Raw genomic sequence first — 114,182 nt, 5'->3', positions numbered from 1 at the left:
TGCCGGATGCGATTGTTGTCGGCGCCGGCGTCATCGGCACCACGACGGCGCTCTATCTCGCCCGCGAAGGCTTGTCGGTCCAGGTGGTCGACGGCCGCGCGGAGGCGGGCCTGGAAACGAGCTTCGCCAATGGCGGGCTCGTCACCCCGAGCACCGCGCTGCCGTGGTGCTCGCCGGGGGTTCCGGGAATGCTGCTTCGCTGGATCGGCCGCGAAGATGCGCCGCTGTTGCTGCGACCTTCGGCAATCCCGCGCCTCGGCCTATGGGGTCTGAAGTTCCTCGCAAACTGCAGGCCTTCCAAATACACGCAGTCGTCCAGGAGCCTCACGCGTTTCGCGCGCGAAAGCCTTACCGAGACCGAAGCGCTTCTGGCGCAGCGCACGGTCGACTACGAACTCAGCCACGGCGGCCTTCTCGAGCTTTACCGCGATGATGACGGAATCGCGACGATGGAGCGCTATGCGGTCTTTCTCGAAGGGTTGGGCGTCAGGACCGCGCGACTGAGCGCGGCCGATTGCGTCGCGCTGGAGCCCGATCTAGCGCCGATCGCTCCGACGATCCGCGCGGCCCTGCACCTGCCGGATGACGCCTGGGGTGACGCCCGGAAGTTCACGCTGGCGGTCGAAACCTCCGCCCGCGAACGCAATGTGGAATTCAGTTTCGGAACGCAGGTCACCCGCCTGCTGGCGTCCTCCGGGCGAATCGAAGGCATAGAGACACAGGAAGGGCGGATCGAGGCGCGCACGGTCGTCGTTTGCGCGGGAGCATCGAGCAAACGCCTTCTCGCGCCGCTCGGCATCCGGCTGCCGATCGAGCCGGTCAAGGGTTATTCCATCTCTTTGGCGCGCAAGGATCTCGGCTTCCTTCCCAACAGGCCGATCGTCGACGATACAGCCCATCTGGGCGTCACCCCGCTCGGCGATCATCTGCGGATCGCCGGCACCATCGAGTTCGACGGCTACAATCCGACGCTGCGGCCCGGACGCGTCCGAAATCTCGTTTCGGCATTCAAGGGGCTTTTCCCGGAAGCGCGCGTGCCCGAACAACTGAACGCCTGGTGCGGCTTCCGGCCGATGTCGGCGGACAGCATGCCTATCGTAGGCGGCACTCAGATCGGCGGGCTATATGTCAACAGCGGCCATGGCGCGCTCGGCTGGACACTCGCCTGTGGATCGGCGCGCCTTCTGACCGATAGCGTGACGGGCCGGCCCGGCATCGACGGAACTCTCTTCGCGACCGGCCGTTCGTTTCTGTGACAGTGCATTCGAGCATGCAGCGCCGCGAGCGGGACATACCACTGCGGCTAGTTCAATGACAGTTTCCGCATTCCGGACGCGCGACCGCCCGCGTTCGCCTCATGCGACTGTCTGCGCCGCCATGTCCCCGATCGTGGCCTCGGCTTGGTTGCGCAGACGCTTCGCCGTTTCGGAGGCGAGCCTGGAGCCTATCGAGGCGATCTTGCCCGCTTCGGTTGCGTATTGCGCGGTGGCGTTCTGAACAAAAGTGCCGACCACGTCGAGCGCATCGTTGAATTCCACGCTCTCCGCAAGATCGTCCATCAGCTTCATATCCTGTTCGTAGCGGTGCTTCAGGAAGGCGAGCGTCTCGATCTGGTAGCGCATCGCGGCACTGAAGGCATGAGCCTGGAGACGCAGACTCGCGTGAAGCATCTGCTGCCCGCCGGCGACCACGGGCACGGATGGAACCGCAAAAGGCGACTGTTCGATCTTCGCTGTCATGACACGCTCCCCGGTTCACGCGACCGATGGGCCGCGAAGGCAAACGTTACCTGCCGGGAGAGTGCGCCACTTTGACCTGCATCAAGCGACAGGCTGAAAACTCATGCCGAAGGGCAGAGCGTCTTGAACCTCGGGTGAAACGTTCACTAGGACAGATGCTTCCGGATAAGCACCAGGGTTGCATCGTCCGGGTAGCTTTCCGCGACAAAACCCTGTTCCAGCTCGAGTTCGATGGCGTCGTGATTCTGGCGGCTCTCTATAGACTCGAGCGTCTGAACACCCTTGGCCTGGGCATATCGTGCGACATGGCGCAGCATTTCCCAGCCGACCCCTCTGTGCTTGTATTCGGCACGGATGGAGATCGCCACCTCGCCCTTGTCGAGGCTGGCATCGCAGGCCAGCATGGCCGTGGCGATGATGGTCTTGCCATCCTGCGCGAAGGCGAGCAGGTTCTCGGTCCGCCGGTGGTCGACATTCGTCATTGCCACCAGGCGCTCATGGCTTACCTCCCGCAACCCGCCAAGAAACCGGAAGCGCAGGTCTTCCGGCGTAACATGCCTGAAGAAATCGGCAAGCGCCGCCTCGTCGTCGGGGCGCGCCGGGCGTACATGGAATGTAAGTCCGGTGCGCGTGGTGAGGTCGCGGCCTCCGTCATCGACCTTCTTTCCCGGTGCCTGATGGACGCTAGCTTTCATCGGTAGTCTCCTTCGATCGGCGCTGCTGGTAGGTATTCATCACTTCTGAGACCAATCGCACGCGACCGCATTGACACCGGTCAAACGGTGGGGTCGCTCCGCGAACGAGGCGTTGGTGCGTGTCACGGGCTGGCGGCGGGGCGATTGTTGATCGGAGTCAAGGCGTCGCTCCGTGCGGCAAGTACTGTCCGGCTCGACGGAAAGTCAGATGAAGGAACGCCCCGATGAGCTACAAAACCATCCTAGTGAATCTCGACATCGACGGACCAGTTGCCCCTGTCGTCAGGCTTGCGGCCGGTTTGGCCGCCCGCTTTGACGCGAAGCTTGTTGGATTCTGTGCCGCCGATGCGCCCTTGCCCATGGCCAGCCCCGACGGCGCCGGGCTTGCGGCGGAAGTGTGGCAGCAACTCAGGGAAGACATCGAGCGCCGGCAGAAGGAACTGCATGCGGAATTCGACCGAATTGTCGCGGGCTCCGTCGAGGCGGAGTGGCGTGAGTCGCTCGATAGTCCGACCCGTGCCCTGACCACCGCATCGAGGCTCGCCGATCTCGTCATCATGAGCGCATCGCGAAACGCTTCCACCGGCAATGCATACCGGGTTGCGGATCCCGGAAGCGTGGTCCTCCAGGCTGGCCGGCCCCTGCTGGTCGCCGCCGAGAATACCGAGCAAGTGCCGACGAAGACCGTGGTCATCGCCTGGAAGGACACGCGCGAGGCGCGCCGCGCGGTGGCCGACGCCGTGCCGCTGCTTTTGTCGGCCAAAGAGGTGATCGTCGTAACGGTCGATCCGGCGCCGGACAGGTGGATCGGCGCCGGTATCGCGGACGTTGCTGAATTTCTCACGCGTCACGGAATCAAACCGCGAACCGAAATGGTGGAGGCGACGAATGAAGGCGAAAAATTGAGCGAGTTCGTAGCTTCCTGCCATGCCGATCTCGTAGTGTCCGGCGCCTATGGCCACAGCCGATTGCGGGAATGGGTATTCGGCGGCGTCACCCGGTCCCTGCTCGATCAGGTTGGGCTCAACCGTTTCATGTCGAGCTGACGACCGGCTCACATAGTTTCGACAGAGGCGCTCACGTACTGATCGAGGCCGACGCAAAAACTCTCCGGTCAAGCTTATGGCTGGCGGCCACGCGGCATCGCCGGCACGGGCGTCATCGTGCTCGGCAGCTCACACCGAGCTTTATTTAGGATAACCGCCGATATATCGTCGGCTTGGTCGCGTTCATTCCCGGTGTCGTCCCCAAGATCAGCCGTTCGCCCTTTCCAGTCAGGCTGACAATGAAGACGCAACGGGAGCTGTCGCCGCGATGCGCTGATATGATTTCCAGACTTGGTGGTGCGATGCCGGCGCGAGACAATTTGGGCATTCAGAGCGGGTTCCTGCAGACGGTTTTCTCTCGCCGTTTCGAGGGTTGGTCCGGATATGCCCTCGCTTTTGCGGCAATTGCAGTCGTGTTTGCCATTCGCCTTGCCTTGCAAGGTTTTCTGCAGAGCGACGCCGCGTTCGTTCTCTTCGTTCCGGCGATCCTGGTGGTGTCGATCGCAGGCGGAATGGGACCCGGCCTGTTTGCCTCAGCGCTTGCACTGCTTGGCGCTTTCCACCTCGCCGCGCCCACGGAGAATCTATGGTTGCAACTGGCGATCTTTGCAGTTGTCGGATTGGCAATCGCCTGGATAGGCAAGATGCTGCATGACGCGCGCCGCGCCATTGACGGCACAAAAGCGGCCCTGAAGTCGCGCGAAGCCCATTTGCGGTCCATCCTCGACACCGTGCTCGACGCGACAATAGTGATCGAACACGACGGAACGATCGTGTCCTTCAATGCCGCGGCAATCCGTCAATTCGGCTACAGCGAATCGGAAGTCATCGGACGAAACGTTCACATCCTGATGCCCGAGCCATATCACCGCGAGCATGACGGCTATATTCAGCGCTATCTCAAGACTGGAGAGAAGCGCATCATCGGCGTCGACCGCGTTGTGGTGGGTCGACGGAAGGACGGCTCCACCTTTCCGATGAAACTCGCCGTCGGCGAAACGAAGGCGGGCGGCAAGACCTTCTTCACCGGCTTCATCCGAGACCTGACGGAACGCCAGCAATCCGAGACCCGTCTGCAGGAAATCCAGGGGGAACTTGCACGGCTGGCGCGCCTCAATGAACTGGGAGAGATGGCCTCGACCCTTGCGCATGAACTCAATCAGCCGCTTGCGGCAATCGCGAACTATACGCAAGGTTGCGTACGGCTTCTCAATGGCATGGGCGACGAGATCGCCGGTCGTATGAGGGAGGCGCTGGAAGAAACGGCGAAGCAGTCGTTGCGCGCCGGCGGCATCATCCGGCACTTGCGCGAATTCGTGACCCGGGGTGAAACCGAGAAGACTCCTGAAGACATCCGCAAGCTGATCGAGGAAGCTGGAGCGCTTGCGCTGGTAGGGTCGCTGGAGCGCGGAGTACGCTCGGTTTTCGACTTTTCCTCGGATGGCGAAACGGTCATGGTGGATCGCGTGCAGATCCAGCAGGTCCTGATCAATCTCATGCGCAACGCGATGGAAGCGATGCGCGAAAGCGAGAGGCGGCAACTGTCGGTGAGTACGGCTTCCAATGGCGACGGAACCGTGGTCGTCGAGGTCGCCGACACCGGGCCTGGCATTTCGGACGAGATCGCGGCACGGCTGTTTCAGCCTTTCGTCACCAGCAAGCCGGGCGGCATGGGTATCGGGCTTTCCATCTCCAGGCGTATCGTGGAGGCCCATGGCGGCAGACTGTCGGCCAGCCGCAATGCCGAGGGCGGTGCAACATTTCGATTCTCGCTGCCCACGGTTGAAGCGGCGAGTTCGGCAGACAAGGAAGACAGTGCGAATGCGAACCGATGATTACGTCGTGCACATTGTCGACGATGAGGAGCCGGTGCGGAAATCGCTCGCCTTCCTCCTGGCAACGTCGGGCTTCACCGTCCGGCTGCACGACTCCGCGACGAGCTTCCTGTCCGTTGCGGCCGATATCGGCAATGCCTGCCTGGTGACGGATCTCAGGATGCCGGACATGAGCGGAGTGGATCTGCTGGCACAATTGAAAGAAATGAACGCCATGCTGCCTGCCATCGTCATAACCGGACATGGCGACGTGCCGATGGCGGTTGCAGCGATGAAGTCAGGCGCGCTCGACTTCATCGAAAAGCCGTTCGAGGACGAGGTTCTGATTGACGCGATCAGGCGGGCGGCGGAGCGCATCACTGGAAAGCCGGACAATATCGAGGATGTCGCGGCCATCCGGGAACGGTTTGACCAGCTCAGCGACCGTGAAACACAGGTGCTGTCAGCGGTCGTCGCGGGGCTGCCAAACAAGTCCATCGCCTATGATCTCAATATCAGTCCTCGGACCGTTGAGATCCATCGCGCGAATGTCATGACCAAAATGCAGGCCAGAAGCCTGCCGGAGCTGGTCCGGATGACGATTGCGATCGACCACGGCAGATCGTAGGCCGTCGCGCACGGTCCGCGGGACCTGTGGACGCTAAAACCCATGAGCGCGGTGCGGCAATTCCGTACTCTGGGATTTCTGCCCTGTTTTGATCTGCCGCAAGGCGTGCTTGGTCGAACCCGCGAAAAATGCCGGCTAACCGTTCGAATGGAACGCGTCTGACGGAGATTTCGCGATTGACCAGAACTGATCACGTGCTTGCCGTTATTCCGGACCGGGATTTTCGGCATTCGGTCGTGTTCGCGCTGGGAACCGAGGGGTTCGCGGTCGACAGCTGCGCCGACCTGTCGGAGGCCTTGGCCTCGCTGCAAGTGGACGAGGCCGCCTGTATCATCGTGGACGACAAGGCGGTCGACGACTGGCGCCTTGCGGCCGATCAGTTCAGTCGTTTCGCAAAACCCGTTGTCCTCCTCATCAGTTTTCTACGGCCGATTCCCGAGTTATCCCAGGTCACGTTCGTGACGAAACCTTTTCTTGGGGCGCCGCTTATCGATGCTGTCCGCCGCGCGGTGGCGGGCAACTAGGTAGTTTCCCTTAAGGACATGACCGAATTTCGGACTGCCGGAATATACGCGATTGCTGTCTCGCAACAACGAATTGGGAGACGGTCATGGCTATCCTGGAAACGCCCCGGATTTCTTTCCATCAGCAAGATGCCTGGTTCTCTCGCGATGAGCGAGTGCAGCCGGCCCCAGCGTTGGCCCCGCAGCCGCCCTCCTTCTATCCCGCAGGCGCCGAGATTTATGCCCAGGGCGAAAAGTGCGGCAACCTCTACCGGGTCGAATTCGGCGCCGTGCGGATTTATCGGTTGCTCGCCGATGGCCGGCGCCAGATTTCGGCTTTCCATCTCACCGGAGAAACGTTCGGGTTCGAAGCCGACGACACCCATCACTTCTTCGCCGAGGCCATCAGCGCGACCGGCATCCGGATCCTGCGCGCGGCCCGTGACAAGGATCTTTCGACGGAACTGCTGCCGATCGCCCTGAAAGGCCTTGTGAGAGCCCAGGAACATCTGCTCGTGCTCGGCCGGCAGAATGCCATCGAACGCATTGCCGCCTTTCTGACCGACTTGGCCGAGCGCCAGGGCGGATTGAGGAAGATCGAACTGCCGATGTCGCGCACCGACATTGGCGACTATCTGGGCTTGACCATCGAGACCGTGTCACGCGGGTTCACCAAGCTGAAGCAAAAGGGCATTATCAGATTGCCAAACCTGCGCAGCGTCGAGGTCGTCAGGTGGCAAACGCTCCACGACATGGCAGCCTGACAGCCTTCGGCAACTTGTCCCGTCGATCTTCAGGACGGCGTGCCAGCGAAAAGGGGCCGAGCGCTACGCTCCGGCCCCTTTTCCGTCGCTAACCCAAGAGGGCTCCGGTCAGCCTAGGCTGCAGTGATCGCCGTTCGTATCGACTCGGCGGTGCCGCCGGCAAGATTCTTGGCAAGCTGACCGATCAACTTCGCCACAAGCACGTCGTGGAAATGCTTGCGCAGTTCTCCGAGCGTACGCGGGTCGGCGATGATCAGTATATGGTCGATCCTGCCCGCCAGTGCCTCCCGGTTCAGATGCCCGGCGGCGGCCGCGGCGAAATCGTCCTCCTCGATGCGCGACCTGTCGGGATTGGCGGTACTGCTGCGATGACGGGAGCCCGATCCAGTGTTGCCGCTGCCAAGATCAGGGTCCGGCATAGGCGCAAGATCGATGTGCGGTTCGTGACCGTTGTTGCGGAAGAGCCGCATTCTTTCGCCGTCGATGACCGCGACGACAGCGCCATTTGGCAGGATCATTTCATTCTCCATTGGTTTTGACTGCGGTGAGTCTTTCGGGCGCAGGCCCGTGCGGCTCAGGCAAGCGTCGCCGTCGCCGAACTTTTTTGAACTGGCCGCTAGCGCGCCAACAGGATCGGCAGCGGCGGTTCCTCCAGCATCGATCTCGTCACGCCGCCAAAGATGCGTTCGCGCAGGCGCGAATGTCCGTAGGCGCCCATCACAAGCATGTCGGCCGTCGTGTCGACCGCGTGGCGGCGCAGCACGTCGCCCACCGAACCTCCCTCGCGCGGCAGCCTGTCCACTGTGACCTTCGCCCCATGGCGCGCAAGATAGGCGGCGGCGTCCGCGCCTGGCTCGCCTCCCTGCTGGAACTCGCCGGTTGTCGGATCGACCAGCACCAGGCGCACTTCCTGGGCGGCGGCCAGCAGCGGCCGGGCCTCGTGGACGGCCCGCGATGCTTCGAACCGCGAATCCCAGGCGACCATGATCCGCTTGGGGTTCAATGTAGCCGTGGACCCAGCCGGAACGAGCAACAGCGGCTTGCCGGACGAAAACAGCGCCCCTTCGATCACCTTTTCCTTGAGTGTACCGGCTGCCAGCAGATCGGGCCCGGCAACGATGAGATCCGCGTAGTGCGCACGCCGTCCGACGGCCTCATCGGCCGAAGCGATTTCCGCGTATGTGCTCGATATGTCGGTCGAAATCGCGCGACTGGCGATCGACGCCGAGACCGCTTCCGTGCGGGCCTTCAGCTTTTCCTCGTCGGCCTGCCGCTCTTCCAGCCAAGCTTCGGAGACGACCGCGGCGTATTCGCCGATCGGCGGCGGTGCTGCCAACGCCATTACCAGCACGGAAAGATGCGCGTTGACCTCCTCGCAAAGATCGGCCGCGAGCTTTAGGTCGGCATCGCCCGTCTCGGTGCCGACCACCGTTAGTATCGTCTTGAAGGCCATGATAGCTGCTCCGTTTTGCAGAGGAATAATCCGATCCATCTCGGGTTACACTATCCGCCGCTGCCGGCACGATCCTTGCGCTGGGTCAAATCATGAGGCTGATGAATCATGCAGGATGTTCGCGGTGATCATCCTGACCAATCGCAAAGCATCGACGTGGAAGTCATTCTGAACGCACTCCCCGCCGCAAATGTGACCACAGCCTGGCGCTTGACGGCATCCCTAGCAGAGGAACAGCATGGGTCGCTTTGGTCACTGCCGACTTAATGCAACTGGGGACCGTGGCCGTGGATGACAACCTAATTGTCTGCAGCGAATGCGGAAGCGTCAACCGCGTGCCAAAGGCGCGGCGTATCGCCGATGCCAAATGCGGCAGTTGCGGCGCCAGGATTTTCAGCGGCCACCCTCGCGACGTCGGCGGAGCGACGTTTGACCGCCACGTCACCCGTAACACGCTGCCGGTCCTGGTGGATGTCTGGGCGCCTTGGTGCGGCCCGTGCCGAACAATGGCGCCGGCCTACGCGGCGGCCGCGCTCGAACTCGAGCCGCGGGTCGTGCTGACAAAGCTCAATTCGGACGATGAGCCTGCCATTTCAACGAGGCTCGGCATCCGAGGCATTCCGACCATGATTCTGTTTCACGGCGGCAAGGAAGTGGCTCGCACGTCGGGCGCAATGTCGACCGGACAGATCGTCAGGTGGGTCCGCGACCATCTGCCTTCGGTCGCGGCCTGAGCCCGGTTCGACGATGGACCCGCTCATAGCCCGGCTCGGTCTGGCCCTGGCTATCGGCCTGCTTGTCGGAGTCGAGCGCGGCTGGCGCGAGCGCGATGCGCCCGATCGAAGCCGCACGGCGGGAATTCGTACCTATGGGCTATCCGGGCTTCTCGGCGGCGTCTTCGCCGCGCTGGCGGACGCCACCGAGGCGCCCTTCCTGCTTGCGGTCGGCTTCATCGGATTTGCAGCGGTCTTCGCCTGGTATAAGTCACGGGAAGCGGCCAGCGACCAGGATTTCAGCGTTACGGGCGTCATCGCGGGGCTTGGCGTATTCGCGCTCGGGGCCCTGGCGGTCGCCGGCGACTATCGCGCGGCGGCAGCCGGCGGCGCCGCGCTCGCCGCCGTTCTTGCGAGCCGGGAGCTTCTGCATGGACTGCTGAGGCGCCTGACCTGGATCGAATTGCGCTCGGCCTTGATCCTGGCCGTGATGACCGCGGTAGTCCTGCCCTTGCTGCCGGACCGGACGATCGATCCCTGGGGCGGTTTGAATCCGCGTGAGATCTGGTTTTTTACCGTGTTAGTCGCTGCGATCTCGTTCCTCGGCTACGTCGCCGTCCGTATTCTAGGGTCAACCCGCGGCTTGTTGGTCAGCGCTGTAGCTGGCGCCGTGGTTTCGTCGACGGCGGTAACCGTCGCGCTCGCGCGCACGGCAAAGGCAGGCGGCAGCCCGTTGCCGCTGGCCGGCGCCGCGGCATTGGCGGCGATGGTCTCGATCCTGCGCGTCTGCGTCGTCGTGATGCTCGTCGAGCCGGCGCCTATTTCCAAGATTGCGCCACCGGCGCTGGCGGCTGCGCTGTGCTTCGCCGCCTGCGGAGCCTTGCTGCTGCGGCGTTCAGATGGGCAGGCGGCAGGTGAAACGCTGACGCGCAATCCCTTCGAGATCGGACCGCTGCTGCTTTTCGCCCTGCTCTTCGCCATCGTCTCCATGATAAGCGCGGCGTTTGCCGGCCGCGTGGGCGGGAGTGGACTGCTGGCGACATCGGCACTGTCGGCCCTGTTCGACGTGGACGTAGCCGTGCTGAGCACGTTGCGGCTGATAGGAGCGTCGGTCACCCCCCCGATGGCTGCGGTCGCCGTGCTCGCGGCTCTCGCCGCCAATGCGCTTGGACGCCTCGGTCTCGCCCTGATGGCCGGCCCAATCCGCTTCACTGCGCCACTACTTGTCGCCACCGCGGCCGCGATCGCATTGGGTTTCGCGACCTACGTCCTGCTGCCAAGCTCCTGAGGCACCGACACAAAGCAGCGGTCATCGCGCAGCGGGAGCACAAAATGCCTCGTGCAGTGCATCGACCACCGTCAACACCTCCGGCCGCACAATTCGGTAGTAGACGGTGGTTCCCTCCCGCCGCGAACCGACCAGCCCATCGGCTCTCAGCCGCATGAGCTGCTGCGACATCGGCACCTGCTCGATGTCAAGTTCCTCCCTGAGCTGAGCAACGGATTTCTCTTCGCTGCCCAACGCGCACAACACCAGCAACCGCTGCGGATGCGAGATGCTGCGCAGGAGGTCGGCGGCCTTGCCTGATGCGGGTATCATTTCTTTTACATTCATATTCTTGAATTTATAATCTCTGAATGTTACATGCAAGCCCACACCGGCTGTATGCGCGAAAGCGGCGTGGAACTGAAGGTTGGCGGGCCGAACTAAACGCCGAATTGAGCGGGATCAAAGCGGAACGCGCGACAAGAGCAAAAATAGGGCAAACGCGGGAAGAGGAAATACCCCATGTCACACGTCGTCGTTCTCGGTGCCGGTCTCGGCGGCACCATCATGGCCTATGAGATGAAGGACAAGATGCGCCCGGAAGACAGGCTCACCGTGGTCAACATGGGAGCGAGCTATTCTTTCGTGCCTTCGAACCCCTGGATTGCGGTCGGGTGGCGCAAGCGGGAAGACATCACCGTCGACCTGTCGCCAGTTCTTGCCAAACGAGGCATCGCGCTGAGGCCCGAGGGTGCACGGCGCGTGCATCCCAAAGAAAACCGGATCGAGCTCAACGACGGCTCCTTTCTCGACTACGACTATCTCATCATCGCCACCGGGCCGGACCTCGCATTCGACGAGGTCGCGGGACTTGGACCCGATGGACACACCCAGTCGATCTGCCAGGTCGATCATGCGATGCAGGCAAAGGCCGCTTTCGATGAGCTGGTCGCGAAACCTGGACCAATCGTCGTTGGCGCCGCTCCTGGCGCGTCGTGTTTCGGCCCGGCATACGAATTCGCCTTCATTCTCGACACGGCCCTGAGGTCAGCGCGCAAGCGCGACCAGGTCCCGATGACGTTCGTTACTCCGGAGCCGTATATCGGTCATCTCGGCCTCGACGGCGTTGGCGACACCAAAGGTCTGATGGAAAGCGCGATGCGCGAGCGCCACATCAAGTGGATCACCAACGCCAGGATGACGAAGGTCGACGCCGGACGCATGTCGGTCGAGGAGGTCAACGAGGACGGCACCATCAAGGCGACCCATGAGCTGCCTTTCGCTTTCTCGATGATGCTGCCGGCCTTTCGCGGCGTCCCGGCCGTTCACGGCATCGAGGGGTTGACCAATCCGCGCGGCTTCATCCTCATCGACAAATATCAGCGCAACCCGGCCTTTTCGAACGTGTTCGCCATAGGCGTTTGCGTTGCCATTCCGCCCACGGGAAAGACGCCGCTGGCCGTCGGCGTGCCCAAGACCGGTTTCATGATCGAATCCATGGTGACGGCCACCGCCGCCAACGTGGCCGCGCTGCTGCGCGGAGAAGAACCGCGGGCGGTCGCCACTTGGAACGCGGTCTGCCTCGCCGATTTCGGCGACCAAGGCATCGCCTTCGTCGCTCAGCCGCAGATCCCGCCGCGCAACGTCAACTGGTCGTCCCAGGGCAAATGGGTCCATGCGGCCAAGGTCGGCTTCGAGAAATATTTCCTGCACAAGGTGCGGCAGGGCCGAAGCGAAACTTTTTATGAAAACCTGGCGCTGGATCTGCTCGGTATCAAGAAGCTCAAGGATATTCACATCGAGCCAGCGGAATGATTTCGCCGGCTGCAATCTAAGGAGAAGAACATGACCATCGATCGTGCCGTTCTGATGTTTGCGGGAGCAATGGTGCTCGTCTCTCTGGCGCTTGGCTACTTTGTCTCGCCTTGGTGGTATCTGCTGACTGCTTTCGCCGGTCTCAACATGATGCAGGCTTCGCTGACGGGGTTCTGTCCGGCGGCACTTATCTTCAAGCGGCTCGGCTGCAAGGCCGGCGTCGCCTTCAAATAGGACAGCTCGCCATTTCCGTGCCAGCCGCCAGTACGGCCTCCCGATTTAGAGTTCCGATGCGCCACCGCAAATTCAACCCGATCGTCGCTGCACTCCTGCTTGCCGGAACCGTCATCCCGTTGCCCGCAGGCGCGGCGGAGTTCGTGGTGAAGGCGGTCACGATCCCAGAGATGAAGGCGGTCTTCGGCGAGGTCGAAAGCCGTACGGTCGTCCCCGCACGCGCACGTATCCCCGGCACCCTTCGCGAAATCCGTGTCAGCGAAGGCAGCGAGGTCAGGGAAGGCGATGTCGTCGGCGTCGTAGTCGACGACAAGATCGCGCTTCAGCTGAATGCCGCGAACGCCAAGATCAAGGCGCTGGAGTCTCAGCTCGGAAACGCACGCACCGAAGTCGAACGGGCTGAACAACTCCTGAAGCAAGGCGTCGGCACGCAGAGCAGGCTCGACGCCGCCAGGACCACCTTCGAGGTCGCCATCAATCAGGTGGCGGCGGCGGAAGCCGACAAGGCGGTGATCGAACAGGGCGCGCGTGAAGGCGACGTGCTTGCGCCGGCCACGGGGCGTGTTCTGACGGTGCCGGTGACGCCGGGTTCCGTCATTCTTTCCGGCGAGGAGATCTGCCGCATCGCCACGGGACCCTATTACCTGCGGCTGTCACTGCCGGAGCGCCATGCCACGGAAATCGTCGAAGGCGCTTCGGTTGAGGTCGGCGAGCGCGGCCGGACGCAGTCCTCGGGCGAGCCCGTCGCCACACGCGGAGGAAGGATCGTCAAGGTCTATCCCGAGATCGTCGACGGCCGCGTCATCGCCGACGTCGACGTCGCCGATATCGGCAGCTATTTCGTCAACGAGCGCACGCTGGTCTCGATCCCCGTTGGCAAGCGATCGGTACTGGCTGTGCCGCCCAAGGCGGTGAAAGTGCTTCATGGCGTCGACTACGTCCGCATCGCGACCGCCGGCGGCGAGATGGAAGTCGCCGTCATTCTCGGCCAGGCGTTCGAGCACGGCGGCGAAGAACTGGTCGAGATCCTGACCGGGCTGCATGACGGCGACCGGGTCGTGCTGCCATGACACAGTCTTCCGGGGGGCTGGGCATAGCCGGAGGACTGACGCGCGCCTTCATCGCCTCGCCGCTGACGCCACTCCTGCTGCTGGCCGCGCTGGCGCTCGGGCTCATTGCGCTGGTTACCCTGCCGCGCGAGGAGGAGCCGCAGATATCAGTGCCGATGGTGGACATCCACGTCAGCGCCAACGGCCTGAATGCGGAAGACGCCGTCAAGCTCGTCACCGAGCCGCTGGAGACCATTGTCAAGAGCATCGACGGTGTCGAGCACGTCTATTCGCAGACCGAAGACGACGGGGCGTTGGTCACCGCCCGCTTCAAGGTCGGCACGAATTCGGACACCGCCGTCCTGAGGGTGCACGACAAGGTCCGCGCCAACATGGACCGCATCCCGGTCGGGGTCCCCGAGCCGCTGATTGTCGGGCGCGGCATCGACGACGTTGCGATCGTCGTGATCACGTTGCGGCCGACCCAGGAAGCGACAGCGCGCTGGACCTCGAACGGACTGACCCGGCTGGCACGGGAACTGCAGGTTGAGGTCTCGAAGCTCCCGGATGTCGGCCTGACCTACATAGTGGGTGAGCAACCCGAGACGATCCAGGTCGAGCCGGACCCCGAGAGGCTTTCGCTCTATGGCATCACGCTTCAGCAACTCGCCGCCAAGATCGAAGGCGCCAACCGGTCGTTCCGGATCGGCACCGTTCGCGACAACGGCGGGCAAAGAGCTATCGTGGCCGGCCAGACGCTGCAGGAATTGCCTCAGATCGGCAATCTGCTGCTTACAGCGCGCGATGGGAGGCCGGTCTACGTGCGCGATGTCGCGCGGGTAGTGCTGGCGACCGAGTCTGCTGAAAACCGCGTGACCGACATCCGCAAGACGGACACCCGCCTTGAGCGCGCACCGGCTGTCTCGCTCGCCATCGCCAAGCGGCCAGGCACCAATGCCGTCGTCATCGCCGAGGAGATCGTTCACCGCATCGAACAGGTGCGCGGCCAGATCTTCCCGAAAGAGGTGGAGATGACGGTCACGCGCGACTACGGCGAGACCGCCAATGAAAAGGCCAACGAGCTGCTGTTCCATTTGGGGCTGGCGACGATCTCGATCGTCGTGCTCGTCGCCATAGCCATCGGCTGGCGGGAGGCGATCGTCGTTGCTGTTGTCATCCCGACGACCATTCTGCTCACCCTCTTCGCCTCATGGGCGATGGGCTATACGCTCAACCGCGTCAGCCTTTTCGCGCTGATTTTCTCGATCGGCATCCTTGTCGATGACGCCATCGTCGTGATCGAGAACATCGCCCGCCACTGGGCGATGGGAGACGGCCGCCCACGCGCGGCTGCCGCGATCGATGCCGTCGCCGAGGTCGGCAATCCCACCATCGTCGCGACTTTGACGGTGGTGGCCGCCCTCCTGCCGATGCTTTTCGTTTCGGGCATGATGGGCCCCTATATGAGCCCGATCCCGGCCAACGCCTCGGCCGCCATGCTTTTTTCATTCTTCGTCGCCGTCATCCTCACGCCTTGGCTGATGCTGAGGATCAGCGGCCGGCATGCGGCCGCGCACCACGCCCATGACGCGGCCGAGGGCGGCCGGCTCGGCCGCTTCTATGTCGCCATCGCGCGGCCGATCTTGAAGAGCCGAGCCAGAGCCTGGGCGTTCCTCCTCGTCGTCGGCTTCGCCACCGTCGCTTCGCTCGGGCTCATCTACACCCAACACGTGACCGTCAAGCTGCTCCCCTTTGACAACAAGGCCAATCTCCAGGTCATGCTCGACCTGCCGAGAGGCTCTTCCGTCGAGGACACCGACCGAAGCTTGCAGCAAATGGTCGATCTGCTCGCGGCCGTACCGGAAATCGTCTCGTTTCAGACCTATGCGGGGACGGGCTCGCCCTTCGACTTCAACGGTCTGGTGCGCCATCAATACATGCGGTCGGAACCGCAGCAGGGCGACATCGCCGTAAACCTGCTGGCGAAGAGCGCCCGGGACCGGCCGAGCCACGCAGTGGCCCTCGACATCCGTGAACGCCTCAAGGCCCTCGATCTGCCAATGGGATCGGTGGTCAAGGTGGTGGAGCCGCCGCCCGGCCCGCCGGTGCTCGGTACGCTGCTCGCCGAGATTTATGGACCTGACCCCGAAACACGGCGCGCGGTGGCAGGGAAGGTACGCGAGGCGTTCGAAAGCGTTCCCTTCATCGTCGACATTGACGAGAGCTATCGCAACCAGGCCGAACGTGTCCGCATCTCGATCGATCAGGACAATCTCGAATACTACCGTGTCGAACAGTCGGACATCTACGATGCGCTGAACTCCCTCTACGGCGGCACCACGGTCGGATATTCGCACCGCGGCGACGGACGCCAGCCGATCCCGATCCGGATTGCACTGCCTAAGGCGGAATCGGTGATGGACGAGCGGACGCTTGCAACGCCGGTGCCGGCGAATGCGCTGCCCGGCGGACGCGACGTGGTCGAACTCGGCGACGTCGTCTCCATCACGCGCGAGGCTGCCTCGTTTCCGATCTTCCGGCACAACGGCCGCGCCGCGGAGATGGTCATCGCCGAGCTTGCCGGCTCCTACGAAGCACCCGTCTACGGCATGCTCGCCGTCGCCGACGCCATCGCCAAGGGCGACTGGGGCGATCTCCAGAAGCCTGTGATTGCGCTGCATGGCCAGCCGGACGACGAATCGAGGCCGACGCTTCTGTGGGACGGCGAATGGGAGGTGACCTGGGTGACCTTCCGCGACATGGGTGCGGCCTTCATGGTGGCGATCCTCGGCATCTACGTCCTCGTGGTGGCACAGTTCGGCTCCTTCCGGCTGCCGCTCGTCATCCTGACCCCGATTCCGCTCACCTTCATCGGCATCATGCTCGGCCATTGGCTGTTCGCGGCCCCCTTTTCCGCCACATCAATGATCGGCTTCATCGCGCTTGCCGGCATCATCGTGCGCAACTCGATCCTGCTGGTCGACTTCATCCGCCACGCGCAAGGGCCCGACCGGCCGTTGGTCGACGTCTTGCTGGAAGCGGGCGCCATCCGCTTCAAGCCAATCCTCCTGACGGCCATCGCGGCAATGATCGGCGCGGCTGTCATCCTGTCGGACCCTATCTTCCAGGGCCTGGCGATCTCGCTGCTGTTCGGCCTTGCCTCATCCACCGCGCTCACCGTGCTTGTCATTCCGGCGATTTATGTCGCATTGCGCGGCGGGAAGCGCGACGCACAGGGGGCGGCGGCGGCCGATCCATCGCATCCCGTGCTCGAACCGGCCCAGAGCGCATCGTTCTAAAAGCGTGTCGTCCCGGAAACGCCCCGCTGTTTGCTCGGGCGCAACGTTCTCGCCGTCACGATCGTCTCTGATGTGCTTCTTTGGAGGCGTTTCTCGCGATGAAACCTGCGACGATCGACCCGAGCATGACAGTCGACGAGATCATGCGGCGCTGGCCGGCCACGATAAGAGTGATGATATGCCACAAGATGCTCTGCATCGGGTGCCCTATCGGAATCTTCCATACCGTCAGCGACGCCTGCGAAGCGCACGCCTTGGACAAGGACGTCTTCTCGATGGAACTGTTGAAAGCGATGCGAAGCGATCCCTTGGCAGATGCCGCCTCGGCTTTCGGCGAGCGGGAGTCCGGCGTCGGCGACCGGCGCATCACCGCCATAGCATAGGGGTTAGAACCGGCCCGACGGAGCCGGGCACGGGCAGCACTCATTTGCGGCTGCGGCTTGGCCTGTTCTCGGCGATCAGCATCAACGCGTGCGGGTCCGTGACCGTGACCTTCTGCCGCCCGCTGCGGACTATGCCTTCGTCTTCCCAGGCACTCAGCAGCCTGCTGACAGTGTGCAGCGTGCTGCCGGTCATCTCCGCGATATCCTGGCGGCTGATGGGGAAGTCGATCTCGATCCCTTCGCTCGTCTTCCGTCCGGACTGCGTGACGAGCCGCAGCACCGCGCTTGCGATCCTTTGCTCGACCTGCTGGGTGGACATTTCCATGACCCGCGCCTGCGTTTCCTGGAGCCGGGCGCCCATCGTCTGGTAGGCGCTGGCGCCGAAGGCTGGAACCCGCGACTGCAGACCGGGCCAGGCCGCGTTGGGCCACACCAGGACCACGCAGTCGACCGCTGCCACGGCGCTTGCGGGATAGGTGGTGCGTCCCATTGCCATCGCGATGCCGAACAACTCCCCTTCGTTGATGTAGCGAGCGATCATCTGGTCGCCGTCGGGCGTGGTGCGCACGACCCGGATGTGGCCAGACAGCAGGAGGAAAAAATGCTCCGCTTCCGCGTCCTGCGCGAAGACCTCCGAATCCTTCGCAAACCGGGATGAGCGGGCCGGAGCGAGGATCGAATCCAGATCGCCGGCTTCGAGACCGACAAAGGCCGGCAGTCCGGAAATCAGCGACCTGTCGAGTGGCATTGCCATGCGATTCCCGCGCGACCCGATGTCGCCTGCCCGATTCTATCCTTTGTTTGCGCTGGCGCAAACTGCCCCGAGGCGTCGCGGGGTAGTGAGAGCTCAACGGCAACTGGAGCCGCAGAAAAGAAGGACAGGACAATGAAACGGATCATGGCAACCCTGATGGTCGGCGCGGCCGTCATCCTCGCAAGCGCAGCCGGCGCGGCCGAGATCGAAGTCAGAATGCTCAACAAGGGCGAGAAGGGAGCGATGGTGTTCGAGCCGGACCTGATCATCGCCGCCCCCGGCGATACGATCCGTTTCGTGCCCACCGACAAGGGCCACAACGTGGAAACCATCAAGGGCATGCTCCCGGAAGGCGCGAAGCCCTTCAAGAGCAAGTTCAACGAGGAATTCACCGTCAGCCTGGACACGGAAGGGGTCTACGGCGTGAAGTGCATGCCTCACTACGCCATGGGCATGGTCGCCCTCATCCGGGTCGGCGAAGCCACCAACGCGGATGAGGCCAAGGCCGTGAAGCAGACCGGGAAAGCGAAGGGTGTGTTCGCCGAGCTCTTCGGCCAGGTGCTCGCGGCCAACTGAGCGCCGCGCTGCGCGCGCAGCAGTCGGATCGGGCTATTCCCAGGCAACCCGGTGTGGCGAGCGCGCAATCGTCTCCAGCCGGTCGAACACGGATGCGGCCGGCAGCTCCTTACCCTCCAATTCCGGCGGCACCTTCCAGCCGGGATCGACGCCTTCCATGTTCGGCAACTCGTGCGCTATGCCCTTGTGGCAATCGATGCAGGTTGCCTGATCCGACAGCAGGAAGCGCGTATGGATCTCGGCCGCGCGCGGAGCCTGCCTCGATAGGTCCATGGCGACGGATGAATGACAGTTGCGGCATTCGAGGCTATCATTTGCCTTGAGGCGGGCCCATTCGCGCTGGGCGAGTTCAAGCCGATGGTCGAGGAACTTCTGGCGCGTGTTGATCGTCCCGAAGATCTTGCCCCAGACCTCCTTCGAGGCCTGCATCTTGCGCGCGATCTTGTCGGTCCACTCATGCGGCACGTGGCAGTCCGGACAGGACGCGCGCACGCCCGAGCGGTTCGAGAAATGCACTGTCCTCGACAGCTCCTCGTAGACGTTGGTCTCCATCTCATGACACGAGATGCAAAACGTCTCGGTGTTCGTCGCCTCGAGCGCCGTGTTGAATGCGCCCCAGAAGATGACGCCGCCGAGGAACCCGCCGAGCGTCAGGAAGCCGAGGCTCAGCGTCGCAGCGGGGGTTGAAACGATGCCCCAGGCCCACAGCGCGACAGCCTTGATCCGCGCCCACATCTACTGGTCCCCGGCGTGGCCGACGCCAAGTTCGCTCATGTCCACGAAGGTGTTGCCGACCAGAGCGGGCGTATCGGCCTGAGGAACATGGCAGGCCGTGCAGAAGTAGCGGCGGGGCGACACATCGCCCAGCATCTGCCCCTCGCGCGTCATATAGTGTGTGACGCTGATCATCGGAGCACCCGACCCCTCTGTAAACTCCCGCTTGTGACACGACATGCAGCGATTGGTGTTCACCGAGAGCTGATAGCCTTCAATCGAATGCGGGATGATCGGCGGCTGCTCCGGATAGGCGCGCATCTTGCGGATGTCGTCCACCACCCAGCTGGGCATGGGGTCCGCCGGCCTATTTTCCATCGGCTGTCCGGCGCCCGTCAGTGGCGGGACGATCTCAGCCGACATCTGCGCGAGCGCGGCCGTCCCGGCGACAGCGAGCAGCCCGGCTGCGATGGAAACGCGCACGCGACGCGTCAGACGGGGACGACCTTGACCGCGCATTTCTTGAAATCCGTCTGTTTCGAGATGGGATCGGTCGCGTCGAGCGTGACCTTGTTGATCAGCTTGCTTGCATCGAACCAGGGCACGAAGACCACGCCGCGCTGCATGCGGTTGCGGCCTCGCGTTTCGACGCGGACCCGGATCTCGCCGCGTCGGGAGACGACGCTGACCTCCGCCCCCTGGTTGATGCCGCGACGGCGCGCATCGTCCGCGTTCATGAAGCAAACCGCTCCGGGAAATGCCTTGTAGAGTTCCGGCACGCGCATGGTCATCGAGCCCGAGTGCCAATGCTCCAGCACGCGGCCCGTCACCAGCCAGACGTCATATTCCTCGTCGGGCGATTCCGCCGGCGGCTCGTAGGGCACCGCCAGGATGACGGCCTTGCCGTCCGGCCTGCCGTAGAAACGGACGCCCTCGCCCGGCTTCACATAGGGATCGTAGCCCTCGCGGTAGCGCCATTTCGTTTCCTTGCCGTCGACCACCGGCCATCTCAGCCCCCGGACCTCGTGGTAGACGTCGAAGGGCGCAAGATCGTGCCCGTGGCCGCGACCGAACTCGGCGTATTCCTCGAACAGGCCCTTCTGGAGATAGAAGCCGTAGTCCCTCGATTCCCGGTTTTCGTATTCCGGATCGAGTTCGGCGAGCGGGAAGCGATCGACCTTGCCGTTCCTGAACAGCACGTCAAACAGCGTCTTGCCCTTGTACTCGGGATGGGCGTTCAGGATGTCCGCGGGCCAGACCTCGTCGGTCGTGAAGCGTTTCGAGAACTCCGTCAGTTGCCAGAGATCGGACCGCGCCTCGCCCGGCGCGTCGACGAGTTGGCGCCAGAAATGGGTGCGCCGCTCGGCATTGCCGTAGGCGCCTTCCTTCTCCACCCACATGGCGGCCGGCAGGATCATGTCGGCCGCCAGCGCCGTCACCGTCGGATAGGCGTCCGACACGACGATGAAGTTGTCCGGGTTGCGGTAACCCGGATAGGTCTCGTTCGAGCTGTTGGGCGCGGCCTGGACGTTGTTGTTGACCTGCACCCAGTACCAGTTGAGCTTGCCGTCCTTGAGCATGCGGTCCTGCTGCACGGCATGGTAGCCGGGCTTGCCCGGCAGGAGCCCTTCCGGCACCCGCCAGATCTCCTCTGTGTGTTTGCGGTGTTCGGGGTTGGTGACCACCATGTCGGCCGGCAAGCGATGCGCGAAGGTGCCGACCTCGCGCGCCGTGCCGCAGGCGGACGGCTGCCCGGTGAGCGAGAATGGGCTGTTGCCGGGTTCGGAGATTTTCCCCGTGAGCAGGTGGATGTTGTAGACCATCTGGTTGGCCCACACACCCCGGACGTGCTGGTTGAAACCCATGGTCCAGAGCGACATCACCTTGACGTCGGGATTGGCGTAGAGTTCTGCCAGTTGCTCTAGGAACCCCGGCTCGACGCCGGACAGTTCCGACACCATCTCCAGGGTGTATTCCGAGACCAGCGCCTTGAACGCCTCGAAGTCGATCGGGTCCATCTTGCCGGGGTCGGCCGCGCCCTTCGCCGCCACCTCGACCGGGTTGTCAGGGCGCAGGCCGTAGCCGATGTCGGTGGCGCCGCTCATGAAGACAGCATGGTCGCGGACAAAGGCCTCGTTCACCCGTCCTGTCTGGATGATGTGATTGGCGATGTAGTTGAGGATCGCCAGATCGGTGCCCGGCTTGAAGACGATCGGAATGTCGGCCAGATCCATCGAGCGGTGCGTGAAGGTCGAGAGCACCGCGCAGCGGACATGTGGGTGGCCAAGCCTACGGTCGGCCAGCCGGGTCCACAGGATCGGGTGCATCTCGGCCATGTTCGAGCCCCACAGCACGAAGGCGTCGGCGTGCTCGAAATCCTCGTAGCAGCCCATCGGCTCGTCCATGCCGAAGGTGCGCATGAAGGCGACGGCGGCGGACGCCATGCAGTGGCGGGCGTTGGGGTCGAGGTTGTTGGAGCGGAAGCCGGCCCGCATCAGCTTGGTCGCGGCGTAGCCCTCGAAGATGGTCCACTGGCCGGAGCCGAACATGCCGACGGCCTCCGGGCCCTTCTCGCGCAGCACCTCCTTGCACTTCTGCGCCATCACGTCGAAGGCCTCGTCCCAGGAGACGGGCTCGAACTCGCCCTCCTTGTCGTAGACCCCGCCGGCCTTGCGCATCAGCGGCGTGGTCAGCCGGTCCTCGCCGTACATGATCTTAGAGAGGAAGTAGCCCTTCACGCAGTTGAGGCCGCGGTTGACCTCGGCCTGCATGTCCCCGTGGGTGGCGACGACGTGACCGTCCTTCACCCCCACCATGACGCCGCAACCCGTGCCGCAGAAGCGGCAGGGCGCTTTCGACCACTTGATCTCGAGCGCGTCCACGCCGCCGGGCACGGGCTGCGCTGAAGCCGGCAGGGCGATTCCGGCCGAAGCAGCCGCCAACGCCGCGGCGTGAGCCTTGAGGAGGTCGCGGCGGTTGATGCCTGCGGTCATGGCTTTCCGTCCTCCGCTTCCTCGACATGCTCGAAGACCATGTTCGCCGCGAGCACCCCGTCCATCACGGAAATCATGGCCAGCGTCTCGCCCAGCACGCCGCTGGTCGGGCCCTCGATGGTGAGCACGATGCGGCTGCCCTCGGCGGCGTGGATCTCGACGCCGCGCAACCCCGCGAGAAGTCCGACTATCTCCTCCCGACGCGCCGGGAGCGCGATGACGACCGCGCTGGAGATGTGATGGCGGGGCGGCGACGCGACGGTCAGCAGGTCCCTGCGGGTCATTGCACGCATGTCGTCACCCTCCCGGAGGCCCGGGCGGGCCGAAGACGATCTGGTACATCCAGACGAGGAAGCCGTAGCCGCCAACGACGGCGACCGCGACCACGGGCCAGATTCCGAATGCAAGGACCAGGAAGGCCAGCAGTTCGCTGCGCCGCGACTTCGCAGGTGGCAGGTCGGCCGATGCGGCAACCTCGCGGCTGTCCTGGGTCATGACCTCCCTCATGGGCCTCGGACTGAAAAGCTCCCCGGCTTCGGGAAGATTACGCAGAGACTAACCGCAAAAGCGGTTGGCACAATACCTTATTTCCGAAAGTCGAAATTCAAACCCCGGCGCGCTTTCCCCAGAGGATCGGAGCATAGCGGACAGCGAACAGAACAAAGCCTCCGCTCCAAAGCGCGCCCCCGCAAGCGAGCACATGCGCGTACCAGTCGGCGGCGAAGGGTGCGGCCACGCGCAGCGCGGCCCCTGTCGAGACCATCAAATACATGGCAACGACGAAGCGGTCGGCGACGATCGTCCGCCCGGTGTGGCCGAGGCTTGCCCTCGTCATGACCGCGAGCGTCATGGTCCCAACAGCTCCCGCCGTCAGGGCATGGAGCGCAGCGGAAGAGGGAATGGCGGGGGACAGTTGGCTTATTCCCAGCAAAAGCAGTGCGACGGCCAGCCATCCGTAGCCGACGTGGAGGACAAACAGGATGGGTTCCGAAACCGTCGCGGCTCCGCGCCAGCGCATCAGCCTCGCCGCAAGCAGAATACCTGCCGTCGTCAGGAAGGCACCCGCAGCGGCGGTCTCCGGGACAACGATCCACGCAAGCATCGCGGCCGCCGTCATGGCAAGCGCGGCCTTGTCCAACCTGCCGAACGGAGACGGAAGGCAAGCAGATCCTTTCTTGACCAGCCAGTTGCGCGTGAAGCTGGGCACGATCCGACCCCCGATGAGCGCGATCAGCATGGCCGACACGGCGAGCGCCAGTCGCTGCCCCAGATCGTGGTCGAGGAACCCCGCATTGGCCAGGTGGTCCGCCGCGTTGGCGCAGCCGAACAGCGTGATCATCACCACCACGGGCGCGTTCTTCCAGTTCCTCCCCGCGACGACCTCGCGCCAAATGGCGAAGCCGAGGGCGGCGGGAAACGCCAGGTCAACGGCCATCGCCAGCCAGGGGTCGGGCGCGAGCAGGCAGGCCGCCCTGCCCGCCAGCCACAGGCCGACAAGAACCGCGAGCGGTTTTCCGCTCAGGGGCAGCCGCCCGGTCCAGTTGGGGATCGCCGTCAGGATGAAGCCCGCCATCACGGCTCCGAGGTAACCGAACAGCATCTCGTGCGCATGCCAATGCATACCGCCGAACGGCCCGCCGATATCGAGGCCGCCGAGATAGGCCCCGAGCCACGCGGGGATGGCCAGTCCCGCATGGAGGGACGCCAGGAAGAAGAATGGCCGGAATCCGTAGTGGAGGATCGGAGGCATCAACCTGATGCGGCCCCGGCTGTCCCGCGTGGCATCGCCGGCCTTGAGCGCGGCCCGGGGAACGGATCGGTCGGATGGGGATGTCGTGGTGACGGCCATCACGCGTTCCCCTGCCCTGCGGCGCGCATCGCCGATGCCGCGCCGCAGGCGGCGAAGTCGGCCACGTCCTGGAAGAGCCCAGCGATCTCGGCGAAGGCGCTGCGGTCCGGTTCGTCGGGCATGAGTTCGTCCAGTTCTCCCAGGAGGGCGAGCACGACCACGATGGCATCCCGCATCTTCCTGGCGTCCGCGAGCCCACTGGCGCGCCGCACGAGGTCCTCCTCCGCGCCAACCCGGTCGAGCATGTCGTTCGCGGCTTCCCGGCAGCCGCATTCGAGCCCCGCTTCGGCAATTCCTTGCCGCAGGCGCTCGACGACGGTCCGTTGGCCGGCAGGCAGTTGGACGGCGTGTGCGCCGTACATCTTCGTTTTCATGGCACGTTCCTTCAGGCGGGGTCGCTCACGGCGGATTGGAAGGCGCTTCCGATCCAGGACCTAGTCCCGGCGAGGATCGAATCCTGGTCCCGCACGAGGCGGAAGCCGAGGTTCTCAGGCGGCGTGCCGACAGCGCAGCCGCCGCTCTTCCCGTCACGGACGAAGTTCGACATGGTTGCGCGGTGCCTGCCCTCCAGAATATGAACGCCGCAATTTTCGGTGACGGTCTCGACCGCTCCATCAGCCGGGTTCAGCGTCACGCGGGCATGGCAGGTCGAGGTCCATTCCCAGACATTGCCGCCAAAATCCTCGATGCCGCGGGAATTCGGGCCATAGTGGCCGCGCGGCTTGGGTTCCGGATCGGCGGGCCGCTTCGCCGCGGCCTCCTCGCGGTAGCGCCGGAGCCACCGGACGGCGGGGTTCGCGGCGTCATCCGCTGCCGCCGAGAAGGATTCTCCGCCGAAGCGCTCGCCACCAGCCGCGGCGGCCTCCAGAGCGGTCGGCAGGCGCCAAGTCTCGCCCATCGCCTTGGAATACCAGCGCGCATAGGCCTCGGCGTCGAGGAAGCTCACCCCGGTGACTGGTACGTCGGCAGCCGTCGGGGTGGCGTCCGCCGGATCGCATGCACTCTCGGCCGCGCAGCGGTTGTAGTCCGAGAGGCTCACCTGATGCTTCATGATGCGAAACGCCGGCGCCGTCTTCTTTACTATCGGAGCCGCTGACGGGCGTCCTTCCGCGAGGAACTCGCCGGGCAGTGGGTAGTCGATCACTGTTTGTGCGATCTCGACGGTCTCCGCAGATCCTTGCAGATCGCCAACACGGGGTTCGCCGCTGATCCCGATGATCGCGGCGGGCACGGCAAGCGCGGCTGCGACGCCGATGGCCGCTTCGTAGAGGTGCAGGTGCATGGCTGGTACCTCCGGCTGCGGCCCGGGATCAACCGGGCCGCGTTGCCACAAGGTTCAGTTGACCGGGATCGGACCCGGCGCCTCGACCTGCTTCATCAGGTCGTCGTTCCACTCGCCCTCGACGAGGAAGTGCGCGGTGGCGCCCAGTTCCACGGCCTCGATGAGGTTGTGGTTCACGTAGGCATAGACGCCCGGCTGGAGGAAGGTATAGAGCGCCGCTCCCGCCGATCCGCCGCGGATGAACCAGGTCTCCAGGTTCTTGGCGGGCGGGTTCGCGAACTTGCCCTGTTCCCAGACGTAGTCTCCGTGGCCGCCGATAAGGTGCGGACGGGTATCGCGGTTCGCCTGGCTGTGAACGATCAGCACCGTCTCCCCGACCTTCGACTTCATCGCGTTGTCGCCCGTGAGCGCGCCTTTCGCACCGTTGAAGACGACATGGGTCGGGATCAGTCCCTTCATCACTTCAAGGGTGTCGGCATAGCTGTCGCCGTGGCTCTCATAGGCCTTGAAGTTCCCCTCTTCGTCGCGCGGAACGTAGAAGTCGTTCTCGCCGATGTAGAACACCTGGTCATAGCGGAGCGGTTCGCCCTTCTCGTTCTTCAGGCCGTCGCGCGGCAGCACCATGATCGTGCCGCTCATGCCCGACACGACATGCCAGGGGATCATCGCGCCTTCGGGAGCGCAGTGGTAGACGAAGGTGCCGCTGCGGGTTGCCTTGAAGCGCAGCTTCACCTGCTCGCCGGGATTGATGAGCGTGAGCGCGCCGCCGCCCAGGGCTCCGGTCGCGGCATGGAAGTCGATGTTGTGCGGCATCGAGTTCGTCTCGGGATTGATCAGGGTGAGCTCGACGTAGTCGCCCTCGTGGACGACCATCATCGGACCCGGCATCGAGCCGTTGAAGGTCATGGCCTGCAACATGGTTCCCTCGTCGTCGATTGCCACCTGCTTCTCGACGATTGGCATGGTGAACTCCACGATCTTGGGACCACCCGATGCGACCTGCTCGTGGGCATGCACGAAGGGCGGCGCGACGAGCGTGACCTTTTCGCGCACAAGTGCTGCGATCTCGGCCTCGTTGGCCGCGGCTGCAAGCGGTGGCATCGCGGCCAGCATGGCGGCGGCGGCCACTCCCAGAAGTGCTTGGCGGCGCGTGAACATCGTTCTCTCCTGTCATTGATCGTTGTCGATGAGAGGTTTCTACGCTTCGCGGCGGCACAGTGTTTGTGTTGGAACAAACTCGCGACAAGATTTGCGATGGTCAGGCGGCCAGCCGGCGACTTGGGCGGGAGACGTTGTCCCCCGCAAAGTTGTGGACTGTGCCGGCAGCCAGGCCCGCATCTGGAAACCCGAACGGAAACAAGCTACAGTGCCCGCACTACAGGGGAGGACAAAACAATATAATCTCCCTTGGAATGCCGGGAGGAACGCGGCATGGCCATAGTGATCGTACTAGTCCTCGTGGTCGTGGGCTCGATCTTGTTTCACGCTCTGAGCCCGTGGTGGTGGACGCCTATTGCGTCCAACTGGGGCTATATCGACAGTACCCTCGTCATCACGTTCTGGATTACCGGCATCGTCTTTGCGGCCGTCGTCCTGTTCATGGCGTATTGCGTCTACCGATTCCGGCACAAGGAAGGGGTCAAGGCCCACTACGAACCGGAAAGCAGGCGGCTCGAGACCTGGCTGACCGCCATCACGGCGGTCGGCGTGGCTGCCATGCTGGCGCCCGGCCTCTACGTCTGGGCTCAGTTCGTCTCCGTCCCTGAAGACGCGACTGACGTCGAGGTGGTCGCCCAGCAATGGCAATGGAGTTATCGACTGCCGGGCACAGATGGAAAGTTGGGCACCTCCGACAGCCGGCTGATCTCCCCCGAGAACCCACTGGGCGTGAATCCCGACGACCCCAACGGTCAGGACGATGTCGTGGTCGAGGCCGCCGACCTGCATTTGCCGATGGGCAAACCCGTCAAGATGCTGCTGCGCTCGATCGACGTACTGCACGATTTCTATGTCCCCGAGTTCCGCGCCAAGATGGACATGATCCCGGGTTCGGTCACCTATTTCTGGTTCACGCCGACGAGGACGGGAACATTCGAGGTCCTGTGCGCGGAACTTTGTGGCACCGGCCATGGCTTCATGCGCGGCATAGTCATGATCGACACGGACGAAGACTATCAGGCCTGGCTGCAGGAGCAGTCGACCTTCGCTCAGCTATCGGCGCCCCAGCAGGTGGGCGCGATCGGCGATCTCAGGAAATGAAGGTGGGGGCGGCATAGCAGCGCATTTGGCATGACGGGGTCCGGGCCACCTCTGGCCCCGCCGGAAAGCAGGAGGTAGCTTGATGGTTGATATCGCGCCTCGCGCGGTCGATGCGGTACCGCCGGCCGAAGTACCGGATGTCGATCTTTACCATCCGCACAGTTGGTGGACGACCTACGTCTTCTCGCAGGATGCCAAGGTCATCGCCATCCAATATTCCGGCACCGCCATCGCGATCGGTCTCGTGGCGCTCGTCCTGTCCTGGCTCATGCGGCTGCAGCTGGGCTTCCCCGGCACCTTCGACTTCATCACGCCGGAAGCCTATTATCAGTTCGTCACCATGCACGGCATGATCATGGTGATCTACCTGCTGACGGCCTTGTTCCTGGGCGGTTTCGGCAACTATCTGATCCCACTCATGGTGGGGGCCCGCGACATGGTGTTCCCCTATGTCAACATGCTCTCCTACTGGATCTATTTGCTTGCCGTTCTGGTGCTGGTGGCCGGCTTCTTTGCGCCGGGCGGACCGACCGGCGCCGGCTGGACGCTCTATCCGCCGCAGGCGATCCTCGGCGGTACGCCGGGCGGTCAGCAGGCAGGCATCATCCTGATGCTCGTCTCGCTGATCCTGTTTATCATCGGCTTTACAATGGGCGGCCTGAACTACGTCGTGACCGTGCTGCAGGGCCGCACCCGCGGCATGACGCTGATGCGATTGCCGCTCACCGTCTGGGGCATTTTCACCGCCACGGTCATGGCCCTGCTCGCCTTTCCGGCACTGTTCGTCGCCTGCGTCATGATGCTGTTCGATCGCCTGCTCGGAACAAGCTTCTTCATGCCGGCTCTGGTGGAGATGGGCGAGCAGCTCAGTTACGGGGGCGGCAGCCCGATCCTGTTCCAGCATCTGTTCTGGTTCTTCGGGCACCCTGAGGTCTACATCGTGGCGCTGCCTGCCTTCGGCATCGTGTCGGATCTCATCAGCACCCATGCGCGGAAAAACATCTTCGGCTATCGCATGATGGTTTGGGCGATCGTCGGCATCGGCGCGCTATCGTTCATCGTGTGGGCGCACCACATGTATGTCAGCGGCATGCATCCCTGGTTCGGCTTCTTTTTCGCCACCACGACGTTGATCATCGCCATCCCGACCGCCATCAAGGTCTACAATTGGGTGCTGACTTTATGGCGGGGCGACATCCACCTCACCATTCCGATGCTTTTCGCGCTGGCCTTTATCGTCACCTTCGTCAACGGCGGGCTAACCGGGCTGTTCCTCGGCAACGTGGTCGTCGACGTGCCGCTGTCCGACACGATGTTCGTCGTGGCGCATTTCCATATGGTCATGGGCGTGGCGCCGATCATGGTGATATTCGGCGCGATCTACCACTGGTACCCGAAGATCACCGGGCGGATGCTCAACGAAGCCATGGGCCAGTTCCATTTCTGGGTCACCTTCGTCGGCGCCTATCTGATCTTCTTCCCCATGCACTATGTCGGGCTGGTCGGCGTGCCGAGGCGTTATCCGGAACTCGGCGAGACGGCGTTCATCCCTGAGTCGGTTCACGATCTGAACGCGTTCATCAGCGTCGCCGCGCTGATCGTCGGCTTTGCGCAGATGGTTTTCCTGTTCAACCTGTTCTGGAGCCTGCGCTACGGCAAGGATGCCGGTGGAAATCCCTGGCGCGCGACGAGCCTCGAATGGCAGACGCCGACAACGCCGCCACCGCATGGCAACTGGGGCAAGGAGGTGCCCGTCGTCTATCGCTGGGCCTACGACTACAGCGTGCCCGACGCGCCCGAAGACTTCATCGCTCAAAACGATCCCGGGCCGGCTAAGGCCGCGGCGGCGCCGGCATGAGCGTCATCCTCGTTTTTCTTCTGGTGATCGCCGGCGTCGCCGGGTGGTGGCTCAGCAACCAGCGGATCATGTCCAAGCCATGGCTGGAGCAAGGATCCGTCGCCGCATACCCAGGAACGGAATCCGGCATGATGCCGACAGCCAAGATCGGCCTTGGCGTCTTTCTCGCGGTGGTCGGGTGCCTGTTTGCGCTCTTCGCCAGCGCATATTTCATGCGCATGGAGCTGTCGGACTGGCAGGCCTTGCCGTTGCCGCGCCTGCTCTGGGTCAATACCGGCGTCCTGGTGCTGAGTTCCGTCGCGCTGCATCTCGCGGTCGCGGCGGTGCGCAGGGATCAGTTGGACACTGCAAGGCTTGCGCTCGTCACCGGCGGCCTGACCGCCCTGGCCTTCCTGGCGGGGCAGTTGATCGCCTGGCGGGAACTCTCTGAAAGCGGCTATCCGCTCGGTGCGAACCCGGCGAACAGCTTCTTCTATCTGCTCACCGCCATGCATGGACTGCACATCATCGGGGGCCTCATCGCGCTCGGCCGGACGACAGCCAAGGCGTGGGCCAACGTCCCGCGAGACCAGCTGCGCCTGAGCATCGAGCTCTGCGCCATGTACTGGCACTTCCTGCTGTTCATATGGATTGGCGTTTTGGTGCTCATATCCGGCTGGGCGGCCGACTTCATCACGATCTGCCGCCAACTGCTGACCTGAGGGAGGATGCGAATGGCCGACACGACCTTGACCCCAGCCGGCCACGAACGGTCGGTCGGACTGCGAGGCGTCGCCTCGGACTGGTCCTCCGACCAACGGGCCTTCAAAAACGTCTCCTGGGGGAAGGCCATGATGTGGATCTTCCTCCTCAGCGACACCTTCATCTTCGGCTGCTTCCTGCTGTCCTACATGACCGCCCGGATGTCGACGAAGGTCCCTTGGCCCAACGCAAGCGAGGTGTTCGCCCTCCACATAGGCGGCCAGAACATCCCGCTGATCCTGATCGCCATCATGACTTTTGTCCTGATCTCGTCGAGCGGCACCATGGCGATGGCTGTCAACTTCGCCTATCGCCGTGACCGCCGGACGACGGTCGTGCTGATGCTGCTCACCGCTGCGCTGGGCGCGACGTTTGTCGGCATGCAGGCATTCGAATGGACGAAGCTGATCAGCGAGGGCGTGCGCCCATGGGGCAATCCATGGGGCGCGGCGCAATTCGGCTCGTCCTTCTTCATGATCACCGGCTTCCACGGAACCCATGTGACCTTAGGCGTGATTTTTCTGGTTATCGTGGCGCGAAAGGTTTGGCGCGGCGACTACGAAACAGGAAAGCGAGGCTTCTTCACAAGCCGGAGAGGCAACTACGAAAGCGTCGAGATCATGGGCCTGTACTGGCACTTCGTCGACCTCGTCTGGGTGTTCATTTTCGCATTCTTCTATCTGTGGTGAGGAAGGGACATGGCTGAAGCAACGGCACACGGAATCACTCCCCTGGATGGGCACGCGGCGCACGCGGCCGTCGTGGCTCACGCAGATACCCATCAGGAGCACCCGATCAAGCTCTATCTGGTGGTCTGGGGCTGGTTGTTCATCCTCAGCGCCTGCTCCTACATGGTCGACTACCTGCATGTGCAGGGCTACCTTAGGTGGTCGCTGATCCTGATCTTCATGATGCTGAAGGCCGGCCTGATCGTCGCCATTTTCATGCACATGGCGTGGGAGCGCCTCGCGATGGTCTATGCAATACTGGTACCGCCGATCGCGGTGCTGGTGTTCGCCTGGATCATGGCCATCGAGTCCGAGTACACGCTCTGGACCCGGATGACGTTCTTCGGCGCCGGCCCATGAGATTCTTTGGGTACCGCGAAACCCTTCGACCGCGCGCCGCAACGCGCGGTCGAATTATTGCCGGTTCGGAGATATCCGCGTCCTCAGGTCGACCGCGCCGGCTCGACAACCTTCCGGTACAGGTGCCAGGTGGCATGGCCGAAGACGGGGAGCACGATAGCCAGGCCGGCGAATAGCGGCAGCGACCCCAGCATCAAACCCACGGTCACCATAAGTCCCCAGACAATCATGGGGATCGGGTTGGCCAGGACCGCCCGCACCGAGGCGTGGACCGCTTCATAGGCGCCGACATCCCGATCGAGCAGCAGCGGAAACGCGATGACGGTCGTACAAAGCACCACCACGGCGAAGATGAAACCGATGGCATGACCGACGATGATAAGCGTCCAGCCCTGGTCGGTGGAGTAGATCTCCCTGATGAAGGCGCCGACGGACTCGGGCGGTATGCGGCCAAACAGATTCTGGTAGAAAGCCTGCGCCGTCAGCAGCCAGGCAAGGAAGATGACGAACAGCATGCCTCCGACTGCTGCTATCGCCGGCAGCGCCGGGGAGTTCCGAATCTCGAACGCATGCCGCCATGACGTGTCCAAGCCAAGCTCCCGCCGGCGACTGATCTCGTAGAGACCGATCGCCGCGAACGGACCGATGAGCGCAAATCCCGAGACCAGCGGAAAGAGCAGCGGCAGCGCATTGTTGCCCGACGTCCACGCCGCCAGGAAAACACCGACGATGGGGTAAATCAGGCAAAGGAAGACAATATGGGACGGCTTCACCATGAAATCGTCGATGCCGCGTCGCAATGCGTCGACTAAGTCGGAAACGCCTATTTTTCGTACGCGAATATGTTCCTGCGTTTCGTTGGCGCCTGCAATCACGTGAAAGCTTGCCATTGACCACTCCTCCTAGACCAGGTCCAGTTGGCCGCGGCTCGATGTCGCTCAGCGTGTCAGGTCACGCTCACGACCGCGACCATTTGCCTCACCAGCATACTCTCATTCGCAGGATTTGCTACAAAGGACTGCTAGCCACCTGCGCAGGCAGAGCGCAGACTCTTATGGAGGAAGAGCACGGACGTGCGCGGCAGGGTCGCCGGTAGACCCGCAGCCCCATTGAGGCTCGGCCAGCGCGCTTTCCGGCTGTCGATTCGGTACGCAAAGATGCTGGTCGCGCTCCGCGGCCTTCTTACGGAGGATATCGCTATGAAGTTGACGAAGATGTTCGGCCCGGCCTTGTTAACTGGGTTGCTTGGCGTCCTTCCCGCTCAGGCTGACGGCGATGCGGTCGCCGGGAAAAAGGTCTTCAACAAATGCACGGCCTGCCACGACGCGACGACCGGCAAGGACAAGGTCGGTCCGTCGCTGGTCGGCGTCATCGGCCGCACCGCCGGCACGCTGGAAAGCTACCTGTCCAAATATTCCGCCAATATGAAGGAAGCCGGCGCGGGCGGACTTGTCTGGGACGACGCCAACCTAACGGCATATCTGCGCGATCCGAAGGCTGTGATCCCCAAGGGCAAGATGGCGTTCCCCGGTTTGAAGAAAGACGAAGACCTCGCCAACGTCATCGCCTATCTGAAGGCCGACCCGAAACCGTAGCGGGACGGCGCGAAGGCTGGCGCGACGGCGCGTTCCACGGCTCCCGCCCGACCTGCGGTTCTTCGACCGCCGGTCCATTCGCACGCCGTTTCCCGCATGCCGCATTGCACAAAACCGGCGAGTGGTCAGAATGGCGTCATGCATAGCGGCGCGCTGACAATTCTTGTGATCGACGAAAACCGCATCCGCGCCTCGATCATCGAGGCCGGGCTGCGGGATGCCGGGCATGAACACGTCACCGTCATCCGTGACGTGACCGGCATTGCCAAGCGGATCGCCGAGATCGAACCCGACGTGATCTTCATCGACCTGGAGAATCCCAACCGTGACATGCTGGAGAACATGTTCGAGCTCTCGCGCGCCGTGAAACGGCCGATCGCGATGTTCGTCGACCGATCCGATACTGCTTCGATCGAAGCCGCCGTCGACGCCGGAGTATCCGCCTATATCGTGGACGGATTGCGCAAGGAACGCGTGAAACCCATCCTTCAGATGGCGATAAGCCGCTTCAACGCATTTTCACGCATGGCCCGCGAACTCGAGGACGCTCGCACCGAACTCGAGAGCCGCAAGCTGGTCGATCGCGCCAAGGGCATTTTGATGAAATCGCGCGGGCTTTCCGAGGGGGAGGCCTATGCGCTGTTGCGCAAGACGGCGATGAATCAAAATCGCAAGATCAGCGACATAGCACAGAGCCTGGTGATGGCCGCCGGCCTGCTCGGACCGGAGAATAACGCATGACGGCGCGCCCCGAACACCAGATCGACGCTGCCTTCATGCCGCTCTTCGATAGCGCGGTGCTGATAGCGGCTCGCGAGATCGGCTTTGCCGAGCGCGAGGGCGTGGACCTGGTGCTGCATCGCGAGACCTCATGGGCCAATATCCGCGACCGCATCGCCATAGGCCATTTCGACATCGCCCACATGCTCGGTCCGATGCCGATCGCCTGCAATCTCGGCCTGACGCCGCTCACTTCCGACACGATCGTGCCGTTTGCACTGGGGGTTGGCGGCAACTGCGTGACGGTATCCAATCCGGTCTGGGAGGGGATGGCCGACCATGGCGCAGTACCCGACCTCGATCCGGAAACGGCCGGTCGGGCGCTGGGCGGGCTCGTCCGCCAACGCACCGCGGCGGGCAAAGAACCGCTGCGCTTAGGCGTCGTGCACCCGCATTCAGGCCATTACTACGAGCTTTGCTACTGGCTGGCTGCGTGCGGCATCGATCCGCTGCGGGACATCGAAATCGTCATCGTGCCGCCGCCCTTCATGGCAGATGCGCTCGCGGCCGGCCGGCTCGATGGCTATTGCGTCGGCGAACCGTGGAACAGCCTGTCGGTGGCGCGCGGCATCGGCCACATCGCGACGGTAAAGGCGAAGATCTGGCGCAACAGCCCGGAGAAGGTGGTCGGCGTGCGCAAGGCCTTTGCCGACGAGCGGCCCGACGCGCTGGCGGCTATGCTGCGGGCGCTGCATCAATCGGCACGCTGGTGCCAGGATCCGGCGAACCGTGACGACCTCGCCTTGCTGATGGCACAGCCGCGATTCCTTGGCGTGCCCCCTGCCCTGCAGATGCCGATCCTGACCGGTCGCCTCACGGTCGGCGATGGGGTGGACCTGTCGGTCGCCGACTTTTTCCTGCCCTTCGACAAGGGGGCGAACTTTCCCTGGAAGAGCCACGCGCTGTGGCTCTACACGCAGATGGTGCGCTGGGGGCAGGTCGCACATACGCCGAAAAACGAAGCGGCGGCGCGCGATACATATAGGCCCGACCTCTATCGGGCAGCGCTGAAGCCGCTTGGCGTAGCGTTGCCCGGAGCCAACGCCAAGGTGGAAGGCGCGCTGGCAGGCCCCACGCCTGTCGGCTCTGCCGGCGCCAGCCTCGTGCTGGGACCGGACGGCTTCTTCGACGGTGGCGTCTTCGATCCTGACCGCGTCGACGCATATGTCGTGGCACAAGCCGCCAGGGGCGGTGACCAAAATCCAGGCAGATAGTGCAATGCACAATTTTTGTGCTGCTCTGCGGCCGAATTGGCTACCCTTTGGACGTAAAGCGGCGTGACTGTTTATTGTCACCTCACCTTTCCATTGATTTCATTCGACAATCCCGAGTGAAACGAAACTGGCACGCTTCGTGCTTCTAAAATTGCGAGCCCATTGAGGGGCCATGAAATTCGCGTCCAATGGCGGGCGCAACAGGCAAAGCTGCCGATCAGGTTTGCGCGATCCCGCTTGGACGGGCGCGCAGGATCTGGCCGGCAGCTTTTTTCGTTTCGAATGACCTCAACCGACGGGTCCCTCCCAGACCCGCGACACCGGAGACCGAAATGACCGATCGCATCGATCCGAAAAGGCAGTTCCGCGCCACCCGCCGTACCTTCCTGAAACAGGCCGCGACAGCCGCGGCCCTGATGGCCGCAGCGCGTGAACTATTGCCGTATGGCGCCTATGCAGCACCGGCCGTCCCGGAGGTTACCGGCGCCAAGCTCGGTTTCATCGCATTGACCGATTCAGCCCCGCTGATCATCGCCAAGGAGAAGGGCCTCTACGAGAAATACGGCGTTCCGGACGTAGAGGTACTCAAGCAGGCCTCGTGGGGCGCGACGCGCGACAACATGGCACTCGGCGGCGAGAACGGCGGCATCGACGGCGGCCACATCCTGCGTCCCAAGGTGCATCTCTATTCGTCCGGCGCTGTCATGCAGAACAAGCAGAAGCTGCCGATGTACACTCTAGTCAATCTCAATGAAGACTGCCAGGCAATCTCGGTCGCGCAGGAATATGCAGACACCAACGTCCAGCTCGATGCGGGCGCGCTGAAGGAGGCTTTCGCCAAGAAGAAGGCCAGCGGCAAGGCCGCGACTGTCGCGGTGACATTCCCGGGCGGCACGCATGACCTGTGGATGCGCTACTGGCTCGCCGCAGGCGGCATCGACCCGAACGCGGATGTCGAGGTGATCGTCGTCCCGCCGCCGCAGATGGTCGCCAACATGAAGGTCGGCAATATGGACGCCTTCTGCGTCGGCGAGCCCTGGAATGAACAGCTCGTCCACCAGAAGATCGGCTTCACCGCCGCGACGACCGGCGAGCTGTGGTTCCGCCATCCGGAAAAGGTCCTCGGCATGCGCGCCTCCTTCGTCGATGCCAATCCGAAGGCCACCCTCGCCATCATGATGGCCGTCATGGAGGCCCAGCAATGGTGCGACAAGATGGAAAACAAGCATGAGATGGCCGAGATCGTCGGCAAGCGGCAGTGGTACAACGTGCCGGTCGCCGACATCATCGGCCGCATCAAGGGCGACATCAACTACGGCAACGGACGAACCGCCGCCGGCACCAATCTTCTGATGAAATTCTGGGGAGAGAAGGGCGAGACCTCCTATCCGTGGAAAAGCCTCGACAGCTGGTTCGTTGCCGAGAACATCCGTTGGGGCAAGTTCCCCGGCACAACCGACATCAAGGCGATGGTCGACGCCACCAACCGTTCGGACCTGTGGCTTGAAGCCGCCAAGGGCCTCGGCTTGGCCGACATGCCTTCGGGCGACAGCCGCGGCGTTGAAACCTTCTTCGACGGCAAGACTTTCGATCCGGCGAATCCGTCAGCCTATCTCGACAGTCTCGCGATCAAGGCGATGGTCTGATTGTGCCGGCCGGCGCGACGCCACCGGCCGATCCATTCCTTCGACAGAGGTGAAACCCATGCCCCTTCCCGCCGCCAAGAGCGACGTCGTCGTCGCCGGCCCCTTCAAGCAGCGCCCCGCGGCCGTGGTGCCGCTCGCCGTCAAGACGAAACGCTTCGATATCAACGCAATCGCCATGGGAGCCGCGCAAACGATCCTGCCGCCGCTGGTGGTCCTGGCGATCATCCTCGCCGTCTGGCAGGCAGCCTTCTCCGGCCCGGAAGCTTCGCTGCCGCCGCCCTCCGAAGTCTGGGCGCAAAGCAAGGACCTGATCATCAATCCGTTTTTCGTCAACGGCTCGCAGGATATCGGGCTCGGCCTGCGCGTGCTGGTGTCGCTGGAGCGCGTCGCCTACGGATTCGGGCTTGCCGCGGTCATCGGCGTGTTGCTCGGCGCGCTGGTCGGGCAGTCGGTCTGGGCGATGCGCGGACTGGATCCCATCTTTCAAGTCCTGCGTACGGTGCCGCCGTTGGCCTGGCTGCCACTGTCACTCGCCGCATTCCTCGACTCGCGGCCATCGGCCATTTTCGTGATCTTCATCACGTCGATCTGGCCGGTGATCATCAACACCGCCGTCGGCATCCGCAATATCCCGCAGGATTACCGCAACGTCGCTCGGGTACTGCGGCTCAACCAGGTCGAGTTCTTCTTCAAGATCATGGTGCCGGCGGCAGCACCCTATATCTTCTCGGGCCTGCGGATCGGCGCCGGCCTGTCTTGGCTGGCAATCGTAGCCGCCGAGATGCTGACAGGAGGCGTCGGCATCGGGTTCTTCATCTGGGATGCCTGGAACTCGTCGCGCCTCACCGACATCATCGTGGCGCTCATCTACATCGGCCTCGTCGGCTTCATGCTCGACAAGCTGGTCTCGTTCGCAGGCGTCATCGTCACCCGCGGCACCGCGTCGAACTGAGGATATTGACCATGACCGCCTATCTCGAACTCGACCACATCGGCAAGACCTTCAGCCGCGGCTCACACTCCACCGAAGTGCTGCGCGACATTCGCATAGTCATCGACAAGGGCGAATACGTCTCGATCATCGGCCATTCCGGTTGCGGCAAGTCGACTTTGCTCAATCTGGTTGCCGGCCTGACCCAGGTGACGACCGGCGCCGTGCTGCTCGAAAACCAGGAGGTGAACGACCCCGGTCCCGACCGCGCGGTAGTTTTTCAGAACCATTCTCTGCTTCCCTGGCTCACCGTCTACGAGAACGTCAACCTCGCCGTGTCGAAGGTTTTCTCGGGCCGCAAGTCCAAGGCTGAGCGGCACGCCTGGATCATGGACAATCTCAATCTCGTCCAGATGGCGCATGCTGTCGACAAGCGGCCCGGCGAAATCTCAGGCGGCATGAAGCAGCGCGTCGGTATCGCACGGGCGCTAGCAATGGAACCGAAGATACTGTTGCTCGACGAGCCTTTCGGCGCGCTGGACGCCCTCACGCGCGCCCATCTCCAGGACCAGATGATGGAGATCCATGCCCGCCTCGGTAACACGATAATCATGATCACCCACGACGTCGACGAGGCCGTGCTGCTCTCCGACCGCATCGTGATGATGACCAACGGCCCGGCGGCCACGATCGGCGAGGTGCTGAACGTTCCTCTGGAACGGCCGCGCAACCGCATCGCGCTTGCGTCCGACAGAACCTATCTCAAATGCCGCGAGGCGGTGCTCAAGTTCCTCTACGAGCGCCACCGGTTCGTCGAGGCAGCGGAGTAGCCGATATGACCGAAAAACTCGTCATCGTCGGCAACGGCATGGCGCCCGGGCGAATGCTCGAGCACCTGCTGGAAGCCGCACCGGACCGCTACCAGGTCATCATCTTCAACGCCGAGCCGCGCGTGAACTACGACCGCATCATGCTGTCGCCGGTTCTCTCAGGCGAGAAGGCGTTCGAGGAAATCGTCATCCACGGCGACGGCTGGTACATCGAACACGGCATCACCCTCTACAAAGGCCACAAGATCCTCGCCATCGACCGTGAGGCAAAGACCGTCACCTCGGACCATGGCGTGACCGAAAGCTATGACCGGCTCGTCATCGCCACTGGCTCAGTGCCGTTCATCATTCCGGTACCCGGCAAGGATTTGCCGGGCGTGCTCACCTACCGCGATCTCGACGACGTCCACGCCATGCTGCTCGCCGCCCAGTCGCGCGCAAAGGCCGTGGTCATCGGCGGCGGGCTGCTCGGCCTGGAGGCGGCCGCAGGTCTCAAGGAACGCGGCATGGACGTCACCGTGCTGCACGTCATGCCGACCCTGATGGAGCGCCAGCTCGATCCGGCGGCCGGTTATCTGCTGCAGAAGGCGGTAGAGGCGCGCGGCATCAAGGTGATGACTAAAGCCAACACCAAGGCGATTGTCGGCAACGGCAAGGTCGAGGGTGTCGAGCTTGCCGACGGCACGGTGCTTCCCGCGACGCTGGTGGTGATGGCTGTGGGCATCCGGCCGAACGTCGGCCTCGCAAAGGACACGGGACTGGAGGTCAATCGGGGCATCGTCGTCGATGACCGCATGCAAACCTCCGATCCCGACATTTTCGCGCTTGGCGAATGCGCAGAAGTTGGCGGCAACGTCTATGGCCTGGTCGCGCCGCTCTACGAAATGGCGCGGGTGACCGCCGCGAAGCTGGCGGACAGTGAGGACAGGCGTTTCGTTCACACCGACACGCCGACCAAGCTCAAGGTCACCGGCATCGAGCTGTACTCGATCGGCGACTTCGCCGACGGCGACGACCGCGAGGAGATCATCCTGCGCGACGCTTCGGCCGGCATCTACAAACGCGTGATCCTGCAGGACAACAAGATCATCGGCACGGTGCTGTTCGGCGAGACCGCCGACGGCGCCTGGTTCAACGATCTCAAGAAAAAGCAGACCGACGTCTCCTCGATGCGCGACACGCTGATCTTCGGGCAGATGTTCCAGGGGGGGGCCCCGGCGGACCCTTTGACGGCCGTTGCGGCACTGGCGGATGATGCGGAAATCTGCGGCTGCAACGGCGTCTGCAAGGGCAAGATCACCGGCGCGATCTCGGCCAAGGGCCTGACCGGTCTCGACGACGTGCGTGCCCACACCAAGGCCTCTGCATCCTGCGGTTCATGCACCGGACTTGTCGAGCAGCTGCTGAAGCTGACGCTTGGCGAGGCCTACAACCCGGCGGCGGTGCAGCCAATGTGCTCCTGCACGACGCTCGGGCATGACGACGTGCGCCGTCTGATCAAGGCCAAGGGCTTGAAGACGATACCTTCGGTCATGCAGGAACTCGAATGGAAGACCTCCTGCGGCTGCGCCAAATGCCGTCCGGCGCTGAACTATTACCTGATCGCCGACTGGCCTGACGAATATGCCGACGACTACCAGTCGCGCTTCATCAATGAGCGCGCCCACGCCAATATCCAGAAGAACGGCACCTATTCAGTCGTGCCGCGCATGTGGGGTGGCATGACCTCTTCGAAAGAGCTGCGCGCCATTGCCGACGTCGTCGACAAATTCGGTATTCCGGCGGTGAAAGTCACCGGCGGCCAGCGCATCGACATGCTGGGCATCCGCAAGGAGGATCTGCCTGCCGTCTGGGCCGATCTCGGCGAGGCCGGCTTCGTCTCGGGCCATGCCTACGCCAAGGGCCTGCGCACGGTGAAGACATGCGTCGGCACCGACTGGTGCCGCTTCGGCACGCAGGATTCCACCGGTCTCGGCATCCGCATCGAGAAATTCATGTGGGGCTCGTGGACGCCCGCCAAGGTCAAGATGGCGGTGTCCGGCTGCCCCAGGAACTGCGCGGAAGCCACCTGCAAGGACGTCGGCGTGGTCTGCGTCGACTCCGGCTTCGAGATCCATTTCGCCGGTGCTGCCGGTCTGGATATCAAAGGTACCGAGGTCCTGGGTCTCGTGAAGACCGAGGGCGAAGCGCTCGAAGTGATCGTCGCGCTGGTCCAGATGTACCGCGAGCAGGCGCGCTACCTCGAACGCATCTACAAATGGGCCAAGCGCATCGGCGTGGCCGAGATCAAACGACAGGTGCTTGACGATCTCGACAGGCGCAAGAGTTATTTCGAGCGCTTCGTCTTCAGCCAGAAGTTCGCACAGGTCGATCCGTGGTCGGAACGCGTATCCGGCAAGGACAAGCATGAGTTCCAGCCAATGGCCGTAGCCCAGTTCGCCGAAGCCGCGGAGTAGCATCATGACCTGGTTCGACATTGGCGCCATCGACGACATCCCGCAGCGCGGCGCGCGTTGCGTAACGACGCCGCAGGGCAAGATCGGCGTCTTCCGCACAATGGACGACCGGATATTCGCCATCGAGGACCATTGCCCGCACAAGGGCGGGCCGCTCAGCCAGGGCATCGTGCATGGCGCGGCGGTGACCTGCCCTTTGCACAACTGGGTGATCTCGCTGGAAACCGGCATGGCGACCGGCGCCGATGAAGGGGCGGTCAAGACCATCCCCGTCAAGGTCGAGAGAGGGCGCATTGCGCTCGGCCTGGATGAGATGCTGCTGGCGGCCGAGTAGCGCGATCATGGACAAGCCAGCGGCCGAAGTGAGGACGACATGCCCCTATTGCGGGGTAGGTTGCGGCGTGCTGGCCAAGGTCGCCGCGGATGGAACGGTTTCCGTCCGCGGCGACCCCGACCATCCCGCCAATTTCGGCAAGCTCTGTTCCAAAGGTTCGGCGCTTGGCGAGACGACGGCGCAGGACGGTCGACTGCTTCATCCGGAAATCGGCGGGTGGCGCGCCGAATGGGACGAGGCGCTCGACCTCGTCGCCGCCAAGTTCTCGGAGGCCATCACGCAGCACGGCCCTGACGCGGTCGCCTTCTACATCTCCGGCCAGCTGCTTACCGAGGACTATTACGTCGCCAACAAGCTGATGAAGGGTTTCATCGGTTCGGGCAACATCGACACCAATTCGCGGCTTTGCATGGCCTCGTCGGTCGCGGGCCATCGCCGCGCCTTCGGCGAAGATATCGTGCCCGGGGCGTACGAGGATTTCGACGAGGCCGACCTTGTCGTCTTGACCGGCTCCAATGCCGCATGGTGCCACCCGATCCTCTATCAGCGCATGCTCGCCGCGCGAAAGGAACGCGGCACGAAGATCGTCGTCATCGATCCGCGCCGCACGGCAACCGCCGATGAATGCGATCTGCATCTGGCGCTTGACCCCGGCACCGACGTTTTGCTGTTCAACGGGTTGCTCGCGCACCTTGCCCGGACCGGCAGCGTCGATCGCGACTTCATCGCGAAAAGCACTTCGGGTTTCGAAGAGACCATGGCGCTGGCAGCCGCCGATGCCCCGACCATCGAGCGCGTAACGCAAGGTTGCAGCCTCGCAACTGCGGACGTGCGCCTCTTCTATGAGCTCTTCGCGGCGACCGCGCGAACCGTCACCGTCTACAGCCAGGGCGTCAATCAGTCGGCGCACGGGACCGACAAGGTCAACGCCATCGTCAATTGCCATCTGGCGACCGGGCGTATCGGCAAGCCGGGCATGGGCCCGTTCTCGGTCACCGGCCAGCCCAACGCGATGGGCGGGCGCGAGGTCGGCGGCCTTGCCAACCAGCTCGCCGCGCATATGAGCTTCGACTTTCCCGCAGACGTCGACCGCGTCGCGCGGTTCTGGACGGCTCCCGGGATCGCCCGCAGGCCCGGCCTGAAGGCGGTGGACATGTTCCGCGCCGTCGGCGATGGCCGCATCAAGGCGCTCTGGATCATGGGCACCAATCCGGCCGTCAGCATGCCGGATGCAGGCCGCGTCCGCGCGGCGCTGCGGGCGTGCGATTTCGTCGTCGTCTCCGACGTCGCTCGTACCGACACCACCCGCTACGCCGACGTGATGTTGCCTGCGGCCGCCTGGGGCGAGAAGGACGGCACGGTCACCAATTCAGAGCGGCGCATGTCGCGGCAGAGGCCGTTCGTGCCGGCGCCCGGCGATGCCAGGCCGGACTGGCGCATCATCTGCGATGTTGCGCGGCGCATGGGCTTTGCAGGCGCTTTCGGCTTCGGCGATCCAGCTGCGATCTTTCGCGAGCATGCAGCTTTGTCGGCATTCGAGAATGAGGGCAAGCGGCTGTTCGACATCGGCGGCCTGGCCGAGATCGATCCGGCTGCATACGAGAATCTCGCGCCTCGCCAGTGGCCGGCGCCGAAGAAAAACAGAGTGTCGGACCGGCTGTTTGGCGACACGCTTTTCCCGACGCCGGACGGTCGCGCCCGATTGGTGCCGGTACGCCAGGAGGCACCCGCTACAACCGTCGATGCCGCCTTTCCGATAGCGCTCAACACCGGCCGCCTGCGCGATCAGTGGCACACGATGACGCGCACGGGCAGTGTGCCGCGCCTGATGGCCAACGCACCGGAGCCAACGGTCGACGTTCACCCGCTCGACGCGGCGGCGAACAAGCTCAGGGACGGCGACATCGCGCGCCTTTCGACACGCTACGGCTTCGCCCGCGCGAAGGTCCGCATCACCGACGCCCAGCGGCCCGGCCAAGCCTTCCTGCCTATGCATTGGAGCGGCAATTTCTCAGCCAATGCCGGCGCTGGAACACTATCCGCTCCTGTCGTCGATCCGATCTCCGGCCAGCCCGAATTGAAGCACGTGCCGCTGTGCATCGTTCGCGAGGTGATTGCCTGGTCGGGCGCTCTGATCACAAGGCGCGACCTTAGGCCAACCGGTTTTGTCCACTGGAGCCGGTGCAAGGTGGACGGAGGCTGGGTCTACGAACTCGCTGGTACCGAGACACCCGACCAGGGCGTCCTGCTGGCGCGCTCGCTCCTGGACACTTTCCGGCGCGACCGACTGCTCGAATATACGGACCGCCGGGGTCTGAACTACCGCGCGGCGGCGGTCGATGAAAACGGCGCCATGGCGGAAGCCCTGCTGGTGGCGCCACCAGATCAGTTGCCGGCGCGGGACTGGCTGGTATCGCTGCTTGCCTCGCGCCAGCCTTTGTCCATGGCCGACCGCATGGCGCTGCTGTCCGGCCGCTCGCCGGTCCCGATGCCGTCGGTCGGGCGCATTATCTGCTCCTGCTTCAACATTGGGGTGAACCAACTCGCCTCGGCCGCGGCGGCAGGCTGCGCCACCGTAGAGCAGGTCGGAGCACAGTTGCGGGCCGGCACCAACTGCGGCTCCTGCCGCTCCGAAATAAGGGCCATCATCGATGCAGGTCGTGTCCAGGCAGCCGAGTGAATCGGGCTCCTCGCGTATCCAGCCGCTGAGCATTCTGCCGGTCTTTTTCGACATGACTGGAAAGCGAGCCGTGGTGGCCGGTGGGACCGCTGCTGCCGCTTGGAAAGCCGAGCTGTTGGCGGCGGCGGGAGCCAACGTCCATGTCTATGCCCGACCGGACGAGATTTCCGGCGAAATGGCTCGCATCGTCGAGCAGGGATCCGGCATCACCCTCCACAGTCGCGGCTGGGATGCGGCGTGCCTGAGCGACACCGCAGTGGCGCTGGCCGACGCCGAGAATGACGAAGGGGCCGCGATCTTCGAGACCGCCGCGCGCGCCGCCGGTGCGGCCTGCAATGTCATCGATAAGCCGGCCTTCTGCCATTTCCAGTTCGGGTCGATCGTCAACCGCTCTCCCGTCGTGGTTGGAATATCGACCTCGGGCGCGGCGCCGATCCTTGGGCAGGCCGTTCGCCGACGTATTGAAACGCTGCTGCCTCCATCACTGGCGGAATGGGCAGCCTTGGCGCGCAGACTTCGCGACAGCGTGCTGGAGCGCCTGGAACCAGGCGCCAGCCGCCGCTCCTTTTGGGAAAAGCTCGTCGACCGCGCCTTCGGTCCAGCTCCTGATGGCGCGGACGATGAACTCCTCCGCGAGATGCACACGGCTTCGGATAATACCCGGCGCGGTCACGTTACCTTCGTCGGCGCAGGTCCGGGCGACGCCGAACTCCTGACGCTGAAGGCTGTGCGCGCGCTGCAGGCGGCCGATGTCATCCTGTTCGACGATCTTGTCTCCGACGAGGTACTGGAACTGGCGCGCCGGGAAGCCAAGCGCATTCTTGTCGGCAAGCGGGCCGGCCGACCAAGCTGCAAGCAGCACGAGATCAATGACATGATGGTCAGCCTCGCAAAGGCCGGCCGCAGGGTCGTCCGGCTGAAATCCGGAGACCCGATGATGTTCGGCCGCGCCGGCGAAGAGATCGCCAGGCTTACGGCGGAAGGGATCGATTACGATGTAGTCCCCGGCATCACCGCCGGCATCGCCATGGCCGCGGCATTAGGAGTCTCGTTGACCCATCGCGACCACGCCAAGTCGGTTCGCTTCGTCACCGGCCATTCGAAGTCGGGCGGGCTGCCGCAGGACGTCGATTGGCGCGCCATCGCCGATCCCTCGGCGACAACGATCTTCTATATGGCCGCGCGAACCGCCGACCAGATCGCCGAGCGGCTTATCGGCATGGGCTGCCCGCCGGAAATGCCCGTTGCCGTTGCGGCGTCGCTGGGACGTGGCGACCAGATCCTGCACAGGACGACCTTGCAGAGCATTGGCGCGGCAGTTGAAGCGATTGGTTTCTCCAGGCCGTTGATCGTCGGCATTGGCGAAGTTTTCGCGCTTCAGCGGCCTGCGGTTGCGATGTCTGGTGCAGGTGCCGCGCCGATCCCCGGCGCATTGGCCGACCAGAATTCGGACACTCGGCGCTTCAGGGCCTAGAGCATCGGACCGAAAGGGCGCAGTGGTTTTCGGATAAATCCGATGCTGAAACAAAGAGATAGAACGGCGAAGCGATTCCGATTGAGCGTTCGCCGCTCTAACGACGCTCGGGTTCATCCAGAAGGATGCGCTCGGCCGCGCCGTCGAGATCGTCATACTGGCCGCTCTTCAATGCCCAAAGGAAGGCGACCAAGCTTATGCCGCCGAGAAATAGCGCGACTGGAATGAGGTAGACGAGGATCGTCATGCCAGGGCCTCCCCCCGCTCGTTCCGCCCCGCCCAGGCGACGCTGCTTTTCCAGCCGGTCAGCCTCAATGCGTTCGCGATGACCAGAAGCGACGACGCCGACATCGCCACCGCGGCGATCAGCGGCGTCACATATCCGGAAATCGCGATCGGAACGGCGACGAAATTGTAGACGACGGCCAACGCAATGTTCTGCCTGACAAGCCGATCGGCCTTTTTTGCAACCGATATGGCGAGTGTGACGGCGGAGAGCCCGTTGTGCAGGAACACGAAATCGGCGGCATTCCGGCCGATGTCCGCCGCCGTGGCCGGAGCCATCGAGACGGACGCAGCCGCCAGCGCGGGGGCGTCGTTGAGGCCGTCACCTACCATCAAGACCTTTCTTCCCTGTGAGCTCAGTTCCGCTATGCGAGCGATCTTCTGCGCGGGCAGCAGGCCGGCAAGCACGTGACGGATGCCGAGTTGGCCGGCGACGGAAGCGCATTTGTCGACCGTGTCGCCCGAGAGCATTTCCACATTCATGCCAAGCCGCGCCAATTCGCTGACGGTCGTCTCGGCTTCCGGCCTGAGCGTATCGCTGAATTCGAACACGGCTTTCACGACACCCTGCTCGGCAAGCAGCGTTCCTTCAATGCCCGATTCCGGGGCGGCCCAGCTCCCTCGCCCGAGGCGCCAGGTCTTACCGTTGATTCGTGCCTCGATGCCGTAACCCGGAATCTCCTCCACGTTTTCAACCTGGACCTCGCCGGCCCGGCGCAGGCCAGTGATCGCCTGCGCAGCAGGGTGCCGCGAATAGGCGGCCAAGGCACTCGCCACCGACACCGCGTCCCTATCGAGGGTTTCGGCATTCGAGACTTGCAACGTGCCCCGCGTCAATGTTCCGGTCTTGTCGAACGCGACGGTGTCGACTTCCACCAGACGCTCCAGTGCGGCTCCGTCTCTCATCATGACGCCCTGCTCGAACAATCGGCGTGCGGCAACGACCTGAACGATAGGGACCGCCAGGCCCAGCGCACATGGACAGGTGATGATCAGCACGGCGATGGCAATCGTCGTTGCCCGGTGCCAGTCGCCAGTCATGGCGATCCATCCGAGCAACGTCAGCAATGCCGTGAGGTGTACGACGGGCGCATAGAGCGAGGACACCCGTTCGGCCAAGCGCCTGTAGCGTCCGCGTCCGCCCTCTGCCGCCTCCATCAGGCGCGTCATTTCCGCCAGGAAGGAGTCGGATGCCGGACGGACGGCCCGCACGGTCAGCGGACCTGTCAGATTGAGGACGCCCGCGCGGAGTTCCTCGCCGACGCCGATCGGATGCGGGGCGCTTTCACCCGTGGCGATGGAAGCGTCGATGTCGGAATGGCCCGCTTCGACGACCACGTCGACGGGAATGCGCTCGCCGGCCGCGATCAGCAGCCGGCTTCCCGCGACGATGTCCTCGACAGGCCGATAGGAGTGGCGCCCGTCCGCTTCGAGCAGCAGCGCTCCGCGCGGAGCCAGTCGCGCCAAGCCGGTGACGGCCGACCGCGCGCGCTCGCGCATCACATGGTCGAGCGTCCTGCCGATCAACAGGAAGAACAGCAGCGAGACCGAGGCGTCGAAGTATGCGTGCGGACCATGCACGACCGTCTCGTAGAGGCTCATGGCATAGGCGAGCGTGATGCCGACCGCGATCGGGACGTCCATGTTCATCCGTCCGTGGCGCAACGCGTTCCATGCCGAACGGTAGTAGATGCGCCCCGCGAATATGAGCGCCGGAATGGCAATCAGGGCCGAGATCCAGTGGAACAGGTCGCGGGTCGATCCTTCCGCCCCGGACCAGACCGAAACCGACAGCAGCATGATGTTCGCCGCGGCAAAGCCGGATATCGCGACCGCCTGGATCAGTTCGGACAGGACTTGGTCCCTTCCGTTATCCGGGCTGAACAGGTGCGGGACGTAGCCAAGCGACGCCAGCGACTGAACGATCGGCGGCAGGTCCGGACCCTGCCATTGTATCGTTACGCGTTTGGTCGAAAGGTTGACGCGCGCCGAGGTCACGTGATCCAGGCGCAGCAACGCCTTCTCCACAGTCCCGATACATGCGGCGCAATGAACGCCTGGAACCGACAGTTCCAGCTGGCGGCTTCCGTCGCCGAGCGGCCTGGCGGCCAGCGAAAGTTCGTCGGGTGTCGGAAGGGTAGCCTCGACACACAGCACTCTTTCAGCGTTCGGAGCGCAGCAGCTCATTGCATACTCCCCCCGACAACCTGGATTCTCCGTGTCTCCCGATAGTGGCTCGGAAGGCCCGCGTCCGCGTCGATCTGGACGATCCAGGCGCCGTCGGCGACCGCGCTCGTCGTGGCGTAACCATGGCTGTCTCTCGCCAGAGCGATCGTGTGATCTTCCCGGTCATCGACAGGTCGGCGGAAAGTGACTGCGACCGCCTCCAGCATGACTTCGTCGCCCCGCGCGTCGCTGATGGCGTAGTGGACCGTCCCGTTTTGGAGCTCGAAGCGGCCTGTCCATCCCAGCGCGGTCTGCGCCCGCGTCTCGGCCATCTTGGCGTTGAACTGCTGGCTGGCGACATAGGAGTTCTCGACCACGAGACCGGTCCAGCTCGAGCGTGCGAACCAGGCCATGGTGACGTTTACGGCGACGATGACGCCGAAGAAGGCGAGCATCGTCAGCAGCATATGGCGACCGGTGAAAGCGCCCTGGGGCCTGTCCGAAATCATCTTGTCTTCCCCGGCGCTTCGAAGGTGGCGGTGTAGGTGTCGGACTCGAAGCTCGACTTGTCTTCGACGACAAAGTTGAAAGTCTGCGATTGGCCTACGACGAGGTCGGCAGGCTGGCGGACATATACCTTGAGCGTCTTCAGGCGATCCGGCTCCACGTTGACCGCGAACGAGCGGTCTTCCGGCTGGTCAAGTCCCACCATGGTCATTTCCGCGCCTTTCAGACCCTGCAGCGTCACGATGATCGTGCGCGGCTCGGGGATCATGTTGAGCAGCTTGACCGTGTATCCGTTGCGGATCGAGCCGTCCGAGAGCGTGACGAACTGCGGGTTGCGGTCGTGCAGCACGTTGACCTGCAAGCGGTCGCGGGTGAGCAGACCGTAGACCAGAAGAATGCCGACAAGCGACCAGGCAGCGAAATAGATGAGTGTGCGCAGCCGGAAGATCTTGCTGAGGTGGAAGTGGGCCACCTTGGGCAGAAACTGTCGGTCCCCGTCACGGACGAGAGACGGCGTTATCGCTTGCGTACCGCCTGCCGTCGCAAGCGCCATGTTCTGTTCGTAGTCGTAAAGCGTCGCGTACGAGATCAGGCCGCGATCTAGCCCGAGTTTCTCCATGACCCCGTCGCAGGCATCGATGCATAGCGCGCAGGTGATGCATTCCAGCTGCTGGCCATCGCGAATGTCGATGCCCATCGGACAGACGGCAACGCAGGCATTGCAATCGACGCAGTCGCCGACGGGCTGGCCGGCGGCGATCGCCTTCTTGGTGTGGCGGGACCGGGGTTCACCACGCCAGTCATTATATGTGACGGTCAGCGAGTGCTCGTCGAGCATCGCCGCCTGGATGCGCGGCCAGGGACACATGTAGGTGCAGACCTGCTCGCGCATCAGGCCGCCGAAAGTGTAGGTCGTAGCGGTCAGGATCGCCACGGTGATGTAGGCGACCGGCGCGGCCCGGCCCGTGAAAATGTCGACGAAAAGAGTCGGCGCATCGGCGAAATAGAAGACCCAGGCGCCGCCCGTCGCGACCGCGATGACGATCCAGATGGAATGCTTGAGAATCCTCAGCCGAAGTTTTCGCAGCGACCAGGGGCCTTCGTCGAGCTTTATCCGCGCGTTGCGGTCGCCTTCAACGGAGCGTTCGACGACAAGGAAAAGATCGACCCATACGGTCTGCGGGCAGGTGTAGCCGCACCACGCGCGCCCCACGCTCGAGGTGACGAGGAAGAGGCCGAAGCCCGCCATGACGAGAAGGCCCGCGACGAAGTAGAACTCCTGCGGCCATATCTCGACGAAAAAGAAGTAGAAGCGGCGGTTGGCAAGATCGACCAGCACGGCCTGGTCGGGCGCGAACGGCCCGCGGTCCCAGCGGATCCATGGCGTGAGGTAGTAGATGCCAAGCGTGATCAGCATCACGATCCACTTGAAGCGGCGGAACTGCCCTTCGGCGCGCTTTGGGAAGATCTTCTTGCGTTTGGCGTAGAGCGGTTGTCTCACGCGCGGGGAATTTACCGCGGCGACGTCCACTCTTTCGACTTCTGCCGTATCGAGCAATTTCGTGCGCTCCTCGCCAGCGAGTCCGATGCCGGCATCCTTGCAGATCGCATGTGCAGGAGCGGGGTGCGTTGACCTGAATCAAACTGTCGAGCGAGGCCGGCGCGAACGCTCAGGCCCCGCTTGACAGTCCCCGCAGCGAGACTGCCCCCGTCCGCTACTCGCCTCCGCCAAGCGAATGGACGTAGACCGCCAATTCCTTCACGCTGACGTCGCCCAGCCGCGCATTCCAGGCCGGCATCGCGCCATGTTTGGGGCTGCGCACCTGGCTTTCGATGTCGGCTTCGGAATGAACGTAGAGCGTGATCGCGTCCGTCAGATTCGGCGCGCCGAGCTCGCGATTCCCCTTCCCGTCGTCGCCGTGACATACGGCGCAGTTCTGCGCGAAAATCGGCAGGCCAGCCGCAGCCTTGGCAGGGTCTGCGTCAAGCCCGGACAGCGACGCGGTGTAACTGGAGACTTCCGATATCTGGGCGGGCTCAAGCACATCCTTGAAGACGGGCATCTCGGAAACGCGGGTGTCGCCGTCACCGCCGAATCGGGCGCCGTGAGCGATCGTCAGCTGGATGTCGCTGATCTTGCCGCCCCACAACCAGTCGTCATCGTTGAGGTTGGGGAACCCTTTGGAGCCTTCGGCGCCCGAGCCGTGGCATTGGACGCAGTTGACCTTGAACTTGGCAGCGCCTGCAGCGGCCGCGAAGGTGCGCAGGCGTTCGTCCGCGAGAATCTCCTCGACCGACTTCGCCGAGATGGCGGTAACGTAATCGGACTTGGCCGCTTCAGCGGCGGCAAGCTCGTTCTTGACGTCTGTCCGGCTCGAATAGCCGAGGAGGCCGGCGGTGGCCGAGGAGACGAGAGGCCAAGCTGGGTAAGCGACCGTATAGGCGATCGCCCAGATGATCGTCATGTAGAAGGTCCAGACCCACCAGCGCGGGAGCGGGTTGTTCAACTCCTTGATGCCGTCCCATTCATGCCCGGTCGTGGAGACGCCAGTCGCCTCGTCGATGTGTTTCTCGGTCATCTCAGTCGTCCTTGAGAGGGATCTGTGCGGCCTCGTCGGCCAGTCGTCTGCTGCCCGGCCGAAACACGAAAACAGCGACTCCGACGAAGAACAGCGCCATGGCGAGCAAGCCCCAGCTGTCGGCGAAGTGGCGCATCGCGGTGTAGGTCTCCATGATGGTCTCCTAGCGCGCGTTCTTGACTTCGTCGTAGGTCGAGAAGTCGACCAGCGTTCCCAGCCCCTGGAGGTAGGCGACGAGCGCATCCATCTCGGTCAGAGCCTGCGGGTTGCCGTCGAAATCGCCGATCTTGACCTTCGGATAACGGGCTTCCAGCGCCGACGTGTCTGCGTTCGGATCGGCCTGGGCGAGAATGTCCTCGTCCGCGCTGGCGATCATCTCGTCGGTATAAGGCACTCCTATCCTGGCGTTCGCGGTAAGGTGAGTCGAGAAATCGCGGACGTCGAGCGGCTTCGCCTTGAGGAAGGCGTAGCTCGGCATCACCGATTCCGGAACGACGCTGCGCGGTTCCTCGAGGTGCTGGACATGCCACTCGTTCGAGTAGCGGTCACCGACCCGGGCGAGGTCGGGACCCGTCCTTTTCGACCCCCATTGGAACGGGTGATCATACATCGACTCGGCGGCGAGGCTGTAGTGGCCGTACCGCTCGACCTCGTCGCGGAAGGGACGGATCATCTGGCTGTGGCAGACGTAGCAGCCTTCCCGGATATAGATGTCGCGCCCCGCGAGCTCGAGCGGCGAATAGGGGCGCATCCCCTCCACCTTCTCGATCGTGTTGTCGAGATAGAAGAGCGGCGCGATCTCAACGATGCCGCCCACCGAAACCACGAGCAGGGAGCCGACCAGCAGCAGTGTCGCGTTCTTTTCAAGAATCGCGTGTTTGTCCATCAGTGCCATTGGAGGCTCCTATTCGGCAGGCTGCAGGGACGGCGCGCGCCCATCTGTGGGCTCTTCCTCGCGCTGGCGCCCGAGGATCGTCATGGTGATGTTGAAGGCCATGAGGAGCGCGCCCGAGAGATACATTGCACCGCCGATCGCGCGCATCACGTAGTATGGATGCATGGCTTGGACCGTCTCGGCGAAGGAGTAGACCAGGAAGCCCTGGTCATCGTACTCGCGCCACATCAGGCCCTGCATGACGCCCGACACCCACATCACGGCCGCATAGACGACGATGCCAAGCGTCGCGAGCCAGAAGTGCCAGGTGACCAGCCGCGTCGAGTAGAGCGCCGGGCGGTTCCAGAGCTTCGGCACCATGTAGTAGATTGCCGCGAACGAGATCAGGCCGACCCAGCCAAGTGCGCCGGAGTGGACGTGGCCGATGGTCCAGTCGGTGTAGTGGCTGAGCGAATTGACCGCCTTGATCGACATCATCGGGCCTTCGAAGGTCGACATGCCGTAGAAGGCGATCGCAGCCACCATCATGCGCACGATCGGATCGGTGCGGATCTTGTCCCAAGCGCCCGACAGCGTCATCAGACCGTTGATCATGCCACCCCAGGAAGGCATCCACAGCATGATCGAGAACACCATGCCCAGCGTCTGTGCCCAGTCGGGCAGAGCGGTGTAGTGGAGGTGGTGCGGACCGGCCCAGATGTACAGGAAGATCAGAGCCCAGAAGTGGACGATCGACAGTCGGTACGAATAGATCGGGCGGTTCACCTGCTTCGGCACGAAGTAGTACATCATACCGAGGAAGCCGGCAGTCAGGAAGAAGCCGACGGCGTTGTGGCCGTACCACCACTGCGTCAGGGCGTCCTGTACGCCGGCGAAGAGCGAGTAGCTACGCGAACCCGCAAGCGAGACGGGCATCGCCAGGTTGTTCACCACATGCAGCATTGCGATCGTCACGATGAAGGCCAGGTAGAACCAGTTGGCCACGTAGATGTGGGGTTCCTTACGCTTCAGGATGGTGCCCATGAAGACAATGAGATAGGCGACCCAGACGACCGTCAGCCAAAGGTCGACGTACCATTCAGGCTCGGCGTACTCGCGGCTCTGAGTGATGCCGAGCAGGTAGCCGGTCGCCGCCATGACGATGAAGAGCTGGTAGCCCCAGAACACGAACCAGACGAGGCTGCCGCCAAACAGGCGGGCGCGGCAGGTGCGCTGAACCACGTAGAACGAGGTGGCGAGCAGCGCATTGCCGCCGAAAGCGAAGACGACCGCCGACGTGTGCAGTGGCCGCATCCGCCCGAAGTTGAACCAGGGCTCGATGTTGAGATCCGGGTAGGCGAGTTGCAGCGCGACGACCACGCCGACAAGAAAGCCCACGATGCCCCAGAACATGGTGGCGATCGATCCGTAGCGGATCGGCTCGTCCATATAGGCATCGGGATCGACCGGCCCGGCGGGTGCGAAGCTGGTCCGGCGCATAAGGACGACGGCGCTGCCGGCGAGTACGAAAAACAGCACCCACATGTGCTGCCGGAAAGGTTCGTCCGCGGCGAAGGCGGCTCCCAGAAGGGCGATGAACGCGAAAATGCCTATGGCAACGATTTCGGTACCGTATTTCATCAGAGTCCCCACGCCGGAATATCGGGTCGAGGACTAGCTATGCTGGGCGGAGCCGGCATACCTTGATTCAGATCAAATGGCCTGAAACTGCCCGAGCAGCCCCGATGCAACGGAGCTGTCTGAGGTTATATTGAGTGTAACCCGGCAGGCGGGATGGATATATCGCGGCTATGGCGAGGAGATTCCCATGGCCGGGGCACAAGAGCGCTACGCCGGTCAACCGGCGGCGCGGTTGGTCGAACGCCAGATCCTGCAGTGGAACGTGACTGCTTCAGTGCTTCCGGCAATCAGGCGCTGGGCCCGGTCGAGATCCGGGCGTTGGCAAGGGCCGCCGCCACGGCTGCTCTCGCGCTATGCTGGCTGGGATCCGGAGCATATGCCGCGGCGGCCAGGAAGGCCTCCCTTGCGTCAGAGAACCGCTCAAGCCGGAACTGCGCCACGCCAATAAGGTCGTATGCCCACTCGCCAAAGATGCGCAGGTCATAAGCGACATCGGGGTCACAGAATTCCTCTGGATCGTCGAGCAACAGGCCCGACAGCAACGGCAGTGCTTCCGAATATCGTCCAAGATCGACCAGCGAGCGCGCTTTCAGCAAAAGCAGAGCGGGATCATCGGGCCGAATCGATAGACCTTCCTGGAGGACCGCCATGGCGTTCGATGGCTGGCGCGCCTCAAGATAAACACGCGCCAGCGCATGCACCGCCAGGTTTGCCTCGAGAAGCGCGCGCGATGTCCTGGTTCGCTGCGCCGTTTCTATTCCCGTGCGCAACGCCGCCTCGGCCTCGCGCGATTTGCCGACCGCGGCCAACGTCTCGCCAAGATGCCACCAGTAGTAGACCCTGTCGGGATCGTCATCCACCGCGCGCGCTAGCAACGGAAGATTGCGTCCATGCTTGTGGGACTGGTCGCCTTCATAGCCCAAATGCCGGAGCCCGAGCTCGGTCTGGCCGATGACGAGGCCATCGCTCTCGCAGACCCGCAACACGCTTGGCAGCACACGTTCGTGAATCCGCATCTCGAAGCGGATTCGGGGGTCGGAACGAAACAGGCGCAGCTCATTGTACGGAGAATAACCGACCTTGGGTCGGAACTTCATCATGAACGCGGCGTGCCCAGGAGCGGTTACGACGTCTCGCAACGCAGCTCCCGCAGCGGGGACAAGCCGCTCATCGGCATCGATGTAGAGAACCCAATCGCCGCTCACGGCATCCAGGGCACGATTGCGGGCGGCGGAAAAATCCCCGTCCCATTTGTGGTGGAGCAGGCGTGCTCCGAACGACGCCACAATCTGCGGCGTCGCATCGACAGAACCGGTGTCGACGACAACGACTTCGTCAACATGCCCGCGAAGTGATTCGAGACAACCGGGAATCATTGCGGCTTCGTCGCGTACGATCAATGCGGCAGATACCTGCAAATGACTCCCGCAGAGCCAGCGGTGTCGTCGGGGGGCCGGCAGGACTGTCCTAGGAGGTACTGCCGTTAGCCTGAGCCATGGCATCCATGCTCAGGCGCCCATCCATCGGGAACGAAGTGACCATGGGAACGGCAAAAGTGCCGACCAGCAGTCCCTTGACGACCTGACGGCGAGACGCAGGAACCTTACGCAGCAAGCTGTCGAGGCGGTCGTCGGTCATGGTCGATTATCTCCGTGAGGCTAGCTCTTTGCAGCTTGATCATGCAAATTCCTAGCTTGTTCCTTAGCGAATTCAGCCACTTTCCGCAAGTGCCGATGGGCATGGTCAAGGTTACCAGCCTGCAGGCGCCACAGTCCGGCATCGACACAGAGCTTTCGCAATCTGACCGCAGCCGGCCCTTGCTGCACAGATGGCATGAAAGTCGTCTCCAGCAAGCGCGCGAAGGCCTCGTCGCGCGAAAGCGGAGACAGAACCGACGACCCACCGAAATTCGGTTCGACGAAAACGAGATGATCGATCGGGACCTCGGCGATCGCCCAGCTTCCTCCCCGAAACGACGGTGAACAGGCATAGATCCGGTTGCCGGTCCAATCCGTCTCTGATGGCGATGAGCGTATCGCATCGCGCAACGCCGGAACCAGATCGAGGGAGCTCTCCTTTACATGAAGCCGCCGGGGCCTTGTGATGGCGCCGCTGTGCGTCACCACAACGTGCTCATCTCCTTCCACTGCAATTCCCTGTTCGATCAAGCTGAGCATCAGTGTCGTCTTACCGAACCCCTTGTCACCCAGGAAAACAAACCGTTGGCCTTCGATCGTGGCAATTGCCGCATGCAGGATCGGCGAACCGCGAGCGTCCTCAGCCAAGCCATTGGCGAGCAAGCGGAACACACCATTCATGATCGTGCCGATTGAGCCTTCGACGGCGGCGTGGCCGGGCAGTTCAATCCTGAAGAATCGGCCGAACGGCTCGACCGTCAGGTCAACCGCCGCAAGCGTTGCGTCCACCATGACCGGATCTGCCCCGACATATGACAGTGCGGCAAACGCTTGGTCGCTGTCTGTGTGAAGCCTGTACTCACGCGACAATGTGCGGACGACTATGGAGTGCACGGCTCGATCAGGCCTTCGGTGATCAGACTTGATACCGAAACCTTGAAATCCTCCAACGGCGCAGTATCGAGGTCGTAGGCAGCCTGGAGAATGTCGACGATCTCCTGGAGCGAATGCTCCCCGTCGCAAAGTTCGAGCACGGCGGCGGCAGTCGTGTTCAGGAAATGAACCCTGTCGGGCTTCGCCTGGTAGATCACATAGCCGTCGGGAGCCTGGTTGACCTCGAGATTTGGAGACTTCGCGAACCGCGCGGACATGTCGAGATTCAAGGCTGCGCTCCTGCACCGGAAAGATGACTGGCAAAATAGCTCCTGAGCGCTGATACCATTGCCGGCCGGGAATGGCGAGCCACAACAATCTCCCTGGCGGCAGCGGATCTGCGCATGGCCTCCGCCGGTTCCGCCCATATCGCGACACATGCTTCCACGATCGCTTCGGCCGTATCGGCGACCCAGATTTCGCTGCCGTCATCGAGCCCGGAATTCTCGGCGCCCGCCGACGTGGCGACGATCGGCACCCGATAGGCGGCGGCTTCCAGCAGCTTGATGCGCGAGCCTCCGCCTGCGCGTATCGGTACGAGGGCAATGCTGGCGCGCGCATAAAGCGGCGCGAGATCAGTCACGTCTTGGAGTAGCTGCACGCCAGTTTGTTCGGCCAGGGCGAGCAGCCGCCTGGACGGATTGCGCCCGACCAAGGTCATGGATACCGCGGTTCCGCAACGATTTATCAGTTGTGGAAAAACCTCTTCTAGAAGCCAGCAAGCGGCGTCCAGATTGGGGAAATATCCAAATCCGCCGACGAAAAGCAGAGTGCGGTCCGGCGGCTCCCGCGAGGCGGCAGGCGGAATTGCGACCGTGTTCCCGGCGATCAGCGGTCGAACACGGTAGCGTTCTGCAATAGCGTCGCGCTCCCGCTCTGTTGCTATGAAAGACAAGTCGGTCCGCGGCAGCCAGATCTCGATCAGACGGTCGAATGCCCGCGCTTCGGCCTCCAGCCATTTTGCCCTGAAATCGTCGCCGCGGCGCGCATGCAACGCGCCGATCCGGCGATGAGTCTCGGCATCGTCTTCATCGAGGTCGACAGAGACCGTTGGCTTTTGTCCGGGCGACCAGATGCCAGCGGCAGGCAGCAGGTAGGAACGTGCGAGATGAACCAGATCGAAGCCGCGCTCGGCGGTCAGCACCTGGATTTCACGCAACACGGGAACGGACAGGAAGGCCGACAGCGATGGCTTTCCGTAACGAATGAACGCCTCGGCCCGAGCCTGCGGATCAGCCATGCTTGCCACGATCGAAAAGTGTGTTTCAGCACGCCCCACAACCGGGACTATGTGCGGGCGAACGCCAAGGCGACGGCAAAGCGCACTCTCGGCCTCGGCCGTGCCGAACATCGGCAGCAGGATCACATCGAGTTCGCCAAGGCTGCTCAGCGCTTCGAGAAAGACGCCGACCCGCATCGCCAGGCCGTTACCGGCATCGTCCGGCATCGTCGGTGCGATCAACAGAGATTTCATATGCTGGCAGCCGGCGGACCCATCAGGGGCGGACGTAGTATCGCGGGTCAAACAGGATTTCGGGACGCGGGCGCACGTCGCGGCGTTCTGGAAGCTTGGCGAGAAGGCGCTTCTGATCGGCGGCAAGTCGGAGCAGTCCGTCGCGGACGGTGCTGTCCAACTCCTCGCCGGCGGAGGCATAGTCGGCGACTTCGTCCGCAAGCCCCGGGTCCAGCCTGCAGAGCGCCTTCAACGCCATGCTCAGTTCCTCCTCCCCCTCCGGCGTCCATCCACTGTCGCGCAGCACCGCCTGGCAAAGCGCGCGTGCAAAGGTGTATTCGCGACGCCTGCCGGTCTCGATGGACCGGCCCGTGGCGGTAAGGCTGGTTGCGCGGCGCGCACTGCCTGCTTCCAGCCAGTGATCGTCGTCCCGCCGCTGCAATTCGCATGTCACCTGATGACGATCCATGATCCGAAGCGCGAAGCAACCCGGCTCGGTCTCGACGACATGCCAGGTGTCGTGCTCGAAATCGCGTCCCTTGCCGATCTGGTTGTAGGCGAGCAGCTCGATTTCGCGATCCTCCTCGCCGGGCCGCGCGGCGATGAACAGCCGGCCTTCCATCAGCTGTTCCATTCGCATCGCCGCCGGCGATCTGGCCGGCGGCTCGAATATGCGCCCGTTCCATATCCTGCGCAGCTCGTGGAGAGCCTCTTCGCAGGACGCCCCGTGGACGAAACCTTCCGCCTGCACCTGTGGGCCGCCATACTTCCATTTGCCATTCGTTCGATGCTGGAAGACGATCCTGCCGCCGAAATCACGCTGGTACAGAACGTATCGATCGGCGATGGGCCTGTGCGGCATGAGCTGATATTGCGCGCTGGCGAGGAGCCAGGCGACGAGGAACGTGTCCTTGTCTCCATAGATCAGCCTGTAATAGCGATCCGCATCCTCATTGAGACGCAGGACCGTTGCCAGGGCGTCGCCATGGCGGCTCTTGTCGATGAGCATCTGGCCCGTTTCGAACGACGTCCGCTGCATGGCCGGCAGGCCAAGTTCCTCCCAGATCGGATTGGCTTGCGCGATATCGAGCAGATCCGGCCAGAAGACGGCGCCGGTCGTGACGAATTCCGGCCGATCGAACAGGAACGCCGGATCGACAGCCGGCACGTTGTCGGCATCGAGCATCAGCACTTCGCGAAAACCGGACATGATCAGCGCATAGGGCTTCAGCTGCCATCCATCGGCAATCCGTGCCGGAAAGCGCAAAAGAACGTCATGCGCGTCCACGACCTTCGCGCCAAGGTTCTCCAGCATGCCGCGCATGCCGGTGGACATTTCTCCCCGGCCCAGATGCCAGACTTCAACGGGGAGTTCGCATCCCAGCACCCTGCGAAGCTGCCACACCAGCACCCAGGCGTTGGTGAACATCCGGACGCCGCCGGCGCAGATCACGATCCCGCGCCCCGTTCCGGGGAACTCCTGTCTGTCCAGCCATTCCCGCTTCGGCGCGGCGTTGGCGATCGTATCCGGGTGATCGGTCATTCGTGGTGCAGCACTTCATAGTCAGGCAGGCCCCAGCATTGAATACCCATGTCGCTGGCCATGATGCCGAAACCTTCCGTCTCGATTTCGCCCCTGCCCCAGACCGGATGACTGTCGCGGATTCTTAGATTGTGCACGCCGTAGGGAAATGGCGGGAAAATCAGGCCGTCGCGATGCCTGTCGGCGCGCACCAGCAGCACCGTTCCGCCGACGGTGTCGAGCCGCACCGGCGCGTTGGCGCCGCGAAGATCGCTCATATGGAGCTTGCCCTTGTCCCGCCAGGCGTTGAGGTCGAAGGTGGGGCCGCCATATTGCTGCACGCAATGGGCATGAACGACGTCTCTTTCGGCCGACAGCAACGTTTCGACGAGATCGGCGGGATAGTCGATGACATCCACGTCAAGCCACAGGACCCAGGATTCGTCGTCAAGCGCGCGCATGAGCAGATGATTGCGGCTGCGCGCCAGCACGGCGCGGCGTTGCAGTTGATAGGCGTCCGCCCATCGGGCCACCGTAGCGGGCATCTTGAAGCCGAAGTCGCGTTTGCAGAGCGTAACCCGGTTGAATCGTTTCTCCAGTCGCGCCTGAAGACTGCGCAGATGTGCGAAGGTCCCGTCCGTACTGTCGCTTTCCAGCATGCCCAGGGACAGCAGTTCCCTCGCGTAAGACAGGCGCTCCAGACCTTTCAGATAGGTCTCGATATGGGATGCGGCGTCCTTGACGGGCGTCAGGATCAAAATCGAGGGATTGCCGGTGTCTTGGCTTGTGATCAATGCATCTTCCCAAATTTCGGACGCCAAGGAGGCCAGCACGTTCGGCGATTGACGGGAATACGTGCTGCTGGCGGATATCAATGTCAACCGAGTCCCCGACCTGCGGAGGTTTGGGGCGGAGGTTTGGGAAGGTGCTCGCCGCTCGCGGACCGTATTGCCGCCATCGGTCGCCGGCTCGGCCTTGGCCGTAGGGCGCGTTTCACCATTGCCACGCCCGCCGAAGCGTCTGGCCTTTGTCAAAGAACGCTCCCTGCCTTGGCAAGGAGAAGTCGGGAAGCGGGGCGCGTTGGCCGAGCCTCTCAGACTAATTTCAATGGCGCAGCTTCCCGCGCCCCGCCGGCGTTCTTTGGCCATTCCACTCCCTGCCTATAGGACCTTCCGGTCACGCGATCCGCTTGGAATGCCGGGATCGCGGCTCTCGACCGGTGGTTTCTACTTGCCGGCGTCTGGACATACCCACGCCTTGTCCCCGTCGCTCTCGCGCGGGGAGTCTGGAGCTCTGGAACGACCCTCGGCCTCCACGGCCACGTTAGCCGTATCGCCCGAGCGCCGGTTCCTCCCCACAGACCACCGTCATGACCGGCGTTCCCGCAGGAGAAACTGGTGGCAGTATCGCCCTCGTGGCGTAGGCGTGAATAAACAGGCCCCAGTTTCTTTCGAGGTCGAACGAAATCAAAGGGTTGTCGGGAAAGAGTTTCAACACTTTCCACACTGCTGACCCTCGGCGGATTCAATTGGCGCCCAACCGCTCGTCGAGTGTTTCGACGGCGCGCTTCATTTCGGTGGCGAAGTCACGGCGTAGGGCGAAGTCACGTCCGGCGGAGGCGATTTCGGCGCACTCCGCGTCATGCGTCCTACACCAATCGATCTTCTCCCTGAGATCCGACAGATCCGCTTTCACCGGAACGAAGTGCTGCCAAGGCGTCAGCGCGTCGTAGTACCACTGTCGATAGCCGAACGGAGATGCGATCTTTATCACGCAGCATCCCGCCAGAAGCCGGGTGAAGAGATTCGTCCAGGCATTTGTATTTCCGTCGATGTCGATTGCGAACTTTCGGACAAGCCACGTCATCGGATCGATGTAGCCCGCCAGAATTCCGGCCCGTTCGAGCCGCAGCCGGTCATGCCGGGGATCGGCGCTCTGGGCGATCCCGGCAAATTTCGCATCGACCCCAGGCGTGGCGCGCAGAATCAGGCACATCCGCGTGCGCTGCAAAAGCCCGTCGTCATCCAGCGTCATTTGGGCGCCGCAGATACGCCCGCTTCCGGTCGTCGTGCCGCGCCAGACAATTGTTTCCTCGCGCACGGCCCAGCCGGTCCGCCAGGATTCGCTCGCCGTGCGGTAGGAAGCGTAGCCGCGGGTCTGGTAGAAGAAAGGATCGGGAACAAGAATTGCGTCCGGCCTGTTTGCACAGAAGACGATCGTTCCCGGCCGGCCTTCTTCGCCGTCCGAAACATTGCCAAGCGCCGCCGACGCTCGCGAACGCCAAAACGGATCGATAATCGCCGACGCGCGATCACGGAAAACCTCCGCCAGTTCAGCGTTGTCGAGCACGGACCGGAAATTCAATGCGACGTCGACATCCCGGCCGCTTCTGGTAAGCGCGAGATCGTGCGCCAACCCACCATTTGAGTCACGAATGTGCAACGCGCCGATCGATACCCCGGCCTTGCCAAGGCGCCGGACGAGACGGCGCTGCAGGCGGCGCCGATGTATGGCCCGGACAACCGGGCGAATTGCGGTCCCGATCACCTTCAGCCTTCTGGTGCGGTGCAGACTTCGCGAATGGAAGCCGAAGTCGGGATCGTTTGCAACAACGCGCCATCAACCAAGAGCGACCCCGCCTTTCCAAACGCTTGCTTGCCCTGCGCCCTGTTTGCGATGATGTTGCTTGCGGATGTTCGGTCGGGGAAAGCACCGGGAACGCATGCACAAGGATACGCGCGATATCATCGCCATCCCGACCTTCAACAGGATTCGCCATCTGGTGGCGTGCCTCAGATGCCTGCGGCAGGCCAGAGGACTTGAGCGATACCGCGTTTTCGTTCGCGACGATGCGAGCAGCGAGTTCGGGGCGGACGAGATCGCCCGGCTCATACCGGAGGCCACGAGCATCGAACGCAACGTGGTCAATCTCGGTCCCGACGCCAACCAGTTGCTGCTGTTTCGGGACTGCCTCGAGGCTGGCGCGCGACGCATCCTCGTACTTGACAGCGACATGCTGGTATCGCCCTCGATCCTGGAGTTCACCGAACAGGCCTTCGAGCGCACGGGCGGCTTCCTCGGCCTCTACAATTCATTGTTGCACGGCAAGCGGCGCGACATGGATTGCGACCTGATCGAGAAGTGGAGCGTCGGCGGGACCGCCACGTGCTGGGAATCCGGCCTGATGGGTCGTGTGATCGATCGCTGCGAACGCGATCTCACGCAGACATGGGACTGGATCGCGAACGCCGAACTCAACGAAACCCGGACGCCAATCATCGTATCACGGCGATCATATGCCCAGCATCTAGGGATCATGGGCGTGAACAACGGCGTCTTCGGCAAGATCGACTACGGCCTGGGGTTCATTATCGAAACAGATGATCAGGCGCGCTTCATGGCCGAGACCTTCGACGATCTCATGTCCCGCCAACGTCAAGTCGCCGCCTCGAAACGGAAGACAAAGCTGAAGGCATGGTACAAGCCTCGTTTCCTGGAGGTGCTGAAAAGGATTAGGCAGCGGCCGGACGATGCCTAGGCCCCCTCATGGCGATCACCTGACCCAGTGCGTCGACACGGCGTTTCCGAAGGCATACGGGGCACGAATATGAGCCTCCTGCCCCGCGCGCCTGACAACGGCAAGCCGGTCATCCTGTTCTACAATGATTTTTTCGGGCGCCCTCCCGACACGCAGTCGCTCGCCCACATTGAGAGTTGCACCTTCAGTACCGACAGAGGGGATTTGTCCAGAGCTGCCGCGGTGGTCTTCCACATACCGTCGATGCGCAAGCCAAAGCTCGTCCGCAAGCGGCGCGGGCAGTTGTGGGTCGCCTGGTCGATGGAAAGCGAGATCAACTATCCCCTGCTCGCCGACCAACAGTTCATGCGGAACTTCGACCTGACGATGACCTATCACCAGTCGGCCGACATCTGGTGCCCGTATCTGCCCGACATATCCGCTTTCGAGACGGCGTTGGCGGCGCCGATCCCACACAAAAATGCCGGTGTTCCGCTCGTGATGTTTCAGTCTTCGCCGATGAACCGAAGCGGCCGCAATTCATTCGCCCTCGAACTCATGAAACACATCGGCGTACACTCCTACGGCAGTTTTCTGAAGAACCGGCCGCTGACGATCGAGGACCGTGGCCACGAGACAAAACTTTCGGTCATCGGAGCCTACAAATTCTGCATCGGCTTCGAGAACTCAATTGCCCCGGATTATGTCACGGAAAAGTTCTTCGATCCGTTTTTGGCGGGGACGGTCCCAGTCTATCTCGGGGCGCCCAACATCGACATGTTCGCCCCAGGCGAGAACGCCTTCATCGACGCGTCCAAGTTTTCCAGTCCGTTGCAACTCGCTCAGTTTCTGGCGCAGCTCGACAGAGACGAAGAAGCCTATCGCCGATACTTCAAATGGCGGGAGAACGGGTTGTCGGCGGAGTTCCAGCGACTGCTGTCGGCAGCCTCCGGGGAGCCGTTCCGCCGCCTGGCCGAGATTGTTGCGGCACGGCGCGCGGCGCCGGCGCGCCACTGGGGATGGCCATGGAGCCGCAACCGCGCAAGCTGAGCCCAAGATCTCATCATGTTCCGTACAAGAGTTGGCCAAGCCGGCCGAGCACCCCGGAAAGCGCGGGACCCGAATGCCTGATGCGCTTTTTCAACTGTCTTGCGCGACGCGCGCATTCCGCGGCGATCTCCGCCTCGCCACGCCGCCTTGCCGTTGCTTCAAGCTTCTGGAGCCAAGCCCTTGCGGCATTCAGCCGATCTGGCCCTGCGATGTCGCGATCGGATGCATAGTCGCAATGCAAGGCCATTTCCGACGGGGTCGGGTCGATGCCGAGACGATGCAGAGCGCGCATCCGCACGCCGTCTGCCACTTTGAGCTGCTGCTCGCCATAGAGGGCGCTCACCTGGTTGGGATGATGGCGATAGAAGAGCAGATATTCGGGGATATTCGCAAATGTGGTTTTCGTACACGCCCGTTCCCACAGATCGTAGTCTTCCGCATGAGTGGCCGTTTCGGAATATCTCAAGCCGGCAGCGTCGAGCTGCTGCAGATCGAACATCACGGTCGAGTGCGCGAAAGGACTTCCAAACAGCGTTGTGGCGCGCAAGCTCTCGTGATCGAGAGGCAAACGAACGGCGGCAGGCGAAGAGCCGGCTTCCGTTTGTATGTACCAGGATCCGCAAATCCCGACTTGCGGATTGGCCTCCATGAAAGCCAGCTGGCGGGACAGCCTGGACGGCGCTGCAATGTCGTCGGCGTCCATCCGGGCAACGAATCTGGTATCCGCATGATCGAGGCCCCAGTTCAACCGGGAGGCAAGGCCGCGATGATGCCCGTCCTGGATGATCTCGACCCGTCGGTCGGCCAGCCTGCCGGCGATTTCCAGGCTGTCGTCATCGGACCCGTCGTCGATGATCACGAACGTGAAGTCGCGTTCGCTTTGCGTCAGGATGCTGGTGATGGCGCCTGCAACGAAGGCGCTGGCATTGCGCATCGGCATCAGAACCGTCAACCGTCCGCTGCTGTATCGGCTCAACTCGAAACCCCATGATCGCAAATCCACCCAGTTGGGCCAACATCTACTTCGACCCGAAGGAAATCGCCAGCCGCGCCCATTTCGCCACCGAGCATGGTCAGATCGATGCGTGGTTTCGCCAGACGCCCGGCCAGGACGGCATCTTCGGGCGTACCGCGTTTGCCGAGGAGGCGTCTGGTGATCCCGGCGAATGGCTGGTCGTCTGCGACGAACCGCCGGCTGGCCTGCGCACCCGCATCCCCGTGGAACGGCGTGTCTTGTTTCTGGGCGAGCCGCCATCGATCAAGATCTACCCGACCCCCTATCTCAACCAGTTCGGTCTGGTCGTCGGCCCCTTCGCGTTGCCGGGATACGAGGGTTGCCACATACGCCAGCATGCATCCCTGCCCTGGCACTACGGCCGATCGAGACCATTTTCATGGCGCGAACTCGCCGCGGACAAAGTGAAGTCGCGCACCATCTCGGTCTTTTGCTCCAGCAAGAAGCTCACTGTGCAGCAGGCGTTCAGAATCCGTTTCGTCGAAGCCTTAAAGGCACATTTCGGCCCCCGCATCGAGCATTTCGGACACGGTTTCAGGCCGATCGAGGAGAAGGCCGACGGGCTGTCGCCGTTTCGCTACACGATCGTTCTCGAGAACAATCTGACCGAGGGGTTCTGGACCGAAAAGCTGGCCGACGCCTATCTCGCAGGCTGCTTCCCGATCTATGCCGGCGGAAAGATTCCGGCTGAGGATTTCGATCCTCGGGCACGGCTCGACATCGACGTGTTCAAGGTCGGCGATTCCTTGCGCGCCATCGAGGACCTTATCGGCACCGCCGATTTCGACGCCCTGAGCAATTCTGTCCGCGAACAGCGGCGGCGCGTCATGCTGCAGCACAATCTGTTCGCCGTTGCCGAGCGCCTGATAGAAGTCCGCAGGGACCGCGCCGGGCTGCTTGCCCGCCCGGCCAGCGTCCTGCGCTCGCAGGATGCCCGACTCACACCTTGAAAGCGGTGAGCAGCGCGCCTGATGCCTACTGTAGCGAGGTCGAACGCAGCAGCGTCTCGCGTGCCGACGCAAGGTGGGCGCGGCAGGCGAGCTCGACCATGCTCGCGTTGCGGCTGACCAGCGCGTCGATATAGGTCAGGTGTTCGCGGATCGCGGCCTCGTTGCGCTGCCGCTCGTCATGCTTGTTCCACTGGTAGTGGTAGTGGAAGATCAAGGTGATGATGTCGTAGAAGCTGTCGATGAAGCGATTGGGCGCGGCCGAGCTGATCAGGCGGTGAAAGCGGCTGTCGAGGTCGGAGAAGTCGTGGTAGCGCTCGTCGATCTCGTTCAGCAGCTGAACGTGCTCGCGCCGCAGCGCCTCCAGTTGCGTCCAGTGCGGCGACGAGTCCGGCATGGCGGCCAGCGCGCGCGCCGAGCGCAGCTCGAACATCTCGCGGATCTCGAACAGCTCCAGCGAGAAGCTGTTGGTGAAGCCCTTGAACACCCAGCCGGCATTCGGCCGCTTCTCGATCAGTCCGAAGCGCTGGAAGCGGTTCAGGAATTCGCGGATGCCTGTTGTGGCGACGCCGAACTTGCGCGCCAGCTCCAGCTCGTTGATGGCCGTGCCTGGCCGGGCACTGTCGCGCAGCATCCACTCCATGAAGCGCTCCTCCACCTGCGCCGCCGTCGGCACCGTCTCGGAAAGCGGATAGCGCCGCATGGCGTCGCCGGGCGGGCTGACGTTGCGATGGCGCCCGTCACCGGTCACCAAGCCGCCGCCCTTGAGCGCGGCGATGACCTTGCGCACCGTCGTGCGGCTCACGCCGAGCTGCACGCTCAGCGTATTCTCGGACGGCAACGGCTCGCCCTCCGATAACCGCGAGACAAGGTCGAGCGCATCGTTGAAGGCGCGCTTGAATACAGTGTCGGTCTTCACGATCCACCCCGCAATGCGTCGGTAATGCATTTTAATCGATAAAAAACAATTTGACGAGCGGCTTCGATCAGGTTTTTCTCTATAAGAAACATAAGTGGGAGGAGCTTGTCGTGGCCGAAGCGACCAGGCAGCCGGACGTCGCGTCCGGCGCCGAGGCGAATCTGCGCGCCATCAAGGGCGCCGGCGCCGTGTCGCTCGGCCTGAGGCTGCTCAATTTCGGCCCGCTGCTGATCCTGGTCCTTCTTGTCGTCGGTATCAGCCTGCTGACGCCGAATTTCCTCAAGCCCGGCAACATCGGCAACATCCTCGCCCAGACCGCCGTCATCGCCATCGTCGCGATGGGCCAGCAACTGGTCATCCTGACGCGCGGGATCGACCTTTCGGTAGGCGCCAACCTGGCGCTTGCCACCGTCGTCGGTGGGCTGGTCTACCGCTGGGCCGACTCTTCCGCGCTAGTCATCCTGGCCATGCTGGCAACCGGCGCGCTCGTCGGCTTCGTCAACGGCGCGGTCTATGTCTTCGGCCGCCTGCCGCATCCCTTCATCATCACGCTGGCGACGCTCAGCATCTGCAAGGGCCTGGCGCTGGAACTGGCGATCAACCACACGACCATGCGCGGCATGCCCTCCGCGGTCACCGCACTCGGCGAAACCTCGGCGCTTGGCGTGCCCAACTCACTCTTCGTCGTCGTCGGCATAGCGCTGATAGTGCTGGTGATGACCAAGTCGATGGTCTGGGGCCGCTGGACCTACTCAGTCGGCGGAAATCCCACGGCGGCTGTCGAGATGGGAATACCGGTCAAGTGGGTGCTGGTCGCGACCTACGTCTTCGCCGGCCTGTGCGCCGGCATCGGCGCGGTGGTCCTGGCCGGGCGCACCGGCGCCGGTTCGCCGCTCTACGGCAATCTCCTCGAGCTCGACACGATCGCCGCCGTGATCATCGGGGGCGCGTCATTCCTCGGCGGGCGCGGCCATCTCGGCCACGCGCTGATCGGCGCCGTGATGATCGGCGTCATCCGCAACGCGCTCAACCTGCTCAACGTCGGCGTCTTCTACCAGATGATCGCCATCGGCCTGATCATCGTGCTGGCGGTCGAGGCCGACGTGCTGCGCAACCATCTGGAAGCGCGCGCCCGCGTCAACCAGGCGAGGGCCGCGCAATGAACGCGCCCGTTCTCACGGTACGCGGAGCGCACAAGCGCTTCGGCGCCGTGCATGCACTGAAGGGCGTCGGACTGGAGGCCTGGCGCGGCGAAGTGCTGGCGCTGCTGGGCGACAACGGCGCCGGCAAATCGACGCTGGTGCGCTGCATCAGCGGCGTGCACGCGCTCGACGAGGGCGAAATCCTGCTCGACGGCGAGGCCGCCGCGATCGGCACCCCCTCGCTTGCCCGGCAGGCCGGCATCGAGACGGTCTATCAGGACCTTGCGCTGTTCGACAATCTGACGCCCGCGCAGAACTTCTATTGCGGCCGCGAACTCTCCTGGCCCGCATGGCTCCCGCGCGGCATGCGTTTCCTGAGCGCCAAGGCGATGGACCGCGAGGCAGCCGCCGTGATTGAGCGGCTCAAGGTCAATTTGCCGAAATTCGACGCGCCGGTGGCGCTGATGTCGGGCGGGCAGCGGCAGGCTATCGCGGTGGCCCGCGCCACCGTATTCGCCCGCAAGGTCGTGATCCTCGACGAGCCGACCGCCGCGCTCGGCGTGCGCGAGTCCCGCAAGGTGCTCGACCTCGTGCGCCAGCTTCGCGACGAGGGCAACGCGGTGATCCTCATCACCCACAATATGGAACAGGTCATCGAACTCGCCGACCGCGCGGTGGTGCTGCGGCAGGGCCGCAAGGTCGGCGAACTCAGGCCGGAGCGGGCGAACCAGCAGGAGCTGGTGTCGCTCATCGTCGGAGCGGAGGCCTGACAGGAATTCGCCTCGCGAAAGCGGCGGCGATGGGAGGATCGCTCAAGGGGAGCGATCACGACAGGAGGAGGACCACAGTGAGGTTCAAGACATTGATCGGCGGAGCGGCCATAGCCTTCGGCTTGGCCGTACCCGCGACGGCAGCCGATGCCGTCAAGATCGGCTTCATAACCAAGTTCCCGGTGCCGTTCTTCGCCACCATGGAAAACGCGGCCAAGGAATACGCGGCCGCCAATCCGGGCGTGGAGATCGTCTACGGCCAGGGCGCGTCGGCCACGGACATCGAAGGACAGATCGCACTCATCGAATCCATGGTGACGCAAGGGGTGCAGGGCATCGCGCTGACTCCCGTCGACCCGACCGTCTCGACCGCCCTGGACAAGGCCATCGCCGCAGGCGTGAAGGTCGTGCTGATGGACAACAACATCCCTGACTGGAACGGCCGCACGGCTCTCGCCACCACCGACAACTACGCCGCCGGCAAGATCGCCGGCGAGTATCTGAAGACAGTGCTGAAGGCCGGCGACACGATGGGCATCCTAGAAGGCGTGCCCGGCGTGCCGGCACTCGACGACCGCGTCAACGGCATGAAGGAAGGTCTCGGCGGTCTGGACGTCAAGATCGTCGGCAGTGGCGCCACCGACTGCACGGAGGAGAAGGGCATCAGCGTGGCCGAGGACCTCCTCACCGCGAACCCCGACCTGAAGTCGATCTATGCGGCCTGCGGTCCTCCGGCGGCCGGCGCCGCACAGGCGATCAAGAACGCCAATCTGGCGGGCAAGATCATCCTGGTCGGCTTCGACTTCTGCTGCGGCGAGGCCGAGGCCATTGAGGCGGGAATCGAGAACGCCACCGTGGCGCAGTTCCCGACCAAGATGGCGTCGCTCGGCGTCGACGCGCTGGTGAAGTCGATCCGCGGCGAGAAGGTCGAGTCGCTGATCGACTCGGGCGCCGCCCTCGTCACCAAGGCGAACATGGCCGACTTCCAGTAACACGCTAGTGACACCCGGGGGGCCGGCGGCAAGCCAGCCCCCTACCCGCCCGGCGCGGCACCTGGCTGCGCGACAAAAGAAAGCGACAAGCAGTGCAGTCCATGGAAGCCCTCGTCTGCGTCGAGCCCGGAACTCTGCGGCTGGAACAGAGGCCGAGCCCGCTGGCCGACCCATCGCATGTGCTCGTGCGGCCTCGCCGCGTCGGCGTGTGCGGCACCGACTACCACATCTTCGAAGGCAAGCATCCCTTCCTCCAGTATCCCCGCGTCATGGGTCACGAGCTCGCCGTCGAAGCCGTCGAGGCGCCGGCCGGGTCAGGCATCCGCGCCGGTGAGATCTTCACCGTGAACCCCTACATTTCCTGCGGGCATTGCATCGCCTGTCGGCGGGGCAAGCCGAATTGCTGCGTGCGCGTCTCCGTTCTCGGGGTGCATCAGGACGGCGGCATGGCCGGCGTGCTGGCGGTGCCGCCCGCCAACCTCGTGCGTGCGCCGGGCCTGAGCCTCGACCAGTGCGCCATGGTCGAGTTCCTCGCCATCGGCGCCCATGCGGTACGCCGTGGCGCAGTGACGAAGGACGACCGCGTGCTGGTGGTCGGCGCCGGTCCCATCGGCCTCGGCGTGGTCATGTTCGCTCACTTGTCGGGGGCATCCGTCGCCGTGCTCGATCGCGACGCGGCGCGCGCCGAGGTGGCCCGCTCGATCGCCAAGGTGTCGACATTTTCCGCCGACCCGCAGGGGCTGGTGGCGCTCCGCTCCCATACCGCCGGAGAGGGCTTCGACGTGGTGTTCGACGCCACGGGCAGCGCGCGCGCGATGGAGATGAGCTTCGACCATGTCACCCATGGCGGGCGCTACGTCCTGGTCAGCGTCGTCAACGAAGCGATCAGCTTCATGGACCCCGACTTCCACCGCAGGGAACTCACCCTGCTGGGCAGCCGCAACGCCACCGCCGAAGACTTCGAGCGGGTGATAACGTCCGTCCGCGACGGCTCCGCGCCGGCCGATCGCCTGATCACCCATCGCACCGATCTCCGCGGCGCATGCGCCGACATTCCGCGCTGGGCGAAGGACAAGGCCGGCCTGATCAAGGCGATCGTCGAAATCGGCTGACCGTCCGGGACAAGCCCGGGGATCGCGTCAGCCGCCCGGACAGCACCAGCCTCCGGCACACCCACTTCAGACACCGCAATTAATCTCCGTCCATGGCGGGCGCCGAATCGGCATGCGGGTCGAGAATATCCCGCAAGAAATTTCACGTACTGATTTTGAATGCACAGTCATTGACTGGCCGTCGGCCGTGCCGTAAGAGTCGCTCGCGAAATCTGTCGCGATATGAAATTTCTTGCACTTGCCTTCGGAAGCTGCCAGCTTCCGCCGGAAGGCGCAGGAATAAAGTGGAGGAGACAATGAAGAGAGTTGCAATGACCGCGGCTGTCGCCGCGGCCACGATGACGCTTGCGCTCGCATCGACGGGCGGGGCGTCCGCACAAAGCAAGTTCCAGTGCGAGCCGGGGGAAACCTACGTGATGAACGTGATGGTCTCCGCCCACCCGTACTGGGTTCCCGTCTATCAGGGCTTCAAGCAGGCCGCTGCCGCGATGGGGTGCAAGACCGTGTTCTCGGGCACGCCCGACTACGACATAACCAAGCAGATCGCATCGTTCGAGCAGGACCTGGTCAAGAAGCCCGCCGGCGTGCTGCTGCATCCCATGCAGTCGGATCCGTTCATCGAGTCGATCAACGGGGCGATCGATGGCGGCATATCGGTAGTCACCTTCGCGGCGGATTCGCCGAAGTCGAAGCGAACCGCCTACATCACGTCGGACAATCTGGCGGAGGCCAAGTTCGCCGCCGAGGAGATCGTCAAGCAGGTCGGCGACAGCGCCGAATACGCCGTGCTGGAGAACCCCGGCCAGAGCAACCACGATCTGCGCGTCACCGCGCTGATCGCCTACATGGAGAAGAACTACCCGAACATGAAGCTGGTTGGCCGCCAGGCCAGCAACCAGGACAGCAACGCCGCATACAAGGCCACCGCCTCGATGCTGCAGGCCAACCCGAAGCTTGCCGCGCTGTGGATACCCGAGGCCGGTTCGGCCGAGGGCGCGGTTACGGCCGTGCTGGAAGCCAAGGCCAAGGTGCTGATCATGCACGCCGACGTCACGCCGACGACGCTTGAGCACATCAAGGCCGGCAACATCCACATGGCGCTGAACCCCAATCAGGGCGTTCAAGGCTACATGGGCTTCATCGCCACCTTCCTGGCGGCGCATCCCGACCTGTTCGATCCGTTCAACGACTACAAGGTGTCGGGCTACAACCCGATGCAGATTCCCTTCATCGACAACGGGTTCGCGGTCATCACCAAGGAGAATGCCGACTCCTTCGACCTGAACAAGTACATGGAAGGACGCGATCCGAGCTGAGCGGCGGACCGCAAGAGCGACACCCGCGCCGCTTCACCGGCGGCGCGGGTATCCGACACGAAGCAAGCTTTCAGGACTAAAGGCATGAATTCCGCCGCGGCAAGCGACACGATCCTGGCGATCACCGAGTTGAGCAAATCGTTCGGAGCCGTCCACGCGTTGCGCAATGTGAGCTTCGACCTGCGCCGCGGCGAGATCCACGCCCTGGCCGGCGAAAACGGCGCCGGCAAGTCGACGCTGATGAACGTCATCGACGGCATTCTCCAACCTGATTCCGGCCAAATGTTCCTCGACGGCAAGGAGGTGCGCATCACCTCGCCGGCCATGGCCCAGAAATTCGGCATCGGCTTCGTGCACCAGGAGATCGCGCTCTGCCCGGACGTGACGGTCGCCGAGAACATCTTCATGGGTGTCACCAGCACCAGCCGCGCCGCGCTGATGGACTACCGCGACATCGAGCACCGCGCCGCCGAGATCCTGCGCCGGCTGGGGGACATCGACCCCGCCGCGCTGGTGCGCACGCTGTCCATCTCCCAGCAGCAGCTGGTCGAGATCGCCAAGGCGCTGACGCTCGACTGCCGGGTTCTCATTCTCGACGAGCCGACAGCGGCGCTGACCGAGCGCGAGGCGCAAACCCTGTTCGGCATCATGCGCGACCTGGCGGCGCGCGGCATATCGATCATCTACATCACCCACCGAATGGCTGAGATCTTCGACAATTGCGACCGCGTGACCGTGTTCCGCGACGGCGAGTTCATCACCACGATGAACGTCGCGGAGACGACGCCCGGCGCCGTGGTCAGCGCCATGGTCGGCCGCGTCATCGACAATCTCTATCCGCCCAAGCTGGGCGAGGAAGAGCCGGGCGACATCATCCTCGAGGTCCGCAACCTGAGCGAGCGCCGACGTTTCGCAGAGGTCTCGTTCCAGCTCCGCAGGGGCGAGATTCTCGGCTTCGCCGGCCTGATCGGCGCCGGCCGCAGCGAGATCGTGCGCGGTATTTGCCGGCTGGAGGGCGAGGTGACCGGCGAGGTGCTGTTGCACGGCGAGCCGCTGCGCCTCGCCCATTACGGCGAGAGCATCGACAAGGGCATCGTCTACCTGTCGGAGGACCGCAAGGGCGACGGCCTGTTCCTCGACATGTCGATCGCCGCCAACGTGTCGGCGTTGCGCGTCGAGCAGATCGCGACGCGCGGCTTCATCATCGACGAGCGTCGCGAGGCCGAACTCGCCGAAGGCCTGGGAACGCGGCTCAACCTGAAATACGGCCATATCGGGCAGCCGGTCTCGGCGCTGTCGGGCGGCAACCAGCAGAAGGTCGCCATCGCCAAGATGCTCTCGGTCAACCCGAGGGTGATCTTCCTCGACGAGCCGACGCGCGGCGTGGATGTCGGCGCCAAGGCCGAAATCCATCGCATCCTGCGCGAACTGGCACGCGCGGGCGTGGGCATCGTCGTCATCTCGTCGGAACTGCCGGAACTGATTGGCGTGTGCGACCGCGTGCTGGTGGTGCGCGAGGGGCGGATCGCCGGCGAGGTTTCAGGCGCGGAGATGACCGAGGATCACATGATGTACCTCGCCTCGATCGGCGAAGAACAGCGTCTGGCGTCGTGAAGGCGGGGGATCAGGTGGTCATGGCGATAGCAACTTCCGACAACGAGCAGCGCAGCCGGGGTGCGGCGGGCGGGATGAGACGACTGCTGCGCATGCGCGAGACCGGGCTGATCCTGATCATCCTGCTGCTGTTCGTCGTCATGTCCTTTGCCTCGGAATATTTCCTGACCTGGGCCAACATGCGCGCCATGGCGATGGCCTTCGCGGTCGAGGGCATCGTGGTCGTCGGCATGACCATCCTCCTGATCTCGGGCGGCATCGACCTGTCGGTCGGCTCGGTCACCGCACTCGCCATGGTGATCGCCGGCCTGCTGTTCCTCAACGGCATGGACCCGTGGACGGCCTCGATCATCGCGATTGCCGCCTGCACGGCGATCGGCGCCGGCATGGGCTTCTTCGTCACCCGCGTCGGGCTGCACCATTTCATCGTGTCGCTCGCGGTCATGGTCATCGCGCGCGGGCTCTGCCTGCTCGGAACCGGCGGGCGGCCGCTCGGCCTGTTCACCCTGCCGCCAGAATTCAAGTTCATCGGCCAGGGCTCGATCGGCGTGATCCCTGTCGTCATCGTGATTTTTGTCGTGGTGGTCGTCGCCTTCGACTTCATGCTCCGCCGCACAACCATGTTCCGCAAGGTCTTCTACACGGGCAGCAGCGAGAAGGCGGCGGCCTATTCGGGCATCCGCACCAAGAAGGTGGTGTTCCTGACGACGACGCTTTGCTCGGCGCTGTGCGGCGTGGCTGGCGTGATCTACATGGCGCGCTTCGGCTCCGCGCAGCCCACCTTCGGCATCGGCATGGAGTTGAACGTCATCGCCGCCGCCGTCATCGGCGGCGCGAGCCTGTCGGGCGGGACCGGCACGATTCTCGGCGCGATCCTCGGCACCATTCTGCTCTCGGTGGTTTCCAGTTCGCTCGCCCTGCTCGACGTTTCCGTTTACTGGCAGGACATCATCCGCGGCTCGATCTTGCTGTCGGCGGTCACCATCGACCACTATCTGAACAAGCGTCGCGGCTGAGCGATGACGATGCGAACGGGCATTTCGAATGGCTGAGAAGAAAGAAGATTTCGAATCGATCCGCCAGACCTACACGGTGCTGGTGCTGCACTTCATCGACGGCATGAAGCAGTCCGACATCGCGCTCGCCATGAACCTGTCCCCGTCCAAGGTGAACCGGCTCATCGCCCAAGGCCGCAAGCTCGGCATGGTGAAGATCGAAATAGAGAGCCCGTTCCAGCGGCTGGTCGATCTGGAAAAGCGCATGATCGAGGCGGCGGGCCTTGCCAGCGCGGTCGTTGCCCCGACCGTACCGGGCAGCCCGGACACGACCATCCAGCAGGTTGGGCGCGCGGCGGCCAACCAGCTGCTGGAGACGCTGCGCGACGGCGACGTCATCGCCATCACCGGCGGCAAGGCGGTGAGCGCGGTGGTGGAGAACCTGCTGCCTGAGCGCAGCTTCGACGTGACCGTGGTGCCGCTGACCGGCGGCGTGCAGGGCAAGCACTACACCGACGTCAACCACCTGGCGACGCGGCTTGCCGAGAAGCTGGGCGGCAAGACCATGCTCCTGCATGCGCCGCTGTTTGCCGAAAGCCGCGAGCAGCGCGACATGCTGATGGAGATGGCGTCGATCAAGGGGGTGTTCGACCTGGCGCGCAAGGCGGCCATCGCGCTGGTCGGCATCGGCTCGATCCAGACGGCGAGCTCCAGCTATTACGACCTGCATCCGATGCCGAATCCTGACCGCGAATTGCTCGCCCGAAGCGGGGCGGCCGGCGAATTCCTGGCGCACCTGATCCGCGACGACGGTTCGATGGCCGATTATCCGCTCAATCTGCGCCTGGTGGCGCTTGAGCCCGAAGAACTGTCCAACTGCCGGCGCACCATCGGCGTCGCGGCCGGTCCGGAGAAGGTGCGGCCGATCCGCGCCGCGCTCGCCGGCCGCTATCTCGATTCGCTGGTGCTGGACGAGGAGACGGCGCAGGCGGTGCTGGAAGGGATGGAAGGGCTGCGCAATGTCGCATGACGTGATGAAGCGCGAGATCGGCTCGTCCGGCATCGGCGCCAGCGCCATCGGGCTCGGCACCTGGGCGATCGGCGGCTGGATGTGGGGCGGCACCGACGAGCGGCAGTCCATCGCGGCGATCGAGGCTTCCATCGACGAAGGCGTCAGCCTGATCGACACCGCGCCGGCCTATGGCAAGGGGCTGGCCGAGGAGATCGTCGGCAAGGCGATCCGGGGCCGCCGCGACAAGGTCGTGCTCGCCACCAAATGCGGGCTGGTCTGGCACACCACCAGGGGCAACCATTTCTTCGACTATGACGGCGAGCCTGTGCATCGGCATCTCGGCGGCGAGTCGATCGCCTACGAGCTGGAGCAGAGCCTGCGCCGGCTCGGCACCGACCATATCGATCATTACATCACCCATTGGCAGGACCCGACCACGCCGATTGCCGAGACGATGGAGGCACTGCAGCGGCTGAAGCAGCAGGGTAAGATCCGCTCCATCGGCGCCAGCAACCTTTCGCTCGGCGAACTCGAGGCCTATGTCGCCGTCGGCGGGCTGGACGCGATCCAGGAAGAATACTCGATGGTGAAGCGCGACGCCGAAGCGACGCTGCTGCCGGTCTGCCGCCGCCACGGCCTGTCGATGCTGAGCTACTCGTCGCTGGCGCTCGGCCTGCTTTCGGGCCGCATCGGGCCGGACCGCAAGTTCCAGGGCGACGACCAGCGCAAGAACAACCCGCGTTTCTCGGTCGGCAACCGGGAGAAAGTGGCCGCGCTGATGGCCGAGGTCGCTCCCGTCGTCGAAGCGCACAAGGCGACGCCGGCCCAGATCGTCATCGCCTGGACGCTGCAGCAGCCGGGCATCACCTTTTCGCTTTGCGGCGCGCGCAACCCCGCCCAGGCTCGCGAGAACGCGGCCGCCGGGCGCATCCGTCTTTCATCGAGCGAGATCAACACGATAAGCGAGGCCGCCAGCCGCCATCTGACCAACCTCGACTCCTGACCGCCACATAGAGAAACAAGCCTTGAAGGCACCGCCGCGAGGCGGTGGAGAACAACGACGTGCCTGAGCAACGCCCCGAGCAACGACAAGACAGCCTCGAACAGATCCGCCGCGACGGCGCGTTCGACGTGATCGTCGTGGGCGGCGGCATCAACGGCATCGGCGTCTATCGGGAACTCGCATTGCAGGGTTTGCGCGTGCTTCTGGTGGAGCGCAACGACTTCTGCTCGGGCTGCAGCGCAGCGCCCTCGCGCATGATCCATGGCGGGCTGCGCTATCTGGAGAACGGCGAGTTCAACCTGGTGTGGGAATCGCTGCGCGAGCGCGACGCGCTGCTGGCCAATGCGCCGCACATGGTGCGGCCGCTGCCGACCACCATCCCGATCAACTCGCTGTTCTCGGGCATGATGAACGGCGCGGTCGGCTTCTTCGGCCTGTCCGGCAGGCCCGCGAGCCGCGGCGCGGTGCCGATCAAGATCGGCCTGATGCTCTACGACTGGATCACCCGCCATCGCCGCCTGCTGCCGAAACACAAGTTCCGCGGCGCGCGCGAGACGCTGGCGATCTGGCCGGCGCTGTCGGCCAAGCTGCGCTTCTCCGCCACCTATCACGACGCCTGGATCAGCCACCCCGAGCGGCTGGGCGTCGAGCTGCTGCTGGACACGCGGCGGCTGACGCCGGGCAGTCTCGCGCTCAACTATGCCGAGTTGCGCCCCGACGGATCGCGGTTCGTGCTTTGCGATGGGACGACGGGCGAGAAACTGCCGGTTGAAGCGCGGGCAATAGTCAACGCCACGGGAGCGTGGCTCGACGAGTCGCTCGGCCTACTTTCCGGTGCAGGCCCGCAACGCGAGCCCTTCGTGTCCGGCACCAAGGGCTCGCACCTCATCCTCGACCACCCCACGCTTCACAACGCGCTCGGCGGCCACATGATCTTCTTCGAGCACGCCGACGGCCGCGTCTGCATCGTGTACCCCTATCTCGGCAAGGTGCTCGTGGGTTCGACCGACATCCGCGTCGAGCGCGCCAGCCGCTTGCGCTGCGAGCCCGAGGAGCGCGACTATATCCTCGACGCGCTGCGCCGCGTGTTCCCCGGCATCGCGGTCGGGCCCGAGCACGTCGTTTTCAGCTATAGCGGCATACGCCCGCTGCCGCGCAGCGACCACGAATTCACCGGGCGCATCTCGCGCGGCCATTTCGTTCATCGCATCGAAGGAGCCGTGCCGCAGTTCTGCATGGTCGGCGGCAAGTGGACCACCTTCCGCGCCTTCGCCGAGCAGGCCGCCGACGAGGTGATGACCGAGCTTGGCCACGAGCGGGTCGCGAGCACGCTGTCGCTGCCCATCGGCGGCGGCGCGGGCTTCCCGCAGGCGGCGGATACATTCGAGGTCGCGCTGGTCGAGCGCCACGGCATCGACCGGCGCCGCGCCGCCCACCTGGTCGACATCTACGGGACCCGCGCCGAGGAAGTGCTTGCCTTCTGCCGCGGGCGCGAGGACGATCGGCCGCTCGCACCGTCGTGCCAGGTCACCGGCGCCGAGATCGCCTTCCTTGCCCGCACCGAATACGTGCACTGCCTCGGCGACATTCTTCTGCGGCGCACGCCGCTGTCGATCCGCGGCGACGTGTCGTCCGGGCTAGTGCAGGGTGTCGCGGAGGCTCTCGCCGCCGAGTTCGGCTGGGACGATGACAGGACCAGGCGAGAGATCGAGACTTTCACCGGCGATCTCGCCGACTATCATGGCGTCTCGCGCGAGATGCTGGGACGACGCGACCGCGAAAGGGCATGACCATGCGCATCAGCACGAAAGCTCGGATGAACCGGCTTTTCACCAATGGCGGCTGCCTCGACGTGGCCGTCGACCACGGCGTCTGCAACGAGCCGGGCTTCCTTGTCGGGCTGGAAGACATGGCCGGCGTGATCGACGCCCTGGTCGCCGCCAAGCCGGATGCGATCCAGATGGCCTACGGCCAGGCGGACCTGCTCCAGGGCCGCCCGGAGAAGGACAAGCCGGCCCTGGTCATGCGCATCGACATGGGCAATCCCTACAATGCCCAGCGCCACCGCGTCATGTGGTCGATGCTGCAGAACCGCGACGAGCCGATTATCGGCGCGCTGGAGATGGACGCGGCCTGCGTGGTGGTGAACCTGTTCATGCTGCCGGACGAGCCCGAGCTTTTCCGCCAGTGCGTCGACAACATTTCCCGTGTTCGCGCCGACTGCCACCGCTACGGCATGCCCCTGATGATCGAGCCGCTGGTGATGCTGCCCAACGAGGTGCGCGGCGGCTATCAGGTCGACGGCGACGCGCGGAAGATCGTGACGCTGGTCAGGCTTGCCTCCGAAATGGGCGCCGACATCATCAAGGCCGACCCGACCGACGATCCCGAGGAGTTCCACCGCGTAGTGGAGGCCGCGCGCGTGCCGGTGCTGGTGCGCGGCGGCGGCAAGGAGGATCTCAAGGTCGTGCTCGGCAAGTCCGCGGCGCTGATGAAGCAGGGCGCCAAGGGCATGGTCTACGGCCGCAACATCTACCAGCACGCAAATCCGAAAGCCGTCGTGAACGCGCTGATGGCGATCATCCATCGCGGCGCCGACGGCGATGAGGCCTGGGACGTCTACAACCGTGGCTGACCGCCCTGCCCTGCTGCTCGGCCTCGACGCCGGCAACACCGTCATCAAGGCCGTGCTGTTCGACCTCGACGGCCGGCAGATTGCTTCGCACGGCATCGACGGCGCGTCCCACAAGCCGGCGCCCGGCATGGTCGAGCGCTCGGTGGCGGAACTGTGGGACAATGCCCGCGTCGCCATTGCCGGATGTCTGGCGGCGGCAAACGCAAATCCTAGCGATATCGCGGCAGTCGGGACCGCCGGCCATGGCAACGGGCTCTATCTGCTCGACCGCGACGGCGCGCCGCTGATCGGCATCCAGTCGCTCGACACGCGCGGGGCGGCGCTAGCAGCCGAGCTGGACGCGGCGGCGGGGGCTGACATGCACGCCATCGGCCTGCAGCGGCCGTGGCCGTCGCAGACGCCTGTGCTGCTTGCGTGGCTGAAACGTCACCGGCCGGATCTCTATGCCCGCGCCGGCACGCTGCTCTTCGCCAAGGACGTGCTGACCTTTCACCTGACAGGCAAGCGCGCCAGCGACATCTCGGACATGTCCGGCGGAGGGCTTCTGCGCCTGCCGCAGGCAGTCTACGATGCCGAACTGCTGTCGCTGTACGGGCTGGAGGACGCCGAGCCGATGCTGCCGCCGCTGCATGAGCCGACCGGCGTGGTGGGCGCCGTGACTCGGGCCGCCGCGAACGCGACCGGGCTGGCAGAGGGCACGCCGGTCGTTGCCGGCTATTTCGATGTCGTCGCTTCCGCGCTCGGCTCCGGCGCGGTCGGCCCCGGTGCCGCTTCCGTCGTCGCCGGCAGCTGGTCGATCAACCAGGTGTTCTCCGACGCGCCGGTGCGCGACGAAAGCGTGTTCATGGTTGCGGCCCGCGGAGGCGGGCATTTCGCCAACATGGAGAACAGCGCCACCTCGGCAGCCAATCTCGAATGGTATGTGCGCACGCTTATCGAACGCGGCGGCCACCATGACGACCCGTTCGGCTTCGTCAACGCCGCGGTCGGCGCCACCGCGCCCGCCCATGACGACCCGCTGTTCCATCCCTTCCTCTATGGCGGGCGGCTCGGCGCGCATCAGCGCGGGGGCTTTTTCGGCCTTGCCGGCTGGCATGGAGAGGGCCATGTGCTGCGGGCGCTTTTCGAGGGCGTCATGTTCGAACACCGCCGCCATATCGAGGTGCTGACGGCAGCGGGCGTGGGCTTCTCGAGGGCCGCTTTGTCCGGTGGCGGGGCGCGCTCGGCGCACTGGCCGCAGATCTTCGCCGACGGGCTCGGCGTGCCGGTGACGGTGGCTGAGTGCTCCGAGACCGGGGCGCTGGGCGCGGCCATCGCGGCATCCGTCGGCGCCGGGCATTATCCCGATGTCGAAACGGCAGTGAGCGCGATGACCAGGCCGGCCCGCACCTTCGAGCCCGACCGCGCCATGCGCGGCCACTACGACCGCCGCTACGGCATCTGGGCGGAACTGGCCGAAGCCGTCGATCCGTTCTGGCGGCGGCTCGCGGCAAAGGACGACGCATGACCCTCGAAGGCCAGTACGACTACATCATCGTCGGCGCCGGGACGGCTGGCTGCGTGCTCGCCAACCGGCTGACGGCCGACCCGGCGACTCGCGTTCTGCTGCTCGAGGCCGGCGGCAGCGACAATTACCATTGGGTGCACATCCCCGTCGGCTATCTCTACTGCATTGGCAATCCGCGCACCGACTGGATGATGAAGACAGCCGCCGAGCCGGGGCTCAACGGCCGCTCGATCGCCTATCCGCGCGGCAGGCTGCTGGGCGGCTGCTCGTCGGTCAACGGCATGATCTACATGCGGGGCCAGGCGGCCGACTATGAAGGCTGGCGACAGATGGGCAATACCGGCTGGGGCTGGGACGATGTGCTGCCTTATTTCCTGAAGTCGGAAGACCATTACGGCGGCAAGACCGATCTCCACGGCTCCGGCGGCGAGTGGAAAGTGTCGAGGCAGCGGCTGACCTGGGACATCCTGCGCGCCGTACAGGAAGGTGCGCGGGAGTTCGGGATCGAACCGCGCGCGGACTTCAACGACGGCGACAACGAGGGCTCCGGCTTCTTCGAGGTGAACCAGAAGCGCGGCGTGCGCTGGAACGCGGCCAAAGGCTTCCTGCGCCCGGCGCTGCGAAGGCCGAACCTGCGGCTGGTGACGAACGCGCTGACAGAGAGCCTCATCCTCGAAGGCCGCAGGGTCGTCGGCGTGCGCTACAGCCACGAAGGCCGCGTGGTCGAAGCGCGCGCCGAAGGCGAGGTGCTGCTGGCCGCGGGTTCGATCAACTCGCCGAAGCTGCTGGAGCTTTCCGGCATCGGCCGACCCGACGTGCTGCGCGGGCTCGGCATCGACGTCGCACATGAGAGCCCCGGCGTCGGCGAGAACCTGCAGGACCATCTGCAGATCCGCACCGTCTACAAGGTGACCGGGGCAAAGACTCTCAACGCCGCCTTCAACAGCCTGTTCGGCAAGGCCGGCATCGCGTTGCGCTACGCGCTGACGCAGAGCGGGCCGATGTCGATGGCGCCGAGCCAGTTCGGCATGTTCACGAAGTCGGACCCGTCGCGCGCCACGCCCGACCTCGAATACCACGTACAGCCGCTGTCGACCGACAGGCTGGGCGACCCGCTGCACCCTTTCCCGGCCATAACGATCTCGGTCTGCAATCTGCGGCCCGAAAGCATCGGCTGCGTGCATGCCATCACGCCCGACCCGGCCGCGCAGCCGGACATCAGGCTCAACTATCTCTCGGCGCAGGCCGACCGCGACATTGCTGTGAAGGCCGTGCGGCAGGCGCGGCGGATCATGAGCGCGCAGCGTCTGGCACGTTACCAGCCGCGAGAGATTCTGCCGGGCCCCACGGTGCAGTCGGACGCCGAGCTGCTTAGCGCGATCGGCAACATCGCCACCACCATCTTCCATCCTGTCGGTACCTGCCGCATGGGCAGCGACGACGCGGCGGTCGTCGACCCGCAACTGAGGGTGAAGGGGCTGTCGGGCCTGCGCGTGATCGACGCCTCGATCATGCCCAAGATCGTGTCAGGCAACACTGCCTCACCCGTGGTGATGATCGCCGAAAAGGCGGCCGACATGATTAGAGCCACATGACCGGTCGCCGTCGACTCACTCAGTACGCCGAGTTCTGATCACGATCCGATATGCGGGTCTTCGGACCGCCGTCGCCTTGCAACTGGTCCCACTGCCCAACCTCTGCGAGCTCGGCCTATCACATCCAAAGGACCCGCGATCGGGCGACAACAGTGGCCTTGGATCGCCGGGGTGATGGCGTGCTTCATGGCGAGGCGCTTGACAGAGCCACTCTCCGGCGCGACAAGACCTCCATGGGGACTGCGGTCTCCCCACGAGGCTCCGGCCCAAGAATCGCGTCCAGCAGCCCGGCAACGGAGGACGCGCCATGCCATCTCCCACCACTATATCCGTCGACAAGCTTTCCCGCCTGTACGGGACACCCGCCTGCCCCCGGCTGGTCGACGTGAGGACAGACGAGGACTTCGCGGCCAACCCAAGGCTCCTGCCCGGATCGGTCCGACGGTCGCATGCTTTGGTTTCCGACTGGAGCGAGGCGTTCGACGCGCCCTCCGCGATCGTCATCTGCCAGAAGGGAAAAAAACTCAGCGAGGGCGTTGCCGCGTGGCTGCGCCACCGGGGCGTCGCGGCCGAATCCTTGGAAGGCGGCTTCGAGGCATGGTTGGCGGCGAGCCTGCCGACCGTTCCGGACGCGCGCATCCCTGCCCGCGACATACAGGGCCGCTCCGTCTGGGTAACCCGGGCACGGCCAAAGATCGACCGCATCGCCTGTCCCTGGCTCATCCGACGCTTCGTCGATCCCGGCGCGGTCTTCCTGTTCGTCGCGCCGCAGGAGGTAGAGGCCGTCGCCGACCGCTTCGGCGCAACCCCGTTCGACGTCGAGAACGTTTTCTGGAGCCATCGCGGCGAACTGTGCACATTCGACGTGATGGTCGAGGAGTTCGGCCTGACGACCGAACCGCTGCTTCGACTGACCCGGATCGTGCGGGCGGCCGACACGGCGCGGCTTGACCTCGAACCAGAAGCGGCCGGACTGCTTGCCATGTCGCTCGGGCTATCGCGCATGTTCTCCGACGACCTCGCCCAACTCGACGCCGGGATGGCCGTCTATGATTCCTTCTACCGCTGGGCGCGCGACGCGACGGGCGAGGCACACAACTGGCCCTCCGCAAAGGCGGGAAGCAGTCCATGAGCACGACACTCGAAAGCCCGTCGGCTGAACGAGTGGCCCCCGGCCACGATCATGGCATTCCTTTCGGCGAGGCCGTGCGCGTCTGGGTCCGTATCGCCGCGCTGTCCTTCGGCGGTCCGGCGGGCCAGATCGCCGTCATGCACCGTATCCTGGTCGAGGAGAAACGCTGGATCGGCGAGAACCGCTTCCTGCATGCCCTCAACTACTGCATGCTGCTCCCAGGGCCCGAAGCCCAGCAGTTGGCCGTGTATATCGGCTGGCTGCTCCACAAGACAAAGGGCGGGCTTGTCGCGGGCACGTTATTCATCCTGCCCGGGTTCCTGTCGATCCTGGCGCTGAGCTACGTCTACGTGCTCTTCGGCAACGTTCCTCTCGTCGAAGGCCTGTTCTTCGGCCTCAAGGCGGCGGTGCTGGCGATCGTGCTCCACGCCGTCCAGCGCATCGGCAAGCGCGCCCTGAAGAACAATGTCATGCTGGCCATCGCGGCCGCCTCCTTCGTCGCGATCTTCTTCCTGGGCGCGCCGTTTCCATTCATCATCTTTGCCGCGGGCATCATCGGCTATCTCGGGGGGCGCGCCGGGCTTCCCGCCTTCAAGGTGGGAGGAGGAGGACATGGCGCGGGCTCTGGCGTTGCCCTTTCCGATGCCGATTCAGCGCTCAGCGACGGCGTTCCGGCGCATGCGAGGCCGAATGTCGGCTGGTCGCTGCGCGTATCCGCGGTGTTCTTGGCGCTGTGGCTGGTGCCGGTCGTAGTGCTGGTCACGCTGCTCGGCTGGGACAATGTGTTCAGCCGCATCGCCCTCTTTTTCAGCCAGATGGCCGTCGTTACGTTCGGCGGCGCCTATGCCGTGCTCGCCTATGTCGCCCAGCAGGCGGTCGAGACCTATGGCTGGCTGCAGCCCGGCGAGATGCTGGACGGGCTGGGAATGGCCGAGACCACGCCCGGGCCGCTCATCATGGTCGTCCAGTTCGTCGGGTTCCTCGGCGCCTATAGGGATGCGGGTGGGCTCGATCCGCTGCTGGCGGCGACGCTCGGGGCGATCCTCACCACCTGGGTAACCTTCGTGCCCTGCTTCCTGTGGATTTTCCTCGGCGCACCCTTCGTTGAGCGCCTGCGCGGCAACGCGGCGCTTTCGGGCGCCTTGTCGGCCATCACCGCGGCGGTTGTCGGCGTGATCTTGAACCTCGCCATATGGTTTGCACTGCACGTCCTATTCCGGACAGTGGTGGAGAAGCCGGTGCTCGGCCTGACACTCGATCTTCCGGTTCTGGCGAGCGCGGACTGGGCCGCGATCGCGCTGACCGTCGCGGCCATGCTCGCGCTGTTCAGGTTCGGCGCGCCGATCGGCTGGGTGCTGGCCGGCGCGGCCGCGGGAGGTTTGCTGTTGCGCCTGGTCGCCTGAGCAGTTTCGCCCACGGTGGTTCGCCCTTGGCCTTGCGTGCAGGCCCGCCTCAGCCGGCGCTCCAGACGGCAAGCGCCGAGCCGCCCCAGATTGTGGCGACGACGCAGGCGACTCGCAAAAACATTCCCAGTTCGCCTTGGCGCAGCCCGCCCTGCGGGACGAGTTCGCGTCCGCTGTTGCCGACGGGACGCGCCTCAAACTCGTCCTCTACGCTGCGGTACATGCCCAATCGCCCAAACATCTGTCTGCTCTTTCTTGTGGTCCATGCACGGGCTTTCAATGCCGCGGTCTTGTCCGCGTCTGACGGCGTATCGTGCATACCCAGCAAGGTATCGGCGGCGGCATATGTTTTCGATTGGGGTGGATCGCTGCGAAGATAGTTTTTTCATAATGATCGACGGCGCTGCCGCGGTGTCGCTGCGGGGGCCGGTTGCTTCGCGGTCCAAAATTTTCGCTACGAGCCCAGTTCCGGCATAGCGCTCACGACCCGCCGATCCTCATTCACCGCACTTTTGCAACATCTCGTGGTGACAACCCGAATTTCCGACGAAACAGGGTACTGAAATGAGCGGAACTGCTGAAGCCGTGCTCAAACGCGACGGAGGTTATCGAGTGACCTTCTCCCTTCGCAATCTTGTCGTAGGCGAGTTGAAGGCGCCGATCCCAGATCCACTCCGAAGCCGACATCTCGGATTGCCGGAACAAGTGGTGAAGGTAGCGCAAGGACACCCCATTTGCGCTGGCGATCCTCTCCAGCGAGAGATTGGGGTCGCCCAGGTGGGCTTCGATCCACTGCCGGATCGAGCGGAGCCGAGCCTGCTGAACAGACCCGTCCAGCGAACCGGTATCGGTTTCGGCCGACTGCAGCGTGATGGCAAGGATGTCCATAAGCTGGTCGCCCATTTTGGCTTTAACATCCTGCGACAGCTTCGACCCTTCACCTGCCAGTGCCGCGCAGAATTCCGTTGTGATCCTGCCGAGCCCCTGCGTGCTGTTGAACGCAGCCGAGACGGGTATCCGTTCGCTCGCGAACCTCTGGGCAAAATCGGCGCGCGGTATTTCAAGATAGAACGAGCGAACCTCGCCAAGGCATTGGAGCTCGTATTGCTCGGTGGCGCAGAAGATGGCGCCCCGCGCGGCGTTGGAGGAATGGGTCGAGCCCCGCTGCACCACATTCAGGCTCCCGCGGTGAATGAGCTGCAAATAGTAGCAGTCCTTGTCCAGCCGCGAGATGTGCTGGCTTTGTCGTCTGATGCTTTGTTCGGAGAGCAGGATATCGGTCATGACGATATCGCCGAAGCGAGCCTCGCGGATAAAGCCGCGGTAATCCTCCGGCCTGGTCGCCTTCACGTCCACATGGACGTAGAAGTCGCATATGGCTTCACGCCAAGCGTTGTACCGCTTCGGCGTTGGCAGGTCTTCCGTTGAAAAGACAAGATCCATGGGCTCCCCCACCCGCGGTCAAGTACCGATATTGATGCAGCCCTCTGATGTTTGTTTAGCCGCGCCAATACACGCTCCCCCGTACTTGTTACTCCATTTGCGGGCGTTTGGGCAAGAAATTCGCCCGATTGCACTCTCAGGCAAAAGTTCTGCGTTCTGGCGAAAGATCGACACTCGCCCGCAGGGATAGTCTTTTCCATGCCAACCGCTGAGGGGTGGCTGTTCACGTTGGTGGAGGACCGACATGAATGCCTTCCGGCATCTGAGCCAGGAGCAGATCGTATTCGTCCTGGCACTGGTGCTGTGCGTGGCGTTCGCCGTCGCCCTGCCTGGCTTCCTCACCACCAGCAACGTGCTGAACCTCGTTCGCAGCGTTTCGATCCTCGGCATGCTCGGCGTGGCGATGGGGCTGGTCGTGATCGGGCGCGGCATTGACCTGTCGCTGGTCGCCTTGATGGCGGTCTCGGTTGCGTGGACCCTGCATCTCATTGGCACCGGCATGCCGCTGCCCCTGGCGTTGGCGTTGGGACTGGCGTTCAGCCTCGTCGTAGGTGCTTTCAACGGCTGGGTGGTCGCGTATGTCGAGATACCAGCGATCTTCGCCACGCTCGCCATGGGCACGCTGATCTACGGTTTCGGCCGCTATTTCCTCTTCAACCTCGATGTCGTCTACATGCCCGAGGCGGGCCAGCCGCTCCTGGTTTTGGGTCAAGGGACGCTGCTTGGCGTTCCGCTTCCAATCTTCCTCTTCGCCGCCGTCTGCCTCGGTGGCTACTTCTTCCTGCGCTACACCAAGTCGGGCCGCTATCTGCGCGCCGTTGGCGACAACCTTCTCGCAGCACGCATCACCGGAGTGCCGGCACGGCCCATCATCGTGCTGCAATATATGCTCTCGTCATTGATCGGCTACATGGCTGGGATCGTCACCGCAGCGTCCGTGGCCAGCATGAATACCCGCGTCGCCATCTCGACCTATGTCTACGACGTCATCCTGGTCGTCGTGCTGGGCGGCATTGGGCTGTCGGGCGGCAAGGGCGGCGTCCGCAACGTCATCGTCGGAACGCTGCTCATCGGCGTGCTGCTCAACGGCATGACGATCATGGACATCCAGTACACCGTCCAGAACGTGATCAAGGGCGTCATCCTTCTTACCGCGATCGTCATCGACACGATCATCAACCCCCGCGACGAGCAGACCGCTCAGCAAGGGGACATCTAGGCCTGTTATAATTGGGAGGACAAAACATGAGACTGTTGAAAACTGGCATTCTGGCCGCAACCTTCGCCCTTTCCGCCGGCTCCGCGCTGGCCCAGGGCATCGACGACCCCACGCGGGCGCCCTACTACGACTCGTTCAAGGGCAAACGCATAGCCTACGTGCCGGTGGCGATGGGCTTCGACCTGACCGAAGGCTGGGCCGCGGGCCTCAAGGAGGCGTTCGAGCCGCTTGGGGTCACATTCGACATCCGCGACCCGAACTGGAGCACGGATGCCGGCGCCGCCGCGATAACCTCGCTGATCACCGAGAAGCCGGACGTCATCGTGGTCCACAACCCGGACGTCCAGTCCTACGCCCGCCTGCTGAAGAAGGCGGAGGAGGCCGGCATCTACGTCGTTCAGGTCAACATGCGTTCGAGCTACTCGACCGACGCTTTCATCGGCGCCGACTATGTCGGCATGGGACAGCAGATCGGCGAACGCCTGGTCGAAAAATGCTCGCCCGCAAACGGAGGCAGCGGCAAGGTCGCGATCACGCAAGGCGTGCTGACGGCGGCCGCCAGCGTCTACCAGATGGAGGGCATCAACAACGTGCTCTCCCAGCATCCGGAGATCCAGCTGGTCTCGAACCAGGCCGCCGACTGGGACGCGACCAAGGCGAAGAACATTGCTGCGACCGTGATCCAGCAGCATCCGGACCTCTGCGCCATCACCGGCTTCTGGGACGTGATGGACGTCGGCACCGCTGCGGCGATCAAGGAGTCCGGCAAGAACGTCTACCTGCTTACGCAAGGCGGCGGCAACCGCATGGCCTGCGACGGGCTCGCCAACGGCACCTATTCCGAGGTCGTCGTCTACTTCGTGCCCGGACAGGCACGCGACATGGCGACCATGATCAAGCAGATGTTGCAGCTCAAACAGCCCGCCGGCGCGAACAAGACCACGCTGTTCACGCCGCTGACCTTCCTGACGAAGGATAACATGACCCCGGCCTCCTGCTGGGATCTTCCGACCAAGAACTGATCCGACCTGCGGTCACGGGCGGCACACGCCGCTCGTGACACTCATGCAATCCGGGACGATACGATGGCCGCATCCGACACGATCGCGCGCTGGCGCTACCGCTACGTGCCCGACCACCTGCTTGGCGAAATCCTCGCGAAGCGCTGGATCGACAATGCGATCCCGCTCCTGATCCTGCTGATCGTCGTTGCGGTCTTCGGTTCGCTGATCCCCGATTTCTTTGGGGCTGCAAGCATATCGAATATGATGCGGCAGTGGGGCGAGTTCGGTCTGATCGTCATCGCGCTGACTATCGTGATGGTGGCGGGCGGCATCGACCTCAGCGTCGGCTCGGTCTTCGCACTTGGCAACATCGTGGCGCTGGGGCTGCTCAGCGTCGCCGAATGGCCTGTGCCGGCAGTGGTCGCCGCGACGCTCGCCTGCGGCGCGGCGGTCGGCCTCGTCAACGGCCTGCTCGTCGGCTACCTGCGCCTGCGCGCCTTCCTGACGACCCTCGTCACGCTGATCATCGTGCGCGCCGTGGTCGACATGCTGCTCCTGAAATACTCGGTCGCGATCGCCGCCGCCTTCCCCGATTCGGAGCTCTGGTATTATTTCGGCGAAGGCGACGTGCTCGGCGTTCCGTTCAGCGTCGTCGTCGCGGTGACGCTCGCGCTCGTGCTGCACCTCTTTCTCAGCCGCAGCCGCGCCGGATGGCATGTTCTGGCGGTCGGCGGCTCGCGCCGCTCCGCGCACAATGTCGGCATTCCGGTGCGCAGGGTAGTCTGCGCGACGTATGTCCTGTCCGGCGCGCTCGCCGCGCTGGCAGGCTTGCTCTTCGCCTCACGGCTCGGCGGCGCCGGCGCCGATACAGGCATCGGGCTCGAGATCGCCGCGCTGACCGCCGCGGTTCTCGGCGGCAACAGCCTCGGCGGCGGCCGCGGCTCGGCCGCAAAGGCGGTTATCGGTTCCATTACCGTAATGATCATGGTGAACGGTTTGGTCCGCCTCGGCGTAACCAGCGGCGCGAACTCGCTGCTGCTTGGAGCGGTGCTTCTCGCCGCTGTCGGGATCGACGTCCGCTGGCTAAAGAACCGGCACAAGTTCCTCTCGAAGGTCTACGTGTCGCCCACCTATTCGCAGTTGCCGCCGGCGCCCGCCACTTCCGGTTCGTCGCCCTACGCGCTCAACGACCGTCTGCGCACCGTCGAGGCGATCGGGCTCGGCAGCATCGACGGCCCCGAGGACGTGATTCTCGACGAGGACGACAACATCTATGTCGGCAACCGCACCGGCGACATCGTCCGATTCCTCGCTCCTGACTACGCGCGCCAGGAACTGTTCGTCCACACCGGCGGCCGGCCGCTCGGTATGGCGTTTGCCAGGGACGGATCGCTCTTGGCTTGCATCGGCGGCATGGGTCTCTACCGCATCACCGGCGACCGCAGGGTCGAGAAGTTGACCGACGAGACCAACCGCTCCTGGCTCTCGGTCATCGACGACTCGCGCCTCCGGCTCGCCGACGACCTGGACATCGCGCCCGACGGCCGCGTCTTCTTCAGCGAGGCGACGGTTCGCTACGAGATGCACGAATGGCCGGTCGACTGCTTGGAATCGCGCGGCAATGGGCGCATCATCTGCTACGATCCGAATGCCGGCACGACCCGGACCGTTCTCAAGAATCTCGTCTTCCCGAACGGCATCTGCATGACGCATGACGGGCAGTCGTTTCTCTTCGCGGAAACCTGGGCCTGCCGCGTCAGCCGCTACTGGTTCGACGGACCGAGGAAGGGCACGGTGGAGCCGGTCATTTCGGACCTGCCGGGCTATCCCGACAACATCAACCGCGCCTCCGATGGCACGTATTGGCTGGCGCTGGTCGGCATCCGCACCCCTTCGCTCGACCTGGCGCTGAAGATGCCGGGCTTCCGCCGGCGCATGGCCCGGCGCATCGCGCCCGACGAATGGATGTACCCCAACATCAACACCGGATGCGTGATCCGCTTCGACGAAACAGGCCGCATCATCGAAACCCTGTGGGACTTCGGCGGCGAGAACCATCCGATGATCACCTCCATGCGCGAGCACAAGGGCCATCTCTATATCGGCGGCATCCTCAACAACCGTGTCGGGCGACTGAAACTGCACGGCATGGACCCCACCTGGACAGGCGCCGGCTCGTATTGGGGGCGGAAATGATCGGCTCATTTTCGCGCGCAGTCGACAATCTGTTCGGCCGTGGCGAGGCGGCGGTCACCGTTCCCCCTCTCGACGGAGCGCTTCGTCCCAATCGCGCGCTGGATGAGGCAGCATGGCGTATCGAGATGCCCGAAGTTGATTGCCTCGCCGTCCTTGGAGGAACGCTGTTCACGTCCGTGGGCGACGCGATCTACGCGCTCGCCGCCGATGGCAGCCGGACGCCGCGCCGGACGTACGACGCCCGCATCGCCTGCATTGCAAATGTCGGTGACGACGGCCTCGCCGTCGCACTCGACAGCGGCGATGTCGTGATCGAAGGCGGCCCCCACGACGGTGGCCGCTTCCGTATCGGACCAGCGGTCGCATGCATCACGGCGATGGCTGTTGCAGGTGGGGCCCTGTATGTTGCGAACGGCTCCGCCACCAACAGAACCGACGAATGGCAGCGCGATCTGCTGGAGCGAAACGCCTCGGGCAGCATCTGGCGCATCGACCTCGACAGTGGCGCCAGCCATCGCATCGCCGACCGTCTCGCCTGGCCATCCGGGCTGGCTCCCGATGCTTCTGGCGTCGTCTATTCGGAAGCCTGGCGGCATCGCCTGGTACGGATTGGCCGTGAAGGGGCCGGCAAGCCCGCGGTGCTCCAGTCCGATCTGCCCGGCTATCCGGGAAGGCTCTCGCCCTCGGTCGGCGGCTGGTGGCTGGCCGTCTTCGCGCCGCGCAGCCAGCTCGTCGAGTTCGTGCTGCGCGAGCCCGCCTATCGAAGGCGGATGATGGCCGAGGTGCCGCGCGACTATTGGGTGGCGCCGAAGCTCAAATCCGGCCGCAGCTACTACGAGCCGCTCCAGGGCGGCGGCGTGAAGCATCTTGGGCTCCTGAAGCCCTGGGCGCCAACCATGTCCTTCGGCATGTGCGTCTGGCTCGACGCCGGTTTCCAGCCGCGCTTCAGCCTGCAAAGCCGCGCCGACGGCAAGACCCACGGCACCACCAGCGTGGTGGAGCATGGCGGTGCGGCGGTCGTGGCCGCGCGTGGCGACGGCATTGTCGTCAGGCTTGACCAGCCCGCGAATACGATCGGACCAGGAGGTGTGGCATGATCCCGATGGTCGACGTCCGGCGCACGACCAAGGAGTATCGCGGCGTGCCGGCCGTGAAAAACGTCTCGTTCACCTTGCAGCGGGGCGAGGTGCACGCGCTTCTCGGTGAGAACGGCGCAGGCAAGTCGACGCTCGCCAAGATGATCGCCGGAGTCGTGACGCCGACGTCCGGCGAGATCTGTATCGACGGAACGAAGGTGGAGATGAATTCGCCTTCGGAGGCGCTCCGCCGCGGCATCGCGATGGTCTACCAGGAGACCAGCCTGGTGCCGTCGCTCACCGTCGCGCAGAATATCTACCTGACCGACGCCAGGCACTTTCACCGGTTGCGAGGCATCTACATCGCCGGCCAGCAGTTCCTGCAGTCGCTCAACTTCCACGTCGATCCGACGGCGATGGTGTCCGCACTCGGCGCCGGGCAAAAGCAGATGGTGGAGATTGCGCGCGCGGTTCACCACAACGCGCAGGTGATCATTTTCGATGAGCCGACGGCGACGCTGACGCCGGAGGAAAAGCATCAGTTCTTCTCGCTCGTCGAACGGTTGAAGCAGCGCGGTGTCTCGATCATCTTCATCAGTCACGCGCTGGAGGAAGCACTAGCGATCGCCGATCGCATCACCGTGATGCGTGACGGCGAGCACGTCATCACCGACTCTGCCTCGGCGTTCGACCGAGAGAAGATCGTGCGCGCTATGGTGGGCAGGACCCTGACCAACGAGCTTTATGGCGCGCAGGAAGGACGCCCCGTCCGTCCCGCCGGCGACAAGGTGCTCAGCGTGCAGAATCTTTCCATGGGAAACCTCGTACGCAACACTTCCTTCTCGGTTTTCGCGGGCCACATCACCGGCGTCTTTGGACTGATCGGCTCCGGCCGCACCGAGACCGCAAAGGTGGTTGCTGGCGTGTTGAAGCGCGACCTGTTTCATGGTGGGCAGGTGCGGCTTGACGGCCGGCCGGTACGCTACCGCGTACCCCGTCCGGCAGTCCGCGATGGCATCATCTACGTCACCGAAGACCGCAAGATGGAAGGCTTCTTCGAGACGATGTCGATTGCGGAGAACATCCATCTCGGCGCGATGGCAGGCGGGCGCGCAAAATCACTGGCAGTCTCGATGAGCGAGATGCGCGCCATCGCGCAGGAGTGGATCACCGCGCTCAACGTCAAGGCGATCAATGCCGACGCACGGGTCATCGAGCTGTCGGGAGGCAACCAGCAGAAGGTCGTCGTCGCCAAGGCCCTGGTGCAGAAACCCCGCCTGATCATCTTCGACGAGCCGACTCGCGGCGTGGATGTCGGAGCGATCGCGGAGATCCACCAGTTGATCAACCGGCTGGCCGACGATGGCATCGCGGTGATGGTGATCTCGTCCTACTTGCCAGAGGTGCTCCAGCTTTCGGACCGCATCCTGGTCTGCCGGCAGGGGCGCATCATCGAGGAATTCGACGGTCACCGGACCAACGAGGAAACGATCATGTACGCAGCGGTGCACTGATGCTGAAGACGATGCGTCCGGTCAGGACAGTCCGCACGATCGAGGATGTCCGGGCGATTGAATCGGTGCCCTACGACGACCTTGTCACGGCGCACAACCTTTACGACCTGTTTCGGGCAACTGCCGCGCACGTCGGCGAAAGAGCGGCTTTGACCGTGCTGCGTCCGGGATCGCCATCGGATGTCGGCATTTCCCTCACGCATCGCGAACTGCTGAGGGAAATCACGCGGTGTGCAAACCTCTTCCATTCACTGAACGGCGACCAGGGCGGCGTGGTGGCCTTTCTGGTTCCGACGCTGCCCATGGTGCCGTGCGCGCTGCTTGGGGCCCAGGTCGCCGGTGTCGCAAGCGCATTGAACTATCTGCTCACCCGCGAGGCTGTCGTCGACCTGCTCAATATACAGCAGGCACGGGTTCTCGTCATTCCCGCCCCGGGTCTCGACGAGGACTGCTGGCTCAAGTCTGCCGATATCAGGCGCGACGTGCCCTCACTGAAGCACGTGCTGGTCATTGGAGCCGATAGTCACCCCGGAGACGACAATCTGGATTTCGACGCCCTGCTCTCCGGCTGCGACGGCGACCGCCTCGCCTTCGACACGCTGGCCGGCCGCGACACCGTCTGCGCGCTGTTCCACACGGGCGGGACGACGGGCCGCCCGAAGGTGGTTCAGCTGACGCATGGAAACCAGATTCATGGCGCGTTCGGGTTCACCCAGGTGTTGGGTTACGATGAACTGGACAGCGTGATCAACGGTTTCCCCTTCTTCCACGTCGGCGGCACGATCACAGCGGGCCTCGCGGTCTGGGCGGCGGGTGGCCATGTCATCGTACCGTCGCCTTACGCGTTGAGGCGCGCCGCCGTCATCGATGGATATTGGGGGTTGGTCGAAAGGTTCAAGGCAACCGTCGTGAGCGGCGTGCCGACGTCGATCGCGGCACTCGGCAACTCATTCCGCACGGACAACGATGCGTCCTCCGTTCGCATGGCCCTTACGGGAGGGGCGGTGTTGCCCAAGGCCGTCGGGTCGAGGTTCGAGACCGTGACAGGAATCCGGCTGTTCGAAACTTACGGGATGACCGAGGTTGCGGCGGCCATAGCCTTCAATCCCGGGCTTGGCACACCCGTGGCTGGCAGCGTTGGATTTCGTGCCCCCTTCTCCGAGACGCGCATCGTGGCGCTCGACCAGGATCATCCCAGGATCTGCGGTCCAAACGAAAGCGGCGTGGTCCAGGTGCGCGGCCCCCAGGTTTTCCCGGGTTACGCGGACAAAGCGCACAACGTCGGAACGCTTGCGGCGGACGGATGGCTGACGACAGGCGACATCGGGTACCTGACCGACGACGAGAGACTCGTGCTGACCGGTCGTGAGAAGGATCTGATCGTGCGGTCCGGCCACAACATCGACCCCGCCGCAATCGAAGACGTCGCGAACCAGTTCGACGGCGTACAAATCTCGGCCGCGGTGGGTATGCCCGACCAGTATGCGGGCGAAGTGCCTGCTCTTTTCGTCGTGCCCCGACCAGGGGTCGTTTTGGACGTCACAGCCATAGAGACCTATGTAAATTCGACCGTGCACGAGCCGCCCGCCCGGCCCAAGAGCGTCATGATCATCGATGCCTTGCCGGTGACGGCGGTGGGAAAGATTTTCAAGCCTGCTCTGCGCGATCTGGCGATCAAGGAGAAGGTAAGGCTCGAGGTTCTTCGCACTTGCGGGGCGGATGCATCCGCCAGAGTGGACGTGTCGCTGGATGATCGCAAGAATACGGTTGTCCGCGTCCGGTTGTCTGGCACCGACGAGGAGGGTGCGGCGAAGCTCACCGAAGCGCTGCGTTCATTGCCGCAAAGCTATGAGGTGGAACTGAACCGCCGGACTGCGTCCAGCGAGCCGGTGATCCTTTCGATCGATGAGGGCATCGCCACCATCACAATCAATCGACCCGACAAGCTCAATGCCATGGATGGCACCGTGATGAGTTCCCTTGATGGGCATCTGCGGACACTTCATGGACGACCGGGCATCCGGGCCGTCATCATAACCGGCACAGGACGATCCTTCTCGGCAGGCGGCGATTTGATCGAGTTCGGCGCCAGGCTGAATGAAGATCCTGACAGACTGCTCCGCGACCTCGAGTTCAATCAAGGGGTGCTGACCCGCATCGAGGAACTGGCCGTTCCCGTCATTGGCGTCGCCAACGGCACTGCCGTGGCCGGTGGGCTGGAACTGCTCCTGTGCTGCGATCTCGTGCTTGCAGCGGAGGGTACGAAGATCGGCGATGGGCACGCCCGCTACGGTGTGGTGCCCGCGGGCGGAGCAACGGTACGCCTGCCGCGCAAGATCGGTCCGGCGCGCGCTGCGCGGCTGTTCTTCACGGCCGATCTTGTGGAGGTGGAGCTGTTGCAGTCCTGGGGCCTAGTGGACGAGGTGGTTCCGGCCGAGAACCTGCTGTCGCGCGCATATGATCTCGCCGAGCGCATAAGCCGCTGCAGCCCAGAGGCGATCCGATGGATCAAGCGGCTGACTGCGGCTTCCGACAAAGCGCAAGACGTGCGGCTGCGTGCGGAACTTCAGGCGTTCTCCTCGCACATCGGCGGAAACGACCTGTCCGAAGGCCTTCGGGCTTTTCGCGAGAAGCGGCCGCCGGCATACGGGAGTGATTGAAGTGACCATATCCTTCGATGGCCAAGTCGCGATCGTGACCGGATCGGGCAGAGGGCTTGGCCGAAGCTACGCCAGGGAGCTCGCCGCGCGCGGAGCCAGGGTCGCGGTGGTCGATCTCGGTCCTGACGCAGCCAGTGTGGCTGGGGAAATCGTGCAGGGCGGAGGCATCGCCCGCGGCTATGAAGTCGACGTGACCGACTTCGAGGCGGTCACTTCGATGGCCGGGGAAATCATGAGCGATTGGGGACGCGTCGACGTCCTGATCAACAATGCCGGCATCCTCAGGGACAAGTCCTTCGCCAAGATGGATCTGACCGATTTCCGTACGGTCGTGGACGTCCATCTGATGGGTTCGGTAAACTGCGCCAAAGCTGTCTGGCAGACCATGATCGACCGGAAATACGGGCGGATTCTTTTTACCTCATCCTCTTCCGGCATGTACGGCAATTTCGGCCAGTCCAACTATGGAGCCGCGAAGGCAGCCATGCTCGGCCTCATGAACGTGCTTCACCTCGAGGGCGAAAAGCATGGGATCCGTGTCAACTGCGTCACTCCCAGCGCGGCCACGCACATGACCGAAGGTCTCCTCAAGCCTGCGCACGAAAAGCTGCTCACGCCTGAAAGTGTCGCGCCGGGCGTGGCATTTCTCGTGTCGAGGGATGCGCCGTCGCGCGTCATCATCGCAGCAGGCGCGGGCTCGTTCGCCCGGATCTATGTGACCGAGACGCAAGGGGTGAGCTTTCCCCCTGATCGCCTGACTGCCGAAGCGGTTCGTGACAGCTTTCACGCAATCAGCGACACGAACGGCGCAGTGCCGCTACAGACCGCATTTCAGCAGACCGACAAGCTTGCTGCCTTGGCGCTGCACGCCTCCGCCTCGGGAGAATAAGCATGCCGAACCTCGAACAAGTCGTCATCGCCTCTGGTGTTCGAACGGCTATCGGAGCGTTTGGCGGGTCGCTGGCGGAAATTGCCCCAACCGACCTTGCAAGCAACGTGACGGCGGAAGCGCTGAAGCGAGCCAAAGTCGAGCCGAGCGAGGTCGGACATGTCGTGTTCGGAAATGTCATCCATACCGAGCCTAGAGACGCGTACATGGCGCGTGTTGCCGCCCTTGGAGCTGGCTTGCCTGTGTCTGTGCCGGCCCTGACTGTCAACCGTCTCTGCGGCAGCGGCCTCCAGGCGGTGGTTTCAGGGCTCCAGACAGTGATGCTTGGCGATGCGGACATTGTCGTAGCCGGAGGTGCCGAGAGCATGAGCCGCGCACCATATTCGATGCGCGACGCACGATGGGGCAAACGAATGGGGGACGCGAACATGACCGACATGCTCATCGCAACCCTCCATGATCCTTTCGGCAACGGGCATATGGGAATTACCGCGGAGAATATCGCTGCTGACCGGAGCATCAGCAGAGAGACGCAGGACATGATCGCTCTGCGCAGCCACCATCGTGCAAGGCAGGCGATTTCCGAAGGCCGCTTCAGCGAACAGATCCTGCCTGTGGAGATCAAGCGTGGCCGTGAACTCGTGGCCTTCGACACCGACGAGCACGTCCGTGACACGATCGACATTGAGGGGCTCGCCAAGCTGCGCCCGGCCTTTCGCGCGGACGGAACCGTAACCGCTGGCAACGCGTCGGGCGTTAATGACGGCGCGGCCGCGCTGGTGCTCATGCATGCGGATCGTGCTGCTCGAGACGGCATACGTCCCCTCGCGCGTTTCGTCTCCTACGGATTTTCCGGCGTCGATCCCAGCCGGATGGGACTCGGGCCGATTCCGGCTGTCCGGAGCGCACTTTCCAGGGCCGGCCTCTGCGTCTCGGACATGGATGTGATCGAGAGCAACGAGGCCTTTGCCGCCCAGGCCTGCGCCGTCGCGCAGGAGCTGGAGTTTCCAGAGGAGAAGACCAACCCCAACGGAGGCGCCATCGCGCTTGGTCATCCGGTTGGCGCCACCGGCGCCATCATTCTTGTTAAGCTGGTCTACGAACTTCAGCGGATCGGTGGACGCTACGGGCTGGCGACGCTCTGCATCGGGGGCGGACAAGGCATCGCAGTTGTCGTGGAATGCGGAGCCTGATGACCACCACAAAGGACCAGCTTTCCGGCGGCATGCGAAGATGTTTCTCTACCAAACCACGTGTCCCAGGAAGCCGACGCGCTCGGCGTTCCACTCGTCGGACGGCTCGAAATAACCTGACCAAGGGACCAGGTGCTCGCGGATCACATCCTCGTTCAGGTCGATGCCCAGACCCGGAGTTTCAGGTACCGCGACGTAGCCGTTTGCCAGGTAGTCGGGCGCGATCCCGGTGACGATATCGGTCCACCACGGCACATCCAATGCGTGGTGCTCGACCGCCATCAAGCTGGCGAGCGCCGCGCCGAGGTGGAGGTTGGCCATGAACGCCACCGGCGAGCAGCAGGCGTGCAGTGCCGTCGGGATGCCGTGGCGCTCGGCATGGTCGGCGATCTTCTTGGTCTCTGTCAGCCCACCCGAGGAAAGCATATCGGGATGGATGATGTCGAAGGCGCGGGTCTCGATCGCCTCGCGGAAGCCTTCGAACAAAAACAGGTCCTCGCCCGCCGCTACCGGTGTCAGCAGCGCATCGGCGACCCGCTTGTGGCCGGCGATGTCGGTCCAGGGCATGACGTCCTCGATCCAGGCAAGATTGAACGGCTCGACCGCATGGCCGACCCGGATCGCCTCGTCGACCGTGACGAACCCCTCGCCGAAATGATCGGTGCACAGAGACACCTCGGGGCCGACCTCCTCGCGTACCGCGCGGCAGATATCGCGGACCAGTTCCAACCCCCGCTCGCTGATCCGTGCGCCGGCGCCGCGCCCTGGAGTGTGGAATTGGCGGTACTGCGGGTACTCGTGCCGAGTGTCCGAGCCGACCATTGCCCCCGGGACCGCCTCGAACATCCGCGCCGAGAGGTCGAACTTGATGAAGGTAAGCCCCAACTCGCGTCGTGAACGGACGACTTCGGCGAATGCCTCGGGGGTTGGATCGACTGGCGAAGGCGTATCGCCATAGATCCGCACCTTGTCACGGAATTTCCCGCCAAGCAGCTGGTAGCACGGCACCCCGTAGACCTTGCCGACCAGGTCCATGAGCGCGATCTCGATGGCGCAGACCCCACCCGCTTCCCGGCTCTCACCGCCATAGCGCTTGATCCGGCGGAACAGGTACTCGACGTTGCAAGGGTTCTGTCCGACCAGCAGCGGCTTGAGCCGCATCGCGGTATCGGGATGGGCGCCGTCGCGCACCTCGCCCAGACCGTAGACGCCCTGGTTGGTGTCGATCCTCAGGATCGGATGAATGCCCTGAGCCCGGATCGTGGCGACGCGGATATCGGTGATCCTGAGCTGCGACGGCTCTGACGCGCGGCGTACCGCATTCTCAATGGTGCCGGTGACGGACATATTCTCCCCATGTCTTCTGGTGCGAGTGAAGGCGCCCTGCCCGCCCGCGCCGTGGTCGGTACGGACTTGCCAATATGCCGCAAAGGTGGTCACGTCGGCGTGCTGAACGGGGCACTCTTGGCGTCACTCTTTCGACCCACGCTCGGCCAGCCACGCTTCGTATTCCGGCCAGGCATCCTTGTGCAGCGGGTAGTAGCGCTTGAGCGATTCACCGGCGAGGAGCTTCTCGCGCGAGAATTCCTCCCAGCCGTGATCCTTGTGAGCTTTCGCGATCATCGCCTCAGCCAAGGCGACGGGGACGCATACCGCGCCATCGTCGTCGGCGACAATGATGTCGCCGGGAATCACCGTCACTCCGCCGCACGCTACCGGCACGTTGACCGCCAGCGGCATCAGCACCGTCTGCGCGTGATAGTTCGGCGTGACTCCCCTCAGCCACATCGGGATGCCAAGCTTCTGCACCTTGGCCCAATCGCGCACGCAACCGTCGATCACCACGCCGGCGCCCTTCAGCCCCTTGAAATAGGTCATCATCATGTCGCCGAAGATGCCGGAGGTCATGTCGCCGCGAGCGTCCACCACGACGATGTCGCCTTCCTCAACCTGGTAGAGCACGTGCCGGTGCAGCTGCTTCTCGACGTCGGCGTATTCGCCTTCCCCGAAGAGGTCCTCGCGCTTGGGCATCATCTGCAGTGTCACGCAGGGCCCGGCGACCCCCTGGCCAGGCGAGCGCGCCACCGGGCCTTCCATGAAGCAGTTGCGGATACCCATGTGCGCCAGCGTCGCGCTCGCGGTAGCGGCGCCGACCTCGCGAACCCTCTCGACCAGATCCCTGGAGGGTCGTTTGATCTTGGCTATGTCCATGTCCATGTCGGCTCCCTACCAGTTCGTCACCGAACCGTCCTTGCGCACGAGATGCGGCGCTTCCCACTGCCTGTAGCTTTGCTTCGCGACGAGCGCTTCGTCGACGTCGACGCCGAGCCCCGGCCTGTCGCTGACGCGATAGTTGGCCCTTTCAAGCGCGAGCAGTCCGGGGAAGAGTTCGGAGTTGTCGAAGCCGTGATAAAGCTCGCCCGGTGACGCGCGTGTCTCCAGCCACGCGAAGTTCGGCACTGCGGCCGCGAAATGCACAGTAGCGGCGGTGCAGATGGGGCCAAGCGGGTTGTGGGGCATCATGTCGATGTAGTGGGCCTCGGTCCAGCCCGCGACTTTCAACGCCTCGGTCAGGCCGCCGACATTGCAGATGTCGATGCGGTTGAACTGCGCTATGTCCCTCTCGATGTACGGCAGGAACTGCCATTTCGAAGAGAACTCCTCGCCGATCGCGAAGGGAACGTCGGTCAACTTCCGCAATGCTTCGTAGGCGCCCGGCGTCTCGTCTCGAATGGGCTCCTCCAGAAAGTCCAGCGTACCGCGCGGCATTTTCTGGCAATAGCTGGCGGCTTCCGCGACGCTCAGCCGATGGTGGAAGTCGATGCCAAGGGCGACCTCCTCCCCTAGTGCCTCGCGGCACTTGCACGTCCATTTGGCGGTCTCGGCGATGCTTTCGCGTGGCTCATAGACCCTGTCCGATTTCTGGCCCGCCGGAATGAGGCGGATTGCCTGCCAGCCCTGAGCCTTGAGCTCAAGCACCTGCTCGATGACTTCCGTGCTCGAGGCTTCCGAACGCGTGGTCGCAAACGTCGGAATGAGATCGCGCTGCTTGCCGCCGAGAAGTTCGTAGACCGGCACTCCGAGCGCCTTGCCCTTGATGTCGTGGAGGGCGATGTCGATCGCCGAGATGGCGGCCTGTAAGACGCGGCCGCCTTCGAAATACTGGCTGCGATACATCTCCTGCCAGATGCGACCGATCTGCATCGCGTCCTGGCCGATGAGAAATTCGCGGTAATGCTCGATCGCGCCGACCACCGCCCTCTCGCGCGACGACAGGCCGCTTTCGCCCCAGCCATACACCTCCTGGTCGGTTTCGACTTTGACGATCAGCTGGTTGCGGGTGCCGACCCAAACCGGATAGGGCTTGACGGCGGTGATCTTGAGTTTCGGGACCATGATCAGTCTTGCAGGGCCAGTTCGGTCTCGCCGTCGAACAGGTGCATGCGATTCTGATCGAACTCGAGCCACACCTGCTCATCAGGCTCGACATCGAACGTCGGCGGCATGCTGATGTTGACGACTGCCCCCGACAGAAACACCTGCACGAAGGTCACGTCGCCGGTCGGCTCGACCGTGTAGACCTTCGCCGGCACGCTTGCATCGACCTGAGACTTGTGCAGCCGGATCGTTGAGTGACGCGCGCCGAGCACGACCTTCCTCGATGTCGCGTTCGCGACCTTTCGCGCATTCTGGTCCGAAAGCGTAATGCTCCATCCCTCTGCACTGTTGAGGACCGTCTGGCCCTCGGCGGCAGTCGCCTCAAGCGGGATGAGACTCATCGCGGGGCTGCCGATGAAGCTGGCGACGAACAAGTTCTTGGGATTGGCGAATACCTGCGCGGGCGTATCATACTGCTGCAGGTAGCCGCCGTTCATCACGGCCATCTTGTCAGCCATCGTGACAGCCTCAAGCTGGTCATGGGTCACGTAGATGATGGTCGCGTCGAAATCCCGGTGGAACCTTTTGATTTCCGATCGCATCTGCACGCGCAGCTTGGCATCGAGATTGGACAACGGTTCGTCCATCAGAAAGACGGCCGGATTGCGGACGAGCGCTCGGCCGAGCGCGACGCGCTGCTGCTGGCCGCCAGACAATTCCCGAGGTTTGCGTTCAAGAAGGTGGGCGATGTCGAGCATGCGCGCCGCGTCGCGCACTTTCTGGTCGATTTCGGACGACGACATCCGGCGCATCTGCAGCGGGAAGGCGAGGTTCTTGTAGACCGTCTTGTTGGGGTAGAGCGCGTAGTTCTGGAACACCATCGCGATGTCCCGGTCCTTCGGATCCAGATCGTTGACCACGCGGTCGCCGATGATGATATCGCCGCTGGTAATCGGAATGAGCCCGGCGACCAGATTGAGGGTCGTCGTCTTGCCGCATCCCGACGGTCCGACGAGGGCGACGAACTCTCCGTCGCCGACCGTCAGCGATACGTCCCTCACCGCATAGACCGAGCCATACGTCTTCACGAGATCCGTGAGTACCACCTGCGCCATGAAATCCGATCCTAGTGTTTGACGGCACCTTCGGTGAGGGCGCGCACGAAGTACCGCTGAAGCACCAGGAACAACACGACGACCGGCACGCTCATCATGAAGCTCGCGGCCATCAGTCCCGGGAAGTCGGTTGTGTTTTCCGAGAAGAACCTCTGGACGCCGACAGGCAAGGTCAGCTGATCGTTCTTTGAGAGAAACGTGTAGGCGTAGATGTATTCATTCCATGCCCCAATGAACGAGTAGATCGCCGTGGCAATGATCCCCGGCACCGAGAGCGGCATCACGATCAGGATGAAGGCCTGCAGCCGCGTCGCGCCATCGATGCGCGCCGCCTGCTCGAGTTGCACCGGGATGTTGTCGTAGAATCCCTTAAGCAGCCAGATTGCGAGCGGAAGGCCGAAGGTCAGGTAGGTGAGCACCAGCGATCCGTGCGTGTTCACCAGGCCCAGAAAGCGCATCAGGATGAAGAGCGGCACCAGGAAGATCACCGCGGGGAACATGTTGCGCAGCAGCACCGAGAAATACAGGAACTGCCGTCCCGGAAAACTGAAGCGCGAGAAGGCATAGGCAGCCGGCACCGCGACCAATACCGCCAGGATCGTGGTCAGGATCGAAACCAAAAGGCTGTTCCAGAAAAATTGCAGAAAGTCCTTGCCGACGCTGTTTTGGGGATCGAGGAGGTTCCTGTAGCTCGCCAGCGTTGGTTCGTCTGGCCACCACTCCGGCGGAAACGCCATGGCCGCAAAACCGGACTTGATCGATGTGAGCACCATCCAGACCATCGGTAGAGCGGTATAGATGAGCATCAGCACCAGGAAGAAGCGGCCTACCCAGCGCCAGCCATCCAGCCGTATGCGACGCGGCTTCGAGACGCTCGTCTGCGAACTCATGCCGCGGGCCTCCCTCGTTCGCCGCGGCTGAGCGCACGCACGTAGAAATAGCCCAGCGTCATCAGGATGATGAACAGGAGGACGGAATAGGCCGAGGCCACGCCCCAGAGCTGGCGCCCGAAGGCAAGTTCGTAGATATGCGTGATCCAGATGTGGGAGGCATTGGCGGGGCCGCCGCCCGTCATGATCCATGGAATGACGAATGAGTTGAAGTTCGCGACCGCGAGCAGCAAGATCGTCACCGTGGACACCCCGCTTAGATGCGGAAAGGTGACGTGCCAGAAGCGCTGCCAGGCCGAGGCGCCATCGACCTGCGCGGCGCGCAGGAGCTGTTCGGGAACGGTTTGCAGCCCGGCCATCATCATGATCATGACAAACGGAAACTCGCGCCAGATGTTGACCACGATCAGCGCGGGCAGGACCGTGTTGACGCTATCGATGAAGTTCGGTGGGCGGTCGACGAGCCCCAACTGCACCAGCACCACGCCGATGATGCCGAAGTCCGAGTGATAGATCCATTTCCAGATATAGGAGGCGGCGACCGCGCTGATCACCCACGGGATAATGAAGATGGCGCGCAGGATGGCGCGCCCGAAGAAGTCGCGATGCAGCGCGAGCGCCAGCGCGAAACCCAGTACGAAGGCGATGACCGTCGAACCCAGCGTCCAGATCACCGTGTTGATAGAAACGCGCCAGACCACGCTGCTGCTGAGAATGGCTGTGTAATTGTCTAGACCGACGAAGCTCTTGTCCTTCAGCTGCAGCCCTGGCGGCGTCTTGTAGAATGACAAGTCGATCGTGTAGTAGATCGGGTAGGCGATGACGATGAGCATCACCACGATGGCGGGCAGCACGTAGAGATAGTCAGCCCGATTGATCCAGATCTCCCGGAGCAAGTCGGTGCGCATCGCGCGCGTTTGGCGGCCCGAGTCTGCCGCGCCCGTCACCATGGTCATCCTGCGCAAGCCTTGCTTTGGTAGGTGATGTCGGCCGGCAGCGCGGAGAGCTGCCGGCCGAGTTCGCGACGGTGGGGCCTAGAGCCCGCCGTCGCCCATTACTTTCTTGACCTTTTCGGCCGCGTCGTCGGCCGCCTGGTCGACGGTCATGGCGCCGGTCAAGGCGTTCTGCAGCATGTCCGGGACGATGATGTTCATGATCTCGGGCGCTTGCGGCAAGGCCGGGAACGGGATTCCGTATGGCAGCATCGAGGTCGTGACATCGAGGAACTTGATGTTGTCCAGACGTTCCTTCATCCACTTGGTCTTGAAGCCGTTGAGGTTGCCCGGGTTCGAGCCGGCATAGGCCATCTTCAGGGACCATTCAGGGCTCGTCCAGAAGCAGATGATGGCCTTTGCAGCCGGCTCGTCCACCTTGCCACCCTCGACATACTCTGGCTTGAGAATGTGGATGTTGGAGCCACCGAACACCACCGCACGCTTGCCGTCCGGGCCGGTCGGGATCAGGCCGTACCGCATGTTGTCGATGACTGTTTGCGCCTTGTCCTTATCGGCGCCCGTTGCTTTCTTCTGCAGGTCGAGCATGACGTTGTAGTCGGACGGGTGCGAGATCATCATGCCGAGCTGTCCGGCGACGAACAGGGGCTGGTTGTCCGCCTGCTGGTTGGTGAGGGCCGAAACGGGCACTGACTTATCGCGGACATACATGTCGTACGACGCTTGCAGGGCCCGCTTGCTGGCTTCGCTGTTCAGCCTGATCTCGCCATAGTTCGGGTTCGGATCGGCTTCGTCGAACACGCCGCCGCCGTAACCCCAGAGCTGCGGCATGAAGCGGTAGGGCGTGTTGCCGGCATTCTTGCGGGCGACGAGGCCATAGCCGGCGATCCCGAGCTTTTCGTTGATCTGCTTGGAATACGCGACGACATCGTCCCAGGTTGCCGGCGGACTGTCCGGATTGAGCCCGGCCCGCTTGAAGATATCGGCGTTCCAGATGAGCGCCATCGTCTCGTTGTTGGTCGGGATGCCGTAAGTCACCCCATCCCAGGTCACTGCCTTCATGGCGCCAGGCCAGAAATCCTCGGTCGACCAGCCGACATCCTCCGGCTTGAGCGGCTCGAGATAGCCCTTCGACGCGAACTCGGTTCCGCCCAGGATTTGCAGCCGGACCGCCATCGGCGCGGCATTGCCAAGGAGCGCGGTGCGGAACTTGTCGAGCAGGTCGTTGTAGGTGAGAGCCTGTTCCTCAAGCTGGATGTTTGGATAGGTTTGTCGGAAGGACTCGAAGAAATCCTTGTAGTACTGGCGCAAAAGGTCGGGGTCGCCCTCGAACACGCCCTGATACCAGAACGTCAGGTGCCCCTTGTAGTCGAGCGGGGTGACCTTGCCGCACGCCTCCGCCGTGTCAAATTCCTCGGTGCCCGCGATGGAGCGGACGTATTCCGGCGACCATTTACTCAGGTCGACTGGAGCGCCGAAAGCCGAAGTCGACAGCAAAGAGGCTATGAGGGCAGGTGCAACGGCGCCGCGCGCGACGGCACAGCCGGATTTCAACCGTGTCATAAGGAATCCTCCACATTTTTCCCTTCCGTCACACTGACTGCAGGCGGCGATTTTTAATCTTGACCGCAGGGGAATGGCTGCTTGTTTGTGTATCCCTCGGACGGTCAGGTACCGTTCCAGAATAAGGATTGCGTGTCAACCGCATCAGATCATACATTGTTTGACGAAAATCGTGGACAATGCCAGAAAGCATGAATGACCATTGGGGGACAGCGGCGCGATGACGGACTTTAAGGCTAGGCCGCCGGTGGGGATCGACGCAATTGGCGCCTCCACGGAAGGGGCGTCCATCTATGAGCTGATCCGCGACGACATCATCGAAGGCCGCCTTAAGGCGAACGAACGATTGGTCGTCTCTGACCTCGCCCAGCGGCATGGCACATCCACCAATCCGGTCCGAGAGGCCCTGCAATTGCTCAGAGGCGAGGGCTTCGTCATCTTCGCCCCCAACCGCGGTGCTCGCGTCCGGCCGATCGATCAGGATTTCGTACGCGACATCTACGAAATCGGCGTTCTCATCGAGCCCGCGCTTACCCGCTGGTTCGTCAGCATGGCAACGCACGACGACATCATCGAACTGGAGCGCATTCAACGCCTCATCGAGGAAAACAACTTCGCCGATCAGCTTCGGCATAGCGAGCTCGACACGGCGTTTCACACCGTCATGTACCAGCGCCACTACAACCGGCACGCGGCCGAACTCTGGTGGAAGCATCGTGAGGTGCTGCGCGCCGTGAGCCGCCGGTTCAACTTCACTCTGTCGCGGCGCGCCCAGGTGCTGCGCGATCACCGCGAACTGATCGAGCTCATAAAGGCCGGCGAGGCCGAAAAGGCTGCCGAGCTCGTCGGCCGCCATGTCGAAGGCTCGGGCCGGCACATCCTCGAGCAGATGCGGGCGTCCAACGCTGCGCGGGCCGGCTAGGTCCGGCCGGCTCGGCTCCCTTGCGGCGCGTGCCTCCCAATTTTGGAGAAGCAGAAGTAAAATGAAGATAACGAATGTCCGGCCCTGGCTGATAAAGTCGAGCGCCTCTTACTGGGGCGAGTTCCTGTTCGTCGAGGTAAACACTGACGAGGGGATCACCGGTTGGGGCGAGATCACCACCACGACAAGGATCGCAAATCGCGCCCTGACCACGATGCTGCGGCAGATCGGCACCATGCTGATCGGCGAAGATCCGGCGCGCATCGAACATCTGTGGCATAAGCTGTTCCGCAGCTTTACCTATATGGGTAGCCGCGGCGCCGCGGTGGAATGCGTGAGCGCAATCGACATCGCCCTGTGGGACATCCGCGGCAAAGCGCTCGGTCAGCCGATCTACGAGCTTCTGGGTGGGCCTGTGCGGGATGAAATCGCGCTCTACACCCATCCCGACCAGCGCAAGTTTACCAGCAGAGCCGGCGCGATCGCCGAGATCAAGGACATCGTGAAGTCCGGGCACACCGCGCTCAAATTCGACCCCTTCCCGCAACAGGGTCCACATGTGGATGGCGAGGCCCGTGAGCAGCGCGACGGCTATCTTGACGGGTCAATGACTCGCAAGGACGAGCGCGAGGCCGCCGAACTCACCGCGCTGATCCGCGAGACGGCTGGCCCGGAAATCGAAATCCTCATCGATGCGCACGGCCGCTTCGACGTCCCGACCGCGATCCGGCTCTGCCGCACGCTCGAGGACGCAGGTCAAATCGACTGGTTCGAGGAGCCGGTGCCGCCGGAGAGCTTCAACGCGCTGAAGCAGGTTCGCGAGAAGGTCAACGCCCCGATCTCCTGGGGCGAGCGCGGCCACACGAAGTGGGACTTCGTGCCGATTCTCGAGAACAAGCTGGCCGACTACATCATGCCCGACGTCACCTGGACCGGCGGCATCACCGAGCTCAAGAAGATCTCGGCCCTGTGCGAGGCCTACTATATTCCCGTGTCTCCTCACGACGCCGCCGGTCCAATCAACGTCGTCGCCGGGGCGCAGGTGATGATGACGGTCCCGAACTTCTACAAGCTCGAGACTTCGGAGTGGAACCTTCGCAAATACGATCAGCTCATCGACAAGCCGCTCGACAATTCGAACGGCAGCCTCAAGCTCAACAAGACGCCCGGGCTCGGAATCGAAATGAACCGGGACTATTTGGAGGCAAACCAGGTCGAGTAGCCCGCCAGCCCCACCATACGCCGCACTGGGCAACTCGCCGGCGCGGCTCGCCCCAAAACGCCGAAAGTCCGGTACCATGAAGATCGTCGACCTCCGTTGCGCCGTCATCGGCCGCCATCCTATCGTCCGCATCGTGACGGACGAGAACATCCACGGCCTGGGCGAGGTGGAGTTCACCAAGCCATACCTCAAGCCCTTTGTTCTGCATTTCCGCGATGCGCTGATCGGCGAGGACCCAACCGACGTCGAACGTGTGATGCTCAAGATCCGGCAACGCGGCTCGTTCAAGCCATACGGCGCCGCCGTCAGCGCCATAGAACACGCCTTGTGGGACATAGCCGGCAAGGCTGCTGGGGTTCCGGTCTACAAGCTGCTCGGCGGCAAGGTGCGCGACCAGGTGCGAGTCTATAACGGCTCGATCCGCAGAAAGCGGACCGGCGACCAGCCGGAAGACTACGCCGCCGATGTCAAATGGATGATGGAGCGGCCCGAGAAATTCTTCATGGTGAAGCAGGGCATCAGCTTCCACTCCAACATGAAGACGAACGTTCCCGACTTTCATTACGGAGTGCGCCAGCCGCCGACCTATCACGGAGCGATGGATCAGGGGCAGATCAGCGAACGCGGCATGGCGCACATGATCGAATGCGTCATTGCCATGAAGGAGGTGCTCGGCGACAAGGTTTCGCTGGCCCTCGACTGCGGGCCGGGCTGGTTCCTGCCTGATGCAATACGGTTCGCGCGGGCGGTGGAAAAGTACAATCTCATGTGGCTCGAGGACATGCTGACCGGCGACTATGTGCCGTGGGTCAACCCACAAGCCTATCGCGAGCTGACGGTCTCCACCTCGACGCCGATCCATACCGGCGAGCAAATTTACCTGCGCCACAATTTCAAGGAGTTGATCGAGACGCAGGCGGTGCGTGTCATAGGCCCGGACCCGGCCGATATCGGCGGCATCGCCGAACTCAAATGGGTGGCCGAGCATGCCTACATGCATTCGATCATGATTGCGCCGCACGGCACGGCAAACGGACTGCTTGGGCTCGGCGCGCTGATCAACGTCTGCGCCACCCTGCCGGCCAACTACATTGCCTTCGAATATCCCAGCGCTTCCGACGCGTGGTGGGAGGACATCGTCGTCGGCCTGCCCAGGGGGCAGATCGTCCGGGACTCGATGATCGAACTGCTGCCTGGCCCGGGGCTCGGCCTCGACATCGATCCCGAGGGCGCGCGCAAGTATCTTTCGGAAGGAGACGAGGGATTTTTCGATCGCGTGTAGGAGCCGTATTCAAGCAATGGCGTGCAGCATCCTGCCGGAGATTGATCAAGAGCCGGTGCACGAGATGACCATCTGCACGGAGCGTACAATTTCAGACGCGGAGTTGACGTTTGCCGCGGTCCCTCCGAGAACCAGCGACTTGGGAAGTCTGCTCGAGACGTTCGCCTACAACCGCTCCAGCGCCACTGCGATTCCCTGGCCGACGCCGATGCACATGGTGGCAAGTGCGAGCCTTGCGCCACGCTCCCTGAGTTCCAGCGCCGCCGTGCCGGTGATGCGCGCGCCTGACATGCCGAGCGGATGGCCGAGCGCGATGGCGCCGCCATTGGGATTCACATGCGCGACGTCCTCGGCGATACCGAGTTGCCTAAGCACTGCGATGCCTTGCGAGGCAAAAGCCTCGTTGAGCTCGACCACGTCGAAGTCTGTCGGCTTGAGGCCGAGCCTGGCGCAGAGTTTCTGCGTCGCGGGCACCGGGCCGATACCCATGATGCGAGGGCTCACGCCGGCCGCGGCCCCGCCCAGGATGCGGGCGATCGGGGTCAGGCCGTATTTCCTAGCGGCAGCCTCCGAGGCCACGATCAGCGCGGCCGCGCCGTCATTGACGCCGGACGCATTGCCGGCCGTCACCGTGCCGCCCTGCCGGAACGGCGTCGGCAATTTGGCCAGCGCTTCGATGCTGGTGACGCGCGGATGCTCGTCCTTGGCGACGACAATGGGATCTCCCTTGCGCTGCGGGATCGTCACCGGGACGATCTCCTTGGCCAGTCGGCCATTCTCCTGCGCGGCGGCGGCCTTGGCCTGGCTGCGCACGGCGAAAGCATCCTGGTCGGCGCGCGAGACCTTGAAGTCTTCGGCCACGTTCTCGCCGGTTTCGGGCATCGAATCCACACCGTATTGCTTCTTCATCAGTGGATTGACGAAACGCCAGCCGATCGTGGTGTCGTAGATCTCGGCGTTGCGGGAGAAGGCGCTGTCCGCCTTGGGCAACACGAATGGCGCGCGGCTCATGCTCTCGACGCCGCCGGCTATCATCAGCTCCGCCTCGCCGGCTTTGACGGCGCGCGCGGCGATCGTGACGGCGTCCATGCCGGAGCCGCACAGGCGATTGACCGTCGAGCCGGACACTTCCTTCGGCAGGCCTGCCAGCAGCAGCGCCATGCGCGCAACGTTACGGTTGTCCTCACCGGCCTGGTTGGCGCAGCCATAGACAACATCGTCCACCGCCGCCCAATCGACGCCGGCGTTGCGTTCCATCAGCGCCTTCAGCGGGATCGCGCCGAGATCGTCGGTCCTGATCGACGAGAGCGATCCGCCAAAACGCCCGATCGGCGTACGGATGTAGTCGCAGAGGAATGCTTCAGGCATGGGTCCCCCTTTTGGTGTTTCCAGTCGTGCTACCCATATGCGCAGCCTTCGTTCGTGCGTAGAGGTCGCGCAACGTTGTCAGTTCCAGCTCGGTGGGCGCGGGCGTCTCCCCGACATGATCCGCGAACTTCACCGGCCAGCCGCAGGTCTCCTTCACTTCTTCGCGTGCGACGCCGGAATGCAACGAAACTACGGTGAACTCCTTGGTCGCCGGGTCGGGCTTCCAGATGGCGAGGTCGGTGATGAGCAAGGTCGGGCCCGATGTCGCGATGCCCAGACGCTTCCTATGGTCGCCGCCATCGCCATGGCCGAAGGAGGTGAAGAAGTCGACCTTTTCGACCATACCGCGCTTCGACTGCGCCATAGTGATGTAAATCTCCTTCGCGCTGGTTGCGATTTCCGGCGCACCGCCGCCTCCGGGCAAGCGGGTCTTCGGATGCGCGTAGTCGCCGATGACGGTGGTGTTGATGTTGCCGAACTTGTCGAGTTGGGCCGCGCCCAGGAAGCCAATAGTGATGCGGCCGCCCTGCAGCCAGTAGCGGAACATCTCGGGCACCGCGACGGTGGTGACAGCAGTGTCGCAAAGCTCGCCGTCGCCGATCGACAGAGGCAGCACGTCCGGCTTCGCACCGATGGTGCCCGACTCGTAGATCAACGTGATGTCGGGCGCATGCGTCAGCCGCGCGACGTTGCAGGCAGCGGAGGGCGCGCCGATGCCGACAAAGCAAACATCGTCATTGACGAGCACCCGGCTCGCCGCGATGGTCATCATCTCGTTGGGAGTGAAGGCCTGGCTCACGCGGCCTTCCTCAGATGCGCTACGCGGTCGGCAAAATCGCCCGGCGACTTCTCGATGACGTTCTCCTGCATCCATTTGCGAAAGCGGTCTCGGTCGGCGGCGATCTCGTCCCATTCGACATAGGCTGCGTTGTCGCGGACGTAGCGGCCGTGGACATAGGACGGGTGCGCGCCGCCTGGAACGACCGAAATCGCCGTCACCGTCCAGGCCGGAAGGATGCATAGATTGGGATGCAGATCGTCGAAATCGTCGACCACCTCCTCGACAGTCACCACCGAGCGCGTGGCGGCCAGCACGGCTTCCTTCTGGACGCCTGTGATGCCTTCGACCAGCACGTTACCTTTCTTGTCGGCCTTCTGCGCGTGGATGAAGGTGACATCCGGCCGGATCGCGGGCACGGCGGCCAGTACCTCGCCGGTAAACGGGCAGGTGACGGACTTGATGGTTGGCGTGACGCGCGCGAGCTCGGCCCCGCGATAGCCCCTGAAGACGGCGAAGGGCAGGCCGGCAGCGCCCGCCTCATAGGCATTGGCCATCGCCGCGTGGCTGTGCTCCTCCAGCTCCAACGGCCGCGGCCAGCCGTTCTCGACGGCGTCGCGCACGCGCCTGAGCAGGCCGACACCGGGATTTCCGGCATAAGAGAAGATCATCTTGCTCACCATGCCCATGCCGACCATCTGGTCGTAGATCAGGTCCGGCGTCATGCGGATCAGCGTCAGCTCGCGAACCCCCTGGCGGATCGCCTCATGCGCCGCAGCCGTCGGGATGAGGTGCGTGAAGCCCTCGAAGGCGGCCGAGTCCCCCCTCTTCAGGTTCTCCGATATCGCACGCGGGAGCGGCATGAACGTCGCCATGGCTCACTATCCAAAAGTTGTTCGTATTGCGAACATCTGTTTCGTATGCGATACCTTGATACTCTTCGACATTGATCTAGTCAACGTGGAGGGGGATAGACAGTGGTAGGTTCGATGACCGCAAGGGTGTATTCGCGCGACCACGTCGGCTCGCTGGAAAAGGGTCTCCAAGTGATGGAGATACTCGCCCGTCATCCCGATGGCCTAACGCTGTCTGACATGGCCCTCGCGACAGGATTGACGCGCTCAGGATCGCGTCGTTTCCTGCTCACGCTAGTAGAGACAGGCTATGCGACACAATCCGGAAGGCTTTTCACGTTGTCGCCACGTCTGCTGACTGTCGCTCGCGCATGGCTGCAGGGTGCGACTCTCTGGAGCCATGCCGAGCCCGTGATGCGCGGCGTTGCGGCTGCGCTGAATGAATCGTGTTCGGCAGCGGTGCTATCCGGCGAAGACGTCGTATATGTCGCGCGTGTTGCTGGGCGACGTATCCTAAGCGTAGCCCTCAACGTGGGCACCCGGCTGCCAGCATGGTGCACTTCCATGGGCCGTGTACTGCTCTCCAACCTGTCGAAGGACGAACTCACCCGCTTCCTCGCCACGGCCACGATAGAAAAGCGGACGGCGAAAAGTATGACCAACCGCAAGCAACTCATCGCCGAGATTGCCAAAGTAGCGCAGCAGGACTTTGCCATCGTCGACGGAGAACTCGAGATCGGGCTGTGCTCAATCGCCGTGCCAATCCGCGACGGCTCCGGCAGGATAATCGCAGCGATCAATGTCTCGACCCAATCAGAGCGTTTCTCCGCGGCGGAGATACGGCAACAAGTCTTGCCCCAACTACGCAAGGCGGCAAAAGCAATTGAGGACTTCGCGTCGTTTTAGTTCAGTCGGCTTAGTTTTGCTCCACCTGGTGCTTCGGTCACCGCTGATCACGTGGTGGGTGCGTCACCTCATCATCCTCGCGAAGGGGCCGTCGCGCTCGCGTCAGGCAAGGCGAGATCGCTCCAAGTGCCGTCCTGATCCAGAGATTTGGCCGCATTCTTGATCAGATTGCCGAGAATGAAAGGCATCATTCCGCCAGCGCGCAGATAGTCGATTTCAACTTGCGTGTCGACACGCAGGACAAGCGGAATCTCCTGGATCGCTCCACTCGCCGGTCTGACCTCCAGGGTGAGGCGATGCCGTGGCTTAACGTCCCCCATGATCCCTTTGAGTGAGAATTGTTCCGAACCATCGAACCCCAAGCTTTCCGCGGTCTCGCCCGCGGGGAACTGGCATGGAAGCACGCCCATCCCGATCAGGTTCGAGCGGTGAATCCGCTCGAACCTCGAGGCAATCACGGCACGCACGTTGAGCAGTCGCGTGCCTTTGGCGGCCCAGTCGCGCGCGCTGCCGGTACCGTATTCCTCGCCGGCCAGGACGATCAGCGGCACCCCCTCGTGATGGTAGCGTACAGAGGCGTCGTAGATCGTCATCTCTTCGCCGGAGGGAAAATGGCGCGTAACGCTGCCTTCGCGCCCGGGCATCATGAGGTTTCGCAGCCTCACGTTCGAGAACGCGCCGCGGACCATCACCTCATGGTTCATCCGCCGGGACCCGAAATTGTTGAAGTCCTTTGCCGCCACGCCTCGCTCAGACAGGTAGGTTCCAGCGACCGTGTCACGGCCGATGCTCCCGATCGGCGAGATATGGTCGGTAGTCACCGAGTTGCCGAGGATCGCGAGAGCGCGAGAACGATGTTGGCTACAGTGTCCGTCGTCTGAACATTTGGCGCTGATGGCTGCTTGATGTCCGTCGTCTGAACATTTGGCGCTGATGGCTGCTTGATTTAGCGGAGTGTTGGCCTCGATTTTGGATTGATGTTAAGCGGCGAGCTTGCGGTGCTGCAAGCGTCGGAGCTGGATTGTCTT

The 114,182-nt window shown here is 63.6% G+C and carries 106 protein-coding genes (1 of these 106 running past the window's edge); 59 read left to right on the top strand and 47 right to left on the bottom strand.

Annotation, left to right across the window (positions count from 1 at the left end; all coding sequences use genetic code 11):
• Window positions 1–1,256, top strand: the 3' portion of a protein-coding gene (locus ABLE71_RS23735) for a D-amino acid dehydrogenase (protein ID WP_348785954.1). Its footprint begins 1 nt before the window's first position; the window shows 1,256 of its 1,257 coding nt (coding positions 2–1,257); only part of the start codon is in view: it crosses the left edge, with 2 bases visible at window positions 1–2; its stop codon occupies window positions 1,254–1,256.
• 99 nt (window positions 1,257–1,355) lie between these two features.
• Here the strand turns inward: ABLE71_RS23735 and ABLE71_RS23730 are convergent, their stop codons facing one another.
• On the bottom strand, window positions 1,356–1,739 hold the full coding sequence (locus ABLE71_RS23730) for a phasin family protein (RefSeq protein ID WP_348785953.1): 384 nt from the start codon (window positions 1,737–1,739) through the stop codon (window positions 1,356–1,358).
• 146 nt (window positions 1,740–1,885) lie between these two features.
• Window positions 1,886–2,434: a GNAT family N-acetyltransferase gene (locus tag ABLE71_RS23725; protein ID WP_348785952.1), complete on the bottom strand. Its 549-nt coding sequence runs from the start codon at window positions 2,432–2,434 to the stop codon at window positions 1,886–1,888.
• A 224-nt stretch (window positions 2,435–2,658) separates the two neighbouring features.
• Between ABLE71_RS23725 and ABLE71_RS23720 the strand changes: the two genes are divergently transcribed.
• The 5 genes from ABLE71_RS23720 to ABLE71_RS23700 all read left to right on the top strand — a co-directional run bounded on the left by ABLE71_RS23720 (window position 2,659) and on the right by ABLE71_RS23700 (window position 7,189).
• The gene (locus tag ABLE71_RS23720) at window positions 2,659–3,480 is read left to right on the top strand and encodes a universal stress protein (protein WP_348785951.1); all 822 of its coding nucleotides are present in this window, start codon (window positions 2,659–2,661) and stop codon (window positions 3,478–3,480) included.
• A 302-nt stretch (window positions 3,481–3,782) separates the two neighbouring features.
• Window positions 3,783–5,315, top strand: coding sequence for a PAS domain S-box protein (locus ABLE71_RS23715; RefSeq protein ID WP_348786014.1), 1,533 nt, complete (start codon window positions 3,783–3,785; stop codon window positions 5,313–5,315).
• On the top strand, window positions 5,302–5,922 hold the full coding sequence (gene fixJ, locus ABLE71_RS23710) for a response regulator FixJ (protein ID WP_348785950.1): 621 nt from the start codon (window positions 5,302–5,304) through the stop codon (window positions 5,920–5,922). The genes ABLE71_RS23715 and fixJ overlap by 14 nt, the downstream gene beginning before the upstream one ends.
• Window positions 5,923–6,098: 176 nt before the next feature.
• Complete coding sequence (locus ABLE71_RS23705) at window positions 6,099–6,446, top strand: hypothetical protein (protein WP_348785949.1); 348 nt, start codon at window positions 6,099–6,101, stop codon at window positions 6,444–6,446.
• Window positions 6,447–6,532: 86 nt separating this feature from the next.
• The gene (locus ABLE71_RS23700; RefSeq protein WP_348785948.1) at window positions 6,533–7,189 is read left to right on the top strand and encodes a helix-turn-helix domain-containing protein; all 657 of its coding nucleotides are present in this window, start codon (window positions 6,533–6,535) and stop codon (window positions 7,187–7,189) included.
• 113 nt (window positions 7,190–7,302) lie between these two features.
• Here the strand turns inward: ABLE71_RS23700 and ABLE71_RS23695 are convergent, their stop codons facing one another.
• Both ABLE71_RS23695 and ABLE71_RS23690 read right to left on the bottom strand, forming a co-directional pair.
• Window positions 7,303–7,707 carry a host attachment protein gene (locus tag ABLE71_RS23695; RefSeq protein WP_348785947.1) on the bottom strand — a complete coding sequence of 135 codons (405 nt, stop codon included), beginning with the start codon at window positions 7,705–7,707 and terminating at the stop codon, window positions 7,303–7,305.
• Between the two features lie 98 nt (window positions 7,708–7,805).
• Complete coding sequence (locus ABLE71_RS23690) at window positions 7,806–8,642, bottom strand: universal stress protein (RefSeq protein WP_348785946.1); 837 nt, start codon at window positions 8,640–8,642, stop codon at window positions 7,806–7,808.
• 287 nt (window positions 8,643–8,929) lie between these two features.
• Here ABLE71_RS23690 and trxC point away from each other — a divergent pair, with 287 nt between their 5' ends.
• Both trxC and ABLE71_RS23680 read left to right on the top strand, forming a co-directional pair.
• Window positions 8,930–9,376, top strand: coding sequence for a thioredoxin TrxC (trxC, locus tag ABLE71_RS23685; RefSeq protein WP_348786013.1), 447 nt, complete (start codon window positions 8,930–8,932; stop codon window positions 9,374–9,376).
• Window positions 9,377–9,389: 13 nt separating this feature from the next.
• Window positions 9,390–10,643 carry an MgtC/SapB family protein gene (locus tag ABLE71_RS23680; protein WP_348785945.1) on the top strand — a complete coding sequence of 418 codons (1,254 nt, stop codon included), beginning with the start codon at window positions 9,390–9,392 and terminating at the stop codon, window positions 10,641–10,643.
• A gap of 21 nt (window positions 10,644–10,664) precedes the next feature.
• Here the strand turns inward: ABLE71_RS23680 and ABLE71_RS23675 are convergent, their stop codons facing one another.
• Window positions 10,665–11,006, bottom strand: a complete 342-nt coding sequence (locus ABLE71_RS23675) for a metalloregulator ArsR/SmtB family transcription factor (protein WP_348785944.1) — start codon at window positions 11,004–11,006, stop codon at window positions 10,665–10,667.
• 138 nt (window positions 11,007–11,144) lie between these two features.
• Between ABLE71_RS23675 and ABLE71_RS23670 the strand changes: the two genes are divergently transcribed.
• The 5 genes from ABLE71_RS23670 to ABLE71_RS23650 all read left to right on the top strand — a co-directional run bounded on the left by ABLE71_RS23670 (window position 11,145) and on the right by ABLE71_RS23650 (window position 17,402).
• Window positions 11,145–12,437, top strand: coding sequence for an FAD/NAD(P)-binding oxidoreductase (locus tag ABLE71_RS23670; RefSeq protein WP_348785943.1), 1,293 nt, complete (start codon window positions 11,145–11,147; stop codon window positions 12,435–12,437).
• A gap of 30 nt (window positions 12,438–12,467) precedes the next feature.
• Window positions 12,468–12,671: a DUF2892 domain-containing protein gene (locus ABLE71_RS23665; protein ID WP_348785942.1), complete on the top strand. Its 204-nt coding sequence runs from the start codon at window positions 12,468–12,470 to the stop codon at window positions 12,669–12,671.
• Window positions 12,672–12,727: 56 nt separating this feature from the next.
• The gene (locus ABLE71_RS23660; RefSeq protein WP_348785941.1) at window positions 12,728–13,741 is read left to right on the top strand and encodes an efflux RND transporter periplasmic adaptor subunit; all 1,014 of its coding nucleotides are present in this window, start codon (window positions 12,728–12,730) and stop codon (window positions 13,739–13,741) included.
• A complete protein-coding gene (locus tag ABLE71_RS23655; RefSeq protein WP_348785940.1) occupies window positions 13,738–17,019 on the top strand; it encodes an efflux RND transporter permease subunit in 3,282 nt (1,093 codons plus the stop codon). The genes ABLE71_RS23660 and ABLE71_RS23655 overlap by 4 nt, the downstream gene beginning before the upstream one ends.
• 98 nt (window positions 17,020–17,117) lie before the next feature.
• The gene (locus ABLE71_RS23650; RefSeq protein WP_348785939.1) at window positions 17,118–17,402 is read left to right on the top strand and encodes a DUF1858 domain-containing protein; all 285 of its coding nucleotides are present in this window, start codon (window positions 17,118–17,120) and stop codon (window positions 17,400–17,402) included.
• Window positions 17,403–17,442: 40 nt separating this feature from the next.
• Here ABLE71_RS23650 and ABLE71_RS23645 read toward each other — a convergent pair whose 3' ends face one another.
• Window positions 17,443–18,150: a Crp/Fnr family transcriptional regulator gene (locus ABLE71_RS23645; RefSeq protein ID WP_348786012.1), complete on the bottom strand. Its 708-nt coding sequence runs from the start codon at window positions 18,148–18,150 to the stop codon at window positions 17,443–17,445.
• Between the two features lie 138 nt (window positions 18,151–18,288).
• On the opposite strand from ABLE71_RS23645, the gene ABLE71_RS23640 reads away from it, so the two are divergent.
• Complete coding sequence (locus tag ABLE71_RS23640) at window positions 18,289–18,732, top strand: pseudoazurin (protein WP_348785938.1); 444 nt, start codon at window positions 18,289–18,291, stop codon at window positions 18,730–18,732.
• A gap of 33 nt (window positions 18,733–18,765) precedes the next feature.
• Here the strand turns inward: ABLE71_RS23640 and ABLE71_RS23635 are convergent, their stop codons facing one another.
• The 9 genes from ABLE71_RS23635 to nirK form a co-directional block, all read right to left on the bottom strand.
• Window positions 18,766–19,467 (bottom strand): NapC/NirT family cytochrome c, encoded by a 702-nt coding sequence (locus tag ABLE71_RS23635; protein WP_348785937.1) that lies wholly within the window; start codon window positions 19,465–19,467, stop codon window positions 18,766–18,768.
• Window positions 19,468–19,965: a nitrate reductase cytochrome c-type subunit gene (locus ABLE71_RS23630; RefSeq protein ID WP_348785936.1), complete on the bottom strand. Its 498-nt coding sequence runs from the start codon at window positions 19,963–19,965 to the stop codon at window positions 19,468–19,470.
• Window positions 19,938–22,439: a periplasmic nitrate reductase subunit alpha gene (napA, locus tag ABLE71_RS23625; RefSeq protein WP_348785935.1), complete on the bottom strand. Its 2,502-nt coding sequence runs from the start codon at window positions 22,437–22,439 to the stop codon at window positions 19,938–19,940. Before napA ends, ABLE71_RS23630 begins: the two co-directional genes overlap by 28 nt.
• On the bottom strand, window positions 22,436–22,732 hold the full coding sequence (locus ABLE71_RS23620; protein ID WP_348785934.1) for a chaperone NapD: 297 nt from the start codon (window positions 22,730–22,732) through the stop codon (window positions 22,436–22,438). The genes napA and ABLE71_RS23620 overlap by 4 nt, the downstream gene beginning before the upstream one ends.
• Before the next feature lie 4 nt (window positions 22,733–22,736).
• Window positions 22,737–22,934 carry a periplasmic nitrate reductase, NapE protein gene (gene napE, locus ABLE71_RS23615; protein ID WP_348785933.1) on the bottom strand — a complete coding sequence of 66 codons (198 nt, stop codon included), beginning with the start codon at window positions 22,932–22,934 and terminating at the stop codon, window positions 22,737–22,739.
• 109 nt (window positions 22,935–23,043) lie between these two features.
• Window positions 23,044–24,288: an NnrS family protein gene (locus ABLE71_RS23610; RefSeq protein WP_348785932.1), complete on the bottom strand. Its 1,245-nt coding sequence runs from the start codon at window positions 24,286–24,288 to the stop codon at window positions 23,044–23,046.
• Complete coding sequence (locus ABLE71_RS23605) at window positions 24,288–24,662, bottom strand: hypothetical protein (protein WP_348785931.1); 375 nt, start codon at window positions 24,660–24,662, stop codon at window positions 24,288–24,290. Before ABLE71_RS23605 ends, ABLE71_RS23610 begins: the two co-directional genes overlap by 1 nt.
• A gap of 11 nt (window positions 24,663–24,673) precedes the next feature.
• Window positions 24,674–25,570, bottom strand: a complete 897-nt coding sequence (locus ABLE71_RS23600) for an SUMF1/EgtB/PvdO family nonheme iron enzyme (protein WP_348785930.1) — start codon at window positions 25,568–25,570, stop codon at window positions 24,674–24,676.
• 54 nt (window positions 25,571–25,624) lie between these two features.
• Complete coding sequence (gene nirK / locus ABLE71_RS23595; protein ID WP_348785929.1) at window positions 25,625–26,728, bottom strand: copper-containing nitrite reductase; 1,104 nt, start codon at window positions 26,726–26,728, stop codon at window positions 25,625–25,627.
• Window positions 26,729–27,001: 273 nt separating this feature from the next.
• On the opposite strand from nirK, the gene ABLE71_RS23590 reads away from it, so the two are divergent.
• The 5 genes from ABLE71_RS23590 (at window position 27,002) to ABLE71_RS23570 (ending at window position 31,516) form a co-directional block, all read left to right on the top strand.
• Entirely contained in the window at window positions 27,002–27,829 is an 828-nt protein-coding gene (locus ABLE71_RS23590; RefSeq protein ID WP_348785928.1) for a cytochrome c oxidase subunit II, read from the top strand.
• A gap of 82 nt (window positions 27,830–27,911) precedes the next feature.
• On the top strand, window positions 27,912–29,687 hold the full coding sequence (locus ABLE71_RS23585; protein ID WP_348785927.1) for a cytochrome c oxidase subunit I: 1,776 nt from the start codon (window positions 27,912–27,914) through the stop codon (window positions 29,685–29,687).
• Complete coding sequence (locus tag ABLE71_RS23580) at window positions 29,684–30,388, top strand: cytochrome c oxidase subunit 3 (RefSeq protein WP_348785926.1); 705 nt, start codon at window positions 29,684–29,686, stop codon at window positions 30,386–30,388. The genes ABLE71_RS23585 and ABLE71_RS23580 overlap by 4 nt, the downstream gene beginning before the upstream one ends.
• Before the next feature lie 12 nt (window positions 30,389–30,400).
• Window positions 30,401–31,117, top strand: coding sequence for a heme-copper oxidase subunit III family protein (locus ABLE71_RS23575; protein WP_348785925.1), 717 nt, complete (start codon window positions 30,401–30,403; stop codon window positions 31,115–31,117).
• A 9-nt stretch (window positions 31,118–31,126) separates the two neighbouring features.
• Window positions 31,127–31,516 (top strand): cytochrome C oxidase subunit IV family protein, encoded by a 390-nt coding sequence (locus tag ABLE71_RS23570; RefSeq protein WP_348785924.1) that lies wholly within the window; start codon window positions 31,127–31,129, stop codon window positions 31,514–31,516.
• Between the two features lie 83 nt (window positions 31,517–31,599).
• Here ABLE71_RS23570 and ABLE71_RS23565 read toward each other — a convergent pair whose 3' ends face one another.
• On the bottom strand, window positions 31,600–32,406 hold the full coding sequence (locus tag ABLE71_RS23565; RefSeq protein ID WP_348785923.1) for a DUF2189 domain-containing protein: 807 nt from the start codon (window positions 32,404–32,406) through the stop codon (window positions 31,600–31,602).
• Between the two features lie 324 nt (window positions 32,407–32,730).
• Here ABLE71_RS23565 and ABLE71_RS23560 point away from each other — a divergent pair, with 324 nt between their 5' ends.
• The 10 genes from ABLE71_RS23560 (at window position 32,731) to cysG (ending at window position 45,456) form a co-directional block, all read left to right on the top strand.
• Window positions 32,731–33,111 (top strand): cytochrome c family protein, encoded by a 381-nt coding sequence (locus ABLE71_RS23560; RefSeq protein ID WP_348786011.1) that lies wholly within the window; start codon window positions 32,731–32,733, stop codon window positions 33,109–33,111.
• Between the two features lie 138 nt (window positions 33,112–33,249).
• Window positions 33,250–33,852 carry an ANTAR domain-containing response regulator gene (locus ABLE71_RS23555; protein WP_348785922.1) on the top strand — a complete coding sequence of 201 codons (603 nt, stop codon included), beginning with the start codon at window positions 33,250–33,252 and terminating at the stop codon, window positions 33,850–33,852.
• A complete protein-coding gene (locus tag ABLE71_RS23550) occupies window positions 33,849–35,105 on the top strand; it encodes a CmpA/NrtA family ABC transporter substrate-binding protein (protein ID WP_348785921.1) in 1,257 nt (418 codons plus the stop codon). Before ABLE71_RS23555 ends, ABLE71_RS23550 begins: the two co-directional genes overlap by 4 nt.
• 332 nt (window positions 35,106–35,437) lie before the next feature.
• The gene (locus ABLE71_RS23545) at window positions 35,438–36,751 is read left to right on the top strand and encodes a CmpA/NrtA family ABC transporter substrate-binding protein (protein ID WP_348785920.1); all 1,314 of its coding nucleotides are present in this window, start codon (window positions 35,438–35,440) and stop codon (window positions 36,749–36,751) included.
• A 58-nt stretch (window positions 36,752–36,809) separates the two neighbouring features.
• Window positions 36,810–37,703, top strand: a complete 894-nt coding sequence (gene ntrB, locus ABLE71_RS23540) for a nitrate ABC transporter permease (protein WP_348785919.1) — start codon at window positions 36,810–36,812, stop codon at window positions 37,701–37,703.
• An 11-nt stretch (window positions 37,704–37,714) separates the two neighbouring features.
• Complete coding sequence (locus ABLE71_RS23535; protein ID WP_348785918.1) at window positions 37,715–38,512, top strand: ABC transporter ATP-binding protein; 798 nt, start codon at window positions 37,715–37,717, stop codon at window positions 38,510–38,512.
• Window positions 38,513–38,517: 5 nt separating this feature from the next.
• Window positions 38,518–40,968, top strand: a complete 2,451-nt coding sequence (gene nirB / locus ABLE71_RS23530) for a nitrite reductase large subunit NirB (protein WP_348785917.1) — start codon at window positions 38,518–38,520, stop codon at window positions 40,966–40,968.
• Window positions 40,969–40,972: 4 nt separating this feature from the next.
• Window positions 40,973–41,302, top strand: a complete 330-nt coding sequence (nirD, locus tag ABLE71_RS23525; RefSeq protein WP_348785916.1) for a nitrite reductase small subunit NirD — start codon at window positions 40,973–40,975, stop codon at window positions 41,300–41,302.
• A gap of 7 nt (window positions 41,303–41,309) precedes the next feature.
• Window positions 41,310–43,982, top strand: a complete 2,673-nt coding sequence (locus ABLE71_RS23520; protein ID WP_348785915.1) for a nitrate reductase — start codon at window positions 41,310–41,312, stop codon at window positions 43,980–43,982.
• Window positions 43,954–45,456 (top strand): siroheme synthase CysG, encoded by a 1,503-nt coding sequence (gene cysG, locus ABLE71_RS23515; RefSeq protein WP_348785914.1) that lies wholly within the window; start codon window positions 43,954–43,956, stop codon window positions 45,454–45,456. Before ABLE71_RS23520 ends, cysG begins: the two co-directional genes overlap by 29 nt.
• Before the next feature lie 97 nt (window positions 45,457–45,553).
• Here the strand turns inward: cysG and ccoS are convergent, their stop codons facing one another.
• The 16 genes from ccoS to ABLE71_RS23435 all read right to left on the bottom strand — a co-directional run bounded on the left by ccoS (window position 45,554) and on the right by ABLE71_RS23435 (window position 61,087).
• Window positions 45,554–45,703 (bottom strand): cbb3-type cytochrome oxidase assembly protein CcoS, encoded by a 150-nt coding sequence (gene ccoS / locus ABLE71_RS23510; protein WP_348785913.1) that lies wholly within the window; start codon window positions 45,701–45,703, stop codon window positions 45,554–45,556.
• Window positions 45,700–47,928 carry a heavy metal translocating P-type ATPase gene (locus tag ABLE71_RS23505; protein WP_348785912.1) on the bottom strand — a complete coding sequence of 743 codons (2,229 nt, stop codon included), beginning with the start codon at window positions 47,926–47,928 and terminating at the stop codon, window positions 45,700–45,702. The genes ccoS and ABLE71_RS23505 overlap by 4 nt, the downstream gene beginning before the upstream one ends.
• Window positions 47,925–48,416, bottom strand: coding sequence for a FixH family protein (locus ABLE71_RS23500; protein WP_348785911.1), 492 nt, complete (start codon window positions 48,414–48,416; stop codon window positions 47,925–47,927). Before ABLE71_RS23500 ends, ABLE71_RS23505 begins: the two co-directional genes overlap by 4 nt.
• Window positions 48,413–49,972 (bottom strand): cytochrome c oxidase accessory protein CcoG, encoded by a 1,560-nt coding sequence (gene ccoG / locus ABLE71_RS23495; protein ID WP_348785910.1) that lies wholly within the window; start codon window positions 49,970–49,972, stop codon window positions 48,413–48,415. The genes ABLE71_RS23500 and ccoG overlap by 4 nt, the downstream gene beginning before the upstream one ends.
• 157 nt (window positions 49,973–50,129) lie before the next feature.
• The gene (gene ccoP / locus ABLE71_RS23490; protein WP_348785909.1) at window positions 50,130–50,993 is read right to left on the bottom strand and encodes a cytochrome-c oxidase, cbb3-type subunit III; all 864 of its coding nucleotides are present in this window, start codon (window positions 50,991–50,993) and stop codon (window positions 50,130–50,132) included.
• A 1-nt stretch (window position 50,994) separates the two neighbouring features.
• On the bottom strand, window positions 50,995–51,147 hold the full coding sequence (locus ABLE71_RS23485) for a cbb3-type cytochrome c oxidase subunit 3 (protein ID WP_348785908.1): 153 nt from the start codon (window positions 51,145–51,147) through the stop codon (window positions 50,995–50,997).
• Between the two features lie 9 nt (window positions 51,148–51,156).
• Window positions 51,157–51,888, bottom strand: a complete 732-nt coding sequence (gene ccoO, locus ABLE71_RS23480) for a cytochrome-c oxidase, cbb3-type subunit II (protein WP_348785907.1) — start codon at window positions 51,886–51,888, stop codon at window positions 51,157–51,159.
• Between the two features lie 9 nt (window positions 51,889–51,897).
• On the bottom strand, window positions 51,898–53,508 hold the full coding sequence (gene ccoN, locus ABLE71_RS23475; RefSeq protein ID WP_348785906.1) for a cytochrome-c oxidase, cbb3-type subunit I: 1,611 nt from the start codon (window positions 53,506–53,508) through the stop codon (window positions 51,898–51,900).
• Between the two features lie 287 nt (window positions 53,509–53,795).
• Window positions 53,796–54,908 carry a glycosyltransferase gene (locus ABLE71_RS23470; protein WP_348785905.1) on the bottom strand — a complete coding sequence of 371 codons (1,113 nt, stop codon included), beginning with the start codon at window positions 54,906–54,908 and terminating at the stop codon, window positions 53,796–53,798.
• A gap of 67 nt (window positions 54,909–54,975) precedes the next feature.
• Window positions 54,976–55,146 carry a hypothetical protein gene (locus ABLE71_RS23465; RefSeq protein WP_348785904.1) on the bottom strand — a complete coding sequence of 57 codons (171 nt, stop codon included), beginning with the start codon at window positions 55,144–55,146 and terminating at the stop codon, window positions 54,976–54,978.
• 20 nt (window positions 55,147–55,166) lie between these two features.
• Window positions 55,167–55,937, bottom strand: a complete 771-nt coding sequence (locus ABLE71_RS23460; RefSeq protein WP_348785903.1) for a hypothetical protein — start codon at window positions 55,935–55,937, stop codon at window positions 55,167–55,169.
• Window positions 55,938–56,026: 89 nt separating this feature from the next.
• Window positions 56,027–56,308 carry a PqqD family protein gene (locus tag ABLE71_RS23455; RefSeq protein WP_348785902.1) on the bottom strand — a complete coding sequence of 94 codons (282 nt, stop codon included), beginning with the start codon at window positions 56,306–56,308 and terminating at the stop codon, window positions 56,027–56,029.
• On the bottom strand, window positions 56,305–57,540 hold the full coding sequence (locus ABLE71_RS23450) for a glycosyltransferase family 4 protein (RefSeq protein ID WP_348785901.1): 1,236 nt from the start codon (window positions 57,538–57,540) through the stop codon (window positions 56,305–56,307). The genes ABLE71_RS23455 and ABLE71_RS23450 overlap by 4 nt, the downstream gene beginning before the upstream one ends.
• A 34-nt stretch (window positions 57,541–57,574) precedes the next feature.
• A complete protein-coding gene (locus ABLE71_RS23445; protein ID WP_348785900.1) occupies window positions 57,575–59,074 on the bottom strand; it encodes a hypothetical protein in 1,500 nt (499 codons plus the stop codon).
• Window positions 59,071–60,201, bottom strand: coding sequence for a hypothetical protein (locus ABLE71_RS23440; protein WP_348785899.1), 1,131 nt, complete (start codon window positions 60,199–60,201; stop codon window positions 59,071–59,073). The genes ABLE71_RS23445 and ABLE71_RS23440 overlap by 4 nt, the downstream gene beginning before the upstream one ends.
• Before the next feature lie 376 nt (window positions 60,202–60,577).
• On the bottom strand, window positions 60,578–61,087 hold the full coding sequence (locus tag ABLE71_RS23435) for a glycosyl transferase family 90 (RefSeq protein ID WP_348785898.1): 510 nt from the start codon (window positions 61,085–61,087) through the stop codon (window positions 60,578–60,580).
• Window positions 61,088–61,775: 688 nt separating this feature from the next.
• Between ABLE71_RS23435 and ABLE71_RS23430 the strand changes: the two genes are divergently transcribed.
• Window positions 61,776–62,591 (top strand): glycosyltransferase, encoded by an 816-nt coding sequence (locus tag ABLE71_RS23430; protein ID WP_348785897.1) that lies wholly within the window; start codon window positions 61,776–61,778, stop codon window positions 62,589–62,591.
• A gap of 69 nt (window positions 62,592–62,660) precedes the next feature.
• The gene (locus ABLE71_RS23425) at window positions 62,661–63,620 is read left to right on the top strand and encodes a glycosyltransferase family 10 (RefSeq protein ID WP_348785896.1); all 960 of its coding nucleotides are present in this window, start codon (window positions 62,661–62,663) and stop codon (window positions 63,618–63,620) included.
• A 13-nt stretch (window positions 63,621–63,633) separates the two neighbouring features.
• Here ABLE71_RS23425 and ABLE71_RS23420 read toward each other — a convergent pair whose 3' ends face one another.
• Window positions 63,634–64,572, bottom strand: coding sequence for a glycosyltransferase family 2 protein (locus ABLE71_RS23420; RefSeq protein WP_348785895.1), 939 nt, complete (start codon window positions 64,570–64,572; stop codon window positions 63,634–63,636).
• Between the two features lie 35 nt (window positions 64,573–64,607).
• Between ABLE71_RS23420 and ABLE71_RS23415 the strand changes: the two genes are divergently transcribed.
• Window positions 64,608–65,585, top strand: coding sequence for a hypothetical protein (locus tag ABLE71_RS23415; protein ID WP_348785894.1), 978 nt, complete (start codon window positions 64,608–64,610; stop codon window positions 65,583–65,585).
• A 25-nt stretch (window positions 65,586–65,610) separates the two neighbouring features.
• On the opposite strand, the gene ABLE71_RS23410 is transcribed toward ABLE71_RS23415, so the two are convergent.
• Complete coding sequence (locus tag ABLE71_RS23410) at window positions 65,611–66,501, bottom strand: GntR family transcriptional regulator (RefSeq protein ID WP_348785893.1); 891 nt, start codon at window positions 66,499–66,501, stop codon at window positions 65,611–65,613.
• Window positions 66,502–66,611: 110 nt separating this feature from the next.
• Here ABLE71_RS23410 and ABLE71_RS23405 point away from each other — a divergent pair, with 110 nt between their 5' ends.
• The 15 genes from ABLE71_RS23405 (at window position 66,612) to chrA (ending at window position 84,729) form a co-directional block, all read left to right on the top strand.
• Window positions 66,612–67,664: an ABC transporter permease gene (locus tag ABLE71_RS23405; protein WP_348785892.1), complete on the top strand. Its 1,053-nt coding sequence runs from the start codon at window positions 66,612–66,614 to the stop codon at window positions 67,662–67,664.
• Window positions 67,661–68,413: an ATP-binding cassette domain-containing protein gene (locus tag ABLE71_RS23400; protein WP_348785891.1), complete on the top strand. Its 753-nt coding sequence runs from the start codon at window positions 67,661–67,663 to the stop codon at window positions 68,411–68,413. The genes ABLE71_RS23405 and ABLE71_RS23400 overlap by 4 nt, the downstream gene beginning before the upstream one ends.
• A gap of 77 nt (window positions 68,414–68,490) precedes the next feature.
• On the top strand, window positions 68,491–69,405 hold the full coding sequence (locus tag ABLE71_RS23395) for a sugar ABC transporter substrate-binding protein (RefSeq protein ID WP_348785890.1): 915 nt from the start codon (window positions 68,491–68,493) through the stop codon (window positions 69,403–69,405).
• 101 nt (window positions 69,406–69,506) lie between these two features.
• Window positions 69,507–70,517, top strand: a complete 1,011-nt coding sequence (locus ABLE71_RS23390; protein ID WP_348785889.1) for a zinc-binding alcohol dehydrogenase family protein — start codon at window positions 69,507–69,509, stop codon at window positions 70,515–70,517.
• Window positions 70,518–70,813: 296 nt separating this feature from the next.
• On the top strand, window positions 70,814–71,833 hold the full coding sequence (locus ABLE71_RS23385) for a substrate-binding domain-containing protein (RefSeq protein ID WP_348785888.1): 1,020 nt from the start codon (window positions 70,814–70,816) through the stop codon (window positions 71,831–71,833).
• 84 nt (window positions 71,834–71,917) lie between these two features.
• Complete coding sequence (locus ABLE71_RS23380) at window positions 71,918–73,447, top strand: sugar ABC transporter ATP-binding protein (RefSeq protein WP_348785887.1); 1,530 nt, start codon at window positions 71,918–71,920, stop codon at window positions 73,445–73,447.
• A 20-nt stretch (window positions 73,448–73,467) separates the two neighbouring features.
• Window positions 73,468–74,463 (top strand): ABC transporter permease, encoded by a 996-nt coding sequence (locus ABLE71_RS23375; protein WP_348785886.1) that lies wholly within the window; start codon window positions 73,468–73,470, stop codon window positions 74,461–74,463.
• A 28-nt stretch (window positions 74,464–74,491) separates the two neighbouring features.
• Window positions 74,492–75,472, top strand: a complete 981-nt coding sequence (locus ABLE71_RS23370) for a sugar-binding transcriptional regulator (protein ID WP_348785885.1) — start codon at window positions 74,492–74,494, stop codon at window positions 75,470–75,472.
• Window positions 75,462–76,457, top strand: a complete 996-nt coding sequence (locus ABLE71_RS23365) for an aldo/keto reductase (RefSeq protein WP_348785884.1) — start codon at window positions 75,462–75,464, stop codon at window positions 76,455–76,457. The genes ABLE71_RS23370 and ABLE71_RS23365 overlap by 11 nt, the downstream gene beginning before the upstream one ends.
• 59 nt (window positions 76,458–76,516) lie before the next feature.
• Window positions 76,517–78,247, top strand: a complete 1,731-nt coding sequence (locus ABLE71_RS23360) for a glycerol-3-phosphate dehydrogenase/oxidase (protein ID WP_348785883.1) — start codon at window positions 76,517–76,519, stop codon at window positions 78,245–78,247.
• Window positions 78,248–78,249: 2 nt separating this feature from the next.
• Complete coding sequence (locus ABLE71_RS23355) at window positions 78,250–79,092, top strand: class I fructose-bisphosphate aldolase (protein WP_348786010.1); 843 nt, start codon at window positions 78,250–78,252, stop codon at window positions 79,090–79,092.
• Complete coding sequence (locus tag ABLE71_RS23350) at window positions 79,085–80,599, top strand: FGGY-family carbohydrate kinase (protein WP_348785882.1); 1,515 nt, start codon at window positions 79,085–79,087, stop codon at window positions 80,597–80,599. Before ABLE71_RS23355 ends, ABLE71_RS23350 begins: the two co-directional genes overlap by 8 nt.
• On the top strand, window positions 80,596–82,194 hold the full coding sequence (locus tag ABLE71_RS23345; RefSeq protein WP_348785881.1) for a GMC family oxidoreductase N-terminal domain-containing protein: 1,599 nt from the start codon (window positions 80,596–80,598) through the stop codon (window positions 82,192–82,194). The genes ABLE71_RS23350 and ABLE71_RS23345 overlap by 4 nt, the downstream gene beginning before the upstream one ends.
• 307 nt (window positions 82,195–82,501) lie before the next feature.
• Window positions 82,502–83,326, top strand: a complete 825-nt coding sequence (locus ABLE71_RS23340) for a sulfurtransferase/chromate resistance protein (RefSeq protein ID WP_348785880.1) — start codon at window positions 82,502–82,504, stop codon at window positions 83,324–83,326.
• Window positions 83,323–84,729: a chromate efflux transporter gene (gene chrA, locus ABLE71_RS23335; protein ID WP_348785879.1), complete on the top strand. Its 1,407-nt coding sequence runs from the start codon at window positions 83,323–83,325 to the stop codon at window positions 84,727–84,729. Before ABLE71_RS23340 ends, chrA begins: the two co-directional genes overlap by 4 nt.
• Before the next feature lie 49 nt (window positions 84,730–84,778).
• On the opposite strand, the gene ABLE71_RS23330 is transcribed toward chrA, so the two are convergent.
• A complete protein-coding gene (locus ABLE71_RS23330; RefSeq protein ID WP_348785878.1) occupies window positions 84,779–84,952 on the bottom strand; it encodes a hypothetical protein in 174 nt (57 codons plus the stop codon).
• 278 nt (window positions 84,953–85,230) lie between these two features.
• The gene (locus ABLE71_RS23325) at window positions 85,231–86,172 is read right to left on the bottom strand and encodes an AraC family transcriptional regulator (protein ID WP_348785877.1); all 942 of its coding nucleotides are present in this window, start codon (window positions 86,170–86,172) and stop codon (window positions 85,231–85,233) included.
• 244 nt (window positions 86,173–86,416) lie between these two features.
• Here ABLE71_RS23325 and ABLE71_RS23320 point away from each other — a divergent pair, with 244 nt between their 5' ends.
• From ABLE71_RS23320 to bktB, 8 genes are all read left to right on the top strand, one after another.
• On the top strand, window positions 86,417–87,391 hold the full coding sequence (locus ABLE71_RS23320) for an ABC transporter permease (RefSeq protein ID WP_348785876.1): 975 nt from the start codon (window positions 86,417–86,419) through the stop codon (window positions 87,389–87,391).
• Between the two features lie 26 nt (window positions 87,392–87,417).
• A complete protein-coding gene (locus ABLE71_RS23315) occupies window positions 87,418–88,413 on the top strand; it encodes a sugar ABC transporter substrate-binding protein (RefSeq protein ID WP_348785875.1) in 996 nt (331 codons plus the stop codon).
• Window positions 88,414–88,476: 63 nt separating this feature from the next.
• Window positions 88,477–90,591, top strand: coding sequence for an SMP-30/gluconolactonase/LRE family protein (locus ABLE71_RS23310; RefSeq protein WP_348785874.1), 2,115 nt, complete (start codon window positions 88,477–88,479; stop codon window positions 90,589–90,591).
• A complete protein-coding gene (locus ABLE71_RS23305) occupies window positions 90,588–91,688 on the top strand; it encodes a strictosidine synthase (protein ID WP_348785873.1) in 1,101 nt (366 codons plus the stop codon). Before ABLE71_RS23310 ends, ABLE71_RS23305 begins: the two co-directional genes overlap by 4 nt.
• The gene (locus tag ABLE71_RS23300; RefSeq protein ID WP_348785872.1) at window positions 91,685–93,181 is read left to right on the top strand and encodes a sugar ABC transporter ATP-binding protein; all 1,497 of its coding nucleotides are present in this window, start codon (window positions 91,685–91,687) and stop codon (window positions 93,179–93,181) included. Before ABLE71_RS23305 ends, ABLE71_RS23300 begins: the two co-directional genes overlap by 4 nt.
• Window positions 93,181–95,841: an AMP-binding protein gene (locus ABLE71_RS23295; protein WP_348785871.1), complete on the top strand. Its 2,661-nt coding sequence runs from the start codon at window positions 93,181–93,183 to the stop codon at window positions 95,839–95,841. Before ABLE71_RS23300 ends, ABLE71_RS23295 begins: the two co-directional genes overlap by 1 nt.
• A 1-nt stretch (window position 95,842) precedes the next feature.
• Window positions 95,843–96,730, top strand: a complete 888-nt coding sequence (locus tag ABLE71_RS23290) for an SDR family NAD(P)-dependent oxidoreductase (protein ID WP_348785870.1) — start codon at window positions 95,843–95,845, stop codon at window positions 96,728–96,730.
• Window positions 96,731–96,732: 2 nt separating this feature from the next.
• On the top strand, window positions 96,733–97,923 hold the full coding sequence (gene bktB, locus ABLE71_RS23285; protein ID WP_348785869.1) for a beta-ketothiolase BktB: 1,191 nt from the start codon (window positions 96,733–96,735) through the stop codon (window positions 97,921–97,923).
• Between the two features lie 48 nt (window positions 97,924–97,971).
• Here the strand turns inward: bktB and ABLE71_RS23280 are convergent, their stop codons facing one another.
• The 7 genes from ABLE71_RS23280 to ABLE71_RS23250 form a co-directional block, all read right to left on the bottom strand.
• Window positions 97,972–99,270: a mandelate racemase/muconate lactonizing enzyme family protein gene (locus ABLE71_RS23280; protein ID WP_348785868.1), complete on the bottom strand. Its 1,299-nt coding sequence runs from the start codon at window positions 99,268–99,270 to the stop codon at window positions 97,972–97,974.
• Window positions 99,271–99,393: 123 nt separating this feature from the next.
• Window positions 99,394–100,134 carry a ribonuclease activity regulator RraA gene (locus ABLE71_RS23275; RefSeq protein WP_348786009.1) on the bottom strand — a complete coding sequence of 247 codons (741 nt, stop codon included), beginning with the start codon at window positions 100,132–100,134 and terminating at the stop codon, window positions 99,394–99,396.
• Between the two features lie 15 nt (window positions 100,135–100,149).
• Window positions 100,150–101,319 (bottom strand): mandelate racemase/muconate lactonizing enzyme family protein, encoded by a 1,170-nt coding sequence (locus ABLE71_RS23270; protein WP_348785867.1) that lies wholly within the window; start codon window positions 101,317–101,319, stop codon window positions 100,150–100,152.
• Window positions 101,320–101,321: 2 nt separating this feature from the next.
• Window positions 101,322–102,416 carry an ABC transporter ATP-binding protein gene (locus tag ABLE71_RS23265; RefSeq protein WP_348785866.1) on the bottom strand — a complete coding sequence of 365 codons (1,095 nt, stop codon included), beginning with the start codon at window positions 102,414–102,416 and terminating at the stop codon, window positions 101,322–101,324.
• Between the two features lie 11 nt (window positions 102,417–102,427).
• The gene (locus ABLE71_RS23260) at window positions 102,428–103,306 is read right to left on the bottom strand and encodes a carbohydrate ABC transporter permease (protein ID WP_348785865.1); all 879 of its coding nucleotides are present in this window, start codon (window positions 103,304–103,306) and stop codon (window positions 102,428–102,430) included.
• A complete protein-coding gene (locus tag ABLE71_RS23255) occupies window positions 103,303–104,262 on the bottom strand; it encodes a sugar ABC transporter permease (protein WP_348785864.1) in 960 nt (319 codons plus the stop codon). Before ABLE71_RS23255 ends, ABLE71_RS23260 begins: the two co-directional genes overlap by 4 nt.
• Before the next feature lie 78 nt (window positions 104,263–104,340).
• Complete coding sequence (locus ABLE71_RS23250; protein ID WP_348785863.1) at window positions 104,341–105,822, bottom strand: sugar ABC transporter substrate-binding protein; 1,482 nt, start codon at window positions 105,820–105,822, stop codon at window positions 104,341–104,343.
• A gap of 220 nt (window positions 105,823–106,042) precedes the next feature.
• On the opposite strand from ABLE71_RS23250, the gene ABLE71_RS23245 reads away from it, so the two are divergent.
• The 3 genes from ABLE71_RS23245 (at window position 106,043) to ABLE71_RS23235 (ending at window position 109,248) form a co-directional block, all read left to right on the top strand.
• A complete protein-coding gene (locus tag ABLE71_RS23245) occupies window positions 106,043–106,744 on the top strand; it encodes a GntR family transcriptional regulator (RefSeq protein ID WP_348785862.1) in 702 nt (233 codons plus the stop codon).
• Between the two features lie 61 nt (window positions 106,745–106,805).
• Window positions 106,806–107,966 (top strand): mandelate racemase/muconate lactonizing enzyme family protein, encoded by a 1,161-nt coding sequence (locus tag ABLE71_RS23240; RefSeq protein ID WP_348785861.1) that lies wholly within the window; start codon window positions 106,806–106,808, stop codon window positions 107,964–107,966.
• Window positions 107,967–108,042: 76 nt separating this feature from the next.
• Entirely contained in the window at window positions 108,043–109,248 is a 1,206-nt protein-coding gene (locus tag ABLE71_RS23235) for a mandelate racemase/muconate lactonizing enzyme family protein (RefSeq protein ID WP_348785860.1), read from the top strand.
• 165 nt (window positions 109,249–109,413) lie between these two features.
• Here the strand turns inward: ABLE71_RS23235 and pcaF are convergent, their stop codons facing one another.
• From pcaF to ABLE71_RS23220, 3 genes are read right to left on the bottom strand one after another with little or no spacing between them, the layout of a single operon-like run.
• A complete protein-coding gene (pcaF, locus tag ABLE71_RS23230; RefSeq protein ID WP_348785859.1) occupies window positions 109,414–110,616 on the bottom strand; it encodes a 3-oxoadipyl-CoA thiolase in 1,203 nt (400 codons plus the stop codon).
• The gene (locus tag ABLE71_RS23225) at window positions 110,609–111,415 is read right to left on the bottom strand and encodes a CoA-transferase subunit beta (RefSeq protein ID WP_348785858.1); all 807 of its coding nucleotides are present in this window, start codon (window positions 111,413–111,415) and stop codon (window positions 110,609–110,611) included. Before ABLE71_RS23225 ends, pcaF begins: the two co-directional genes overlap by 8 nt.
• Entirely contained in the window at window positions 111,412–112,269 is an 858-nt protein-coding gene (locus tag ABLE71_RS23220) for a CoA-transferase (protein WP_348785857.1), read from the bottom strand. The genes ABLE71_RS23225 and ABLE71_RS23220 overlap by 4 nt, the downstream gene beginning before the upstream one ends.
• Window positions 112,270–112,383: 114 nt before the next feature.
• Between ABLE71_RS23220 and ABLE71_RS23215 the strand changes: the two genes are divergently transcribed.
• The gene (locus tag ABLE71_RS23215; RefSeq protein ID WP_348785856.1) at window positions 112,384–113,154 is read left to right on the top strand and encodes an IclR family transcriptional regulator C-terminal domain-containing protein; all 771 of its coding nucleotides are present in this window, start codon (window positions 112,384–112,386) and stop codon (window positions 113,152–113,154) included.
• A 71-nt stretch (window positions 113,155–113,225) separates the two neighbouring features.
• On the opposite strand, the gene ABLE71_RS23210 is transcribed toward ABLE71_RS23215, so the two are convergent.
• On the bottom strand, window positions 113,226–113,975 hold the full coding sequence (locus ABLE71_RS23210; protein ID WP_348785855.1) for a hypothetical protein: 750 nt from the start codon (window positions 113,973–113,975) through the stop codon (window positions 113,226–113,228).
• Between the last annotated feature and the right edge of the window lie 207 nt (window positions 113,976–114,182).

This window comes from Mesorhizobium sp. KR9-304, from assembly GCF_040049215.1.
GTDB lineage: Bacteria > Pseudomonadota > Alphaproteobacteria > Rhizobiales > Rhizobiaceae > Mesorhizobium_K.
This window is presented reverse-complemented; position numbering and strand designations above follow the sequence as displayed.

Bases quoted from the DNA above. Each gene is read 5' to 3' on its own strand.
- ABLE71_RS23730 (WP_348785953.1), bottom strand. From the start codon at position 1,739: ATGACAGCGAAGATCGAACAGTCGCCTTTTGCGGTTCCATCCGTGCCC.
- ABLE71_RS23725 (WP_348785952.1), bottom strand. From the start codon at position 2,434: ATGAAAGCTAGCGTCCATCAGGCACCGGGAAAGAAGGTCGATGACGGA.
- ABLE71_RS23720 (WP_348785951.1), top strand. From the start codon at position 2,659: ATGAGCTACAAAACCATCCTAGTGAATCTCGACATCGACGGACCAGTT.
- ABLE71_RS23715 (WP_348786014.1), top strand. From the start codon at position 3,783: ATGCCGGCGCGAGACAATTTGGGCATTCAGAGCGGGTTCCTGCAGACG.
- fixJ (WP_348785950.1), top strand. From the start codon at position 5,302: ATGCGAACCGATGATTACGTCGTGCACATTGTCGACGATGAGGAGCCG.
- ABLE71_RS23700 (WP_348785948.1), top strand. From the start codon at position 6,533: ATGGCTATCCTGGAAACGCCCCGGATTTCTTTCCATCAGCAAGATGCC.
- ABLE71_RS23695 (WP_348785947.1), bottom strand. From the start codon at position 7,707: ATGATCCTGCCAAATGGCGCTGTCGTCGCGGTCATCGACGGCGAAAGA.
- ABLE71_RS23690 (WP_348785946.1), bottom strand. From the start codon at position 8,642: ATGGCCTTCAAGACGATACTAACGGTGGTCGGCACCGAGACGGGCGAT.
- ABLE71_RS23680 (WP_348785945.1), top strand. From the start codon at position 9,390: ATGGACCCGCTCATAGCCCGGCTCGGTCTGGCCCTGGCTATCGGCCTG.
- ABLE71_RS23670 (WP_348785943.1), top strand. From the start codon at position 11,145: ATGTCACACGTCGTCGTTCTCGGTGCCGGTCTCGGCGGCACCATCATG.
- ABLE71_RS23665 (WP_348785942.1), top strand. From the start codon at position 12,468: ATGACCATCGATCGTGCCGTTCTGATGTTTGCGGGAGCAATGGTGCTC.
- ABLE71_RS23660 (WP_348785941.1), top strand. From the start codon at position 12,728: ATGCGCCACCGCAAATTCAACCCGATCGTCGCTGCACTCCTGCTTGCC.
- ABLE71_RS23655 (WP_348785940.1), top strand. From the start codon at position 13,738: ATGACACAGTCTTCCGGGGGGCTGGGCATAGCCGGAGGACTGACGCGC.
- ABLE71_RS23650 (WP_348785939.1), top strand. From the start codon at position 17,118: ATGAAACCTGCGACGATCGACCCGAGCATGACAGTCGACGAGATCATG.
- ABLE71_RS23645 (WP_348786012.1), bottom strand. From the start codon at position 18,150: ATGCCACTCGACAGGTCGCTGATTTCCGGACTGCCGGCCTTTGTCGGT.
- ABLE71_RS23640 (WP_348785938.1), top strand. From the start codon at position 18,289: ATGAAACGGATCATGGCAACCCTGATGGTCGGCGCGGCCGTCATCCTC.
- ABLE71_RS23635 (WP_348785937.1), bottom strand. From the start codon at position 19,467: ATGTGGGCGCGGATCAAGGCTGTCGCGCTGTGGGCCTGGGGCATCGTT.
- ABLE71_RS23630 (WP_348785936.1), bottom strand. From the start codon at position 19,965: ATGCGCGGTCAAGGTCGTCCCCGTCTGACGCGTCGCGTGCGCGTTTCC.
- napA (WP_348785935.1), bottom strand. From the start codon at position 22,439: ATGACCGCAGGCATCAACCGCCGCGACCTCCTCAAGGCTCACGCCGCG.
- ABLE71_RS23620 (WP_348785934.1), bottom strand. From the start codon at position 22,732: ATGCGTGCAATGACCCGCAGGGACCTGCTGACCGTCGCGTCGCCGCCC.
- napE (WP_348785933.1), bottom strand. From the start codon at position 22,934: ATGACCCAGGACAGCCGCGAGGTTGCCGCATCGGCCGACCTGCCACCT.
- ABLE71_RS23610 (WP_348785932.1), bottom strand. From the start codon at position 24,288: ATGGCCGTCACCACGACATCCCCATCCGACCGATCCGTTCCCCGGGCC.
- ABLE71_RS23605 (WP_348785931.1), bottom strand. From the start codon at position 24,662: ATGAAAACGAAGATGTACGGCGCACACGCCGTCCAACTGCCTGCCGGC.
- ABLE71_RS23600 (WP_348785930.1), bottom strand. From the start codon at position 25,570: ATGCACCTGCACCTCTACGAAGCGGCCATCGGCGTCGCAGCCGCGCTT.
- nirK (WP_348785929.1), bottom strand. From the start codon at position 26,728: ATGTTCACGCGCCGCCAAGCACTTCTGGGAGTGGCCGCCGCCGCCATG.
- ABLE71_RS23590 (WP_348785928.1), top strand. From the start codon at position 27,002: ATGGCCATAGTGATCGTACTAGTCCTCGTGGTCGTGGGCTCGATCTTG.
- ABLE71_RS23585 (WP_348785927.1), top strand. From the start codon at position 27,912: ATGGTTGATATCGCGCCTCGCGCGGTCGATGCGGTACCGCCGGCCGAA.
- ABLE71_RS23580 (WP_348785926.1), top strand. From the start codon at position 29,684: ATGAGCGTCATCCTCGTTTTTCTTCTGGTGATCGCCGGCGTCGCCGGG.
- ABLE71_RS23575 (WP_348785925.1), top strand. From the start codon at position 30,401: ATGGCCGACACGACCTTGACCCCAGCCGGCCACGAACGGTCGGTCGGA.
- ABLE71_RS23570 (WP_348785924.1), top strand. From the start codon at position 31,127: ATGGCTGAAGCAACGGCACACGGAATCACTCCCCTGGATGGGCACGCG.
- ABLE71_RS23565 (WP_348785923.1), bottom strand. From the start codon at position 32,406: ATGGCAAGCTTTCACGTGATTGCAGGCGCCAACGAAACGCAGGAACAT.
- ABLE71_RS23560 (WP_348786011.1), top strand. From the start codon at position 32,731: ATGTTCGGCCCGGCCTTGTTAACTGGGTTGCTTGGCGTCCTTCCCGCT.
- ABLE71_RS23555 (WP_348785922.1), top strand. From the start codon at position 33,250: ATGCATAGCGGCGCGCTGACAATTCTTGTGATCGACGAAAACCGCATC.
- ABLE71_RS23550 (WP_348785921.1), top strand. From the start codon at position 33,849: ATGACGGCGCGCCCCGAACACCAGATCGACGCTGCCTTCATGCCGCTC.
- ABLE71_RS23545 (WP_348785920.1), top strand. From the start codon at position 35,438: ATGACCGATCGCATCGATCCGAAAAGGCAGTTCCGCGCCACCCGCCGT.
- ntrB (WP_348785919.1), top strand. From the start codon at position 36,810: ATGCCCCTTCCCGCCGCCAAGAGCGACGTCGTCGTCGCCGGCCCCTTC.
- ABLE71_RS23535 (WP_348785918.1), top strand. From the start codon at position 37,715: ATGACCGCCTATCTCGAACTCGACCACATCGGCAAGACCTTCAGCCGC.
- nirB (WP_348785917.1), top strand. From the start codon at position 38,518: ATGACCGAAAAACTCGTCATCGTCGGCAACGGCATGGCGCCCGGGCGA.
- nirD (WP_348785916.1), top strand. From the start codon at position 40,973: ATGACCTGGTTCGACATTGGCGCCATCGACGACATCCCGCAGCGCGGC.
- ABLE71_RS23520 (WP_348785915.1), top strand. From the start codon at position 41,310: ATGGACAAGCCAGCGGCCGAAGTGAGGACGACATGCCCCTATTGCGGG.
- cysG (WP_348785914.1), top strand. From the start codon at position 43,954: ATGCAGGTCGTGTCCAGGCAGCCGAGTGAATCGGGCTCCTCGCGTATC.
- ccoS (WP_348785913.1), bottom strand. From the start codon at position 45,703: ATGACGATCCTCGTCTACCTCATTCCAGTCGCGCTATTTCTCGGCGGC.
- ABLE71_RS23505 (WP_348785912.1), bottom strand. From the start codon at position 47,928: ATGAGCTGCTGCGCTCCGAACGCTGAAAGAGTGCTGTGTGTCGAGGCT.
- ABLE71_RS23500 (WP_348785911.1), bottom strand. From the start codon at position 48,416: ATGATTTCGGACAGGCCCCAGGGCGCTTTCACCGGTCGCCATATGCTG.
- ccoP (WP_348785909.1), bottom strand. From the start codon at position 50,993: ATGACCGAGAAACACATCGACGAGGCGACTGGCGTCTCCACGACCGGG.
- ABLE71_RS23485 (WP_348785908.1), bottom strand. From the start codon at position 51,147: ATGGAGACCTACACCGCGATGCGCCACTTCGCCGACAGCTGGGGCTTG.
- ccoO (WP_348785907.1), bottom strand. From the start codon at position 51,888: ATGGCACTGATGGACAAACACGCGATTCTTGAAAAGAACGCGACACTG.
- ccoN (WP_348785906.1), bottom strand. From the start codon at position 53,508: ATGAAATACGGTACCGAAATCGTTGCCATAGGCATTTTCGCGTTCATC.
- ABLE71_RS23465 (WP_348785904.1), bottom strand. From the start codon at position 55,146: ATGACCGACGACCGCCTCGACAGCTTGCTGCGTAAGGTTCCTGCGTCT.
- ABLE71_RS23460 (WP_348785903.1), bottom strand. From the start codon at position 55,937: ATGGTGGACGCAACGCTTGCGGCGGTTGACCTGACGGTCGAGCCGTTC.
- ABLE71_RS23445 (WP_348785900.1), bottom strand. From the start codon at position 59,074: ATGACCGATCACCCGGATACGATCGCCAACGCCGCGCCGAAGCGGGAA.
- ABLE71_RS23440 (WP_348785899.1), bottom strand. From the start codon at position 60,201: ATGGCCAAAGAACGCCGGCGGGGCGCGGGAAGCTGCGCCATTGAAATT.
- ABLE71_RS23435 (WP_348785898.1), bottom strand. From the start codon at position 61,087: ATGACGCTGGATGACGACGGGCTTTTGCAGCGCACGCGGATGTGCCTG.
- ABLE71_RS23430 (WP_348785897.1), top strand. From the start codon at position 61,776: ATGCACAAGGATACGCGCGATATCATCGCCATCCCGACCTTCAACAGG.
- ABLE71_RS23425 (WP_348785896.1), top strand. From the start codon at position 62,661: ATGAGCCTCCTGCCCCGCGCGCCTGACAACGGCAAGCCGGTCATCCTG.
- ABLE71_RS23415 (WP_348785894.1), top strand. From the start codon at position 64,608: ATGATCGCAAATCCACCCAGTTGGGCCAACATCTACTTCGACCCGAAG.
- ABLE71_RS23400 (WP_348785891.1), top strand. From the start codon at position 67,661: ATGAACGCGCCCGTTCTCACGGTACGCGGAGCGCACAAGCGCTTCGGC.
- ABLE71_RS23390 (WP_348785889.1), top strand. From the start codon at position 69,507: ATGGAAGCCCTCGTCTGCGTCGAGCCCGGAACTCTGCGGCTGGAACAG.
- ABLE71_RS23385 (WP_348785888.1), top strand. From the start codon at position 70,814: ATGAAGAGAGTTGCAATGACCGCGGCTGTCGCCGCGGCCACGATGACG.
- ABLE71_RS23380 (WP_348785887.1), top strand. From the start codon at position 71,918: ATGAATTCCGCCGCGGCAAGCGACACGATCCTGGCGATCACCGAGTTG.
- ABLE71_RS23375 (WP_348785886.1), top strand. From the start codon at position 73,468: ATGGCGATAGCAACTTCCGACAACGAGCAGCGCAGCCGGGGTGCGGCG.
- ABLE71_RS23370 (WP_348785885.1), top strand. From the start codon at position 74,492: ATGGCTGAGAAGAAAGAAGATTTCGAATCGATCCGCCAGACCTACACG.
- ABLE71_RS23365 (WP_348785884.1), top strand. From the start codon at position 75,462: ATGTCGCATGACGTGATGAAGCGCGAGATCGGCTCGTCCGGCATCGGC.
- ABLE71_RS23355 (WP_348786010.1), top strand. From the start codon at position 78,250: ATGCGCATCAGCACGAAAGCTCGGATGAACCGGCTTTTCACCAATGGC.
- ABLE71_RS23345 (WP_348785881.1), top strand. From the start codon at position 80,596: ATGACCCTCGAAGGCCAGTACGACTACATCATCGTCGGCGCCGGGACG.
- ABLE71_RS23340 (WP_348785880.1), top strand. From the start codon at position 82,502: ATGCCATCTCCCACCACTATATCCGTCGACAAGCTTTCCCGCCTGTAC.
- chrA (WP_348785879.1), top strand. From the start codon at position 83,323: ATGAGCACGACACTCGAAAGCCCGTCGGCTGAACGAGTGGCCCCCGGC.
- ABLE71_RS23330 (WP_348785878.1), bottom strand. From the start codon at position 84,952: ATGTACCGCAGCGTAGAGGACGAGTTTGAGGCGCGTCCCGTCGGCAAC.
- ABLE71_RS23325 (WP_348785877.1), bottom strand. From the start codon at position 86,172: ATGGATCTTGTCTTTTCAACGGAAGACCTGCCAACGCCGAAGCGGTAC.
- ABLE71_RS23320 (WP_348785876.1), top strand. From the start codon at position 86,417: ATGAATGCCTTCCGGCATCTGAGCCAGGAGCAGATCGTATTCGTCCTG.
- ABLE71_RS23315 (WP_348785875.1), top strand. From the start codon at position 87,418: ATGAGACTGTTGAAAACTGGCATTCTGGCCGCAACCTTCGCCCTTTCC.
- ABLE71_RS23310 (WP_348785874.1), top strand. From the start codon at position 88,477: ATGGCCGCATCCGACACGATCGCGCGCTGGCGCTACCGCTACGTGCCC.
- ABLE71_RS23305 (WP_348785873.1), top strand. From the start codon at position 90,588: ATGATCGGCTCATTTTCGCGCGCAGTCGACAATCTGTTCGGCCGTGGC.
- ABLE71_RS23300 (WP_348785872.1), top strand. From the start codon at position 91,685: ATGATCCCGATGGTCGACGTCCGGCGCACGACCAAGGAGTATCGCGGC.
- ABLE71_RS23295 (WP_348785871.1), top strand. From the start codon at position 93,181: ATGCTGAAGACGATGCGTCCGGTCAGGACAGTCCGCACGATCGAGGAT.
- bktB (WP_348785869.1), top strand. From the start codon at position 96,733: ATGCCGAACCTCGAACAAGTCGTCATCGCCTCTGGTGTTCGAACGGCT.
- ABLE71_RS23280 (WP_348785868.1), bottom strand. From the start codon at position 99,270: ATGTCCGTCACCGGCACCATTGAGAATGCGGTACGCCGCGCGTCAGAG.
- ABLE71_RS23275 (WP_348786009.1), bottom strand. From the start codon at position 100,134: ATGGACATAGCCAAGATCAAACGACCCTCCAGGGATCTGGTCGAGAGG.
- ABLE71_RS23270 (WP_348785867.1), bottom strand. From the start codon at position 101,319: ATGGTCCCGAAACTCAAGATCACCGCCGTCAAGCCCTATCCGGTTTGG.
- ABLE71_RS23265 (WP_348785866.1), bottom strand. From the start codon at position 102,416: ATGGCGCAGGTGGTACTCACGGATCTCGTGAAGACGTATGGCTCGGTC.
- ABLE71_RS23260 (WP_348785865.1), bottom strand. From the start codon at position 103,306: ATGAGTTCGCAGACGAGCGTCTCGAAGCCGCGTCGCATACGGCTGGAT.
- ABLE71_RS23255 (WP_348785864.1), bottom strand. From the start codon at position 104,262: ATGACCATGGTGACGGGCGCGGCAGACTCGGGCCGCCAAACGCGCGCG.
- ABLE71_RS23250 (WP_348785863.1), bottom strand. From the start codon at position 105,822: ATGACACGGTTGAAATCCGGCTGTGCCGTCGCGCGCGGCGCCGTTGCA.
- ABLE71_RS23245 (WP_348785862.1), top strand. From the start codon at position 106,043: ATGACGGACTTTAAGGCTAGGCCGCCGGTGGGGATCGACGCAATTGGC.
- ABLE71_RS23240 (WP_348785861.1), top strand. From the start codon at position 106,806: ATGAAGATAACGAATGTCCGGCCCTGGCTGATAAAGTCGAGCGCCTCT.
- ABLE71_RS23235 (WP_348785860.1), top strand. From the start codon at position 108,043: ATGAAGATCGTCGACCTCCGTTGCGCCGTCATCGGCCGCCATCCTATC.
- pcaF (WP_348785859.1), bottom strand. From the start codon at position 110,616: ATGCCTGAAGCATTCCTCTGCGACTACATCCGTACGCCGATCGGGCGT.
- ABLE71_RS23220 (WP_348785857.1), bottom strand. From the start codon at position 112,269: ATGGCGACGTTCATGCCGCTCCCGCGTGCGATATCGGAGAACCTGAAG.
- ABLE71_RS23215 (WP_348785856.1), top strand. From the start codon at position 112,384: ATGACCGCAAGGGTGTATTCGCGCGACCACGTCGGCTCGCTGGAAAAG.